Genomic DNA, 111,648 nt, shown 5'->3' on the forward strand with positions numbered 1-111,648 from the left:
CGACGTCAGGCTCTCCAGAAATAGACGGTGAACAGCACGTAGACGACCATCAGCTCCAGACGGCCCACCAGCATCCCGGCGATGAGGAGCCACTTGGCCGTGGGGTTGATGTCGGCGAAGTTGCCGGCCGGGCCGATCTCGTCGCCAAGTCCGGGGCCGATATTGCCGATCGCCGTGGCCGCGCCGGAGAGCGATGTGACGAAATCCAGCCCGGTCATCGACAGCAGCACCGATAGCGCGCCGAGCGAGACGATGAACAGGACGAAGAACGCCATGACCGAGTTCAGGACGTCCTCGCCCACGGGGCGGTTGTCGAAGCGCGGCGTGAACAGGCCGTGGGGCGAGTGGATGCGCCGGATTTGCGCGCGGATCGACGACATCAGGATCTGGTAGCGGAAGATCTTGACCGAGCAGCAAGTCGACCCCGCGCAGCCGCCGATCAGGCCGAGGAAGAAGAACATCACCATCGCGAAGACACCCCATAGCTGGTAGTCCACGCTGGCGTAGCCCGTGCCCGAGATGATGGACGTCACGTTGAACAGCGCCTCGCGGAAGCTTTCCTCCAGCGGGCGGTCGTCGGCGAGCACTTCGAACACCACGATGATCCCGGAGGCCGCGAGGATGGTCGCAATGTAGGCGCGCACCTGCGCATCCCGCCAGATCGGTGCGATGCTGCCCGAGATGACCTGGATGTAGCGCACGAACGGCAGGCTCGCGAGGATCATGAAGACCGATGCAAGGTATTCCGGCGCACCCTGGAACGCCCCGAAGGACGCGTCGCGCGTGGAAAAGCCGCCCGTCGACATGGTCGTCAGCGCGTGGTTGATCGCGTCGAAGCTGCCCATCCCGAGCGCGGCGTAGCCGAGAAAGCACAGGAAGGTCAGCACGACGTAAATCCACGAGATGCGCGCCGCGATCTCGGCTGCGCGGGGCAGGATCTTGCCCATCGTGTCGAAGGCCTCGGAGCGGAAGATCTGCATGCCGCCCACCCGCAACTCGGGCAGAAACACCATGGCGACGACGATGATGCCGATGCCGCCGAACCATTGCAGCATCGAGCGCCATAGAAGCAGCCCGCGCGGCAGGTCGTCGAGATCCTCGAACACCGTCGATCCGGTCGTGGTCAGGCCCGAGACCGCCTCGAAGAAGGCGTCGGTCCAGTTGGCGTCGGTGGCCCCGAGGACGAAGGGGACGGCGCCGAAAACGGGCAGCAGCACCCACACGGCGGTGGTCAGAAGGAAGGTCTGCTGGATCGTCAACCGCTCGGCCACGGCATTGGCGCAGGCCAGCGCGAGCAACGTCCCGGTAAGAGCCGTGATCACGGTGCTCTCAAGGAACACCCACCAATGCCCGTTGCCGGCGGCAAGGTCCACGGCCAGCGGAACAGCCATCGCCGCGCCCAGCGCGGCGACCAGAAGGCCGATGACATATCCCACGGGGCGCAGATCGATCATGAGGCGCAGGCTTGGCCCGCGCGGCGCGGCGCGTCAAGACTGACGGACCGCCGCTTGCTCTCCCGAGCGCCTTGCTCGCCCGTCGTCGGGGGGCTCTGCCCCCGCCCGCCTTCGGCGGCCTCCCCCGGGATATTTAGCAGACCGAAGATGACCAGCAGCGCAACGGCCCGTCCCCATTACGGAGGACGGGCCGCCATCTCCGGTCGCGATAATCGGCATCCCTGCCTGTACCGCCCGGCCGACTATTTCCGCCGCGGGTTAAAAGCCAGTTACCGAGTCATCTCTGGTCGGGAAATATCCTCGGGGGGCTCGGGCGCAGCCCGAGCGGGGGCAGACAGCCCCCTCGACGCCGGCCGCCCCGCACCTACCCCCGGCGGCGGAAGAGATTTTCCTGCGCCTCGCGGTCGTCCTGGATGTTCGAGCGCTGCTCCTCGGCCACGGCGCGGCCAGTCTTCACCGCATCGCGACCGCCCACGAGGTCCAGCCAGCGCGCGAGGTTCGGCTTGTCGTCGAGCGTCTGCTCCTGCCCTTCCCACAGGATCGCCCAGGGCCAGATCGCCATGTCCGCGATGGAATAGAAGTCTCCGGCCACGTACGTGTTGTCCGCCAGTCGCCGGTCGAGCACGCCGTAAAGGCGCGCGGTCTCGTTGCGGTAGCGGTCCTTGGCGTAGGGAAGGTCCGCCGGCGGGTCCATCGCGGGGGCGTACTTGAGGAAATGGTGCGCCTGTCCGGCCATGGGGCCGAGACCGCCCATCTGCCACATGAGCCATTGCTCGACGGCGACCCTCTCCCGTTCGGTCGAGCCGGCAAAGGTGCCGGTCTTGCGGGCGAGGTATTGCAGGATCGCGCCCGATTCGAAGACCGTGATCGGCGCACCGTCCGGGCCTTCGGGGTCGACGATGGCCGGCATCTTGTTGTTGGGCGAGATCTTCAGGAAATCGGGCTCGAACTGCGCGCCCTTGCCGATGTTCACGAGGTGCACGTTGTACGGCAGGCCCATCTCCTCGAGCGCGATCGAGATTTTCCAGCCGTTGGGCGTGGGCCAGTAGTACAGGTCGATGGGCGCGGTCATGGCGGTCTCCTTTTATATGGTCAGGGCGAGAGTTGGGGCACCAGGCCGGGAACGCAAGGCGAAGAACCTGCGCGCTGCCGCAGGGGCGGCCGGCGCTTGACCGGCGGCGTGGCGAGGCGTATCCGGTCGATGTCGTGGCGATTTGTTCACCGGATTGCGGGCCACGTTAAACATTCCGCTAAAGAGGTCTGGGATGTTCGCACCCCGGCGCTCTGAGCGGTGGGGTTTTTTGTTGCGCGGAGGCGGCAATGAGCGATTGGAACACCCGCACCAAGCTGGTGCACGGCGGCACCCGCCGCAGCCAGTACAACGAGGTGAGCGAGGCGATTTTCCTCACCCAGGGCTTCGTCTATGAAACCGCCGAGGACGCCCAGCAGCGTTTCCTGAAGGCTGGCGACGACGAATTCATCTATGCCCGCTACGGCAACCCGACGGTGCGGATGTTCGAGGACCGCGTCGCTGCCCTGGAAGGGGCCGAGGACGCCTTTGCCACGGCCAGCGGCATGGCCGCGGTCAATGGCGCGCTGACCTCGATGCTGCGGGCCGGTGACCACGTCGTGTCGAGCCGGGCACTCTTCGGGTCGTGCCTTTACATCCTGGAAGAGGTTCTGGGCCGGTTCGGGGTGGAGGTCACCTTCGTAGACGGCACCGACCTTGACGCCTGGCGCAGCGCGGTGCGGCCAGAGACGAAGGCCGTGTTCCTCGAGTCGGTGTCGAACCCTACGCTCGAGGTCATCGACCTCAAGGGCGTGGCCGAAATCGCCCACGCGGTGGGGGCGACGGTCATCGTGGACAACGTGTTCGCGACGCCGGTCTTCTCTCGCGCGCTCGAACTGGGGGCGGACGTGGTCGTTTACTCGGCGACGAAGCACATCGACGGCCAGGGCCGCTGCCTGGGCGGCGTGATCCTGGGCACGCGGGAGTTCATCCGCAAGACGGTCGAGCCGTACCTAAAGCACACCGGCGGCGCGATGAGCCCCTTCAACGCCTGGGTGCTGCTCAAGGGGATGGAGACGCTGGACCTGCGGGTACGGGCGCAGGCCGCCGGCGCGCAGGCGGTGGCCGAGGCGCTGGACGGGGATCCCCGGCTTGAGCGGGTGATCTTCCCCGGCCTGCCCTCGCACCCCCAGCACGATCTGGCGCGAGGGCAGATGGGCTCGGGCGGGACAGTCCTGTCGATCGACGTGAAGGGCGGTCAGGCGGCGGCGTTCCGGTTCCTGAATGCCCTCGAGATCTGCATCATCTCGAACAACCTGGGCGACGCGAAGAGCATCGCGACGCATCCGGCCACGACGACGCACCAGCGACTGCCGGACGAGCAGAAGGCGGCGCTGGGCATCACGCCGGGGCTCGTGCGCATCAGCGTGGGGCTCGAGGACGTGGGCGACCTGGTCGCCGACATCCGGCAGGCGCTCGACTCGACCGTGTGATCCGTCTGCGCCGTCTCCGCGTAATTCACTCAGCTAACGTGGAAAATGGTCGGCGGGACCCTTACATATCGTCCCTGCCGCAGGGGAACGCAGGAACCAGACGACATGAACGTACACACGCCGGAGATCGAGCGGGACACTGACCGCGAGGACGCCGCCCAAGCGCTGAAGGTGCTGCGCGACTGGGCCGCGAAAGCCTCGGCCGAGGAGGTTGCAGCGCTGGACCCGGCGGTGGCGCGGCTGCTTCCCGGGGCGGATGCCGCGCCGTATCCCGCCCTTTCGCGCACTTATCCAGAAGGCTTCGAGGCGGATGCGGCTTACCGGCAGACGCTGCCCGACCTGCAAAACGGTCCGCAATCCCTCATCAGGGGCGCGAAGCGGCAGATACAGCATGTGGGGATCTCGAACTTCCGACTGCCGATCAAATTCCACACCCGTGACAACGGCGACCTGACGCTCGAAACAAGCGTGACCGGCACGGTCAGCCTGGAGGCCGAGAAGAAGGGCATCAACATGTCGCGCATCATGCGCACCTTCTACCGGCACGCCGAGCGGACCTTCAGCTTTGAGGTGATCGAGGCGGCGCTGGACGACTACAAGTCGGACCTCGAAAGCTTTGACGCGCGCATCCAGATGCGGTTCTCGTTTCCCGTGAAGAAGCCGTCGCTGCGCTCGGGGCTCGAAGGCTACCAGTACTACGACATCGCGCTGGAGCTGGTCGAGACGGCGGGTGTGCGCCGGAAGGTCATGCACCTCGACTACGTATATTCCTCGACCTGCCCCTGCTCGCTGGAGCTGTCCGAGCATGCGCGGATGACGCGCGGGCAGCTGGCGACGCCGCACTCGCAGCGTTCGGTCGCGCGGGTGTCGGTCGAGCTGAACCGAAACGCCGACTGCATGTGGTTCGAGGACCTCGTGGATCTGTGCCGCGCCGCCGTGCCGACCGAGACGCAGGTAATGGTCAAGCGTGAGGACGAACAGGCCTTCGCCGAACTCAACGCCGCCAACCCGATCTTCGTCGAGGATGCGGCGCGCCTGTTCGCGCAGGCGCTGCACGACGAGCCGCGCATCGGCGATTTCCGGGTCGTGGCCTCGCACCAGGAAAGCCTGCACAGCCATGATGCGGTCAGCGTACTGACCGAGGGCGAGACCTTCTCGCAGGCGAGCCTCGACCCGCGGCTTTTCACGACGCTGTTCCACGTCGGCTGACGCGCGCTCTTCCCTCCCTCCGGTCGGTCATCGCGCCGCGGGACCGGAGGGACCAAGGAGCCGCCCGTCAATCGTCGGACGTGCCGTGGTCGCGGAAGAGGCGGCCTTGGGACATGAAGAACAGGAACACCGCCGCGGTCAGGCCGAAAGTCTTGAAGGTGACCCAGGCATCAGTGGACATCGTGCGCCACACGATCTCGTTCAGCAAGGCGAGGCCCAGGAAGAAGGCGGTCAGCCGGCGCGTGAGCTTCATCCAGCCTTCGTGGTCGAGCGGGATCATCCCCTCGAGCACCAGCCGAAGCCAGGATTGGCCGCGCAAAAGGCCGATACCCAGCAGGCCGCCGAAGATCAGGTAGATCAGCGTCGGCTTCATCTTGAAGAACCGCTCGTCGTTCAGCCAGACCGTCAGGCCGCCGAAGACCACGACAAGCACCAGCGTGACCACCTGCATCTTCGAAAGCGTGCCGGTCAGGCGCCACAGCAGGAAGGTCGAGAGCGCGAGGATCGGCACGAAGGCCGCCGTCACCAGCACAAAGCCGCTGTAGGCTGTGCCGCCGATCGTGTAGCTGCCGTCGCGGAACAGCAGGTATCCCGCGAAGAACAGCAGCACCGGCCCGAGGTCGAGCGCCGCCTTCAGCTTGGGGTCGACGTTGTTCTGTTCCGCCATGTGCCTCTCCGTCATCCGCCGAATTCAACTATGATCGCTCCGACGGCGATCAAGCCCATCAGCGCCATGCGCCGTGGGCCCACCGTATCGCCCAGTACCAGCCATCCGATCAAGGCCGCGAAGACAGTCGAGGTCTCGCGCAGGACCGCTGCCTCGCCCACCTTGTCCAGCCGCGTTGCCAGCATCACCGACCCGAAGCTGCCATAGGCGACCAGGGCCCCGGTGAAGCCGCGCAGGGCGAGGCCCGCCAGCGGCGGCGGCGCGGGCATCCGCAAGTAGCGGATCGCGGCGAGGACGGGAAAGTCGACCGCGGTGATGAGGAAGAACCAGGCGAGGAAAGTGAAGGGGTCGGGGGTGTAACGGATGCCGTACGCGTCGTAGGTCGTATAGAGCGCGACCAGCGCCCCCGTGCCCACGGCGAGCCAGAGCGCGGGCACCAGCGTCTCGCGTCCCACGTCGACGTGGATCAGGTTGTAGACCGCCAGCCCGAAGATGCCGCCGAGCAGAACGGCGACGCCGAGCCACTGCACCCAGGTGAACGTCTCTCCGAAGATCAGCCAGGCGCCGATCACCGCGAAAAGCGGGCCCGTGCCGCGCACGACCGGGTAGACGACCGTGAAGGCCCCGCGCGAAAAGGCCAGCGCCATGCCGACCTTGTAGGTGAAGTGGATCACCAGCGCGCCAGCGAGGATCACCCACGCGGCACCTTCGGGCCAGGGCACCAGGAACAGCGCCATCGGCAGGCTGAGGACGAAGAGCCAGAAGTCGATCGCGCCGCGGCTGAGCCAAGGGTCGAACCGGCCCTTCTGAAGCGCCCCGAAGACCGCGTGCAGGAAGGCTGCGAGCAGGGCGAGGAGCATCGCTGCGTGGCGCCCGGTCTCGGTGCCCTCGAGGGCGACGATGAGGTCGCTCATGCCGGGGCGGTACGCGTGCGTCGAGGCAGGAAGGGGGCTGTCTGCCCCCCGCGCCTGCGGCGCTCCCCCCGAGGATATTTCCGGACCAAAGATGGAGCGGGCGCGGGGCCCGCCGCGTCGCTCATGCGTCGAGGCCCGTCAGGGCGCGGGCGAAGTCCTCGGGATCGAATGGGGCGAGGTCGTCGATCTGCTCGCCCACGCCGATGGCATGGATCGGCAGGCCGAACTTGTCCGCCAGTGCCACCAGGACGCCGCCCTTGGCCGTGCCGTCGAGCTTGGTCATCACGAGGCCCGAGACGTCGGCTAGCTTCTCGAAGATCTCGACTTGGTTGACGGCGTTCTGGCCCGTGGTCGCGTCGAGGACGAGGAGCGTGTTGTGCGGCGCGCTCGGGTCCTTCTTGCGGATCACGCGGACGATCTTGGCCAGCTCCTCCATCAGGTCCTGCCGGTTCTGGAGCCGCCCTGCCGTGTCGATCATCAGCAGGTCCGCGCCCTCGGCTTCCGCCTTCGTCATGGCGTCGAAGGCCAGGCTGGCGGGGTCGGTGCCCTGCTGTGCGGTTAGAACGGGAACACCGGCGCGGTCGCCCCAGACCTGAAGCTGCTCGACGGCGGCGGCGCGGAAGGTGTCGCAGGCGGCGATCACCACCGATTTGCCGGCGGCGCGGAACTGGCTGGCGAGCTTGCCGATGGTCGTGGTCTTGCCCGAACCGTTGACGCCCACCACCAGCACCACCTGCGGGCGGTTGGGGTAGAGCGGCATGGGCTTGGCGACCGGCTCCATGATCCGCGTGACCTCGTCGGCAAGGAGCTGCTTGATCTCCTGCGTCGAGAGCTTCTTGCCGAAGCGGCCCTCGGCCATGTTCGCGGTGACGCGCAGCGCCGTGTCCACGCCCATGTCGGCGCTGATCAGCAGTTCCTCGAGCTGCTCGAGCATGTCGTCGTCGAGCGTGCGGCGGATCACCGGGGCCTGCGGTGCACCGCGGCCCAGCAGGCGGCCGAAGAGGCCGGGACGTTCGGGCGTCTCCGGCCCCTCGGGCGGCGTGGCCGGGGTTTCAGGCGTGGGCGGGACTTCGCGGGGCGGTGTCGACGGACGCTCGGCCGGGGCGGCGGGCGGCGGCACCTCCTCGGGGCGCAGCGCGGGCTGCGGGTCCTGCGGCGCCGGGAACGGGTCGGGCGCGGGCGGCGGTGCCGGCTTCGGCTCCGCCGCTGGCTCGGGCATGGGTTCGGGCTCCGGCTCCGGGGTCGGCTCTGGTGCGGGTGCCGGTTCCGGCCGCTCCGGTTCGGATCGCTCCGGTTCGGGTTCGGCGGCCGGCTCGGCCTCTCCGCCCTCCTCCACGATCGCGTCGAGGCCCTCCTCGAGCTTGGAGGAGGATTTCGTCAGCCTGTCCCGCAGTTTCTTGAAAAACGACATGTGGCGTCTCCTTCGCGCTACCCGAGTTATGCCGGGACGGCGCGAAGGAAAAGGGGGTGCGGTCGTCGAGGGCCGCGCCGCGCCCTATCCGCCGAGCGCAGTACCATGTGTGCAAGGGACGGCTCGGTGCGGTAAGCTGCGGCCATGACGGATCGTTCGATCGTTCACGAGAGCACCCTCACCTGTCCGGCTTGCGGTCATGCCGCGTCCGTGACCATGCGCAATGACGCCTGCCAGTGGTTCTACGAGTGCCTCGGGTGCGGCGAAATTCTCAGGCCGCTGCCGGGCGACTGTTGCGTCTTTTGTTCTTACGGCACGGCCCCCTGCCCGCCGGTACAGGCCGGCGAGGGCTGTGGCAGCCGCACCGGACGAAACTGATCCCGGCCCGGCGTTGAGCGGGGCACCGCCGGTCGGCCGACGTCGTGGCCAAGGCTCAGCCGTCCTGTTCGCGCCGCTCCATGGCCTGTTCGGTGCCGTAGCCGTCGGGGTTCGGTGTGCCCGGAGCGACGATCTCGTCCGCGAAGTGCTGCATGGTCAGGCGGATCGGGTTCGGCGCCGCCTGGCCGAGCCCGCAGATCGAAGCGTCGGCCATGGCCGTGCAGAGCTCCTCCAGCAGCGGCTGGTCCCAGTGGTCGGCCTGCATCAGCTTCACCGCCTTCTCGCAGCCCACCCGGCAGGGAGTGCACTGGCCGCAGCTTTCGTCCTCGAAGAACCGCAGCATGTTCAGCGCGGCGGCGCGGGCGCTGTCCTTGTCCGACAGGACCACGACCGCCGCCGAGCCGATGAAGCTGCCGTGCGGCTGGAGCGTGTCGAAGTCGAGCGGCACGTCGTCGAGGCTGGCGGGCAGGAGTCCCGAGCTGGGCCCGCCGGGCTGATAGGCCTTGAACGCGTGCCCCTCGGCCATGCCGCCGGCAGCGTCGATCACGTCGCGGATGGTGGAGCCTGCCGGCAGGAGGTAGACGCCCGGTTTCGCCACCCGGCCCGACACCGAAAAGCTGCGCAGGCCGGTGCGGCCGTTCTTGCGCGTCGCGTTCAGCACCTCGGGCCCCTCGCGGCAGACGCGGGCGACCCAGTGCAGCGTCTCGACGTTATGGACCAGCGTCGGGCGTCTGAAGACACCGACCTGCGCGACGTAGGGCGGACGGTGGCGCGGCAGGCCGCGCTTGCCCTCGATCGATTCGATCATCGCGGATTCTTCGCCGCAGATATAGGCGCCCGCCCCGCGGCGCAGGTCGATGTAATCGGCGGGAACGATCCCGGAGCGCTCGAGCGCGACGATCTCCCGGCGCAGGATTTCTAGGACCGCCGGGTATTCGTCGCGCATGTAGATGAAGCAGGTCTCGGCCTCGACCGCCCAGGCTGCGATCAGCATCCCCTCGAGGAACAGGTGCGGCGTGCGCTCGAGGTAGTAACGGTCCTTGAACGTCCCCGGCTCGCCCTCGTCGCCGTTGACGGCGAGATAGCGGGGGCCGGGATTGGCGCGGACGAAGCCCCACTTCTTGCCCGACGGGAAGCCCGCCCCGCCAAGGCCGCGCAGGCCGGAGGCGAGGACCTGCTCCTGCACCTGTTCCCAGTCGCCGCTCTCGCGCAGCCGCTCGAGCGTCTGATAGCCGCCGGCGGCGCGGTAGGCGTCGAACCCTTCGTAGTCGGGGACGTGAGGATGCGTGTCGCCGGCGGCGATGGCGGCCTGCACCTTATCGGGCGTCGCGTGGTCCACGTGGTTGTGGCCCAGTTCACAGACGGGCGCGGTGTCGCAGCGCCCCATGCAGGGCGCGCGCAGAACGCGGACCTGCGCCGGGTCGACGCCGTCCTCGAGCGCCTGCATCAGCGCCTGCGCCCCCGCCAGTTCGCACGAGAGCGAGTCGCAGACCCGCACGGTCAGTGCAGGCGGCGGAGTCTCGTCCTCCTTCACCAGGTCGAAATGGGCGTAGAAGCTGGCGACCTCCCAGACATGGGCCATCGGCAGGCGGAGCTCCTCGGCCAGCGCGCGAAGGTGGCGGGCGGCGAGATGTCCGTACGTGTCCTGAAGAAGGTGCAGGTACTCGATCAGCAAATCCTTGCGGCGCGGGCGGTCGCCCAGCAACGCGCGAACCTCCTCCCATGCCCGGTCGTCGAGCTGGCGGCCCTTCGGCGTGCGGCGGCCCTTGCCCCGGCCCGATTTCCAGACGCCCTTTTTCTCGTCGAGTGCCATGGTTCGCCTCCCTTTCCGGCCGCAGACTAGCGGCCGTGGCCGGGCGCGCCCATGCCAAAAGCGACGTTGCGCGGCCCGCGACAGGCGCGGCGGCGCTGCATCACCGCGCCGCGTCCGGTCACGCGCCGGCACCCAAGACCCTCGCCCGCGCGGCGCAAGGCGCTATACCCGACGCATGGAAATACGCGCCCGCACATGGATGTTCCCCGCCGCCACGCTCCTGCCGGTCCCGCTGATCGCGGGCGCGGCGGCGTGGGGCGGCGGCTGGACGGTAGCGGCGGTGGCGGCGATGACCGCTTTCATCACGGTCATGGACCGGCTCGTGCGGCTCGCCCCCGCCGAACCGGAGGCGGAGTTTCCGGCCGGGCGCAGCCTTTCGACCGGGCTCGGCCTGCTGCACTTTCCGCTTCTGGCCGGCGGCATCTGGCTGCTGGCGAGCGGCGACCTCAACCTGGCCGAGCGGCTGGGCGTGTTCCTCGCCCTCGGCCTCTGGCTCGGGCAGGTGAGCAACTCGAACGCGCACGAGCTTATTCACCGCGGCGACCGACGACTGGTACGGCTGGGGCGCTGGGTCTACGTCTCGCTTCTCTTCGGACATTACGTCTCGGCTCACCCCAAGGTGCATCACCGCTGGGTGGGCAGCCGGCACGATCCGAACACCGCGCGGCTGGGCGAAAGCTTCTGGCGCTTCGCCCCGCGCGCTTGGCGCGGCTCCTTCATTGCGGGATGGCGGGCCGAGGACGCGATGCTGCGCCGTCGTGGCCCTTATCCGTGGTGGCGGCACCCTTATACCGGCTACCTCGGCGGGGCCGCGCTCTGCCTCGCGGCGGCCGCCGCGCTCGGGCCGGCGGTGCTGGGCTGGTACGTGACGCTCTGCGTTCACGCGCAGATGCAGCTTCTCCTGTCGGACTACGTACAGCACTACGGGCTGGAGCGGCGGGAAATCGCGCCGGGCAAGCTTGAACCCGTGGGCGCGCGGCACTCGTGGAACGCGCCCCAGCCCTGGTCGAGCCGGATGATGCTGCACGCGCCGCGCCACTCCGACCACCATGCCCATCCGGCGAAGTCCTTCGACCGGCTGGAGATCCCGGCCGACGCGCCGATGCTCCCCCGCTCGCTGCCGGTGATGGGCGCCCTCGCCCTCTGGCCCCGGGCGTGGCGACGGGTCATGGACCGGCGCGCGCGACGGTGGCGCGGCGAACCGCCGGCGCACGCGCCGGGCACTGGCCAAGCGCGCGCCTCTGTGCCAGCGTGACGGCATGATCCTGCGCGCCCTCGCCCTGCTTCTCAGCCTCGCCGCGCCTGCGGCCGCCCAGACGCCGATGAGCGGCGCGGAGTTCGAGGCCTACACCACCGGCAAGACGCTCTATTTCAGCTCGGGTGACGTCCCATACGGGGTCGAGGAATACTTTCCCGGCCGCCGCGTGCGCTGGTCGTTCCTCGACGGCGAGTGCAAGGACGGCACCTGGTACGAGGCACAGGACCATATCTGCTTCGAGTACGAGGACGACACCCCCGCCCAGTGCTGGCAGTTCTTCGAAGGTCCGACCGGCCTGCGCGCCCGGTTCCAGGGCGACAGCCCCGACCGTGAACTGTACGAGACGCACCAGGCCGACGAGCCGATGTACTGCAAAGGCCCCCGCGTCGGCGCCTGACCCGCCTCATCTTCGGTCCTGAGATATCTCCGCCGGAGGCTTGTCCCTCGCCAGCGGGGCAAATCAGTCGACGGTCCCGCATGCCAGCGCCCGGTCGAGCGCGTCCGCCCGGTCCAGCGGCCCCAGCCGCCGCACCTCAAGGCCCCCGCCCGTCAGCCGCGCCGCCATCACCGATGCCCACCCGACATCCGCCAGGATCATCTCCAGCCCGCCCCCGCAGTCGCGCAGGCCGCCCGAGATGTCCCGCTCGCCGATCCGGTGGTTCGTCAGTCCGGAAGCGGACGCCACCTCCTCCAGCCGTCCGTTATCGAGCCGCACGACCCGCAGCACCCGCGCCAGGTGCGGCCGGTCGACGAAGGCGACCTCCACCGCGCCGTCCCCGTCCAGGTCGCCCGCGCCGACCGGGGCGAGCCAGCGGAAGGGACGTCCGATGAAGTCCGTCGCCGCCACCAGCCCGTTCGGATCGTAGATCGCGAGCCTCGCACCCAGCCCGGCGTCGCTTTCCACCACGACGACCTCGCGCGCGCCGTCGCCGTCGATGTCCGACAGGCGGGGGGCGGTGTCCTCGAACACGCGGCGGCGGGGCAGCGTGAGGCGTACGGGACCACCGGCGGTCTCCATCACCAGCGCGCCGTGCTCGATATCATCACCCAGGACGCCGTGCGCATAGCGATCCGTCGGGTCAGCATAACGCGCGGCCGTGACGTCCTGCGCCGCGGCCGCCGGAGCAAGGAGCGCGGGCAGCGCCCAAGCGAGGAGCGCCGCCCGAGCCGTCAAATCTGTTTTTCGGGCATCTGAACGACCAGCCCGTCCAGTTCGTCGCTCACCTTCAGCTGACACGTCAGGCGCGACCGCGACGGGTCGGGCTCGAAGGCGAAGTCCAGCATGTCCTCCTCCATCGGGTCCATCGCGGGCAGCTTCTCGACCCAGTCGGGATGAACATAGACATGGCAGGTCGAACAGGCGCAGGCGCCGCCGCAATCGGCCTCGATCCCCGGAATGCCGTTGTCGCGTGCGCCTTCCATCACCGTCAGGCCGTTGGCCACGTCGACCGTGTGCTCGGTGCCGTCATGCTCGATATACGTGATCTTCGCCATCTTGGCAGCGTCCCCTTCGTTGTGTCGTGCGTTACCTAGTCGGCGCCGGGCCGCTTCGCCAGCCCCGCCCCGGGCCCTTGGCGGACGGCGCGATATGTTCTACATTCGTTCCAATGTCCGACTTCGCCTCGCCCCCCGCCGGATGGCCGCGCCCGCCGGCCTGCATTCCGCACGCCCGGCTCGACGAGCCGCCGCACGGCGCGCGGGTGACCGTGGCCGGGCTGGTGCTGGTGCGCCAGCGGCCGGGCACCGCGAACGGCGTGATCTTCATCACGCTCGAGGACGAGACCGGCATCTGCAACGTCATCGTCTGGCGCAAGCTCTACGAACGGTATCGCCGCGCGGTGATCGCCGGGCGCTGTCTGCGGGTGACGGGGCGGCTCCAGCGTGAATCGGGCGTGCTTCATGTCGTGGCCGAGGTGATAGAGGATATCGGCTGGATGCTCGACGACCTGCTGCGCCACGAGCCGCTGCGTTCCGGGGACGGGCCCTGACGCTTTCCAGCGCCGGCCGGACGCTGTATCCTCTGCGCATCCGCCCGCGAAGAGGCCCGAGCAGAATGATCCAATCCCAGACCGCCCTCGCCGCGGCGTGCCTCGTCCTTGCGGCCTGCGCCCCGTCCGCGCCCGCGGTCGGCCGGTTCGACGAACCCGCCGTGGACGCAACCGGCGCCGACATTCCCGCGGGCGCCGACCCCGATGCCTGCTACGGGCGCGACGTGCGGCCCGCGGTGATCGAGACGGTGACCGAGCGGATGCCCGTCGCCGCGGTGCGGCCCCAGGCGGCGACCGCCTATCGCGTGGTGCGGCGCGAGCGGATCGTGCGCGAGCGGCAGGACCTGTGGTTCCGCACCCCCTGCCCCGACGCGATGACTCCGGATTTCGTGGCGGCGCTGCAGCGGGCGCTGGCGGTGCGCGGCCACTTCGACGGCCCGGCGACGGGCACCGCCGACGCGGCAACGGCGCGCGCCGTGCGGGCGTTCCAGCGCGAGACGGGCCTCGACAGCAGCGTGCTCAGCATCGCCGCGGCGAAACGGCTGGGGCTGGTCGCCTACGACCGCGCGGAGGCCCTGGGGCAGGAGTAAGCGGGCCTGCTGCCGACAGACCAAGCGCCCTTTCACGGCAGGATGGCAGAAATCGCCCCCTCGTGGGCGCGAAAGCGCCCGCCCGGCCGGCAGGCGGAGCGACCCGGTCGGTACAGTGTGAGGGCGCAGCTCGTCCCCTCGACCGTACGATACGCACAGCTTCCGGCTCATCCGGGCCGGGATACCGTGGCGCCCCCCCGGACTCACCACCGCCTCGAACGTAAAAGGGGCGCCCCGTCGGGACGCCCCTCTCACCAGCCGGAGATCGACTACTCTTACTCTTGCTCGTCCAGCGGCAGGGCCACGAAGCGCGGCTCGTTGTTGCGGCGGACGAGAAGCAGGATAGACTTGCGCCCGGCGTCGCGCGCGTCGGCAATCCGCTCTTCCAGTTCGGCCGGCGAGGTCACCTTCTCCTGCCCGGCCTCGGTGATCAGGTCACCGGCGCGCAGGTCCTTTTCGTAGGCCTCGGAGTCCTCGGCCACGTCGGTGACGACCAGGCCCTCGGAGCCTTCCGGCAGCGCGAGCTGCTCGCGCAGTTCGTCGGTCAGGCCCGAGACGGTGACGCCCAGCGTCTCCATCTCGATAGGGTCGTCGGCGGGCGCCGAAGCGGGGATGGCGTCCTGCGCCTCTTCGCGGCGGCCCAGCGTTACGCGCAGGGTCTCGGTCTCGCCGTCGCGGAAGACGGTGACGCGGACGGTCTTGCCGACCTGCGTCTCGCCAACCTGGCGGACGAGTTCGCGGGTGTCCTCGACCTCGGTGCCGTCGAAGGACAGGATGACGTCGCCCGACTCCATGCCGGCCTCGGCCGCGGGGCCTTCGGGCACGTCGGTGACGAGCGCGCCGCGCGCCTCTTCAAGGCCGATGCTTTCAGCGATGTCGTCGCTCACGTCCTGGATGCGGACGCCCAGCCAGCCGCGGCGGGTCTCGCCGAACTCCTGGAGCTGGTCCACGACGTTGGTCACGACATTCGACGCCATGGCGAAGCCGATGCCGATCGAACCGCCGTTGGGCGACAGGATCGCGGTGTTCACGCCGATGACTTCGCCGTCCATGTTGAACAGCGGGCCGCCCGAGTTACCGCGGTTGATGGCGGCGTCGGTCTGGATGAAGTCGTCGTAGCTGCCCGAGAGCGCGCGACCACGGGCCGAGACGATGCCGGCCGAGACCGAGAAGCCCTGCCCCAGCGGGTTGCCCATGGCGATGACCCAGTCGCCGACACGCGACGCGTCACTGTCGCCGAACGGAACGGCCGGAAGCGGGTCTTCGGATTCAACCTTGAGCAGCGCGATGTCGGTGGAGGGATCGGTGCCGACGACTTCGGCATCGAGCTCCTCGCCCGAGAAGAACTCGACCGTGATCTCGTCTGCGCCCTCGATGACGTGGTTGTTGGTGACGACGAAGCCGTCCTCGGAGATCACGAAGCCGGAGCCGAGTGCCTGGCTGCGGCGCGGGCGGCGCGGCTCGGGCATGCCCTCGCCGTTGCGGTCCATGAAGTCACGGAAGAAGTCCTCGAAGGGCGAACCCTCGGGAACGGTCGGGGCCGGGCCGCTGCGCGACGCGACGGTGGTCGAGGTGGTGATGTTTACCACCGAGGGGCTGATCCGTTCGGCCAGATCGGCGAAGCTTTTCGGCATGTCCTGAGCCTGCGCGGCGATCGCCTGCGCCATGACCAGAGCCATGCCCACGATGAGCACCCACGCCGAACGCCACACGCGGGCGGCGGGTACGAGGGATACGGGCTGAGAATTCACTCCGATCTCCTTTGGTGTCGGTTGACTTGAAACTCACTGACGGGCGGGCCGGTGGCCCGTCCGCGTGGCAACAAACTGTAGATAGGAGCAGGAACCCGCAACACAAAGCGCGGTCTCACGCTGTCAAGTCGGCGTGATGCGGGGAACCCCTCCTCCGGGACGACTGTTGCACGCGCGCCGCAGAGCGCGGCGTGGCTTTTTCACACGCCCATGCTCCGGGCCATCCAGACGAGCAGGACGCCTAGAGCCAGCGCGCCGAGGCCGATCATCCGGCGGGTGTCCGGCGGCATGTTTCGCAGGGCGTCCAGCGCCTCTTCCAGACGCGAAGGGGCCAGTGCGAACACCAGCCCCTCCACGCATAGCACCAGCCCCACGGCCAGAATGAGCGTTGCGATCATTCGGTGACCGCGTCCTCGTTCTCGGCCACCGTCTCGGCCTCGTCGGCGAGCACGCCATTGGCACCGGCGGCATCCTCGCTCGGCTCGACCGGCTCGAGCTCGATCACCTCGCCCGCGTCGGCGCCCGTGTCGTCCTCTGGCAGCACGTCCTCGGGGTCGACCTGAACGGCCGGGGCCGCGGGCGTCACCGGACCGTCCGGCTGATCGGAGTTCAGGTAGTTGAAGAACTCGCTATCCGGCGAAAGCACGAGCGTCGAGTTCTCGCCCTGAAGCGAGCGCTGGTAGGCGGTGAGCGACCGGTAGAACTCGAAGAACTCCTCGTCCGCGCCGAAGGCGTCGGCGAAGATGGAGTTCCGCTGCGCATCGGCCTCGCCTCGCACGATCTCGGCCTCGCGCTGCGCCTCGGAGACCAGCTCGACCACCGTACGGTCGGCGAGCGCGCGAACCCGCTGCGCGGCTTCCTCGCCTCGCGCGATTTCGTCGGCGGCCTCGCGTTCACGCTCGGCTTCCATCCGCGCGAAGGTCGCCGCAAGGTTCTGCTGCGGCAGCGCCGTCTGCTTGAGCCGCACGTCGATGACCTCGAGACCCAGCGCCTGGGCGCGCACGCGCGCCTCGTCGCGGATCCGCTCCATCAGTTGCGCCCGGTCCGCCGACAGGATGGTATTCGACGTTACGCCGTCCGAACCCAGGACAGCACGGGTCTGCGCGGTCAGGATGGCGGCCAGCCGATCCTCGGCGGCGCGCAGCCCCCCGACACCCACCGCCTCGCGGAAGCGGACGACGTCTGAAATACGGTAGCGCGCGAAGGCGTCGACGACGAGCCGGCGGTCATCCGACGGCGTCACCTCGATCGGCTGCGTGTCGAGCGACAGGATACGGTCGTCATAGCGCACGACCTCCTGGATGATCGGCACCTTGAAGCCGAGGCCAGGCTCGGGCTTGACCTGCTTGATCTGACCGAACTGGAGCACCAGCGCCTTTTCACGCTCGTCCACGATGAAGATCGCCGACATCAGCGCGACCAGCGCGAGGACGAGAACGGGAATGATGATCGTCGTCTTGCGCATCAGTTGTCACCTCCGGCCGGAGCCGCGGAGCCCGAATTCCGGCGCAGTTCGTTGAGGGGCAGATAGGGCACCACGCCCTGACCGCCGTTGCCGCCGGTCGTGGCGTCGTCGAGGATGATCTTGTCCACGCGGCCCAGCACTTCCTCCATGGTTTCGAGATACAGGCGTTTCCGCGTCACCTGCGGCGCCTTCTGGTACTCGGTCAGAACCGCCGAGAAGCGGCTGGCCTCACCCTGCGCCTCGTTGATGACGCGGGCGCGGTAGGCCTCGGCCTCTTCCAGCACCTCGGCCGCCTCACCCCGGGCGCCGGCAAGCACACGGTTGGCATAGGCGTCGGCGGTGCGCTGAAGGCGGTCGCGCTCCTGCTCGGCGGCCTGGACCTCGCGGAAGCTGTCGATGACCTCCTGCGGGGGGTCGGCCTTGTCGAGGTTGAGGCGCACGACGTTCACGCCGGCGTCGTAGCTGTTCAGCGTCTGCTGGATCAGCTCCTGCACCCGCGCGGCGATCACGTCCCGGTCCCGGTTGAGGATCGGTGCGAGCTCCGACTGGGCCACGACTTCGCGCATGGCGGATTCTGCCACGGCGCGGATCGTCTGCTGTGGGTCGCGCAGGTTGAAGATAAAGGCCGCCGGATCGGCGATGTTCCAAACCACCTCGAAGTCGATGTCGACGATGTTCTCGTCGGTGGTCAGCATCAGCCCGTCGTCGGCTTCCGAGCCGCGGCCCACGCCCAGCTCTTCCGTCCGCTCGGTCGTGACCGGCACGACCTCGTACGTGACCAGCGGCCAAGGCGCAAAGTTCAGGCCCGGTCCCCCGGTCGAGGCATACTCGCCCAGGAGCAGTTCGACCGACTGCTCTTCAGGCCGCACGGTATAGAAGCTGGCGAAGGCCCAGATGCCCACGGCGACCAGCGCCGCGATGCCCACGGTTCCGCGCGAAAAGCGCGGACCGCCACCGCCGGAGCCGCCGCCCGATGGCGGGCGGTTGCCGCGGCCGCCCATCAGAACGCGCAGCTGCTCCTGCCCCTTCTTCACGATTTCGTCTATGTCGGGAACCTGCGAACCGTTGTCGCCGGGCCGTCGTCCGCCGCCGCCGGGTGGACGGCGATCGCCGCCGCCTCCACCGCCGCTGCGCGGGCCGCCGCCCCAGGGTCCGCCATTGTTGCTGGCCATCTAGGTGTCATCCCCTTTGTCGGTCAGTTAGCTTCTACCTGTGCACCGCCCGACCGAAATCAAGCTGTGCGCACCGGCGTCCGCATGGTCACGAGCTCTTCCGATACCGTCGGATGAACCGCGACCGTGCGGTCGAAGTCCTCTTTCGTCGCGCCCATCTTGATCGCCACGGCGGCAAGCTGGATCAACTCGCCCGCCTCTTCCGAGACGATGTGGCAGCCGAGCACCTTCCGGGTCTCGGCGCAGACGATCAGTTTGAACAGCACGCGCGCCGTCTTGCCGATGAACGCGTTCTTCATGGGCATGAACGTCGCGCAATAGACCTCGATCGGTCCCTGATCGCGCGCTTCCTCCTCGGTCATGCCAACATATCCATACTCGGGCTGGGTAAACACAGCCCCGGGCACCAGTTCGTGATCGGGCTTGATCTTCTTGCCGCCGAACATGGTGTCGGCGAAGGCGTGCCCTTCGCGGATGGCCACGGGCGTCAGGTTGATCCGGTCGGTCACGTCGCCCACGGCGAAGATCGACGGCACGCTGGTCTGCGACCATTCGTCCACCACGATCTGGCCCCTGCGCCCGATTTCGACGCCCAGTTCCTCGAGCCCGAGCCCCTCGATGTTGGGCCGGCGGCCCGTGGCATAGAGCACCCGGTCGTACACCGCCTCGCGCCCGTCGGTGGCCTTAACCCACACGCCGTCGTCGCGCTTGTCCAGTTCCTTGACGTCAGTGCCAACGTGCAGGTCGACGCCGCTTTCCTTGATGAGCTCGGAAATGTGGCCGCGCGCTTCCTCGTCGAAGCCGCGCAGGATCTGCGCGCCGCGATAGAATTGCGTCACCTCTACCCCCAGGCCGTTGAGGATGCAGGCAAACTCGCACGCGATATAGCCGCCGCCGACGATCAGCACCGACTTGGGCAGTTCGTCCAGCAGGAAGACGTCGTTCGAGGTGTTCGCGTTCTCCCACCCCTCGACCGTCTCGGGCACGAAGGGGCGTCCGCCGGTGGCGATCAGGATGTGCTTTGCCGTCACCCGCCGCCCGTCCGACAACTTCACGGTGTGCGCGTCGTGAAGGGTGGCGCGGCAATCGAAGATCTCGACCCCCGCCCGTTCCAGATTGCGGCGATAGATGCCTTCCAGCCGGTCGAGCTCCTCGCGCAGCTTGCCGTGGAAGTGCTGCCAGTCGAAGCCGCCGCGCTCGATCTCCCAACCATAGGCGCGGGCGTCGTCGGCGCGGTTGCCCAGTTCGCTGGCGAAGACCATCAGCTTCTTGGGCACGCAGCCGCGGATCACGCAGGTGCCGCCCATGCGGTATTCCTCGGCCAGGCCCACCTTCGCGCCGTGCTCGCCCGAGGCCACGCGCGCCGCGCGCGCGCCGCCCGAGCCGCCGCCGATCACGAAGAGGTCGAAGTCGAAGTTCATGATGTCCTCAGTCGTTCAGGTCGCGGAACAGGTTCTCGGTATCGACGAATTCGATCCGGTCCTCCTGCGTTGTGCCGGTATTGATGTCGCGCACCTCGACCCGTCCGTCGCCGTGACCGATGATCGCGATGTCGCAGATGTCGATGAACAGCCCGTTCTCGACCACGCCGGGAATCTGATTGACCACCAGCGCAAGCTGTCGCGCGTTGCCGATGCGGTTAAGGTGCAGGTCGACGATATAGTTGCCTTCGTCCGTGACGTACGGCTTCTCGCCGTCCATGCGCAGCGAGGTCTTTTCGCCCAGCACGTCCATCGATGAAATCGTCTCTTCCAGCAGCGCCTTGGTGGTCTGCCAGCCGAACGGCACGACCTCGATCGGCAGCGGGAAGGCGCCCAGCGTTTCGACCTGCTTGGTCTTGTCGGCGATCACGATCATCTGGTCGCTCGCGGTCGCGACGATCTTTTCCTGCAAAAGAGCGCCGCCGCCTCCCTTGATCAGGTTGAGCTCGCGGTCGAACTCGTCCGCGCCGTCGATGGTGACGTCCAGCCACTTGGCCTCGTCCAGCGTCGTGACCTTGATCCCCACCTGGCGCGCCAGTTCGGCCGTGCGGGTCGAGGTCGGCACGCCGACGATTCGCAGCCCGTCCTCGCGCACCATCTCGCCCAGGCAGCGCACCAGCCAAGCGGCGGTGGACCCGGTGCCGAGCCCGACGCGCATGCCGTCCTCGACATAGTCGCAGGCGCGCTTGGCGGCGACGAACTTGGCGGTGTCGATCGGGGACAACTGACCGGGCATGGAAAAGCGACCTCTTGAGACGATGCTGGGGTTATAGGCAACTTGCACGCCCCGGGCGAGGGGGCAATGCGGGCAAGGCCGGCGCGGGCCGAAAAGGCCGAGAAAATGGCCTCGAAGCCGCATCCGCAGTGCAATCCGGCGGCCGGCGGGACTATATCCGCGTCGTCGGCGTTGCGTCGTCATCAGAAACCGTCGGACGAGGATCGAAGGTGCAAAGGATTCTGCTGCTCGGGGCGGGCTGGGCCGCCGTGGCGCTGGGGGCGCTCGGCGTCCTGCTGCCGCTGCTGCCGACGACGCCCTTCCTGATTCTCGCCGCCTTCTGCTTCGGGCGCGGCAGCCCGCGAGCCCGTGCCTGGCTGGTGGACCACGCCCATCTCGGCCCGCCGATCCGGCGGTGGGAGGAGGACGGCGCGATTTCGCGCCGCGCCAAGTGGCTCGCTTGCACCATGATGGCCGCGGCCTTCCTGCTGTCGGTGGCGTTGGGGCTGCGGCCGATGCTGCTGGCGATCCAGGCCGTCTGCCTTCTGGGTGCCGCCGCCTTTATCCTCACCCGGCCCGACTGACCGCGCCCGGCGCGGGAGGAGTCGCATTCCGCCTGTCCGTCCGCCCGGCGATGTGCGACACAAGGTTCATGTTTCTGTCCGTCTTCGAGATGTTCAAGATCGGCATCGGCCCGTCGTCCTCGCACACGATGGGCCCGATGGTCGCCGCCGCGCGCTTCCTCGACCGCCTGCGGACCGGTCCGTTCACGCCGCGCGGACTGCGCGCCTCGCTCCACGGCTCGCTCGCCTTTACCGGCGCGGGACACGCCACCGACCGCGCCACCATCCTGGGCCTCGCCGGCTTCACGCCCGAAGGGTACGACGCCGAGGCGGCGGAGGCCGAGCTGGCGCGTGTCCGAAAAGACGCGACCGTCCGCCCCAAGGGGCTGGGCGAACTGCGCTTCGACCCCGAGCGCGACCTCGTCTTCGACTACGACCGCACCCTGCCCGGCCATGCCAACGGCATGATCCTGATGGCGACCGACGCGCAGGGCGACGTGATCGCGCAGGAGACGTTCTACAGCGTCGGCGGCGGGTTCGTACTGACCGAGGCCGAGTTGCAAGCCGGCGCCGACAAGGAAGAAGGCGCGCCCGTCCCCTACCCGTTCAAGACGGCAGCCGAGATGCTCGCCATGTGCGCCGAGAGCGGAAAGAGCATCGCGCAGCTCAAGCGCGCCAACGAGTTGACCCGACGCAAGCCGCGCGACCTGGACGAGGGGCTCGACCGGATCTGGGAAGTCATGTCGGACTGCATCGACCGGGGCCTCTCGGCCTCGGGCGAACTTCCCGGTGGCCTCCGCGTGAAGCGCCGGGCCAAGCACATTCACGACGCGCTCCTGGCCGAGCGGGGCATGAACCTTTCGGCCCCGCACACCATCAACGACTGGATGTCCTGCTACGCCATGGCGGTGAACGAAGAGAACGCCGCCGGCGGACAGGTCGTCACCGCCCCCACCAACGGCGCGGCGGGCGTGATTCCGGCGACCATCCGCTACTGGCTGACCCACGTGCCGGGGGCGAGCCGGGCGAAGCTGCCCGACTTTCTGCTGACCGCCGCCGCTATCGGCGGGCTGATCAAGTACAACGCCTCGATCAGCGGGGCGGAGTGCGGCTGCCAGGCCGAAGTCGGCTCGGCCTCGGCCATGGCCGCCGCGGGTCTCGCCGCCGTCATGGGCGCGACGCCCGAGCAGGTGGAAAACGCTGCGGAAATCGCGCTCGAGCATCACCTCGGCATGACCTGCGACCCAGTGAAGGGGCTGGTTCAGGTGCCCTGCATCGAACGCAACGGGCTGGGTTCGATCAAGGCGGTCTCGGCCGCGTCGCTGTCGCTGCGCGGCGACGGCTCGCACTTCGTCCCGCTCGACGCCGCCATCGAGACGATGCGCCAGACGGGTCAGGACATGAGCGAGAAGTACAAGGAGACCGCCCTGGGCGGTCTCGCCGTCAACGTTCCGAACTGCTGATCACTTGAGGGCGCGCCACCCGATGTCGCGCCGGAAGACCGCACCGGGCCACTCGATCGCATCGCACACGGCATAGGCCCGCTCCCGCGCCTCGGCCAGCGTGTCGCCCCGTGCGGTGACGTTCAGCACCCGGCCGCCCGCGGCCACGATGCGCCCGTCCTTCTCGGCCGTGCCGGCGTGGAACACCATGTTGCGGCTGTCTTCCGGCAGCCTCTCGAGCCCGCCGATGGTCGCGCCCTTCTCGTAGGCTCCGGGATAGCCCTCGGCCGCCATCACGACGGTCATCGCGTGATCGTCGGCCCAGTTCACCCGCGCCTCGTCCAGCCGCCCCTCGGCGCAGGCGTGCATCAGGTCCAGCGCCTGCGCCCCGAGACGCATCATCAGAACCTGACACTCGGGGTCGCCGAAGCGCACGTTGTATTCCACCAGCCGCGGCCGCCCGTCCTCGATCATCAGCCCGACGTAGAGCACGCCCTGGTACGGCGTCCCGCGCCGCGCCATCTCGGCCATCGTCGGGCGCACGATTTCTTCCAGCGCAAGCTCGGCCACGGCGTCCGTCATGATCGGCGCCGGGGAATACGCGCCCATCCCGCCGGTGTTCGGCCCGGTGTCGCCCTCGCCGATGCGCTTGTGATCCTGCGCCGTGCCGACCGGCAGCACCGTCTCGCCATCGCAGAGGACGAAGAACGACGCCTCCTCGCCCGTCATGAACTCCTCGACCACGACCTCGGCGCCCGCCGCGCCGAAGGCGCCGCCAAACATCTCGTCGATAGCCTCGATCGCCTGCTCGACCGTCTCGGCCACGACGACGCCCTTGCCGGCGGCCAGCCCGTCTGCCTTCACCACGATCGGCGCACCCTGCGCCTGCACGTAGTCCTTCGCCGGCCCGGCCTCGGTGAACCTGCGCCAGGCGGCCGTCGGCGCGCCGGCCGCATCACATATTTCCTTGGTGAAGCTCTTCGACGCCTCCAGCTTCGCCGCCGCCGCCGAGGGGCCGAAAACCAGCAGTCCCGCCTCGCGCAGCATGTCGGAAACGCCTGCCGCCAGCGGCGCCTCGGGTCCCACGATCACGAAGTCGATGGAGTTCGCGACGGCGAAATCCACCACGCGCGCCCCGTCTTCGATGTCGAGTGAAGCGCACTCGGCGATCATGGCGATGCCGGCGTTGCCGGGTGCGACGATGAGCTTGTCGCACTTCGGGTTCTGCATCACCGCCCAGGCCAGCGCGTGTTCGCGCCCGCCGCCGCCGAGGATCAGGATATTCATGCGCGCCCGCCTTTCGCTCGTGACGCCCGCGTTCTAAGGTCGCCCCCCGAGCAGCACAAGGCACGCCATGTCCGACCTGATCGACGCCCCCCTCTTCGGTGAGAACGCGCCCGAGTTCACCGTTTCCGAAATCTCGGGCGCCATCAAGCGCGTGATCGAGGGCGAGTTCGGCCGCGTCCGCGTGCGCGGCGAGGTCGGCCGCGTCTTCCGCGCCCGCTCGGGCCACCTCTACTTCGACATCAAGGACGACCGCTGCGTGCTCGCCTCGGTCACCTGGAAGGGGCAGGTCGGCGCGCTCTCCGCCCTGCCCGAGGAGGGGATGGAGGTCGTCGCCACCGGCAAGCTCACCACCTTCGGCTCTCAATCCAAGTACCAGCTCAACGTCGAGGATCTGCGCCCGGCCGGCGTCGGTGCGCTGATGGCGATGCTCGAGAAGCGCAAGAAGGCGCTCGAGGCCGAGGGGCTCTTTGCGGCCGAACGCAAGCGCCCTCTGCCCTTCCTTCCCGAGGTCATCGGCGTCGTCACCTCGCCCTCGGGTGCGGTGATCCGCGACATCCTCCACCGCCTGCGCGACCGCTTCCCGCGCAAGGTGCTGGTCTGGCCGGTTGCCGTGCAGGGGCAGAGCTGCGCGGCCGAGGTCGCCCGCGCCATCGAGGGCTTCAACCGCCTGACACCCGGCGGTGCGCTGCCGCGCCCCGACCTTCTGATCGTCGCGCGCGGCGGCGGCTCGATCGAGGATCTATGGGGCTTCAACGAGGAAGTCGTCGCCCGCGCCGCCGCGGCCAGCGAAATTCCCCTGATCTCGGCCGTGGGGCACGAGACCGATACGACGCTGATCGACTACGTCTCGGACCACCGCGCGCCCACGCCCACCGCCGCCGCCGAACTCGCGGTGCCGGTGCGCATGGAGCTTCTGGCCTGGACCGACCAGCAGGGCGCGCGCCTGACGCGTGCGATGACCCAGGGCCTGTCGCTGCGCGGCCAGCGCCTGCGCGACCTCTCGCGTGCGCTGCCGCGGCCCGAGTCGCTTCTCGACCCTGCGCGCCAGCGGCTCGACTGGCTCGATGCGCGGCTTCCGGCGGCGCTGAAGGCGCTCGCCCAGACCCGGCGCGGCCGCCTGACCGAGTTGGCCGCCGTCCTGCGCCCCGCGACGCTGCGCAGCCGCGTCACGGCAGAGAACCAGCGGCTTCACCACCTCCCGCCCCGCCTCGACGCGGCCCTCGCCCGTACGCGCCGGCAGTCGCAGGACAGCTTCGCAAAATGCGCCGCCCGCCTGTCGCCGCTTCCCATCCGGCGCGAGATCGACCGCAAGCGCAAGGAACTCGACAAGCTCTCGGCCCGCCTCACGCCTTGCTACGAATCGCGCATCCGCACCGCCCGCGACAGGCTCGACGGGCTCGAGCGCCTGCGCGTGACGCTGGGCTACGAGGCAACTCTCCAGCGCGGCTACGCCGTCGTCTGGAGCGGGGACCACGTCCTGACGACGAAGGGCGCTGCGGAACAGGCCCCGGCGCTGGAAATCCAGTTCCGCGACGGCCGCCTCGCGCTCGGCAAGACGCAGAAGAAGCGCAAGCCGTCGGACCCGTCGCCGGAACAGGGCTCGCTGCTCTGACGGTTCAGTCCACCGGCGGCGGCAGCGCCCCGGCGGTCTCGGGCTCGTCTCGCGCGAAATCGACCGGCGGGCGTTCGGCGGCCGGCGTGTTGCGCTTGAACTCGAACACCATCTCGTCCCCATCCTCGGCCGAGGCGACGATCAGGCACTGTCCGACATGCCGCGCCCCGTCGTAAAGGTCGCCGTAGCCCCGCAGGTGCGGCGCATCCTCGACGTCGAGCGCGAAGCCCTCGTCCCAGTACCGCAGGATGGTGAAGCTCTGGCCGCCCACTTCGATGCGCATCCGCGCGCTCTTGCGGCGCTCGCACTTGCGGGCCGCTTCCAGCCCCTCGCGCACCTCGCGCGGCAGGAAATCCGTCATCGCCGTATCCTCCCCAGGACCAAGGAAGATCAGGATGCCACGAATCCGCCGCCGGTCAAGATGCTGGAGGGCAAGTGGATGAAAAGCCGCGGCTTTCCGGCGTCAGCGTCTCACCGGTCTCAGAACATGCGGCTGCGCCGGATCGTAGAGCGCGGAATCCTCGAACCCCTCGACCTCACCCATGGCCGGCCCCACCAGGATCAGCGCCGTGCGCGTGATCTTCGCCGTGCGCACTTTTTCGCGGATGTCGCTCAACGTCCCCCGTAGGATTTCCTGGTCCGGCCAGCCCACGCGATAGACGACCGCCACCGGGCACTCCGCCCCGTAGTGCGGCACCAGCTGCCGCTCGATTTCCCGCAGCGCCCGAACACCCAGGTGGATCGCCAGCGTCGCACCCGACCGCGCGAACGTCTCCAGGGTCTCGCCCTCGGGCATCGAGGTCGACTTCATCGACATCCGCGTCAGCACGATCGACTGCGCTACACCGGGCACGGTCAACTCCTGCCCCATCGCGGCCGCCGCGGCGGCATAGGCCGGCACGCCCGGCACGATCTCGTATTCGATGCCATCCCGCTTCAGAAGCCGGATCTGCTCGGCGATCGCTCCATAAAGCGACGGGTCCCCGGAATGCACCCGCGCCACGTCCTCACCCCGCGTTTGCGCCGCCAGGATCTCGGCATGCGTCTCGGCCAGCGTCATCGGCGCGGTGTCCCGCACCAGCGCCCCCTCCGGCGCGCCCGCCACGACCTCGGGCGGCACCAGCGACCCGGCATAGAGGCATACCGGGCACGCCGCTATCACCCGCTGCGCCTTCAGCGTCAGAAGCTCCGGGTCCCCCGGACCCGCACCGACGAAGAACACCTTCATGCCCCGTCCCTTCCTCTTGCCTCAAATACTCCCGCCGGAGGCGTCCCGCCGCCCGCCACGCGCACCACGCCCCTCAGACGAGCTCGCCCCGCCACGCGCTCCCTCTCCCCGGACCGGGGAGAGGACAGGAGAGGGGCCGATGCGCCGCGTGCAGGCGCAGCCTGCGCCGATGAGTCAGCCATGGGCGAGATCCCCGTCGATCTTCCGCGCATAGCCCCGCGGCGTGTACATCCGCGGCCCCTCGCCCATCCGCGCGAGGCGCGATTGGGAGGAGCCGACCAGCACCACCGTCAGCATGTCCACCTCGTCCACCTCCAGCTCGTCCAGCCGGCGATAACGCAGGCTCTCCTCCGGCCGCCCCAGAGAAGTCGCCAGCAGCACCGGCGTGTCCGCGGGGCGGTGTTCCAGCAGCACCTCGCGTGCCTCGGCCAGCAGCGTGCGGCGGCGCTTCGAGACGGGGTTGTAGAAGGCGACGATGAAGTCGCCCTCCGCCGCCGCGCGGATGCGGCGTTGGATGTCCTCGCGCGGGGTCAGCAGGTCGCTCAGCGAGATGGCGCAGAAGTCGTGGCCCAGCGGCGCCCCCGCCCGCGCGGCCGCCGCCTGCAGCGCCGAGATGCCGGGCGCGCAGACGACCTCCACCCGCTTCGCCGCGTCGCTCACGCCGTGCGCCTCGCGGCCCAGAAGCTCGAACACCAGCGCGCCCATGGCGTAGATTCCGGCGTCGCCCGAGCACACCAGAGCCACGTTCCGCCCCTCGCCGGCACGTTCGAGGGCATAGCGGCAGCGGTCTTCCTCGCCGCCCAGCGGGAAGTCCGACCGCGCCTTCCCCGCCGCCAGCGGCCCCAGCAGGTCGATATACAGGCCGTAGCCCACCAGCTCCTCGGCCTCGGCGATCAGCCGCGACGCCTCCGGCGTGCGCCATGCCGCTTGGCCCGGCCCGATGCCCACGACCGACAGCCGTCCGCGCGCCCGGCCCCGCAGGTCCGCGATCGGTGCCGGCGCGAGTGCGACGGCGCAGGTGGCGCGCTCGGTCTTGCGCTTGGTCACACGCAGCGCCGCCTCCGGCCCCGCCCCGGCCAGCGCGGCGGCCTCCGAGACGCCGTGGCAGCCGACCTCGGCGAAGACCACGTCAGAGGGATTGGCCAGCCGCGGCGTCTCCGCCTCCAACTCCTCCGCCCCGAACACCCGCAGCGGCGCGTCGAGCCGCCGCGCAAGTTCCAGCACCGCCGGCTCGTCCGCCTTCAGGTCCAGCGTGAAGACGCCCCGCAGCGCGCCCGGCGCGACGCCCGTCTCGGACAGCGTCGCCGCGACCAGCTCGGCCAGTTCCTCCGGCGGGCAGTTGCGCGCGCAGCCCACGCCGAGCGTCGCCCGCTGCGGGTGGAAAGCCAGCGCGCCCTCCGACGGCGGGCCCAGCGTCGCCTCGACCGACACGTCGTCGCCCTTCGGCAGTCCGGCCAGCCACTCGGCCGCTCCGGCCTCGCTGCCGGTCAAGCGCGCGCCGCTGCCCGACAAAAGGGCCGCCATCGCGGATTTCGCCCGCTCCGGCGTGCCGAGCTTCCAGCCCTCCGGCGGCTCGTCCAGCGATACGCCCAGCGCCACGTCGCCCGCCGTGGTCACCGCCGCCCTGCCCTCGAGCGCCCGCGCGATGTCCCGCGCCAGCCGGTTCGCGCCACGGTGACCGCCGAGAAGCGGCACCACCACCGCGCCGTCGTCGCTGACCGACACCACCGGCGGCTCGGTCGTCTTGTCGGCAAGCAGCGGCGCGACCGCGCGGATCAGGATGCCTGATGCGCAGACGCCGACCACCGGCACGCCCGCCGCGAACAGGTCGCGCGCATGGGCCAGTGCGTCGGGGAAGAACGCGTCAGCGCGCTCCACCCGCTCCTCGCGCCCATGAACGGGGGCCGAAAGGGCGGCGGCGACGCGGTGCGCGACCGCCTCGCCCGAGCGGGACAGGGCAAGAACCACCGGGGTCACAGCCATGGATCGGTGCCTTTCGTCAGGAGGATCATCGAGAAATACGGCGCGCTTTCCGGGGCCTCGGCCAGCGGGCACACCCGCTCGTCGCCCAGCGTCGCACGCTCGACATAGACGGCGCGGTCGGTCAGCCCGAGCCGGTCGATCACCGCGCGGATCTTTGGCAGGTGGCGCCCGACCTTCATCACCGCAACGCTCTCCGCGCCCTCGAGCCTCGCGCGCAACTCGGACTCGGGCAATGGTCCCGGCAGCACCGTCACCCGCTCGTTCCGCGCCGCGAGCGGGCGTCCGGCGCGGGCGGCGCAGGCGGTGAGGGACGTGACGCCGGGCACGACCTCGACCGCGAAGCGCGGGGCGAGGCGGGCGTGAAGGTACATGAACGAGCCATAGAAGAACGGGTCGCCCTCACACAGGCAGACCACGTCGCGCCCCGTGTCGAGCTCGGCTGCGATCTCGGCGGCGGCGGCGTCGTAAGCCGCCTGAGCCGGGGCGCGCTCGGTCGTCATCGGGACTTGCATGGCGATCTCGCGGCAGCCCGCCGGGATCAGGTCGGCGGCGATGGCGCGGGCGAGGCTGGGCGCACCGGCGAGCGCCGGGTAGGCGACGACTTCCGCACCCTCGATCAGCCGCGCGGCGCGCAGGGTGATGAGGCCCGGGTCGCCCGGACCCAGACCAACGCCGAACAGGGTCCCGCTCATCGCTTCACCAGGCTCCACTGCGTGACCGGCATCAGCGGCCGCCAACCGGTGAGCGGCCCCACCGGCTCGGCGCGGTTCACCTGCATCTTCACCAACTCGCCGCCGTAACGGGCGTGCAGGGCCAGCAGGATCGCCTCGGATTCCAGCGTCACCGCGTTGGCGACGAGGCGGCCGAGGGGCTTCAGCGCGGCCCATGCGGCGGCGAAGGTTTCCTCGGACAGCCCGCCGCCGAGGAACACCGCGTCGGGCGCAGGCAAGTCGGAAAGCGCCGACGGAGCTTCGCCTTCCACCAGTTCGAGCTTCGGCGCGCCCAGCGCCAGCGCGTTCTCGGCGGCCATGGCGCGGCGCTCGGCGCGCGGCTCGATGCCGATGGCGCGGGCCTCGGGCGCGGCGCGCATCCACTCGACGGCGACCGAGCCGCAGCCGGTGCCGATGTCCCACAGCAGTGCCCCGCGCATCGGCATGAGCTTGGCGAGCGTCACCGCCCGCACCTCGCGCTTGGTCATCTTGCCGTCGTGGCGGAACGCCTCGTCCGGCAGGCCCGCGATCCGGGGCATCAGCACCGCGTTAGGCCCCGCCACGCACTCGACCGCCAGCGTGTTGAACGACGGGACCTCGTGCGACCAGCTTTCGGCGATGCCGTCGAAGCGCGCTTCGTCGGCTCCGCCCATCGCGGCGAGGACGGTCATCGGGCTGCGGCCATAGCCGCGCTCGCTCAGGAACCCGGCGATGCGGGCGGGGGTGTCCGAGCCCGTCGTCAGGATCAGCAGCCGCTGGCCCGGCTGGATGAACGGGATCATTTGCTCGGGCGGGCGGCCGTGGACGGTGAGCGTCTCGACGTCCGGCAGGCTCCATCCCATCCGCGCGGCGGCGAGCTGGAAGGCCGAGAGCTGCGGGTGATAGACGATCTCGGCCGGGTCGATGGCGCGGCCGATGCGGGCACCGACCGAGTACCAGAGCGGGTCGCCGGTCACGAGCACGACTGCGCGGCGGCCCTTGAGCCCGCGGATCGTGTCGATCATGGCATTGAAGGGCGACGGCCAGGCGATACGCTCCGCGGTCACCGCGTCCGAGAGCCGGTGGTGCCGGTCTCCGCCGACGATGACCTCGGCGGACTCGACGATCGCGCGGGTGGCGGGGGTGAGCCCGTCCATTCCGTCTTCGCCGATGCCGACGATGTGGAGCCAGGGCGTCGTCATCGGGCAGCCTCCTCCGGCAACCCCGCGGCGAGCGCGTTGACGGCGGCCGAGGCCATCGCCGAGCCGCCGCGGCGTCCCCGCAGGGCTACGAATTCGGTCCCGCGCGGGTGGCGGGCCAGCTCGGCCTTCGACTCCGCCGCGCCGACGAAGCCGACGGGAAAGCCGAGGATCACCGCAGGTGTAGGCCAGCCGTCGTCCAGCAGCTCGAGCAGGTGGAACAGAGCCGTGGGCGCGTTGCCGACGGCCACGACCGCGCCTGCGAGGTGCGGCTTCCACAGCTCCACCGCGGCGGCTGAGCGGGTGTTGCCGATGGCTGCGGCGCGATCCGGCACGCCGGCGTCGTTCAGCGTGCAGATCACCGGGTTCGCGGCGGGCAAGCGGCCGCGGATGATGCCGGCGGCGACCATCTCGCAATCGCATAGCACCGGCGCGCCCGAGGCGAGCGCGGCGTTCCCGGCCTCGTACGCGCCCGGCGAGAAGGCGAGGCGGTCGGCGACCTCGACCATGCCGCAGGCGTGGATCAGGCGGACGGCCAGCGCTTCCATGCCCGGGCCGAAGCGGCCCAGCCGGGCCTCGGCACGCACCGTGGCGAAGCTTTGCGCGTAGATCGCGGCGGGATCTTTCTCGTAGGGGCGCACGTCACCTCCGGCCGTGGCGCGGGCCGAAAGGCAGGGAGCCTCCGGCGGGGATATTTAAGGACAGAAGAAGCAGCGGGTCACGCTTTCGTCTTCCGCGCACTTTCGGGCCCGTGCGGATGGTCCGCGTGCGGGTACGGCGCGTGGTGGTGGTGGTCGTGCTCGTGGTGATGGTGGTGATGATGCCCGTGATCCGCCTCAAGCCGGCAGAGCCCGGTGCAGAAGTCGTCGCAGAGCGCGCAGTCCTCGACGTTCGAGCCGGGGGCCGAGGCGCCCTGCCCCTCGACGTGGTGGTGGTGGCTTTCCTGCACCGCGCCGACTTCGCCCTCGAAGCCGAGGACCTGCGTGCGGTACTTGCACATGGCGCAGTTCGGCGGCGGCACCTCGCCCACCTGTTCGGTCACCCGCTCGGCGAAGGTTTCCAGCACCTTCGGATGGTCGTTCAGGTAGCCGGCCTTGACGAAGTCGATCTCGGGGTGCGCGGCCGCGACCCGGTCGGTGAAGCCGTAGATGCGGTCGATCAGGATGCCGGTGAACAGGAAGTAGGGAAAGACGACGACCCGGCGGTAGCCGAGCCGGGTCACGTGCTCCAGGCACGGCTCGACCAGGGGGAAAGTGACCCCGGAATAGCCGACCTCGCACCAGCCGAAGCCCATCCCCTCCCACAGCATCCGCGCGATCTTTGACACGTTGCCGTTGGCGTCCGGGTCCGAGGCGCCACGGCCGATGACGACGAGGCAGGTTTCGTGCAGCGGCACCTCTTCGCGGGCGTTGGCGGCGTCGAGCGCCTCCTGCACCCGGGCACCTGCGGCGGCGATCATCTTCGGGTCGACGCCCAGCTCTCGGCCGTAGGAGACCTCGATGCCGTGGGTGGCGGCGTAGGTATTGAGCACGGTGGGGATGTCGTTCTTCGCGTGCATCGCGGCGAAGAGCATGCCCGGCACCGCGAGGATGCGCTCGCAGCCCTTGTCGCGCAGCCGGTCGAGTCCGTCTCGGATCACCGGATTGGCGAACTCGAGGTAGCCGTAATCGACCTCCCACTCGTCGGGCAGATAGCCGGGCAGCTTCTGTGCGAGCACGGCGAATTCGTCCACGGCGGCTTGGCTGCGCGAGCCGTGGCCGCAGATCATCACACCGGTCTTCACGCCTGCTGCTCCTCGGCGTCCGCCCCGGCCTCGTCCTGGTCTGATGCCTCGTCTTCGGAGCGGGCCCTGGCCCCCTTCTCCTTCCAGATCGCCCAGAGCGACAGGCCGATGGCCACGCCGATGGCCGCGCCGGCGACCCAGTGGTCGTGGCCGGCGACCTCTCCGACATGTCCGGTATGGGCCTGCGCCACGCCGGGCGCGAGGATCGTGAGGAGGGTGAGGGTCTTCATCGCGGGTCCTTTCCGGGCCGGGCCGACGGACCGCAAGGCATCGGGGCGGACGCATGGCGCGACCTCCCACCGACGACGCCGCGCCGCGACCCCCTGTTTGGGTCGGCCGGCCGCGCGGCCCCCTCTCCGGCCCCTCGGGGCTTCGTCTGCTCTTCGTATAGGAACGCGGGCCGCGCCACGCAAACGATTATGCGGCGACCGGCACCGGGAAAGCGACTTGTGCAGGAACGCACCGCCGCCCTGCCCCGTTCGGCGTTAAGTTACGCGCTCCGCGACGCTAGGTCGGGGGAGAAGCAGGGAAACGGGAGGACGACATGGGCCAACTGGTCGACGGCAAATGGGAAGACACGTGGTACGACACGTCGAAGACCGGGGGGAAGTTCGTCCGGTCCGAGACGAAGTTCCACAACTGGATCACGCCCGACGGGTCGCCCGGCCCGCGCGGCGAGGGCGGGTTCCCGGCCGAGGCCGGACGTTACCACCTTTATGTCAGCTATGCCTGCCCATGGGCCAACCGCGCGCTGTTCTTTCGCCGGCTCAAGGGGCTCGAGGGCCTCATCGACGTCTCGGTCGTCCACCCCGACATGCTGTCGGAGGGGTGGGAGTTCCGCACCGATTTCCCCGGCGCCACGGGCGACAAGCTTTACGGCCTGCCGTTCCTGCGCGACCTCTACCTCAAGGCCGACCCGACGATCTCGGGCCGCGTCACGGTTCCCGTGCTCTGGGACAAGAAGCGCGAGACGATCGTGTCGAACGAGAGCGCCGAGATCATCCGGATGTTCAACTCGGCCTTCGACGGGATGACCGGCAACACCGCCGACTTCTGGCCCGAGGATCTGCGCGATGCGATCGAACCGGTGAACGACCGCATCTACGACACCCTCAACAACGGCGTCTACAAGGCCGGCTTCGCCACCTCGCAGGAGGCCTATGACGACGCCGTGCACCCGCTGTTCGACACGCTCGACTGGCTGGAGGAGAGGCTGTCCGAGAACCGCTATCTGATGGGCGACCGGATCACGGAGGCCGACTGGCGCCTGTTTTCGACGCTGGTGCGCTTCGACCTCGTCTATCACATGCACTTCAAGTGCAACCGCCGGCGGATCACCGACTATCCGAACCTATGGGGATACACGCGCGAGCTGTACCAGTGGCCGGGGATCGCGGATGAGGTGGAGTTCGACCACATCGTGCGGCACTACCACTACAGCCACGACACGATTAACCCGCACCGCATCATCCCCATCAACCCGGTGCTCGACTGGACCGCCACGCACGGGCGCGAGGCGGTCGGAGAGGCAGTCGCGCCGTAGGTTTTGACTTGATTGCGGCGGCGCACGGTGGCAGCGGAGCCGCATGACGACCTGGATCACGATCTGCGACACCTGCAAGCGCGAGGGCTGGGAGCCCGGCGCCGATGGCAGGACCGATGGCGAGGCGCTGGCCGAGCAGGTGGAGGCCGTGGTGCGGCCTCCGCTGAGGACGCGCCGCGTCTCGTGCCTGATGGGGTGCAGCCACGGCTGCAATGTGGCGGTGCAGGCGGCGGGCAAGCTCTGCTACACTCTCGGCCGGTTCGAGCCGGCGGAGGAGGCGGCGCAGGCGATCGTCGACTGGGCCGCGCTGCACGCTGAAAGCGAAAGCGGGCAGGTCCCTTATCGCCAGTGGCCACAGGGGGTGAAGGGGCACTTCGTGACCCGCCACCCGCCGCTGCCCGAGGAATGAGCGCACCGCGCGACCATGGCGGCGGCCTCGATGCCGCGGCCGCCCGCTGGGGCGGGATTCGCGGCGACTGGCTGGACCTGTCGACGGGAATCAATCCGGTGCCGTATCCGGTGGCCGAGATTCCGACCGAGGCTTGGACCGCACTGCCCGACCGAACAGCGCAAGAGCGGCTGATCACGGCGGCACGACGGTTCTGGTACGTGCCGGACGGGGCGGCGGTCGTGGCGGCGCCGGGGGCGTCTGCGCTGATCGCGCGGCTTCCGGCGGCCGCCGACGCCCCCCGCGTCCACATCCCCGGCCCCACGTATAACGAACACGCCGCTGCCTTCCGGGCGGCTGGGGCGGATGTCGAGGCGGGCGAGGATGCGCCGGTCCATGTCTATGTCCACCCGAACAACCCGGACGGGCGGCTGTGGGAGGGCGCGCATATCGGCGGCCGCCCCTTGACGGTGATCGACGAAAGCTTCTGCGACGTGACGCCGGGCGAGAGCCACGTGGCGCGGGCGGCGGAGCCGGGCGTCGTCGTGCTCAAGAGCTTCGGCAAGTTCTGGGGCCTCGCCGGCCTGCGGCTGGGTTTCGCCATCGCCGCGCCCGAAACGGCAGAGCGGCTGGTCGAGATGCTCGGCCCCTGGCCGGTCTCCGGCCCCGCACTCGAAATCGGCGCGCGGGCGCTGGAGGACGAGGGCTGGGCCCGGACGAGACGGGCGCGGCTGTGCGAGGACGCGGCGCGCCTTGATGCGCTGCTGACCGGGTGCGGTGCGCGCACCGTCGGTGGCACGACGCTGTTCCGCCTTTACGACGTCGACGATGCCGCCGCGTGGCAGGAGCGTCTTGCCCAAGGTCGTGTCTGGACGCGCGTCTTTCCCTATTCCCGCCACTGGCTCCGCCTCGGCCTGCCGCACCCGGACCGGTGGGAGCAACTCGAGGCCGCACTGTGACGCACGCCGGCGCTCTGGCTCTCGCTCTGCTCATCGACGCGCTGCTCGGCGAGCCGCGGTGGGTGTGGGATCGGTACCCGCACCCCGCCGTGCTGATGGGCCGCGCCGTGGCGGCGCTGGACCGGTCGCTGAACCACGGGGAGAACCGGAAGGCCAGGGGCGTGCTCGCGCTTGCCTCGCTGGCGGTCCCGGCATGGGTGCTGGGCGGCTTCTTCGCCGCCCTTCCCTTCGGCTGGCTGGTCGAAATCGTTGCCGCCGCGATCCTTTTGGCGCAGCGCAGCCTGGTGGACCACGTGCGCGACGTGGCAAACGCCCTGCGCATCTCGCTTGGCGAAGGCCGCCGCGCCGTGGCGCGCATCGTGGGCCGAGACACCGCTGGGATGGACGCCTCCGCCGTCTCGCGCGCGGCCATCGAGTCGGCGGCCGAGAACTTCTCGGACGGCGTCATCGCGCCGGCCTTCTGGTTCCTGCTGCTCGGTCTGCCGGGGCTGCTGGTCTACAAGATCGTCAATACCGCCGACAGCATGATCGGCTACCGCACGCCGAGGTATGCCGAGTTCGGCTGGGCCTCGGCCCGCTTCGACGATCTGCTGAACTGGGTGCCGGCGCGCCTGACGGCAGCCTTGCTCGCCCTCGCCCATCCGTCCTCCAACGCGTGGCCGGTGATCCGGCGCGACGCCGGGCTCCACCGCTCGCCCAACGCCGGCTGGCCCGAGGCGGCGATGGCGGCGGTGTTGGGCGCGGCGCTGTCGGGGCCGCGCTCCTACCACGGCGAGGTGCGCGACTATCCGTACGTCCACCCCGAGGGCCGCCGCGCGCTCGGCCCCGACGACATCGAGGCGGCGGTCCGCGTGCTGTGGCGCGGATGGTTGCTGACCTTCGGCATCGTGACCGCGCTGGCCATTGCCTGAGCGAGCAAGGCTGCTACCGTCCCGCGGCCAACGAGATAACCCCGAGGTCCATCGATGCGCTTTCCCCTGGCCGCTCTCGCCGTCGCCCTGTCCGCCACCGCGTCGCAAGCGGCGGTGCCCTGCGGCGGCAGCTTCTCCGGCTTCGTTAAGAAGATGAAGCAGGAGGCCGTCGCCCGCGGCCACGCCCCCTCGACCGTCGACAGCTTCTTCCGCACCGTCCGGCAGGACCTCGAAACGATCGCGGCCGACCGGCGGCAGGGCGTGTTCCAGCTGCCATTCCTCGACTTCTCGCAGCGCCTCATCAGCCAGAACCGCATCCAGCGCGGCCGGCAGATGGAGCAGAAGTGGGACGACGTCTTCGAGCGGATCGAGGCCGAATACGGCGTGCCGCGCGGTGTGCTCCTGGCGTTCTGGGCGTTCGAGACCGACTACGGCGCGGTCCAGGGCGACTTCAACACGGTGAACTCGCTGATGACGCTTGCGCACGATTGCCGCCGCCCCGACCTTTTCCGCCCGCAGGTCTTCTCGGCCATCGAGCTTTACGAGCAAGGCGGGCTGGATCCGGCTTCGACGACCGGCGCCTGGGCGGGAGAGATCGGCATGGTGCAGATGCTGCCGGGCGACATCATCGAAAGCGGCGTCGACGCGGACGGCGACGGCGCGGTCCGATTGAAGACCTCTCCGCCCGACGCGCTGACCTCGGGCGCGAAGATGCTGCGCCATCTCGGCTGGCGCCCGAACGAGCCGTGGCTGCAGGAGGTCGAGGTGCCGGCAGAGATGGACTGGGCGCAGACGGGCCTCGACACGAAGAAGACGGCAAGCGACTGGCTCGAGATGGGCGTGCGCCCGCGCAGCGGGTCGCTGCAACGGCCGGACCTGCCCGCGTCTCTCCTTCTGCCGCAGGGGCATGAGGGACCGGCCTTCCTCGCCTACCCGAATTTCGACGTCTACTTCGAGTGGAACGAGAGCTTCGTGTACGTGATGACCGCGGCCTACTTCGCCACGCGGCTTGAAGGGGCGCCGGTGTATGACGCGGGCGATCCCGAGCCGGGCCTGAACGAGCGGCAGATGATCCGCCTGCAAGAGACCCTCAAGGCACGCGGCTATGACGTGGGCGGCGTCGACGGCATCCTGGGCGAAATGACGCGCAAGGCGGTTCAGGCAGAACAGGAGCGGCTGGGCCTTCCCGCAGACGCCTGGCCGACGCCGAGCCTATTGGAGCGGCTTTAAAGTCGTTAATCATCCTCGGCGGCGAGGTTTGGAGATCGGTAGGACTTCGCCTGTAGTCCGGAGGCACGAAAGCTGTTCTCTTGGAGGTCACCTCCAAACGATAGCCCGGCAGAGCTGCTACTCTGCCGGGCTTCTTTTTGCGGCGTCAGCCGATCAAGAGCCTGATGATGGCGACCGCGAGCGATGCTGCGGCGATCGCCACCATCCATCTTCGAAAACTGTCCTCTGTCAGACCAACCACCTCCTTCCACCGCCAAGGGTCGCGGCGGGGGCAGGCTCGGTCGGAAAGGCTGCGTCAGGGTAGCTGGCGGCCGGATCAGGCCACCAGCTGCTCGGCTTTCTTGAGGTCGACGCTCACCAGCTGACTGACCCCCTGCTCGCCCATCGTCACGCCGAACAGCCGGTCCATGCGCGCCATCGTCACCGCGTGGTGGGTGATGATCAGGAATCGCGTCTCGGTCTGACGCGTCATCTCGTCCAGCAGGTCGCAGAAGCGGGTCACGTTGGCGTCGTCGAGCGGCGCGTCGACCTCGTCGAGCACGCAGATCGGCGCGGGGTTCGCCAGGAACACGCCGAAGATCAGGGCCAGCGCCGTCAGCGTCTGCTCGCCCCCCGACAGGAGCGACAGGGTCGAAAGCTTCTTGCCCGGCGGCTGGCACATGATCTCGAGCCCGGCTTCCAGCGGGTCGTCGGACTCCACCAGCACCAGCTTCGCCTCGCCCCCGCCGAAGAGGTGGGTGAAGAGCATCGAGAAGTTGCTGTTCACCTGCTCGAACGCCGCCAGAAGCCGCTCGCGCCCCTCCCGGTTCAAGGCCGAGATACCTGAGCGGAGGGCGCGGATGGCCTCTTCCAGGTCGGTCTTTTCGCGCACCAGCGTGTCGTGCTCGTCCTGCACCTCTTGGGCGTCTTCCTCGGCGCGTAGATTCACCGCGCCCAGCGAATCCCGCTGGCGGCGCAGCTTTGCGACATCCGCTTCCAGCGCGGGGACAGCCGGCATGTGCTCGGCGTCCGTCTCCAGCCCCGCCAGCAAATCCTGCGGCGTCGTCTCCTGCTCTTCCGCGATGCGCTCGGCTGCCGCGGCGACCGCGTCTCGGGCGGCCTCGGCCCGGGCTTCGGCGGCGGCCCGCGCCTCGCGCGCGTCGCCCGCATGACGTTCGGCGTCGCGTTCCGTGGTCACCGCCTCGCGCAGCGCGGCCTCGGCTTGCGACAGAGCCTCCCCCGCAGAATGCCGCCGTGCCTCGGCCTCCTCGATCGAGCGGGCGAGGTCCTCGCGCTGCTCGGCGATTTCCTCGGGCGCGGCGGCGGCGTCCTCCAGCTCGGCGCGGGACTCCTCGAGCCGCGCCTGGATCTCGGCCACCCGCTTGCCGGCGTTGTCCAGCCGGCTGCGCCAGCTGGCGATCTCGCGCGCGACCTCCTGCGCCCGCCGGGTCCGCGCCTCGCCCTCGCGGCGGAGTTCGTCGTGCTGGGCGCGCGCGGTCATCATGGTGATGCGCGCGGCCTCGACCTGCATCTTCAGAGTCTCCACCTCGGCGCGCACGGCGTCGAAGTCGTCCAGCTCGTCCAGCCCCGCCTCGGCTTCCTTCAGCCGCGCGCGGGCCGACATCGCCTCTTCCTCGTGGCGGGTGACGGCGAGCCGCTGGCTTTCCAGCTTCCCCCCGGCGATGTTGCGGTCCGCCTCGGCCCGGCTGAGCGCGCGGCTGGCCTCGGCCACGCGCGCGTCGGCATCGCGGCGGGCCTGCCGGGCCGCCTGGTCGGCGCGGGTCAGGTCTTCCAGCCGTGCCCGCAGCGCCTCGTGCTCGTGCGCCGCGGTCTCGACCTTCGCCTCGGCGGCCTTGATCTGGCGGTTGAGTTCGTCCAGCCGGTTGATCTGCTGAAGCCGCAGCGCGGCGGCGGAAGGCGCATCCTCGCCCCCGGCGCGGAAGCCGTCCCAGCGCCATAGGTCGCCCTCGACGCTGACCAGCCGCTGCCCTGGCCGCAGCGCCGATTGCAAACGGGCCCCTTCGGCGGCGTCCACCACGCCCACCTGCCCGACCCGGCGCTGGAGCACGCCCGGCACCGTCACGACCTCGGCCAGCGGGCGCGCACCGTCGGGCAGCGCGGGTGCATCGGCATAGGCCGCGAGCTCCACCCAGCCGGAGGGCGCGTCGGCGTCGATGGCCGGGGCGCGCAGGTCGTCGGCCAATGCCGCGCCAAGCGCTTTCTCGAATCCCGGCTGCACCTGCACGAGGTCGAGCACCTGGCCGCCGTCGCCTTCGTCCCGCGCCACGAGTTTCGCCAGCGCCCCGGCCTCGGCCTTCAGCGCGTTCAGCTCGCCCTCGAGCGAGGAACGCCCCGCCCGCGCATCTGCCTCGCGCGACTGCGCCTCACCCCGGGCCTCGTCAGCGGCGAGCAGCGCGTCCTCGGCGCGGTCCGAGAGTTCCTGCGCCGCCTCCTGTGCCTCATCTGCGGCGGCGTAGGCGTCGGAGGACTCCTCCAGCGCCGCCTCGGCCTCTTCCACCGCCTGCCGGGCACGGGCGGCCTCGGCCTCGGCCTTGTCGCGCAGGCGCGCGGTTTCCTCGACGAAGCGGCGGGCGGATTGGTGGCGGGCGGACAGTCGCGCGGCCTCTTCGGTCAGCTCGGCCAACTGCGCCTCGCGCTCGCCCAGCAGCACGCGAGCGACCTCGGCGGCCTCTTCGGCCTGCTCCAGCTCGACTTCGAAGCCGTCGCCGGCGTCCTCGAGCTCGGCGCGCTCGTCTTCGAGCCGGGCTATGGTGTCGCCCGCGTCACGGTTCAGCGCCTCTTCCCGCTCCCCGTCGCGGGACAGCTGGTCGATGCGGGCCTTCAGCGTGTCGATCGTCCGCAGCGCCTGCGCCTCCTGCTGGCTCAGCGTGTCGCGCTGGACCTGAAGCTTCTGGAGGACCGCGACGGCAATGGCCTCCTCCTCGCGCAGGGGCGGCAGGGCCTCTTCCCGCTCTTCGCGGATCGCCGCCGCCTCGCGCGCCGTGCGCTCCGCCTCGGTGGCGCGGCGCGCACGCTCGGTCAGCAGCGCCTCGGCGTCCGTGCGCGCCGTGTCGGCGTCGCGCCAGCGGCGGTAAAGCAGCATGCCCTCGGCCATCCGCAACTCTTCGCCGATCTTGCGGTAACGCGCCGCCTGCTTCGCCTGCCGGGCCAGCGTGGCAAGTTGCGCGGCCAGCTGCTCGACCACGTCCTGCACGCGCTCAAGGTTGCTTTCGGCGCCCTTCAGCTTCAACTCGGCCTCGTGGCGGCGCTGATACAGGCCGCCGATGCCCGCCGCGTCCTCGAGGATGCGCCGCCGGGCCTTGGGCTTGGCGTTGATGAGCTCCGAGATCTGCCCCTGCCGCACCAGCGCCGGGGACTGCGCCCCGGTCGAGGCGTCGGCGAACATCATCTGCACGTCGCGCGCGCGGATGTCCTTGGTGTTCGCCTTGTAGGCCGATCCGGCGTCGCGCGTGATCCGGCGCACGATTTCCAGCATGTCGGCGTCGTTGAAACCCGCCGGGGCCAGCCTGTCGGAGTTGTCGATGTGCAGCGACACCTCGGCGAAGTGGCGGGCGGGCCGCGTGGCGGTGCCCGCGAAGATCACGTCCTCCATCCCGCCGCCGCGCATGGCCGTGGGGCGGTTCTCGCCCATCACCCAGCGCAGGGCCTCGAGCAGGTTCGACTTGCCGCAGCCGTTCGGGCCGACCACGCCGGTCAGTCCGTCGTTGATCACCAGGTCGGTGGGGTCGACGAAGCTCTTGAAGCCGTTGAGACGCAGGCGGGTGAAGCGCAAGGGAGCCTCGCTTGATTCCGTTGATCCGCGAGTTTCCGGGTGCGGGCGCGGCCTGTCAACGCAGGCCGCGCCGGATATGGAGCGGAATTCCGCCTTATCCCCAAGATATGGGGCCGCTACGCGAGATGTGCCGCCAAGTCACTCGCGCGCCCGCAGGACCCGCGCCGGGCGCGCCGCCAGTGGACCCCAGGCAAAGGCCAGCCCGGCCAGCGTCGTCAGCATTACGCCGCCCAGCACGATCAGCACGGCCGAGACCGGCTCGAACGCGAAAGACGTCTCCATCACGAAGCGGCTGACGGCCCAGCCGGCCAGGCCACCCGCCACGATCGCCAGCGCCCCCGCCGCTGCACCCAGAAGCGCCGAGCGCAGGGCGAAGCTGAGCAGGATCGTGCGGCGGCTCGCCCCCAGCGTCTTGAGCACCGCCGCCTCGTACGTACGGGCCCGGACGCCGGCCGCCGCCGCACCGATGAGGACGACGAAGCCGGTGATCAGCGTGGCAAGCGCGCCATAGGTGATCGCGGCGGCGATGCCGGCCAGAACCTCGGACACCCGGTCGATGGCGTCGCGCACGCGGATCGCCGTGATGTTGGGATAGGCCGAGGCGAGGTCGCGCAGGATCTGCGCCTCGGCCTCCTCCTCGGCGTGGATCGTGGCGATGTAGGTGTGCGGTGCGCCGCGCAGCGCCGCCGGGTTCATCGTCAGCACGAAGCCGATTCCGGCGGTCGAAAAGTCGACCTCGCGGAAGCTGGTGATGGTGCCGGTGATGTCGCGGCCCAGCACGTTGAGCGTCAGCGTGTCACCCAATTCCAGCCCGATCTCTTCGGCTTCCTCGGCGGCGAAGCTGATCTGCGGGGGGCCGTCGTAATCCTCGGGCCACCACTCGCCCGCCGTCACGCGTGTATCCTCTGACGGCCGGTCGGCGTAGGTCACGCCCCGATCGCCGCTGACGACCCAGTGGTCCCCCGCCACCTCGCGTGCCGGGCGGTCGTTGATGCGGGTGACGATGCCGCGCAGCATTGGTGCGGTCTCGACCTGCGACACCGCCGGATCGTCGTTCAGGCGGTCGAGGAAGCCGTCGATCTGGTTCGGCTGGATGTCGACCATGAAATACGACGGCGCGACGTCGGGCAGGTCGCGGGCGATGGCGTTGCGCAAGTTGCTGTCGATCTGCCCGATCGCCGCCAGCACCGTCAGCCCGAGGCCGAGCGACAGGACCACCGACGCGGCCTCGCCCCCCGGTCCGCCGACCGCGCCGAGCGCCAGCCGCAGGGCGCTGCGCCCCTGTGCCGCGCGGGTCGAGGCGAGGTGCCGCGCCAGCGCCCGCACGCCCCATGCCACCAGCAGGAGTGCCACGAACGCCGCCGCGATGCCTCCCGCGGACCAAAGCGTGAGCTTCGCCAGCCCCGAAAGCCATGCCGCCGAGCCCACGAGCGCCGCCAGGATCGCCGCCAGCACCACCAAGTAGATGGGCCGGGGCAGCCCCCGCGTGCGGCCCACCGCGTCACGGAACAGCTGTGCCGCGCGAATGTCCTCGGTCCGGGCGAGCGGCCACAGGGTGAAGAGCAAAGCCGCCAGAAGGCCGTAGAGCGCAGCCTCGAGCAGCGGGCCCGGATGCAGCCCGAACTCGACCGGGACTGGCAGCTGCGCCTGAATCAGCGGCGAGAAGGCCAGCGGAACGCCCGCACCCAGCACCAGCCCGATCGCCAGCCCCAGCGCGGTCAACGCCCCGATCTGCATGAGGTAGACCATGAAGATGGTCCGCCCCTCGGCGCCCAGCGTCTTGAGCGTGGCAATGGTGCCGGTTTTCTCCTCCAGATGCGCCCGCACCGCCGAGGCGACCCCCACGCCGCCAACGGCGAGCCCCGCCAGCCCGACCAGCACCAGGAAGGCCGCCAGCCGATCGACAAAGCGTTCGACGCCCGGCGCGCCGTTGCGCCGGTCGCGCCAGCGGAAGCCGGTCTCGGCCAGAGCCTCCTCGGCCCGCGCCTCCAGCGCGTCGAGATCGGCGTCCTCGGGCAGCGCGAGGTAGTATTCGCTTTCGAACAGCGTTCCGGGCTGAAGCAGCTCTGCGCCGTCGAGGTCCCGCGTCAGCACCATCGTGCGCGGCCCCAGGTCGAAGCCGCCGCCCGCATCGTCCGGCTCGCGCGTGATGGCGGCCATCAGGACGAAATCCTTGGTGCCCAGCCGGAAAGTATCGCCCGGCGACAGACCGAGCCGGTCAATCAGGATCGGGTCCATCACGGCGCCCGGCCTCCCGTCGCGGCCTTCGAACGCCTCGGCCAGCGGCATATCGGGCTCCAGCCGCACCTCGCCGTAGATCGGATAACCGTCGTCGACGCCCTTCACCTCGGTCAAGGCGCGCTCGCTCTCGCCGCCGCGGTCGACGACGGCCATCGAGCGGAAGTCGGTGATCTCGACCACCTCGGTGGCGATGCCGTCGAGAAATGCGCGTTCCTCGGGCGAGGCGAAGCGATACGTGAACTCGACCGACGCGTCACCCCCCAGCAGCACCGCGCCCTCGCGATCCAGCCCGGCGCGAATGCTTTCACGGACAAGCCCCACGGCGGCGATGGCCGCGATGCCCAGCGCGAGGCAGGCGAGGAACACGCGGAAGCCCTTGAGGCCGCCGCGCAACTCGCGGCGGGCGATGCGGGCTGCGACGGCGGCGCTCATGCCGGCGCTCCCGCGATGCACACGACTGCCCGGCTCATTCCGCCGCCGCCCGCGCGACGTCGGGCGCGGCGATGCGCCCGTCTTCGAGACGGATAACCCGGTCGCAGCGTTCTGCCAGTTCGGGCGCGTGGGTCACCAGGATCAGCGTCGCCCCGTGCCGGTCGCGCAGCCCGAACAGCAGGTCCATGATCGCCTGTCCGGTCGTGCCGTCCAGGTTGCCGGTCGGCTCGTCCGCCAGCAGGATCTCGGGCCGTGTCGCCGCCGCGCGGGCCAGCGCCACGCGCTGCTGCTCGCCTCCCGAGAGCTGCGCCGGGTAATGGTCGCGCCGGTGGTCCAGCCCGACCGCCTCCAGCTCTTCCGATGCGCGGTCGAAGGCGTCGCGGTGTCCGGCCAGTTCAAGCGGCGTCGCCACGTTCTCGAGCGCGGTCATGGTGGGAATAAGGTGGAAGGACTGGAACACCACGCCCATATGGTCCCTTCGGAACCGGGCCAGCGCGTCCTCGCCCATCGCAGTCAGGTCGTGGCCCAAAACGTCGACATCGCCGCCCGTGGCGCGGTCCAGGCCGCCCATCAGCATCAGGAGAGACGATTTGCCAGACCCGCTCGGACCCGTCAGCCCCAGCGTTTCGCCCCGCGCCACCTGGAGCGTGATCCCCTTCAGGATCTCGACCCGCCCCGCGTTGCCGTCGAGCGAAAGCCGGGCGTCCCTGAGGGACAGGATCGTGTCGGTCATGGCGCGTCCCCTGCAATTCACGTCCACGGGATATGGGGCGATCCGCATCCTCCGCAACCTTGCGGTGGCGGGGCTCGTCGCCGCATCCCCCGCCGCGGCCGAGACGGTGACCCTCGCCGCGCTCGGCGACTCACTGACGCAAGGGTACGGGCTGCCGCAGGAGCAGGGGTTCGTTCCGCAGCTCGAAGGCTGGCTGGAAGAGCACGGCGAGGACGTGGACATCGTCAACGCCGGGGTTTCGGGCGACACCACCGCCGGCGGACTGTCGCGCGTGGACTGGACCCTGACACCCGACGTGGACGGCCTGATCGTCGCGCTTGGCGGCAACGACCTGCTGCGCGGCATCGATCCGTCGGTCAGCCGCGGGAATCTGGATGGCCTACTGCAGGTCGCGCAGGCGAAGGACGTACCGACGATGCTGATCGGCCTCACCGCGCCCGGCAATTACGGGCCGGACTACAAGCAGGCGTTCGACGCGATGTATCCCGAGCTCGCGAAAACCTATGGCTCCGTCTACGTCGAAAGCTTTCTCGCTCCGCTGGAAGAGATGGACGACCGACAGGGCGCAATGCGCGACTACATGCAGGCCGACGGCATTCATCCGAACGCCGAAGGCGTGAAGCTGATCGTCGAAGCGCTCGGCCCACGCGTGCAGCAGTTGATCGGGCGCATCGTGGACTGAGGATTCCTCTGGAATCTCTCCCGCTGGTATACCAGAACACGCGCGACGAAAGGGAGAGAGACATGGACCTGCTGGACAGACTGCGCGACGCGATCGGCGAGAAGTACGTGCTGACGGGGAACGACTGCGCCGCATACGCGCGGGACTGGACCGGCAAGTACGAGGCGCAGCCGATGGCCGTGCTGCGCCCTGCCTCCACCGCCGAGGTCAGCGCGATCATGAAGATCGCCTCGGACACCGGCACACCGGTCGTGCCCATAGCAGGGAACACGGGGCTGAACGGCGGCGCGCAGGCCCCCGACCAGCTGCTCCTGACGCTCGACCGGATGACGGCCATCCGCGAGATTCGGCCCAAGGCCCGCACCGCGATCGTCGAGGCCGGAGTGATCCTGTCTCAGATGCACGACGCCGCCGATGCCGAGGGGCTGATCTTCCCCCTCACCTTCGGCGCGCGCGGCTCAGCCCGGATCGGCGGCGTGCTCTCGACGAACGCCGGCGGCTCGAACGTCCTGCGCTATGGCAACACCCGCGCACTGACGCTGGGGATCGAGGTCGTGCTGCCCTCGGGCGAAGTGCTCGACCTGATGAGCGAACTGCACAAGGACAACTCGGGCTACGACCTGCGCGACCTGTTCATCGGGGCGGAAGGCACGCTTGGCATCATCACCGCCGCGGTCCTCAAGCTCGCCCCGAAGCCCCGCGCCTATGCCACGGCAATGGTCGCGCTGCCGTCGCTGGACGAGGCTCTGGTACTGCTGAACCGCCTGCAAGAGGTCTCGGGCGGCGCGGTCGAGGCGTTCGAGTACATGCCAGGGTTCTATATCGAGACGCACCTGGAGCACGTCGAGGGCGCGCGGCCGCCGTTCGAGCAGACGCACGACATCAACGTGATGGTCGAAATCGGCGCCACTTCGCCGCGCGACGCGACGCCGGGCGAAGACGGCACGGTGCCGGTGGTCGCGATGTTGCAGGACACGTTGATGGAGATGGTTGAGGCCGGCACCGTGCTCGACGCCGTCGTGGCCCAGAACGAGGCGCAGCGGCGCGAGATGTGGGAGCGGCGCGAGCGGGCGGCTGAACTGTCGGTGGTCAGGCGTCCGCTGGTGATTACTGACGTGGCGGTGCCGCTCGACAAGGTGGCGACGTTCCTGAGCGAGGCCACGGCGCGGATCGCCGAGATCGACGCGGAGGCGCAGGATTTGACGGTGGCGCACCTGGGCGACGGCAACATTCACTATGTCGTCTGGCCGGGCCAGGACGACCCGGCGCATCAGGACCGGATCATGGAGATCGTCGAGGACGTGGTGACGGAACTGCGCGGCAGCTTCTCGGCCGAGCACGGTGTGGGACTGGCCAAAAAGCCGTCGATGCAGCGACGCAAGGACGCGACAGCGCTCAAGGTGATGGGTCAGATCAAGGCGGCGCTCGACCCGCAGGACATCATGAACCCCGGCAAGGTTCTGCCGTAACGCGCGTCACCGGCAGCGAATTTTCGTCGAAAATTCGCACGTCCGATTTTTCGGCGAAAAATCGGTGGGCGGGCGGCCCTCAGGCCGCGTCGCCCGCCGCTTTCAGATCGAAGGCCGCCGCCATCAGGGTCCGAGTGTACTCGGTGCGCGGGGCGTCGAAGACCTCGTCCGCCGACCCCTCCTCGACCACATCGCCGCGCTTCATCACCATGACCTTGTGGCTCAGCGCGCGCACGACCTTCAGGTCGTGGCTGATGAAGAGATACGCCAGCTGGTACTTCTTCTGCAGGTCGCGCAGCAGCTTCACGATCTGCACCTGCACCGTCATGTCCAGCGCCGAGGTCGGCTCGTCCAGCACCACCAGCTTAGGCCGCAGGATCATGGCGCGGGCGATGGCGATGCGCTGGCGCTGCCCGCCCGAGAATTCGTGCGGATAGCGGTGCATGGTCGCCGGGTCCAGCCCGACCTCGGCCATAATCTCGGCCACCATCTCGCGCTTGTCGCGGCCCTTCTCGACGCCGTGGACCGATAGTCCCTCGGAGATGATCTCCTCGACCGTCATGCGCGGCGAGAGCGAGCCATAAGGGTCCTGGAACACGATCTGCATGGCCGAGCGTAGCGGCCGCAGCTGGCGCGACTTCCAGCCCTGGATGTCATCGCCCAGGAACACCACCCGGCCGTCGGACGAGATCAGGCGCATGATCGCCAGCGCCAGCGTAGTCTTGCCCGACCCGGACTCGCCCACGATGCCCACCGTCTCGCCCGCCCGGACCGACAGGGAGGCCGAATTGACCGCCTTCACGAAGCCCACTGTCCGGCGCAGCAGGCCGCGCTGGATCGGGAACCAGATGCGCAAATCCTCGGTCCGCACGATCTCGGGCGCGTCCTGCTCGACCGGGTCGGGGACGCCGGTCGATTGCGCGTTCAGCAGCATCTTGGTGTAAGGGTGCTGCGGGGCGGCGAAGATCTCGCGCGTGTCACCGCGCTCGACGATTTCGCCGCTCTTCATCACGCAGACCCGGTCGGCGAAGGCCTTCACGATGCCGAGGTCGTGGGTGATGAACAGCATCGACATGCCGAGCTTGCGCTTGAGGTCCGCGAGCAATTCGAGGATCTGCGCCTGGATCGTCACGTCGAGCGCGGTCGTCGGCTCATCCGCCACCAGAAGGTCGGGCTCGTTCGCCAGCGCCATGGCGATCATCACGCGCTGGCGCTGGCCGCCGGACAGCTGGTGCGGATACGAACTCAGCCGGCTCTCCGGGTCCTGAATGCCGACCTGGTCCAGAAGTTCGAGGATGCGCGCCTTCGCCTGCGGCCCCGTCAGCCCCTGGTGCAGCAGGAGTGTCTCGCCCAGCTGCTTTTCCAGCGTGTGGAGCGGGTTGAGCGATGTCATCGGCTCCTGGAAGATGAAGCTGATCTTGTTGCCGCGCACCTTGCGCAGAAGCGCCTCGGACGCGCCCACCATCTCCTGCCCTTGGAAGGTGATGGAGCCCGAGAGCTTCGCGCTGTCGGCCAGCAGGTCGACGGTGGACAGTGCGGTGACGGACTTGCCCGACCCGCTTTCGCCCACCAGCGCGACGGTCTCGCCCTTGCCGACCTCGAACGACACGCCGCGCACCGCCTGCGTCTCGACCGCGTCCTGCCGGAAGCTTACGGTCAGGTCTTTCACTTCGAGAACGGCGCTCATTGGAAGGTCTTTCTCGGGTCGAACGCGTCGCGCACGCCTTCGAAGATGAAGACGAGGAGCGACAGCATGATGGCGAAGGTGAAGAATGCGGTGAAGCCCAGCCACGGCGCCTGCAGGTTCTGCTTGGCCTGAAGCGTGAGCTCGCCCAGCGACGGGGCCGAGGACGGCAGGCCGAAGCCCAGGAAGTCGAGCGAGGCCAGCGTCGAGATCGTGCCGGTGATGATGAACGGCAGAAGCGTGACGGTCGCGACCATCGCGTTTGGCAGCATGTGCCGCATCATGATGGTCCAGTTCGACACGCCCAGCGCCCGCGCCGCCCGCACGTATTCGAAGTTGCGTGCGCGCAGGAACTCGGCTCGGACCACGCCGACCAGCGCAGGCCAGCCGAACAGCACCGTGACGAACACCAGAAGCCAGAAACTTCGGCCCAAGATCGCGAACAGGATGATGATGATGTAGAGGGACGGCGTCGACACCCAGATCTCGATGATCCGCTGGAAGATCAGGTCCAGCCAGCCCCCGAAGAAGCCCTGCACCGCCCCGGCAATGATGCCGATGATGGATGTCAGCACCGTGACGATCAGCGTGAACAGGATCGACAGCCGGAAGCCGTAGATCACCCGCGCCGCCACGTCCCGCGCCGTGTCGTCGGTACCCAGGATGTGGGCCGAATCCGGTGCGGACGGGGCGGCGCCGCCGATGTCATTGATCGTGTCGTAGGAATACGGGATCGGCGGCCAGAGCAGCCAGCCCTCCTCGATCGCCTGCCCGTCGTAGCTGCCCGTGGTCTCGGCCGCGGCAAGCACTTCCTCGGGCTCGTAGAAGCAGTCTTCGAGCCCGCCGGACACGATGAGGCACTGCACCTCGATGTCGGAATAGACCGCCTCGGTCCGGAAATCGCCGCCGAACTCGGTCTCGGGATAGAAGTTGAAGATCGGCGTGTAGTAGTCGCCGCGGTAGTTCACGAGGATCGGCTTGTCGTTCGCGATGAACTCGGCGAACAGCGACAGCCCGAAGATGATCGCGAACAGCCACAGGCTCCACAGGGCGCGGCGATTGCGCTTGAAGTTGCGCCAGCGGCGCTGGTTCAGCGGCGACAGCCACATCCGCCGGCGGCGCGGATCGACTGGCGGCGGGGCGAGGTGCCCGCCCGGCCCCGGATGGGGCGGCGGGGTCGCGACGCCCGGCTCGGTGGGCTCGGCCGGCTCGTTCTCGATCTCGGGGCGGTAGTCGGGATGCGCCATGTCAGGTCTCCCGCGACTCGAAGTCGATGCGCGGATCGACGAAGACGTACATCATGTCGGACAGGATGCCGACGACGAGGCCGATGAGGCCGAAGAAGAACAGCGTGCCGAAGATCACCGGGTAATCCCGCGCCACCGCAGCCTCGAAGCCCAGCCGGCCCAGCCCGTCGAGCGAGAAGATGGTCTCGATGATCAGCGAGCCGCCGAAGAACACGCCGATGAACACGCTCGGGAAGCCCGCGATCACGATTAGCATCGCGTTGCGGAACACGTGGCCATAGAGCACGCGGCTTTCCTTCAGCCCCTTGGCCTTGGCGGTGACGACGTACTGCTTCTTGATCTCGTCCAGGAACGAGTTCTTGGTCAGCAGCGTCAGCGTCGCGAAGGCCGAGATGGTCGAGGCCGCCACCGGCAGCGCGATGTGCCAGAAATAGTCCACGACCTTGCCGAACAGCGAAAGCTGCTCCCAGTTGTCCGAGGTCAGGCCCCGCAGCGGGAACCACTGGAAGTACGACCCGCCCGCGAACAGCACGAGCAGAAGGATCGCGAACAGGAAGCCCGGGATGGCGTAGGCCACGATGATCAGGCCACTCGTCCAGGTGTCGAAGCTGGTCCCGTCGCGCACCGCCTTGCGGATACCCAGCGGGATCGACACGACATAGGCGATGAGGGTGGACCACAGCCCCAGCGTGATCGACACCGGCATCTTCTCGAGCACCAGGTCGATGACGCTGATCGAGCGGAAATAACTCTCGCCGAAGTCGAACTGGATGTAGTTCCACATCATCGTCAGGAAGCGTTCGAGCGGCGGCTTGTCGAAACCGAACTCGCGCTCGAGCTGCTCGATGAATTCGGGCGGCAGGCCGCGGGCGCCGGCGTAGTCGCTTTCGCCGCCCCCACCCACGGTTTCCGAGCCGGTGCCGGCGATGCCTTCGAACACATCGCCCTCGCCCTCGATCTGGGCCAGGACCTGTTCGATCGGCCCGCCGGGGACGAACTGCGTGAGGACGAAGTTGACGATCATGATCCCCAGCAGCGTGGGGATCACAAGCAGCATTCGCCGGAGGATGTATGCTCCCATTAGTCGGACCTCAGAGCTTGCCGGCGGCTTCGAGCTCGGCGGCCCGGTCGGCGTCGTACCACCAGAAGTCGAGGTTGCCGAGCGCGTAGGGCGGCAGCGGCTCGGGATGGTCGAAGACGTCGTAGTAGGCCACGGTGTGCACGTCCTTGAACCACTGCGGCACCCAGAACCGCTTGGCCCGCAACACGCGGTCGAGCGCCATCACGGCCGTGTAGAGCTCGTCCTGCGTCTCGGCCGCCATCACCGTCTCGATCAGGCTGTCCACGGCCGGATCGCACAGGCCCGGCGAGTTGAAGACGTCGTCCACGCCTTCGCACCCGAAGTACTGCATCAGGCCCGCCCCCGGCTCGTACCCTGTGGGGAACTGGTCCACGATGATGTCGAACTGATGGCTGCGGGTCAGGTCGGTGTACTGCGCCGGGTCCACCCGGTTGTAGCGCGCGTCGATGCCCAGCGCCTGAAGGTTCGACACGAAGGGCTGGTGCACTCGGTCGAAGGTCGGGCTGTCCTCGAGGATCTCGACCGTCAGTACCTCGCCGGCCTCGTTGCGGCGCACGCCGTCGTCGCCAACGATCCACCCGGCCTCTTCCAGCAGCTTCGAGGCGCGGCGCAGGTTGCGGCGGTCGAGCTGCCGCTCGCCGCTTTCCGGCGCGGGCGTCGGCGCGGCCTCCAATATGGCCTCGTCCAGCAGTCCCTCGTCCACCAGCGGCTGAAGCAGCGCGACCTCGGCTTCGGTGGGCGTGCCCAAGGATTCGAGCGGTGAATTCTCCCAGAAGCTGTCGATGCGATCGTAGATGCCGTAGAACAGCGTGTCGTTCGACCACTCGAAGTTGAACATCAGGCCGATCGCCTCGCGCACACGCGGGTCCTGGAACTTCTCACGCCGCAGGTTCATCACGTAGGACTGGCCGGTGGCGATGGTGCCGTCCGGCAGCTCGGCCTTGATGATGGTGCCATCCTCGACCGCGGGAAAGTCGTACGAAGTCGCCCAGTTCTTCGAGCTGTTTTCGTTCCGGAACGTATAGGCGCCGGCCTTGAAGCCTTCGAGCGCGGCGTTGGAGTCGCCAAAATACTCGATCCGGATGGTGTCGAAGTTCGACCGGCCCCGGTTGATCGGCAGGTCCGCGCCCCAGTAGTCGGGATTGCGGCTGTAGACGATCTGCTGGTTGATGTCGTAGCTGTCGAGCACGTAGGGCCCCGAGCCAACGCCGGGATCCAGCCGGCTTTCGTCCAGCCCCGCACCCGTCTCCTCGAACCAGGCCTTCGACATTACCGGCAGCCCGGCCGCGACCTGCACCCGGTCACGCGGCGGTGTGCCGTCCTTGAAGTTGTACCGGACGCGCTTGGGGCCCAGCACCTCGACGCTTTCGACGTACTCGTCGAGCACGGTGCGAAACGACAACAGCCCCTCGTCGCGGAACAGCTCGTAGGTGAACTTCACGTCCTCTGCGGTGAGCGGCGTGCCGTCCGAAAACTCGGCCCCTTCGCGGATGTTGAAGATCGCCCAGGATCGATCCTCGGGGTACTCGACCGTCTCGCACAGCAGGCAGTAGAGCGACCCGATCTCGTCCGCGACCGACACCATCATCTCTTCATAGATCGACGACGCCAGCAGGCCCGAACGGCCCTTGCGGGTGAAGGGGTTCATGCTGTCGAAGGTGCCCAGCCACGGGATCGACATCTCGCCGCCCTTGGGCGCGTCCGGATTGACGTAGTCGAGATGCGTGAAATGCGCCGGGTACTTCAGTTCGCCGAAGGTCGAGATGCCGTGGCTGACCGTGACGTCCGCATCCTCCTGCGCCGGGACCGCGACGCTCGTCGCCAGCAGGGCCACGCCGGCGGCGGACAGCGACCGCGACAGACGCGTACGTGGCGTACGGGGTGCGCGGCGACGGGTGCGGCATGAGATCATGCGTCGATCCTCCGTAAACTGATGACGTCGATGGGTCTCCGGTCGACGAGGTAAGCTATTTTTGGGCATGTCGATGTTTCAAGACGAAACTCCGTGATGCCGCGTGAAGGTCCGGAGCCCGGCTTCAGGGGTCGTATAACGAAAAAGGCCCGGCTGTGCCGGGCCTTTTGTTCAACTTGCCGAAAGCGGTGCGTTATCACTCGGTCGACGCCAGGTACGCGATCAGGTTCGCGCGATCCTCGAGCTTGGGCAGACCGGCGAAGCCCATCGAGGTGCCGGGCGCATAGCCGCGCGGGCTTTCCAGAAAGCCGTTCAGGTTCTCGGGCGTCCAAACGTCGGCCGCGTCGCTCAGCGCACCCGAGTAGTTGAAGCCGGCGACCGACGCGACCTCGCGGCCGACTACGCCGTTCAGGTGCGGGCCGGTGCCGTCCGATCCGTCAAGGGCATGGCAGGCGCGGCACTTGCCGAAGACGCGCTCGCCCGCGCCGGGATCGGCGGCGGCCATCACCTCCGCGAAGTCGACCTCGACCACTTCCTCGGCCCCTTCTTCCTCGCCGGTGTCGATCACATAGGCCTGCGCGATCTCTTCGCCATGACCCCCGTCCTCGCTCACGTGGTAAAGTCCTTCAGCGGCCCAGTTGCCGAGGAGAAAGATCAGGAGCGTGCCGCAGAAGCCGCCCACGATCTTGGTCAGAGTCATTGTGTCGAACATGTCGCGTTGCGTCCCGTCTGGATGTCGGGCGCTATCTATCCGCTTCCGCGCCGGGCTTTCAAGCGATATGCCCGCGACGAAACGCCCGCAGCGGCCGCCGTTGCGCGGGGTGATCCAAGAACAACACCATGAGGGGGGGAGAATGCCGGGACGCATCGCATTCCAGGGCGAGCCGGGAGCCTATTCCCACCAGGCCTGCCGCGAGAAACGACCGGACATGGAGGCGCTGCCCTGCCGCACCTTCGAAGACGTGATCGAGGCCGTGCGCAAGGGTGACGCCGAACTTGCCATGCTGCCGGTCGAGAACTCGACCTATGGCCGCGTCGCTGACATCCACCGCCTTCTGCCCTCGTCGGGCCTGCACATCGTGGACGAGGCCTTCGTCCGCGTGCACATCAACCTGCTGGGCGTGCGTGGCGCGAAGCTGGCGAACGTACGCGAGGCGCTGTGCCACCTCGTCTTGCTGCCGCAATGCGGCGAGTTCCTGCGCGAGCACGGAATCAACGGGCTGGTCAGCCCCGACAACGCCCGCGCCGCCCGCGAAGTGTCCGAGCGCGGCGATCCGTCGGTGGCGGCGCTGGCCTCGGACCTGGCGGCCGAGATCTACGGCCTCGACATCCTTGCCCGGCATATTGAGGATCACGACCGCAACACCACGCGCTTCCTCCTGATGTCGCGCGAGGCCGACTTCAAGCGCCGCGGCACCGCCGGCATGATCACCTCGTTCGTCTTCCGCGTGCGCAACATCCCCGCCGCGCTCTACAAGGCGATGGGCGGCTTCGCCACGAACGGCGTGAACATGACCAAGCTGGAAAGCTACATGGTCGACGGGTCCTTCTCGGCCACGCAGTTCTATGCCGATATCGAGGGGCACCCCGACGACCGGCACGTGCAGCTTGCGCTGGACGAACTCGACTACTTCACATCCGAGATCCGCGTCCTCGGAGTCTACCCGGCGGATCCCCGCCGCCGCTGATCAGGCGGTGACGGCGTAGCGCCCGGCGATGTCGGCGCCGTACTTCGCCACCCGCTCCTCGAACCGGCGATCGAGTTTGCCCTTGGCCAGCTTCAACGACTGCACCAGCAGCCGCGCCGTCAGCGTCGAAGGTCGCAGGTCCAGCGACACGAGCACCCGCGTGCTTTTCGCCGACAGCGGCACCAGCTCGACGCGCAGTTCGGTTTGCACGCCTTCGACCCGGCCCCGCGCCACGATCAGCTCGGGCGCGACGTACTCGGCGATCTCCATTTCGATCCGGCGCCGGTGACCGCGCAGGTCGAAGGCGCCCTTCCATGCCGTGCCCGCCCCCTGCGCGTCGCGGGTGCGCGTGACCTCGGCGCCGCGGCGCTCGGCCTGCTGCTCGAAGCGGCGGAAGTCGGAAAGTTGCTCGAAGACGAAGGCCTGCGGCGCCTCGACATCGGTGCGGGTGGAAAACTTCATGTGTCTGCCCGTTCGCCTGTTTCCCGGAACGCTGACCTCAATCCAACCGGTCCGCAAGCCAGTTGGCGATGATGAAATGCGCGATGGCGCCCGGGCGCGCCGGTTTCAGCGTCGGATCCTCCCCGGCATAGGCCGCCATCATCTCCTCGCGCGTGACCCAGCGCGCATCCTCGAGCTCGGCGGGGTCGAGCGTGATCTCGTCCGTAAGCGCCACGCCCCGGCAGCCGAACATCAGCGACGACGGGAACGGCCAGGGCTGGCAGGCGAGGTATTTCACCTTCCCCACGCGCACGCCCGCCTCCTCGAACGTCTCGCGCCGGACGGCCGCCTCGATCGTCTCTCCGGGTTCGACGAAGCCCGCCAGCAGCGAATACATCCCCACGGGCCAGCCGGGCGACCGGCCGATGAGCACGCTGTTTCCGCGAGTGATCAGCATGATCGCCACCGGGTCCGTGCGCGGGAAGTGGTGTGCACCGCAGGCCGGGCAGAGGCGCTGCCAGCCCGCCATGGCGACATGGCTTTCGTGCCCGCAGCGCGCGCAGAAGCGGTGCGTGGCGTGCCAGCCGAGAATTCCGCGCGCCGTCGCCACAAGTTCCGCGTCCCGCGCCGTGAGCCGGGTCATCGCGGCGCGCAGCTCGGCGAAGCGGTGGGTGTCGGACATGGCCGGATGGCGCTGCTCGGACGGGTCGTGGAAGGCGCCCAGCGTCTCGGGCGTCTCTTCGGGCTCCCACGCCGAAAGGTCGCAAGCGAACCGCGGCCGCCCCTCGTCCAGTCCCAGGAACACCCGGTCCGGCGCATCCGCCAGCGCGGCGTCGTCGGCGGCAAGCCATCCCGGCGCCTCGGTCTCGGCCGCGCCGACCAGCAGCGGCTTGCCGCGCCAGAGCGGCAGGACGCCTGCCTCGGGATCGCGGGCCATGAGGCCAAGCTCTTCCGGCCGGTTGCGCAGGTGCGCCGCCCGGTCCAGTCCCGAGCCGCCGAATGTCACCGTTTCGCCGATCCGCATGCGCCGCCTCCTTCACCTGGTGCGTCCGTGCCACGGTCGGGGACTGAGGTAAACTCTCCCGCAACGCCATTTGCAACCTAAGGTTGTTATGCCATCTTGGCCGAGCGCTGACGTCGCGACACCCCCGCACTTGTTTGGCTACTCTCGAAGGAATGTCATGAAGTACCGTTACCGGCAGGACGTCATTCTCAGGAGACCCGAATGTCCAAGCGACACTTCCCGGCCATGAGCCGCCGCCAGTTCCTCACGACCACCGCAGCCAGCGCCTCGCTGGTGATGCTGCACCCCTTCTCGGCCCGCGCCGCCGCCAACCAGGCGCACCTGCGGCTGATGGAGACGACGGACCTGCACGTCCACGTCTTCCCCTACGACTACTATGCCGACAAGCCGGTCGACACGGTCGGCCTCGCCCGCACCGCTGCGCACATCGCCGACATCCGGTCCGAGGCAACGAACTCGCTGCTGCTGGACAACGGCGACTTCCTTCAGGGCAACCCGATGGGCGACTACATCGCCTACGAGCGGGGCATGAAGGACGGCGACATGCACCCGGTCATCACCGCGATGAACACACTGGGCTTCGACGCCTCGACGCTGGGCAACCACGAGTTCAACTACGGCCTCGACTTCCTGGCCAAGTCGCTGGCCGGGGCGAACTATCCGGTCGTCTCGGCCAACGTGGTCAAGGAGCAGGGCGCAGACCCGACCAAGGACGTCACGCTGATCAAGCCTTACGTCATCCTCGACCGCGAGCTGACGGACGGCGCGGGCAACACGCACCCGATCCGCGTGGGCATCATCGGTTTCGTCCCGCCGCAGATCATGAACTGGGATCGCAAGCACCTGGAAGGCAACGTCACCGCGCGCGACATCGTCGAGACCGCCCGCGCCTACGTGCCCCAGATGAAGGAAGAGGGCGCGGACGTCGTCATCGCCCTGTCCCACTCGGGCATCGGCGCGGCCGAGGCCGAGGACATGATGGAGAACGCCTCGAACGCGCTCGGCGGCGTCGACTGCTTCGACGCGATCATGACCGGCCACAGCCACCTCGTCTTCCCGTCGCCGGCCTATGAAAGCCAGGCGGGCGTGGACCTCGCCAACGCCACGCTGCGCGGCACGCCCGCCGTCATGGGCGGCTTCTGGGGGTCGCACCTGGGCGTCATCGACCTGCTGCTCGAGCGCGACGGCAACGAATGGCGCGTCCTGAACCACTCGGTCGAGACGCGCCCGATCTCGAAACGCGAGGAGGACCGCTCGGTCACCGCGCTGGTCGAGAGCGAGGACGAGGTGCTCGATTCGGTCCGCGACGTCCACGAAGAGACGCTGGCCTATGTCCGCCGCGCCGTGGGCAAGACCGACGCGCCGCTGCACTCGTACTTCGCACTCGTCGCCGACGACCCGTCGGTGCAGATCGTGAGCCAGGCGCAGCGCTGGTACATCGAGCAGATGATGAAGGGTACCGAGTACGAGGGCCTGCCGATCCTGTCGGCGGCGGCGCCGTTCAAGGCCGGCGGCCGGGGCGGCCCGGACTACTACACCGACGTGCCGGTGGGCGACGTGGCGATCAAGAACGTGGCCGACCTGTACCTGTATCCGAACACCGTGCGCGCGGTGAAGGTGACGGGTGCGCAGCTCAAGGACTGGCTGGAGCGCTCGGCCGGCATGTTCAACCAGGTCCCCGAGGGCGCGGACGACGTCGTGCTGCTGAACCCCGACTTCCCCAGCTACAACTTCGACGTCGTCGACGGCGTGACCTACCAGATCGACCTGAGCGAGCCGTCGAAGTTCGACCGCGAGGGCAACGTGGTGAACCCCGATGCCAACCGGATCGTGAACCTCGAATACGAGGGGATGCCGGTGAAGCCCGACCAGGAGTTCGTGATTGCCACCAACAACTACCGCGCCTCGGGCGGCGGCAGCTTCCCCGGTGCGAAGGGCGACACGGTCATCTTCGAAGGTCCGGATACCAACCGCGACGTTATCGTGCGCTACATCGTTGAGCAGGGCACGGTGAACCCGAAGGCCGACGGTAACTGGACCTTCAAGTCCATGCCCGGCACCACGGTGCTGTTCGACACCGGCCCGAAGGCGGCGGAATACGCCGACAAGGTGCCCGGCGTCGTCATCTCGCCCGCCGGCGAGGGTCCCGACGGCTTCGCCCGCTTCCGCATCGAGCTCTGATCCGGCGCGGATAGCACCAACTGGCGGCCGGTCCCGACGGGACCGGCCGCTCCCGTTCCGGGCGCCGCGGTGACGCCACCGGATTCTCGCTGAGCATTCGATCCCGCAAATCTTCGACGAAGAGTTGCCTCCGCCCTCACCGGCGGTCGCACCATCACCAAATTGCACAATCCGCGGGCAGCCGCGCCCCGATTGCCTGCATTGCGGGCACGGCGGCGCTTGGCCCAAGCCACGGCGCGCCCTGCTCTGGTGACCGCCGCGCCTGCCGTGGATCATCGACGCAAAGACCAACGGGAGTCGTCAATGTTCCTCAGACCGATCGCCACCGCGACCCTTGTCCTGGGCAGCCTCACCGGGGCCGCGCTGGCGCAGACGCAGACGCCGTTTGCGCTCGACTGGAAGTTCGAGGGGCCCGCCGCTCCCTACTTCGTCGCCGTTGACGAAGGCTACTTCGCCGACGAGGGGCTGGAGGTCGAGATCGCCGCCGGCCAGGGCTCGCTCGACGCGATCCCGAAGGTAGCGACCGGCGCCTTCCCCTTCGGCTTCGCCGACATCAACTCGCTCATCAAGTTTCTCGACCAGAACCCCGGCGCGCCCGTCACGGCGGTGATGATGGTCTATGACAAGCCGCCCTTCGCCGTCGTCGGCCGCAAGAGCCTGGGCGTCGAGGCGCCCGCCGACCTCGAGGGCAAGGTGCTGGGCGCGCCGCCGCCCGACGGCGCCTGGGCGCAGTTCCCCGCCTTCGCCAGCGCCAACGACCTGGACCTGCAGGCCATCACGGTCGAACCCGTGGGCTTCCCGACGCGCGAGCCGATGCTGGCCGAGGGCGAGGTCGACGCGGTGACCGGCTTCTCCTTCTCGTCCTTCCTCAACCTCGTGCGCCTGGGCGTGCCCGAGGACGACATCTCGACCATCCTGATGGCCGATCACGGGCTGGCCCTCTACGGCAACGCGATCATCGTGAACACCGACTTCGCCGAGGAGAACCCCGACGTGGTCGAGGGCTTCATCCGCGCCGTGGCCAAGGGCTGGGCCGACGCCATCGCAGACCCCGAGGGCGCCATCGCCTCGCTGGTCGAGCGCAACCCGGCCGCCGATGCCGAACTCGAGCAGCGCCGCCTTCAGCTGGCCATCGATGCGAACGTGCTGACCGAGTCGGCCATGGCCGAGGGCATGGGCGGCGTCGACCCGGCCCGGATGGAGCGTGCGCTCGAGCAGATCGCGGAAACCTACGAGTTCCAGGGCGAGCCCGACGCTGCCCTGTATTTCACCGACGCATACCTGCCCGACGACGGCAGCCTCATGCTGAAGTGATTCCCTCGCGCGGGCGGGACCTCTCTCCTCCCTTCTTCCCGGCCCGCCCGCGCACTCTGGACCCCACATGACCGGCCTCATCGACATCAAGGGCGTGACCCTCGCCTACCGGACCGACACCGGCCCGCTTCCCGTTCTGGACGACCTCAACATCTCGGTGCCCGAAGGCGGGTTCTGCGCCGTCGTCGGCCCCTCGGGCTGCGGCAAGTCCACCCTCACCCGCCTGATCGCCGGCCTCATGCGCCCCGACGAGGGCGAGGTCTGGCTCCACGGCGCGCGCGTGACCTCGCCCCGTGCCACCGTCGGCATGGCTTTCCAGAACCCGGTGCTGCTGGAATGGCGGACGATCCTGCAGAACGTGATCCTCCCGCTCGAGATCGTGCCGAACAAGCAGACGAAGGCCCAGCGCGAGGCGCGGGCGCGCGAACTGCTGGCGCTGGTCGGGCTCGAAGGGTTCGAGGACAAGCGCCCCTCCGAGCTGTCGGGCGGCATGCGCCAGCGCGCCTCGCTCTGCCGCGCGCTCGTCCACAAGCCCGACGTGTTGATCCTTGACGAACCCTTCGGCGCGCTCGACGCCTTCACGCGCGAAGACCTGTGGCAGACCATGCACCAGCTGCGTGCGGAAGAGCCGTTCACCAGCGTCCTGATCACCCACGACCTGCGCGAATCGATCTTCTTGGCCGACGAGGTGATCGTGCTTTCGGGCCGGCCCGCCACCGTGCAGTACCGCATGGCCGTTCCCGACACCGGCCCGCGCGACCTCGACCACCTTTACACGCCCGAGGCCGCCGAGATGCTCAACATCCTGCGCCACCAGATCGAGGTCGCGCAGGGCCGCGCCCCGGCCGACCCCGAGCCCGCGACCGCCACGCCGCCCGGCTCGGCCGCGCAGGCGATGCACTGAGAGCCGCGCCATGACAGACGTCCCCTCCCCCGTCACGCGCCCCCGGCAGATCGCGGGCCTGAGCGCCGACCGCCTGAAAAAGACGCTCTTCAGCCGCTCCGTCCTCGCCCCCGTCGCCGCCGTCCTGGTCTTCCTCGCCCTGTGGGAGCTGCTGGTGCAGGCCAACGGCTGGCCCGACTACGTGATGGCCGCGCCCTCGGACCTGCCGCAGGCCTACATCCGGTACTGGGAGCTGTTCCTGGTGATGGGCTGGCAGACGCTGTGGCGCACGGTCGTCGGGCTGGCCGTGGCCGTGGTGTTCGGCGTGCTCGTCGGCATGGTGATGGGCTTCTCGCGCGTCATGCGCGACGCGCTCTATCCCCTGCTCGTGGGCTTCAACGCAATTCCAAAGGCGACCGTGGTGCCCATCGTCGCGCTGTTGTTCGTCGGCCAGCACGACTTCAACACGGCACTCATCGCCTTCATGATCTCGTTCTTCCCGATCGCGGTCTCGGTCTCAATCGGCTTGTCCACGCTCGAGCCCGAATACCGCGATATCCTGCGCTCGCTCGGCGCGAGCCAGGCGATGATCTTCTGGAAGATCGCCCTGCCCAAGACGCTGCCCGAGTTCTTCGGCGCGTTGAAGGTGGCCGTGACGCTCGCCTTCATCGGCACGAACCTGATGGAAATCGTCAGCCCCCATGGCCGCGGGCTGGGCGCGCTGTTCGATTCGGGCAAGACGAACTCGGACTACCCGCTGATGTTCGCCGTGCTCATCGCGCTCGCCTTTTTGGGCATCGTGCTGTTCTACGTGGTCGTGGCGCTGGAAAAGATCTTCGCCGGCTGGGCCGAACGTCCCGCCACCTGACCGCGCGCGCCTCGGGTCCCCTCCGGTCCCTCCCCGCGAAGAGGGACGGCAGGACCGATGAGCCGCGCGCGGGGTTGCAAGCCGCCCGCGCCCTCCTTATGTCTCGCCGCGAGAGGCCGGCGCGGGCAGGCGCCTCGCCAACCCGGTCAGGTCCGGAAGGAAGCAGCCGTAACGAGTCCCGCCTGGGTCGTGTCCGGTCTCTCACCTTTTCCCCGAGAATCGACGCTGCTAGCCTGCCGCCATGGACGGCAAGCAGAAACTGGCGAAGGAACGCACCGACTGGGCCGAGGACCGGACGCTCCTGGCCAACGAGCGCACCTTCGCCGGCTGGGTGCGCACCGCGCTCGGCGCGGTCGTAGTCGCCATCGGCCTGCACGCCGTGTTCCGCTCGATCCAGCCCGACTGGCCGGCCAAGGCGGTCGCGACGGTGTTTCTCGCCGCCGCGCTCTTCACCGCCTTCTTCTCGTGGCGGCGCGCTGAGGAAACACACCGCCGCCTGCACGCCCACGACGCCAACGCCCAGCCGCCGCGCAACTTCGCGGTGCTGACCGCACTGCTCGCCCTCGGGATCGTGTTGACCGGCGTGGTGCTCTGGAGCCTCTGAGCCGGTGGACGAAGCCGCCCCGGCCCCCTAGATTGGCCGCGCCCGATCTCCAGGACCACGCATGACCGACACCCCCCGCCCCTACCAGGTGCTCGCCCGCAAGTACCGGCCCGAAACGTTCGCCGACCTCGTCGGGCAGGACGCGATGGTACGCACGCTGAAGAACGCCTTCGCCGCCGACCGGATCGCGCAGGCCTTCATCATGACGGGCATCCGCGGGACGGGTAAGACTACCACGGCCCGCATCATCGCGAAGGGCATGAACTGCGTCGGCCCGGACGGGAACGGCGGCCCGACCACCGAACCCTGCGGCGTGTGCGAGCACTGCAAGGCGATCATGGAAGGACGCCACGTCGACGTGCTGGAAATGGACGCCGCGTCCAACACCAGCGTCAACGACATCCGCGAGATCATCGACAGCGTGCACTATCGGGCGGCCTCGGCGCGCTACAAGATCTACATCATCGACGAGGTCCACATGCTCTCGACGAGCGCGTTCAACGCGCTCCTCAAGACGCTCGAGGAACCGCCCGCCCACGTGAAGTTCATTTTCGCCACGACCGAGATCCGCAAGGTCCCGGTCACGGTTCTCTCGCGCTGCCAGCGCTTCGACCTGCGCCGGATCGAGCCCGAGGTGATGCTGAAGCTCCTGCGCCGCATCGCCGACGCCGAGACCGCCGAGATCACCGACGACGCGCTCGCGCTGATTACCCGCGCCGCCGAAGGCTCGGCGCGCGACGCGACCTCGCTCCTCGACCAAGCGATCAGCCACGGCGCGGGCGAGACGACGGCTGACCAGGTGCGCGCGATGCTGGGGCTGGCCGACCGCGGCCGGGTGCTCGACCTGTTCGACATGGTGATGGCCGGGGACGCCGCCGGCGCGCTGACCGAGCTTTCGGCGCAGTATGCCGACGGCGCCGATCCGATGGCCGTGCTGCGCGACCTGGCCGAGATCACCCACTGGATCAGCGTCATCAAGATCACGCCCGACGCCGCCGAGGACCCCACCATCGGCCCCGACGAGCGCGCCCGCGGCCTTGCGATGGCCGAGAGGCTGCCGATGCGCATCCTCACCCGCATGTGGCAGATGCTGCTCAAGTCGCTCGAAGAGGTCAGCCAGGCGCCGAACGCCATGATGGCCGCCGAGATGGCGATCATCCGCCTCACCCATGTCGCCGATCTGCCCGCGCCCGAGGACCTGGTGCGCAAGTTGCAGGACCAGCCTCCCGCGCCGCGTCCGCCCAACGGCGGTGGTGGCGGCGGCGCCCCGCAGCCGGGCAGCGCCCCGGTGCACGCGCCCCAGCGCATGACCCACGCCCCCGGCCCCTCCGGCGCGACCACGGCGCTCGCCCGCGCGCCCGAGACCTCGCTCGCCCGCTACGCCAGCTTCGAGCAGGTGGTCGAGCTGATCCGCGCCAACCGCGACGCCAAGCTCCTGATCGAGGTCGAGACCTGCGTCCGCCTCGCCGCCTACGCCCCCGGCCGCATAGAGTTCGAGCCGACCGAGGACGCCCCCCGCGACCTCGCAGCGCGCCTGGCCCAGCGGCTTCAGGCCTGGACCGGCGTGCGCTGGGGCGTCAGCGTCGTGGGCAGCGGCGGCAAGCCCACCATCGCCGAAACCCGCGACGCCGAGGACATGGCCCGCAAGGCCGAGGCCGAGAGGCACCCGCTGGTCCGGGCCGCCCTCGCCGCCTTCCCCAAGGCCCGCATCACCGAGATCCGCAGCGTCGAGGAAATCACCGCCGAAGCCGCCGTCGAGGCCCTCCCCGAGGTCGAGGACGAGTGGGACCCGTTCGAAGAGGACTGACCGCCCCGTGTCCTACCCGCGAAAGCGGATACTTCCTGCCGCACCCGCACCTTTCCCCCGCCTGCGCCGGCGGTGAAAGGTTCCCGCGTCCGCGCGAATGGCGACGCTTCCGCCCGACCGCCGCCTCCCCCACACGTCACCCGCCCTTGAAGATCGCCGCCCGCGCTGCAATCTGTGTCCCCGACGCGACACCCACACGCGGCCGCACGCGCCGCCTGCAAGGAGAGACGAGATGTTCAAGGGAATGGGCGGCCTGGGCGACATGGGCAAGATGATGAAGGCCGCGCAGGAGATGCAGGGCAAGATGGGCGAGCTGCAGGAGCGGCTCGAGACCATGACCGTCACCGGCGAATCCGGCACCGGCCTCGTCAAGGCGACCGCCACGGCCAAGGGCGAGCTGACCGCGCTCGACATCGACCCGTCGATCTTCAACCCCGACGAAAAGGAAGTCGTCGAGGATTTGATCCTTGCCGCGATCAAGGACGCGCAGCAGAAAGCCCAGGCGAAAAGCCAGGAAGAGATGCAGAAGCTGACGCAGGAACTCGGCCTGCCCGCCGGCATGAACCTGCCATTCTGAGGCGCGCTTGGCCGACTCCCCACGCGAAATCGAGACGCTCATCGGCCTGATGGCGAAGTTGCCGGGGCTCGGCCCCCGGTCGGCCCGCCGCGCCGTGCTGCACCTGATCAAGAAGCGCGACGTCCAGCTCACGCCGCTCGCCGAAGCGATGCGCGCCGTGGCCGAAACGGCGCGTGAATGCCTCAACTGCGGCAACATCTCGACCTCGGACATCTGCGACATCTGCAGCAGCGAGAAGCGCGCCATCGGCGAAATCTGCGTGGTCGAGGACGTCTCGGACCTCTGGGCGATGGAGCGGTCGCAGGTGTTCCGCGGCCGCTACCACGTGCTCGGCGGCACGCTCTCGGCGCTCGACAACGTCGGGCCCGAGGACCTGCGCATCCCGCAGCTCCGCGACCGCGTGGCGGCCGAGGAGGTGAGCGAAGTCATCCTCGCCCTCAACGCCACGATCGACGGCCAGACCACGGCGCATTACATCGCCGACCAGCTCGACGGCACCGGCGTGCGCGTGACCTCGCTTGCCCAGGGCGTCCCGATCGGCGGCGAGCTCGACTACCTCGACGACGGCACCATCACCGCCGCCCTGAAGGCCCGGAAGGCGTTCTGACGCGCCACGAAAACCCGTCAGCGGCCCGCTTCAGACGCTCGGCCCAGGCGCCGCGCCGCCCGGCCAGGCGTTCGGCCGGGTCCCGTCCCGCTCCCCAATCACCTCCGCTCGAGAACACGCCAGCAGGTGCGTCCCGTCCCCGCACCATCTTCGGTCCCGAAATATCCGCAGGGGGAGCCCCGCAGGCGCGGGGGGCAGACAGCCCTCCTGCCGGCCTCTCCACCCGACTTCGCCCTTCCGATCTTTGCCCCGCGCGCGCATCATGTCGGGGCCCCTTGCGCCCGGGGCGCGCTTTCGCGTACCCGCAGCCGGAATAGTTGACACTGCCAACTACCATGGCGCATTGTTCGGCAACGGAGGAGATCATGCGGACACAGGTGTGTATCATCGGCGGCGGCCCGTCCGGCCTGCTGCTCAGCCAGCTCCTGCACAGGGCCGGCATCGACACGGTCGTGCTCGAGCGCCGCTCGCGCGACTACGTGCTGGGCCGCATCCGCGCCGGCGTGCTGGAATGGGGCTCGGTCGAGCTTCTGGACCAGGCCGGCGTGGGCGCGCGCATGCACCGCGAGGGCTATGTCCACACCGGCACGTACCTGGCGGCGCAGAACCGCGGCTTCCGCATCGACTTCAAGGAACGCGTGGGCAAGCAGGTCATGGTCTATGGCCAGACCGAGGTGACAGCCGATCTCTACCACGCCCGCGACGAGATGGGCGGCACGGTCATCCACGAGGCCGAGGGCGTCACGCTCCACGACCTCGACAGCGGCGCGCCCTACGTGACCTACACCAAGGACGGCACCGAGCACCGGATCGACTGCGACTGGGTCGCGGGCTGCGACGGCTACCACGGCCCCAGCCGGAAAAGCATCCCCGACAGCGTGCTGCGCGAATACGAGCGGGTGTATCCCTTCGGCTGGCTCGGCATCCTGTCGGAAACGCCCCCCGTCAGCCACGAGCTGATCTATGCCAACCACGAACGCGGCTTCGCGCTCTGCTCGATGCGGAACGAGAACCTCAGCCGCTACTACGTGCAGGCGCCGGTGGACGATCCGCTCGAGAAATGGACCGATCAGGCGTTCTGGGACGAGCTGAAGCGCCGCATCCCCGAGGATGCCGCTGACGCGCTGGTCACCGGCCCGTCGATCGAGAAGTCCATCGCGCCGCTGCGGTCTTTCGTGGCCGAGCCGATGCGCTGGGGCCGGCTGTTCCTGGTGGGCGACGCCGCGCATATCGTGCCGCCGACCGGTGCGAAGGGCCTCAACCTCGCGATGGGCGACGTGCACTACCTCAACGAGGCGCTGAAGTCGCATTACAACGACCGCGACGACCACGGGGTCGAGACGTATTCCGAACGCGCCCTCGCCCGGGTCTGGAAATCCGAGAGGTTCTCGTGGCAGCTGACGACCATGCTGCACCGCTTCCCCGACCAGAGCCCGTTCGACCAGCGCATGCAGGAATCCGACCTCGCCTATCTGGAAAGCTCCGAGGCCGCGCAGACCGCGCTGGCCGAGAACTACGTCGGGCTGCCGTTCTGAGGAGGACGCCATGAAGATCGCCGACCTCGGTGACGTGAAGATCCATTACCGCGACGACGGCGATCCCTCCGGCGCGCCCGTCGTCTTCTCCAACTCTCTGGGGACCGACCTGCGGCTGTGGGACGACGTGCTGCCGCATCTGCCCGGCGGCCTGCGCCTGATCCGCTACGACAAGCGCGGGCACGGCCTGTCCGACTGCCCGCCGGGCCCCTACTCGATGGGTGCGCTGGTGACGGATGCCGAGCGGCTTCTGGACCATCTGGGCGTGAAGGAGTGCGTGTTCGTCGGCCTGTCGATCGGCGGGATGATCGCGCAGGGGCTGGCGGTGAAGCGGCTGGACCTGGTGCGCGGCATGGTGATCTCGAACACCGCGGCCAAGATCGGCACGCCCGAGATGTGGCAGGAGCGGATCGACGGCGTGCGCAAGGGCGGGATCGAGGCTCTGGCGGACGCGGTTCTCGAACGCTGGTTCGCCAGGCCCTTCCGCGAAACCGACGCCTTCGCCGCCTGGCGCAACATGCTCGTCCGGCAGCCGGTCGAGGGCTATGCCGGCTGCTCGGCCGCCATCGCCGGGACCGACATGCTGGCCGCGACGGCGCAGCTCACCCTGCCCACGCTCGCCATCGCGGGGAGCGAGGACGGCTCCACCCCGCCGGATCTCGTGCGCGAGACGGCGGAGCTGGTGAAGGGCGCGCGGTTCGAGCTGATCCGCGGCGCGGGCCACCTGCCCTGCGTCGAGAAGCCCGAGGAATACGCGGCGCTGCTGACCGGCTTCCTGAAGGAGATCGGGCATGTTTGATGCCTGCTCAACAGAGGGCAGCGACCGCCCGTGGTGGGCGCGGAAGCGCCCGCATTGGGGGCGGGCGGGCGCTGCCCGGGCCGCTTGGCGACCCGGGCGGATGAGCTTCACCCTAAAAAGTTACATCCACAACAGTTACACCCGCAACGGAGTCTCCGCATGACCGACCGTTACGATCAGGGCATGGCCACCCGCCGCCGGACGCTGGGCGATGCGCACGTGGACCGGGCCGAGGCGAACAAGACCGCGTTCGACGAACCGTTCCAGACGATGATCACCGAGGGCGCCTGGGGCACCGTGTGGTCGTCGGACAAGATCACGCCGCGCGAACGCTCGATGCTGACCATCGCACTGCTCGCTGCGCTGGGGAACTTCGAGGAAGTGGCGATGCACATCCGCGCCACCGCCAACACCGGTGCCAGCAAGGACGACGTGATCGAGGCGCTGATGCACGTCGCCGTCTATGCCGGGGTGCCGCGCGCGAACCACGCCATCAAGATCGCCAAGGAGACATACGCAGCCATGGAGGCCGAGAAATGACCGCCCCTGCCGATGACAAGCGCGTCGGCGGCGAACCGAACGCCGCCTTCCGCGAAAAGAAGTCCGCCCCCGGCCAGACCCCGGGCGGCCAGCGCGACAACGTTGGCAACAGCTACTTCATGCGCGACCGCTCGTGGCATGCGCCGGCGCTGACGCCGCTCTACAAGACCTCGGTCACGCGCAGCCCGCAGCGCGCGCCTTTGTCCTTCGCCACCACGCTCAGCGAAGAGACGAGCCCGGTCTTCGGCAACGACACGCTCGGGCCGCTCGACAACGACCTGATCCACAACTTCGCCAGCGACCCGGCGGGCGCCATCGGGCCGCGCATCGTGGTCTATGGCCGCGTGATCGACGAGATGGGCCGCCCGGTGCCGAACACGCTGATCGAGGTGTGGCAGGCCAACGCCGGCGGGCGCTATCGCCACAAGAAGGAAGGCTATCTCGCCCCGCTCGATCCCAACTTCGGCGGCTGCGGGCGCACGATCACCGACGAAAACGGCTGGTTCGAATTCCGCACCATCCAGCCCGGCCCCTATCCGTGGCCCAACGGTCCCAACGACTGGCGCCCGGCGCATATCCACTTCTCGATCTTCGGCCACGCATTCGCGCAGCGCCTGATCTCGCAGTTCTATTTCGAGGGCGACCCGATGATCTGGCAGTGCCCGATCGTCAAGACTATCCCGACGAAAGAGGCGATCGAGACGCTGGTCGCCAAGCTCGACATGGGCGCGACGATCCCGATGGACGCCCGCGCCTACCGCTTCGACATCGTGCTGCGCGGACGCCGCCAGACGCTCTTTGAAAATCGGATGGAGGGCCTGTGATGATCCGCCAGCTCGACCGTTACAAGGAAACCCCGTCGCAGACCGCGGGCCCCTACGTGCACATCGGCTGCACGCCCAACTTCTGCGAGATCGGCGGCGTGTATCCGCACGACCTGGGCTCGAAGATGATCCTGGGCGACGTGAAGGGGCAGGAGATCACGATCCGCGGCACCGTCTTCGACGGCACCGGCACGCCTTTGCGCGACGCGCTGATCGAGGTCTGGCAGGCCGACGCCGAAGGGCTCTACAACTCGGTCAACGAGACCCGCGGGAAGGCCGATCCCAACTTCACCGGCTTTGGCCGCTCGCCCGGCGACATGGACACCGGCGAGTTCACGTTCCGGACGGTGAAGCCCGGGCGCGTCCCCTTCCGCGACGGCCGGCTGATGGCACCGCATGTTACCTTCTGGATCGTGGCGCGGGGGATCAACATGGGCCTGCACACCCGGATGTATTTCGCCGACGAGGACGCGGCGAACAAGGAAGACCCGATCCTGTCGCGGATCGAGCACCAGAACCGGGTGCCGACGCTGATGGCGAAGCCCGAAGGCGAGAACGCCTATCGCTTCGACATCCACCTCCAGGGGGAAAACGAGACGATCTTCTTCGACGTCTGAATGGCAAATTTCCTGCTGATCCACGGGTCGTGCCACGGTGCCTGGTGCTGGCGCGACGTGCTGCCCCGTCTGAACGCGCGCGGCCATGCCGCGCGCGCCATCGATCTGCCGTCCCACGGTCACGACGTGACGCCGGTGGAGGAGGTCACGCTCGACCTTTACGCTCGTGCCATCGTCGAGGCCCTGGAGGGCCCGACCATCGTCGTCGGTCATTCCATGGCGGGCTTTCCGATAACCGCCGCGGCGGAACTCGCGCCGGAGAAGATCGCGCGGCTCGTCTACCTCTGCGCCTATGTGCCGAGGCCCGGCAAGTCGCTGGTGGACCTGCGGCTCGAGGCGCCGCGCCAGCCGCTGATGAAGGCCGTCGTGAAATCCGCCGGCGGGAAGAGCTTCACCATAGACCCGGCGCAGGCGCCCGACGTCTTCTATCACGACTGTCCGGCCGAGGCGGTCGAGTACGCCGGGCAGCGCCTGTGCCCGCAGGCCATCCTGCCGCAGGCGACGCCGCTGGCACTGAACCGCGCGCCGTCGGTGCCGCGCAGCTACATCATATGCAACGACGACCGCACCATCCCGCCGGAATACCAGCGCACCATGACCGAGGACTGGCCGGCCGAGGACGTCTTCGAGATGTACGCCTCGCATTCGCCATTCTTCTCGCAGCCCGGTAAGCTAGCCGAGATCCTTTTCCAGATCGCCGAGAGACCATGACAAACCCCTGCATCATCTGCGTCGCCATCACCGGCTCGCTTCCCCGCAAAGAGAACAACCCCGCCGTGCCGATCACGGTCGAGGAGCAGATCGAGTCCACGCACGACGCGTTCGAGGCCGGCGCTTCCATCGCGCACTGCCACGTCCGCAACGACGACCAGACGCCCACCTCGGACCCCGAGCGGTTCGCGCGACTGAAGGAGGGGCTGGGAAAGCACTGCCCCGGCATGATCGTGCAGCTTTCGACCGGCGGCCGCTCGGGCGCTGGAAAGGAGCGCGGCGGAATGCTGCCGCTGCGGCCCGACATGGCCTCTTTGTCCGTGGGGTCGAACAACTTTCCCACCCGCGTCTACGAGAACCCGCCTGATCTGGTGGACTGGCTGGCCTCCGAGATGCTGAAGCACGACGTGAAGCCCGAGATCGAGGCCTTCGACCTGTCCCACATCGTGCAGGCCACGCGGATGGAGCAGGACGGGCGACTGAAGGGGCCGCTCTACGTCCAGTTCGTGATGGGCGTGAAGAACGCGATGCCCGCCGACGAGCCGATCTTCGACTTCTACATCGAGACGCTGAAGCGGCTGGCCCCCGACGCGCAGTGGTGCGGCGCAGGGATCGGGGCGAACCAGCTCAAGGTCAACGAGTGGTGCATCTCGAAGGGCGGGCACACGCGCACCGGACTCGAGGACAACGTGCGGCTCGACCGTGACACGCTCGCGCCGTCGAACGCGGCGCTGGTGAAGCGCGCGGCCGAGTTGTGCGAGAAGTTCGAGCGTCCCGTCGCCACCTGGCAGCAGGCGCGCGAGATCCTCGGCCTGAGGATGCCCGCCTGATGCCCGCGACCCCCTTCGACAGCGCGATCTATCGCAATCTTCTGCACGACGCCGAGACGGCCAGGCTGTTCACGGATTCCGCCGAGGTCCGGGCGATGCTGCTGGTCGAGGGGGCGCTTGCCAAGGCGCAGGGCGCGGTCGGGCTGATCCCCGAAACGGCCGCCGCCGCCATTCACCGGGCGAGCCTGGAGGTGCAGGTGGACCCGGCCGCGCTGGCGGGCGAGACCGGGCGCAGCGCCGTGACGGTCCCGGCGCTGGTCAAGGCGTTCCGGAGCGAGATGCAGGCGCCAGAGCACGCGCAATTCGTCCACTGGGGCGCGACCAGCCAGGACATCATGGAGACGGCGCAGATCCTGCGCCTTCGGCAGGTCCTGGCGCTGTGGGAGGACAGGCTGCGCGAGACGGTGCGCGCGCTCGGCACGCTGGCCGAGGCGCATGCCGAGACGCCGATGCCGGGCCGGACCTATGGCCAGATCGCCAGCCCCACGAGCTTCGGCGCGCTGGTGGCGAGCTGGGGGATGCCGCTGATCCGCCACCTCGACCGGCTTGAGCAGATGCGCCCGAGGCTGCTGTGCGTCAGCCTTTCGGGGGCGGCGGGCACTCTGTCGGTGATGGGCGAGAAGGGTCCCGAGGTGCGGACCCGAATGGCCGAGGCGCTGGACCTGCGCGACCCGGGCACCTCGTGGCACGCCACCCGCGACACGGTGGGAGAACTGGGCGCGTGGATGACGCAGGTGACGGCCTCGCTGGGGAAGATGGGAGAGGACCTGCTCCTGATGACGCAGAGCGGCATCGCCGAGGTCCGGCTGGCCTCGACCGGCGGCTCGTCGACCATGCCGCAGAAGCAGAACCCGGTGGGGCCGTCCCTGCTGGTGGCGCTGGCGCGCCTGACGGCGGCGCTGAACGCCGCGGTGCAGGGGGCGGTCGTGCACCGCCAGCAGCGTGACGGAGCCGCGTGGTTCACCGAGTGGCTCACCCTGCCGCAGATGTGCTTCGCCACGGGCCGCGCCACTACGCTGGCGGTGGAGGTGTCGAAGGGGCTGTCGCCCGATGCCGACCGGATGGCGGCGCACATCGACGATGGGCTCGGCCTGATATATGCCGAGGCGCTGTCCTTCGCGCTGGCCGCCCACATGCCGCGCCCCGACGCGCAGGCGTCGGTCAAGGCGCTGTGTGGCGAGGCGCTGGAAACGCGCACGCCCCTGCCCGACCTGATGACCCGCGACCATCCCGGGCGCGACTGGGCGGCGCTCTGCACCCCCGCCGCGCAACTGGGCACCGCGCCCGACCAGGCGCGTCGCTTCGCGCGGTCCGCCGCGGCGCTTTGACCTAGAGCCAGATCGCGTCGCGGAAGACGTGACGTGGAATGTCGTCGCGCTTGAGCCCCATGCGGGCCAGTTCGTCGTCTGACTTGGCGTTCAGCGCATCGATCTGGTCGGTGCGCGCGAGGCGCTCGAGATAACCGCGCGTGCGGCCCCCGGCGGAGGGGCGGGCGGTGGAGCGGAAACGTGCGAAAGCCATTTGGAAACCTCATGCGGTTGCAGGTGTGGTTTCCTCCCTGTCCGCTAAGCTAGGGGCACCTTCCGCCGCAGTGCAGCGCCAAATGCGAAGGGCGGCCCTGCACGATACGCATGGAACCGCCCCTCACCGTTCTTGGCCCGCTCAGCGCTTGTGCAGGGCGTCGCGCAATGCGGCGGCCATGGCACCGCCGCCCGTCTCCTCGCGCTGCGGCTTGCCCCGCGCGGGCTTGACGCCCCCGCGCTTCGGGCCGCCGTCCCGGGCCGCCTTCGCGGGCGCCTCGTCCCGTTGCTTCTTCATCGACAGGCCGATCCGCTTCCGGGCCACGTCCACCTCGGTCACGCGCACCGTCACCACGTCGCCGGCCTTCACCACCTCGTGCGGGTCCTTCACGAAGCGGTCGGCCAGTTGCGACACGTGCACCAGCCCGTCCTGGTGCACGCCGATGTCCACGAAGGCGCCGAAGGCCGCCACGTTCGTCACCGTCCCCTCGAGCCGCATCCCCGGCTTGAGATCCTTGATGTCCTCGACGCCCTCCGCGAACTTGGCCGTCACGAAAGCCGGGCGTGGGTCGCGGCCCGGCTTGGCGAGCTCCGAGAGGATGTCCCGCACGGTCGGCAGACCGAAGCTGTCGTCCACGAAGTCGCGCGGATCGACCGACTTCAGCGCCGCCTCGTCGCCCATCAGCGTGCGCAGGTCGCGTCCGCAAGCCTTCACGATGCGCCGCGCCACGCCATAGGCCTCGGGGTGGACCGCCGAGGCGTCGAGCGGTTCGGCCCCGTCGCGGATACGCAGGAAGCCGGCGCACTGCTCGAACGCACGGGGCCCGAGGCGCGACACCTTCAGCAACTCCTTGCGGCTGCGGAACGCCCCGTTGGCGTTGCGGTGCGCGACGATGGCCTCGGCCAGTGACGGCCCCACACCCGACACCCGCGCCAGCAGCGGGGCCGACGCCATGTTCAGGTCCACGCCCACCGCGTTCACCGCGTCCTCGACCACCGCATCCAGCGACCGGCCCAGCTGATACTGGTCCACGTCGTGCTGGTACTGGCCCACGCCGATCGCCTTCGGCTCGATCTTCACCAGCTCGGCCAGCGGGTCCTGCAGCCGCCGCGCGATCGAGACCGCGCCGCGCAAGGAGACGTCCAGCCCCGGAAACTCCCGCGCCGCCAGTTCCGAGGCCGAGTAGACCGAGGCCCCGGCCTCGGACACGATCACCTTGGTCGGCTTGGGCGCAGGCAGCGCCGCCAGCACCTCGCCCACCAGCTTCTCGGTCTCGCGGCTCGCCGTGCCGTTTCCGATGGCGATCAGCTCGACGCCGTGCTTGCGGATCAGCCCCGCCAGCGTCGCCTGCGCCCCGCGCACATCGTTCTTCGGCTGGAAGGGATAGACCGTGTCCGTGTCCAGCACCTTCCCCGTCGCGTCCACCACAGCGACCTTCACGCCCGTCCGCACGCCGGGGTCGAGGCCCATCGTCGCCCGCGCCCCCGCCGGCGCGGCCAGCAGCAGGTCCTTGAGGTTGCGGGCGAAGACGCGGATCGCCTCTTCCTGCGCCCGTTGGCGCAGTTGGCCCATCAGGTCCATCATCATCGAAAGGCTCAGCTTCACCCGCCACGTCCAGCGCGCGACGTCCGCGAGCCAGAGGTCACCCGGCCGCTCGCCCTGCACGTCCAGTGCCGCGCGGATCATACCCTCGACCCGCGGCAGCCCCTCGGCCTGCTCGGGCCCGATATCCAGGCTCAGCACCCCCTCGTTGCTGCCCCGCATCATGGCGAGCGCGCGGTGGCTCGGCACGTCGGCCCAGCGTTCGGAATGGGCGAAGTAGTCCGAGAACTTCGCGCCCTTCTCCTCCTGCCCCTCGACCACGCGCGCGCTCATCAGCGCGTTCTTCTGCAGGAACGTCCGCAGCCGTCCGATCAGGTCGGCATCCTCGGTCAGCCGCTCGGCGATGATGTCGCGCGCCCCGTTCAGCGCGGCCTTCACGTCCGGCACGGCGTCGGTGACGTAGCCCTCGGCCAGCGCCTTCGGCTCCGCCCCTCGATCGGACAGAATGGCGTCGGCCAGCGGCTCCAGCCCGTTCTCGCGCGCGATCATCGCCTTGGTGCGCCGCTTGGGGCGGAACGGCAGATAGAGGTCCTCGAGTTCGGTCTTGCTGGTGGCATCTGCGATCTTGCCCTCCAGCTCGTCCGTCAGGTTCCCCTGCTCGCGGATGGTGTCGAGGATCGTCGCCCGCCGCGCCTCCATCTCGCGCAGGTAGCTCAGCCGGTCGGACAGGGTGCGCAGCTGGCTGTCGTCCAGCCCGCCCGTCGCCTCTTTCCGGTATCGCGCGACGAAGGGCACGGTCGCCCCGCCGTCGAGCAGCGCCGCCGCCGCGGCCACCTGGTCGGGGCGCGCGCCGATCTCGGCCGCGATGGTCTGGGCGATGCGTCTGGTGGTGTCCTGGGGCATGGGGGGTCCGGGATTCTCGGGAGATGGGGAGAGGGAGAGGGAGAGTAGCGGGGTGCGGGGCCGCCGCCAATGGGGTGGACGGAGAGAGGCGCGACGGAAGCGGAAGCCCGCGGAGCATTTGAATGGTGTGCCGACAGAGGGCAGCGGCCGCCCGTGGTGGGCGCGGAAGCGCCCGCCTGGGGGGCGGGCGGGCGCTGCCCGGGCCGCTGGCCCGGGCGTGCAAGCCGAGAGCGCGGCACAGGTCTCTGGCAGACGTGGCACCGTCACAGCATGCACCTCCTAAACTCGTTGACCTGCATCAAGGCGCCGCGCCGCGCCCGCGTCTAATCAGCAGTCAAAGGCGCACCCGCCGCACAAGAAGGAGCACCCCATGTCCTCACGCATCGCACGCATCGCCGCGCCGCTCACCCTGCTTGCCGCGCCCGCCATCGCGCAGCCCTACAACGACGGCTACTATCATCACATGGACGGCTGGGGCTTCGGCCTCATGGGCTTCGGCATGATGATCCTGTTCTGGGGCGGTCTCGCCGTCCTGATCGTCCTCGCCATCCGCTGGCTGGGCGACGGGGGCGGCCAGCCGCTCGGCCGCAAGCCCTCGCCCCTCGACACGCTGAAGGAGCGTCTGGCCCGCGGCGAGATCGACGTCGAGGACTACGAGGCGCGGCGGAAAATCCTCGAGGGCTGAGCCCTCGCGAAGGCGTGAAGGAACATCTTGACCTTCCAGTCGCTGGAAGCCCCATATCGGCGGCAGCATTGGATTCGGAGGGTCGAGATGACCGACAAGAACATCCGCCTGAACGTCGAGGGCATGTCCTGCGCGTCATGCGTGGGACGCGTCGACAAGGCGCTGCGGCAGGTGCCGGGGGTCCGTGACGTTGCGGTGAACCTGGCGAGCGAGACGGCGGAGGTCCGCTTCGACGCCCCGGCCACGCCGCAGGGGCTGGCCGAGACGCTGCGCGACACGGGCTACCCCGCACGCACCCAGAAGGTGACGTTCAACGTCGAAGGCATGTCCTGCGCATCCTGCGTGGGACGCGTCGACAAGGCACTGGCCGCCGTGCCCGGCGTGCTCGAGGCGACAGTGAACCTCGCGGCCGAAACGGCGACCGTCACCTACCTCGAAGGGGCGGTCAGCGTGGCGGACCTTCAGAAGGCCTCCGCCGACATGGGCTATCCCGCCACCGTCGCCGAAACCAGCGCACCCGAAACCGCCGCCGCCCGCAAGGACGCCGAGGCGCGGGTTCTCAAGCGCGACACCATCATCGCCGCCGGGCTCGCCCTGCCCGTCTTTCTGCTGGAGATGGGCAGCCACACGATCCCCGGCATGCACGGCCTGATCGGCAGCACGATCGGGCACGAGGCGAGCTGGCTTCTCCAGTTCGCGCTGACCACTGCCGTGCTCGCCGGCCCCGGCCGCCGGTTCTATGCCAAGGGGTTCCCCAACCTCTTCCGCGGCGCGCCCGACATGAACAGCCTCGTCGCGCTCGGCACCGCCGCCGCCTACCTGTTCTCGGTCGTCGCCACCTTCGCGCCGTCTCTGCTGCCCGAGGGCACCCGCGCGGTGTATTACGAGGCTGCGGCGGTGATCGTCGTCCTCATCCTGCTCGGCCGCTTCATGGAGGCGCGCGCCAAGGGCCGCACCGGCGCCGCGATCCAGAAGCTCCTGGGCATGCAGGCCAAGACCGCCCGCGTGGAGCGGAACGGCGAGACGGTCGAGCTGCCCATCGAGGAGATCGCGATCGGCGATGTGCTGGTGGTGCGTCCCGGTGAACGCGTGGCCGTGGACGGCGAGGTGATCGACGGCACCAGCCACGTGGACGAGAGCATGATCACGGGTGAGCCGGTGCCGGTGGCGAAGGCACAGGGCGATGCCGTGACCGGCGGCACCGTGAACGGCGCGGGCGGCTTCCGCTTCCGCGCAACCCGCGTGGGCGGCGACACCACGCTTGCCCAGATCATCCGCATGGTCGAGGAAGCGCAGGGCGCCAAGCTGCCCATCCAGGGTCTCGTGGACCGCATCACGCTGTGGTTCGTCCCCGTCGTGATGATGGTTGCACTTGCAACTATCCTCGCCTGGCTGGCCTTCGGCCCCTCCCCCGCGCTCGGGTATGCGCTGGTGGCGGGCGTCTCGGTCCTGATCATCGCCTGCCCCTGCGCCATGGGCCTCGCCACGCCGACCTCGATCATGGTCGGCACCGGGCGGGCGGCCGAGATGGGCGTGCTGTTCCGCAAGGGCGACGCCCTGCAGGAGCTGTCTCACGTCCAGGTCGTGGCGCTCGACAAGACCGGCACCTTGACCGAGGGCCGGCCCGAGCTCACCGACCTCGTCCCCGCCGAGGGCTTCGAGCGTGCCGAGGTGCTGGGCCTCGTCGCCGCCGTCGAGGATCGCTCGGAGCACCCGATCGCCGAGGCCATCGTCCGCGCCGCCCGCGCCGAACGCGCCACGCTGCCCGAGGTCGAGACGTTTACCTCGATCACCGGGTACGGCGTGCAGGCCCGTGTGGGCGGCCGCGACGTGCTGGTCGGCGCCGACCGCCTGATGCAGCGCGACGGCATCGACACCTCGGCGCTGAGCGAGGCCGAGTCGAAGCTGGCCCGCGCCGGGCGCACCGCGCTTTTCGCTGCCATCGATGGCAAGGCCGCCGCGCTGATCGCCGTCGCCGACCCGGTGAAGCCCGCAAGCCGCGCCGCCATCGCCGCTTTGCACGACCTCGGGCTCAAGGTCGCCATGATCACCGGTGACAAGCAGGAGACGGCCGAGGCCATCGCGCGCGAGACCGGCATCGACCACGTGGTGGCCGGTGTCCTGCCCGACGGCAAGGTGGCCGCGCTGGACGAGCTGCGCGCAGACGGCGAGAAGCTCGCCTTCGTCGGCGACGGCATCAATGACGCCCCCGCGCTCGCCCATGCCGACGTGGGCATCGCCATCGGCACAGGCACCGACGTGGCGATCGAGAGCGCCGACGTGGTGCTGATGTCGGGCGACCTGCGGGGCGTGGTCAACGCGGTCGAGGTTTCGACCCGCACCATGCGCAACATCAAGCAGAACCTGTTCTGGGCCTTCGGCTACAACACGGCGCTGATCCCGGTGGCGGCGGGCGTGCTGTTCCCGGCGCTCGGCGTGCTGCTGTCGCCCGTGCTGGCGGCGGGCGCAATGGCGCTTTCGTCGGTCTTCGTCCTGTCCAACGCCCTGCGCCTGCGCCGCGTGCGCCCCGCCATGGACGAGAGGGAGGCGCCCCGCGCCTTCCCTGCCCCGCACCCGGCCCCGGCGGAATGAGGAGAGAGCCATGAACATCGGAGACGTCGCCAGCCTGTCGGGCCTGCCCGCCAAGACCATCCGCTACTACGAGGAGATCGGCCTGGTCTCTCCGCTGCGCGGCCCCAACGGTTACCGCCGGTTTCGCGACAGCGACCTGCACAAGCTGAACTTTCTCGGACGCGCCCGCTCGCTCGGGTTCAGCATCGAGGAGTGCCGCAATCTTCTGGCGATGTACGAGGATCAGGAGCGCGCCAGCGCCGACGTCAAGCGGCTGGCCGAGCAGCACCTGGAGAGCATCGATCGCAAGATCTCGGAATTGCAGGACATGCGCTCGACGCTCGCCCACCTCGTGGACGCCTGCGCCGGAGATCACCGGCCAGACTGCCCGATCCTCGCCGACCTCGCGGCGGTGGACGGGGAGGAGGACGAACGGCGCGACAGGCGGGCGACGGGCTGAACGGGGCGCGCTTGGCCGACGCTGATCGGCCAGGCGCCTTGGCGGCACATTCGTCCCATCCGTCCTGAAAGCGCGGTAAGGCACCCGTTGTCAGACGATCTGCGGCTGGCCCGCCGCGCTCTGCCAAAAGCGCCGGACGAGCGCCGGCCCGTGCCCCCGGGCCGCGCTCACCCACCTGATCCTTCTTCGCCTGCTGTTCCCACGCCGGCGTGACCGGCACGAATGTCGCATCCCCTTGTCGCACCCGGTTCGTGAACATACCATGAACGCCATGGGACGACTCTCGCTTCAGGACAAGCTCGCGATCCTCTCGGACGCCGCGAAATACGACGCCTCCTGCGCCTCGAGCGGGACGGCCAGGCGCGACTCGCGCGACGGCAAGGGCTTGGGCTCCACCGAGGGCTCGGGCATCTGCCATGCCTACGCCCCCGACGGTCGCTGCATCAGCTTGCTGAAGATCCTGATGACGAACTTCTGCATCTACGACTGCGCCTATTGCGTGAACCGCGTCTCGTCGAACGTCCGCCGCGCCCGCTTCTCGCCCGAAGAGGTCGTGCACCTCACGCTCGAATTCTATCGCCGCAACTACATCGAAGGCTTGTTCCTGTCGTCCGGCATCATCCGGTCGCCCGACGCCACCATGGCCGACATGGTGCGCATCGCGAAGACGCTGCGGGAGGAGCACGGCTTCCGCGGCTATATCCACCTAAAGACAATCCCCGACGCCGCGCCGGAGCTGCTTGAGCAGGCCGGGCTCTACGCCGACCGCCTGTCGATCAACGTCGAGCTGCCCACCGACGCCAGCGTGAAATCCTACGCGCCCGAGAAGAACCCCGTCACGATCCGCAAGGCGATGTCGGAGGTCCGGCAGAAGCGCGAGGCGTCGCGCGACCGCTCGCATACCGGCAAGCGGCCCGCCCGCTTCGCCCCCGCGGGGCAGTCGACGCAGGTCATCGTCGGCGCGGACGGCGCGACCGATGCCACGATCCTTGGCCAGTCCACGCGGCTTTACACCGGCTTCGGGCTAAAGCGCGTCTACTACTCCGCCTTCTCGCCCATCCCCGACGCAACGGCCAAGCTTCCCCTGATCCGCCCGCCGCTGGAGCGGGAACACCGCCTCTACCAGGCCGACTGGCTGCTGCGGTTCTACGGCTTCGCGGTCGAAGAGATCACGGCCGCCACGCCCGACGGCAACCTCGCGCTCGACATCGACCCAAAGCTCGCCTGGGCGCTCGCCAACCGCCACCTGTTCCCGGTCGACGTGAACCGGGCCGAGCGCGAGATGCTGCTGCGGGTCCCCGGCTTCGGGACGAAAACGGTGAACCGCATCCTGACGACCCGCCGCCACCGCACCCTGCGCTACGAGGACCTGTCTCGCATGGGTGCGCTGATGAAGAAGGCGCGGCCCTTCGTGACGCTCGCGGGCTGGTCGCCCGGCGCGCTGACCGACACGCCGGACCTGCGCGCCCGCTTCGCACCGCCGCCCGAGCAGTTGTCGCTGTTCTGATGCGCACGGTCGCCCTGCCCGACCTCGACACCGCCCGCGCCTGGCGCGACGCCGCGCGGGCGTTGGTGGCCGAGAGCGTGCCGCCGGAAGACGTCCAGTGGACTTGCGGCGCACCGGAGCAGACTGACCTGTTCCAGGCGACCGGACAGGGACGCGAAGCGGACGGGGCAGCCCGCACGTGCGCTCGGCGGCAGGCGTCCGTGTCCTTCAACGTTCCGAAGTCGTTCGTCGATCTCGCCGAAACGGTCGCCTGGCACAGCGACCCCGAACGCTTCGCCCGCCTTTACGCATTCCTCTGGCGCCTGCGCGACCGCCCCGTCCTGATCCACGACCGGGGCGACGCCGCGCTTGCCAAGCTGCGCGCGATGGAGAAGGAGGTGAACCGCGACAAGCACAAGATGAAGGCGTTCCTGCGCTTCCGCGAAATCGGTGCCCCCGACGCGCCCCGCCGCCGCTTCGCCGCCTGGTTCGAGCCCTCGCACAACGTCACCGAGCCGCTCGCCCCGTTCTTCGCCCGCCGCTTCGGCGACATGGACTGGCTGATCGTGACGCCCCGCCGCACCGCCTGCTTCGAAAGGGGCGAGATCAGCTTCGCCCCCGGCCAGCCCAAGCCGCTGCTTCCCGAGGACGCGACCGAGGACCTCTGGACCACCTACTTCCGCTCGATCTTCAACCCGGCGCGCCTGAAGGTGAAGGCGATGCAGGCCGAGATGCCAAAGAAATACTGGAAGAACATGCCCGAGGCCGCGGCCATTCCCGGCCTCATCGCGCAGGCCGAATCCCGCGCCCGCGCAATGCAGGAGGCCGCGCCGACGCTGCCGCCCCTGCGCGCCGGGCGTATCCGGGAACGCCTGCACGCGCCCGGCGTTCTCCGCCCCATGGAGCTGACCTTCAACGACCTGCGCCGCAAGGCCGAGGACGAGACCCGCACCGCCCGCGACGGCTATGGCCGGGTCGTGCTGGGCGAGGGGCCGCACGACGCGCCGCTGATGGTCGTGGGCGAACAGCCCGGCGACGTCGAGGACCGCGAGGGGCGGCCCTTCGTCGGCCCCTCGGGCCAGCTCTTCGACAATGTGGCCGAGGAGGCGGGGCTCGACCGCAAGGCCGCCTACGTCACCAACGCCGTGAAGCAGTTCCGCTACGTCCAGCGCGGCAAGCGCCGCATCCACCAATCACCCGACCGCAGCGATATCGAGCACGGCCGCTGGTGGCTCGACGCCGAGATCAAGCTGGTGAAGCCGACGCTGATCCTGTCGATGGGCGGCACGGCGGCGGAAACGCTCACCGGCACCCGCAAGGGCATTCTCAAGCGCCGCGGCCATGTCGAGGAAACGGAACATGGCCCCGTCTTCCTGACCGTCCACCCTTCCTACATCCTGCGCATCCCCGACGCCGCGCGGAAGGCCAAGGAAACCGACCTCTTCCGCGCCGACCTCGCCGCCGCACAGGCGCATCTCGAGGAACTCCGCGCCGCCTGACCGGGAGCCCCACCATCTCTGGTCTGGAAATATCCCCGCCGGAGGCACCGCGCCGGGCGTCAGCCCGGCGCAACGCAATGTCTTGCGCCGAAGGCGCGCGATTCAGGCGTTGAACAGGAAGTGCAGGACGTCGCCGTCCTTCACCTCGTACGACTTCCCCTCTACGCGCATCTTGCCGGCATCCTTCGCCCCCTGCTCGCCACCGAGTTCGACGAAATCATCATAGGCGATGGTCTCGGCGCGAATGAAGCCGCGCTCGAAGTCGCCGTGGATCACCCCCGCCGCCTGGGGCGCCAGCGTGCCGTAGGGGATCGTCCAGGCGCGCGCTTCCTTCGGACCCACGGTGAAATAGGTCTGAAGGCCCAGCAGCTCGTAGCCCGCCTTGATCAGCCGGTCGAGGCCAGCTTCCTCCAGCCCCAGCTCCGACAGGAACATCTCGGCCTCTTCGCGGTCGAGCTGGCTGATCTCCTCCTCGATCTTGGCCGAGATCACAACCGTGCCCGCGCCCTGCGCCTCGGCCATCTCGCGCACCCGCTCGGACTGGGCGTTGCCGGTGGCGGCCTCGTCCTCGGCGACGTTGCAGACATAGAGGATGGGCTTGGTCGTCAGCAGTTGCAGCATCCGCCATGCCTTGGCGTCGTCCTCGGACACCTCGACCGTGCGGGCGGGCCTGCCCTCTTCCAGCGCGGCCTGCGCGGCTTTCAGCAGACGCTCCTGCTGGATCGCCTCCTTGTCGCCGCCGCGCACCTTGCGCACGAGGTTCTGAAGCCGCCGCTCGATCGATTCGAGGTCGGCAAGCATCAGCTCGGTTTCGATCGTGTCGGCGTCGGCCACCGGATCGACGCGGCCCTCGACGTGGGTAACGTCGTCGTCCTCGAAGCAGCGCAACACCTGGGCGATGGCGTCGCATTCGCGGATGTTGGCCAAGAACTGGTTGCCCAGCCCCTCGCCCTTGGACGCGCCCTTCACCAGCCCGGCGATGTCGACGAAGGTCATCCGCGTGGGGATAATCTGCTTCGACTTGGCGATCCCGGCCAGCGTGTCGAGCCGCGTGTCCGGCACCGCCACCTCGCCCACGTTGGGCTCGATCGTGCAGAAGGGAAAGTTCGCCGCCTGCGCCTCGGCGGTGCGCGTCAGCGCGTTGAACAGCGTGGACTTGCCGACGTTCGGCAGCCCGACGATCCCCATCTTGAAGCCCATGCGCGCGTCCTCCTTGAAATGCCGCGCCTACCTAGGCAGTGCACCGCCCGTTCGCAAGCGCCGCTTTGTCGCCGCGCCGCCCGATGGCATCCTTCGATGCGGGACCAGCGCGGGAGGACGCGATGCAACCGATTCCCTATCTTTTCTTCAAAAGCACCTGTGCCGAGGCGATGCGCACATATGCCGGCATCTTCGGCGGCACGCCCGAGATCATGACCTTCGACCAGATGCCCGACGGCGGGCGCAGCGGGATGCCAGACATGCCCGGCGACGCAGTGATGCACGCCGCGCTGAAAATGGGCGACGGCTGGCTTTACGCCAGCGACGACCCCTCGTGCAAAAGCTCCGCGATGTCCGGCTGCTCGGTCGCCGTGTCGTTCCCCACGGTGGACGAAGCGCGGCGCGTCTACGATGCGCTGGCCGAGCGCGGCGAGGTCCGCATGGCCTTCGAGCCCACGTTCTGGTCGCCGGGCTTCGGCATGCTCAACGACCGGTTCGGCATCAGCTGGATGGTGATGACCGACGCGCCGAACGAGGGCGCGGCGGCCTGAGGTCACTGCACCCGGCGGTCCTGGCGCGCCTGGTAGATCAGCACCCAGGCCAGCAGGATGAACATCGGGTGGCTCAGCCCGCCCGAGATCAGGATCGCCGGGATCCAGATCAGGAAAGTGACGATGGCGACGATCGGCCGCCCGGCCAGAAGGATCGACAGCGGCGGCAGGAAGAGAGCGAGTACGTAATTCATGCCCGATCAGATAGGGTCGCGCGTGGCCTTACGGTATACCTCGCCCGCACTTTCCGCGCGGCGGCATTGATTTCCGCCTCGCGCTGCGGCACACCTCGCCCGGTTCGGGGACGGAGTGAGCCATGACACGCATCGACGACACCTTCGCGCGGCTGAAATCCGAGGGGCGCAAGGCGTTCGTCGCCTACGTCATGGCGGGCGATCCCGATTACGACACCTCGCTCGAGATCGTGAAGGGCCTGCCGGCCGCCGGCGTCGACATCATCGAGCTGGGCCAGCCCTTCACCGACCCGATGGCCGACGGCCCGACGATCCAGCTTGCCGGGCAGCGCGCGCTTGAGGGCGGGCAGACCCTGCAGAAGACCCTCGACATGGCCCGCGAGTTCCGCAAGCAGGACGACACGACGCCGATCGTGATGATGGGTTACTACAACCCGATCTACAGCCGGGGCGTGGCGAAGTTCCTGTCCGACGCCAAGGAGGCCGGGATCGACGGTCTGATCGTGGTGGACCTGCCGCCCGAGGAAGACGACGAGCTTTGCATCCCGGCGCAGGAGGCGGACCTGAACTTCATCCGCCTCGCCACGCCCACGACGGACGACAAGCGCCTGCCCAAGGTGCTGCAGAACACCAGCGGCTTCGTCTACTACGTCTCGATCACCGGGATCACCGGTGCGGCCGAGGCGCAAGCCGCCGATGTCGGCCCCGAGGTCACGCGCATCAAGGCGCAGACCGACCTTCCCATCGTCGTGGGCTTCGGCATCAAGACGCCCGCAGCGTCCGAGGCCATCGCCGGCGTCGCCGACGGCGCGGTCGTGGGCTCGGCCATCGTCAGCAAGATCGCCGAAGGCCGCCCGGTGCCCGAGATCCTCGACTTCGTGAAGGGCCTCGCCGACGGCGCCCACCGCGCCTGACGCCCGAAAGCAAATCCTCGTCGAAGATTTGCCCGTCCGGATTTTTGTCGAAAATTCGGCGGCGTCACCCCAGCGTGACGTCCAGGATCATCATCAGGATCAGGCCCGCCGTCAGGCCGGTCGTGGCCCAGTTCTGGTGCCCGTGCTTGTGCGTCTCGGGGATGATCTCGTGGCTGATGATATAAAGCATCGCGCCCGCCGCGAAGGTCAGGCCCCAGGGCAGCAACAGCTCCGACACCTGAAGCGCCGCCACTCCCAGCGCACCGCCCACCGGCTCGACCAGCCCAGTCGCGGCGGCGATGAGAAAGGCGTGCCACCGGCCATAGCCCTGCCCCCGCAGCGCCACCGCCACCGCCAGCCCCTCGGGCGCATTCTGGAGGCCGATGCCGGTGGCCAGCGGGATACCCTGCGCCACGTCGCCCGAGCCGAAGCCGACGCCCACGGCCAGCCCCTCGGGAAAGTTGTGGATCGTGATCGCCAGGATGAACAGCCAGATACGCGCCAGCGCCGCGCTTTCCCGGCCCTCACGGCCGGTGACGAAATGCTCGTGCGGCAGCGCCTCGTTCAACGCTGCAATGGCGATGACGCCCAACACCACGCCGCCCGCGGCGATGAAGGCTGCGGCGACGGTGTTGCCGTGCTGCGCCTCGGCCTCGTCGATGCCCGGCAGGATCAGCGAGAAGAACGACGCCGACAGCATCACGCCTGCCGCGAAGCCCAGCAGCGCGTCGTTGGCCCTGCGCGACATGGTGCGGCCGGCCAGGATCGGCATCGCGCCCACGCCCGTCATCAGCCCGGCGGCAAGGCTGGCCAGGAACCCGACATAGATGATGTTCACGAACCGCCCCTCTGCCGCATCCCGGCCAACGCCCCGCCGGTCCGGCCGTTCCGCCACGGCAAATGCCGCATTGCGAGGCTGAGCGGCCATTGGTAACCATCTTTTACCAATTGCCGTGCAAGAATGGACCGCCCATGCCCGTAATTACCGAGATCGAGGACCTTCGCCGCATCTACCAGCGCCGGGTGCCGAAGATGTTCTACGACTATTGCGAGTCGGGCAGTTGGACCGAACAGACGTTTCGCGAAAACGAAAGCGACTTCGACCTGATCCGCCTGCGCCAGCGGGTGGCCGTGGACATGGACAACCGCTCCACCGCCTCGACCATGATCGGGCAGGACGTTTCGCTTCCGGTCGCGCTCGCCCCCGTGGGCATGACCGGCATGCAGCACGCCGACGGAGAGATCCTTGCGGCGCAGGCGGCCGAGGAATACGGCGTGCCCTTCACGCTTTCCACCATGTCCATATGCTCGATCGAGGACGTGGCCGAGAAGACGACCAAGCCGTTCTGGTTCCAGCTCTACGTGATGCGCGACCAGGACTTCACCCGCCGCATCATCCAGCGTGCCAAGGACGCCGGCTGCTCGGCTCTGGTCCTCACGCTCGACCTGCAGATCCTCGGGCAGCGGCACAAGGACCTCAAGAACGGGCTGTCTGCCCCGCCGAAGTTGACACCTGCCAACATCGCCAACCTCGCCACGAAGTGGGGCTGGGGGATGGAGATGCTGCGCACGCCCCGCCGCCAGTTCCGCAACATCGTCGGCCACGCCGAGGGCGTCGGCGACGCGTCGTCGCTGATGGCCTGGACGGCCGAACAGTTCGACCCCAGCCTCGACTGGGGCAAGGTCGCGAAAATCAAGGAGATGTGGGGCGGCCCGCTGATCCTCAAGGGCATCCTGGACGCCGAGGACGCGAAGAAGGCGGCCGAGGTCGGCTGTGACGCCATCGTCGTGTCGAACCACGGCGGCCGCCAGCTGGACGGCGCGCTCAGCTCGATCCGGGTTTTGCCCGAGATCGTCGAGGCCGTGGGCGACAAGGTGGAAATCCACCTCGACAGCGGCATCCGCTCGGGTCAGGACGTTCTCAAGGCGCTCGCCCTCGGCGCGCGCGGCACCTATATCGGCCGCGCCTTCATCTACGGGCTGGGCGCGATGGGCAAGCAGGGCGTGACCACCGCGCTCGACACCATCCGGAAAGAGCTCGACACCACCATGGCGCTCTGCGGGCGCAGGAACGTGCACGAGCTCGACCGCGACATGCTGCTGATCGATCAGGACTTCCATCGCTGGCGGCGCACCACCTGAGGCTTTGCCAAACCGGCGGCAGGGCTTAAGTCTCGGGACCAACCCGACCCACAGGTGAGACATGGCCCGAGCCGCCGCCAAGAGCGCCAAGACCGCAAAGACCCCCAGCCCGGCGCGCCGCCGACGCGCCGCCTCGGTCCACGACGACGACCTGTTCGAAATGCGCTGGCTGCGCGCCGAGCGTGACCTGATGGAGCCGCTCGAGCGCCTCTACGGCAACGTCATCGACATCGGCACCCTCAAGACCCGCTTGCGCACGCTATTGTGGGAGAAGTGGGAGGCGCGGCCCAAGGACCTGCGCGCCCTCGACCTCGCCCGCGACCTGAACCCGACGTGGTTCCTGAGCCAGGAGATGGTCGGCTACGTCTTCTACGTTGACCGCTTCGCCGGGCGGCTGAAGGACGTGCCGCAACACATCCCCTACCTGCGCGAGCTCGGCGTCACCTATGCCCACTTCATGCCCTGCCTGAAGCCCCGCCCCGGCGACAGCGACGGCGGCTACGCCGTGCAGGACTATACCGAGATCGACCCCCGCCTCGGCTCCATGCGCGACTTCGAGATGGTCACGCGCGAGATGCGCGCCTCGGGCATCTCGACCTGCATCGACATGGTGCTGAACCACACGGCCAAGGAACACGACTGGGCCGTGAAGGCGCGGGCGGGCGACGCGTACTACCAGGCCTTCTATCGCCTCTACGACGACGACACGATTCCCCGGCAATTCGAGGAAACCCTGCTCGAGGTCTTCCCGAACCAGGCCCCCGGCAACTTCACCTACTACCCCGACATGGGCAAATGGGTGTGGACCACGTTCAACGAGTTCCAGTGGGACCTGAACTGGGAGAACCCCGAGGTCTTCCTGGCCATCCTCGGCGTGATCCTCGACCTCGCCAACAAGGGGGCCGAGGTCATGCGGCTCGACGCCGTGGCCTTCATGTGGAAACGGCTCGGCACCGTCTGCCAGAACCTCCCCGAGGTCCACGACATCCTTCAGGCGATCAACCAGGCCACCTCGGTCGCCGCCGCCGCGCTGATCCACAAGGCCGAGGCGATCGTGGGACCGGCCGAGCTGGTCACCTACCTGGGCCAGGGCCGGCACACGGGCCGCGAATCGAACTTCGCGTACCACAACAACCTGATGGTGCAGTTCTGGTCGTCGCTGGCTAGCCGCGACACCCGGCTGATGACGCACGTGCTGTCGCACCACTTCCCCGGCTCGTTCCGCGACGCGACCTGGGCGACCTATATCCGCTGCCACGACGACATCGGCTGGGCCATCACCGAGGACGACGCCGCCCTCTTCCCGCCGATGACGGGGCCGGGCCACCGCCGCTTTCTCGCCGACTTCTACAACGGCACGCACCCCGACAGCTTCGGCCGGGGCGAGGATTTCCAGGTAAACGAGGCCACCGGCGACCGCCGCACCAACGGCACCTTCGCCTCGCTCGCCGGGCTCGAGGCCGCGATCTGGTCGGAGGACCCCGAAAAGATCGACCTCGCCGTGAACCGCATCCTGCTGGGCCACGCGCTGATCGCCTCTTTCGGGGGAATGCCGCTTCTTTACATGGGCGACGAACTTGGCCTGCTGAACGACCACTCGTATCTCGAAGACCTCGACCTCGCCGGTGACGGCCGCTGGATGCAGCGCCCCCGGATGGACTGGGACAAGGCCGCCGCCGCACCCGCCTCGGACGACTACGTCGGATGGATCTGGCGCGGCACCCGGCACCTGCTGGAGCGCCGCAAGGCCACCCCGCAGCTCTCCAGCCGCGTGCCCTCCGACATCCTCGACACCGGGCATCCCGCGATCTTCGCCGTCCGCCGCCCCGCCGACGACAAGCCGCTGACGGCGATCTTCAACTTCACCGAAGAGTGGCACGAACTCGGCACCCACGCCGTCGGCCTCGACTCGGGCCGCACCTACGAAGAGGTCATCACCGGCGAAACCATCAGCTTCCCGCACGAGCTGATGCACCTGGGCCCCTACTCCCGCCTCTGGCTGCTCCCGCGCGACTGAGCCGCGCCCCGCCCGGCCGGACAACGACCCCCTTCCCTTTCCCCGCGATCTGCCCTATACGCGCGCGTTCATGGGCGGACACCCTTGGAGGCCGCCCACCATTCTCAAGGAGTAGAGAGACCATGGCTGGTGAAATTCCTGACATCCAGGCCACGGTGAGGACGGGGACAGGCAAGGGGGCCGCCCGTCAGGCACGCCGTGAGGGGCTCGTCCCCGGGATCGTCTATGGCGGGGGCACCGACCCGCTGCCGATCAACCTCCCCTTCAACGAGCTGATCAAGCGCCTCCGGAAGGGCCGCTTCCTGTCGACGCTGTTCAACCTCAAGGTTGAGGGCGAGGACGACGTTCGCGTGATCTGCCGCAACGTGCAGCGCGACGTGGTCAAGGACCTGCCGACCCATGTCGATTTCATGCGCCTGCGCCGCACCAGCCGCGTCAGCCTCTTCATTCCCGTCGAGATCGTGGGCGAGGAAGAGGCTCCCGGCCTCAAGCGCGGCGGCGTGCTGACCATGGTCCGCCCGGAAGTCGAGCTGCGCTGCACCGCCGGCGATATCCCGGAGAAGATCGTCGCGTCGGTGGCCGGCATGGAGATCAACGACACGCTGACGATCTCGCAGGTCGAGCTGCCCTCGGGCACCCGTCCGACGATCGACCGCGACTTCGTGATCGCCAACATCACGGCGCCGTCCGGCCTCGCCTCCCAGAAGGACGAGGACGAGGGCGAGGAAGCCGCGGCCGACGAGGTCCCAGCGACCGAGGTCAGCGAGGACTGATCCTCCGCCACATCGGCTGCACATGCGAACGCGGGGCCCTCGGCCCCGCGTTTTTCGTTTCCGGCCCGCGCGCCCCTGCTCCAGCTTCGGTTCCGGAGCGTCGCCGACGGGCCGCGTCTCGTCTCCGCCCCCGCGCGCCCTACCCCTTCTTCGGTCTCGAAATATCCCCGGGGGTGTGGGGGCAGGCGGCCCCCACCGACGCTCACCAGCACGCGGACGGGTCAGGACGGCTTGCCCGGGATCAGCCGCGGGTCACCCGCTGGACGCTCTCGAAGATTTCCAGCTCGGGCGGCCCGAGATAGATGTCCTTGTGCCCCCCGGCGCCGGCATGGGCCTTTCGGAACGCCTCGGACCTGGTCCAGTCGGTGAAGGCCTGCTCGCTCACCCAGGTCGTGTGCGAGGCATAGAGGCGGTAGCCCTCGGCCTCGGGCCCCTTCATCAGGTGAAACTCCAGGAAGCCGGGCACGTCCTTGAGCTGGCTGTCGCGGTTGGCCCAGACCTCCTCGAAGGTCGCCTCTTCCCCGAGCTTCACCTTGAACCGGTTCATCGTCAGATACATCGCGCCCTCCATAGGCCCCGTGTTTGCATTCGCGCGAAGGCTGGGGCATCAACGGCGCGGATGCAACCGGAGCACGCCCCATGCGCCTTTTCGTCGGCCTCGGCAATCCCGGCCCGAAATACGCCCGCAACCGCCACAACATCGGCTTCATGGCCGTGGACCAGATCGCATCGGACCACCACTTCCCCGCCTGGCGGAGGAAGTTCCAGGGCCAGGTGACCGAGGGGCGGCTGGGATCGGAGAAGGTCGTGCTGCTCAAGCCCGAGACCTTCATGAACCTGTCGGGCCAATCGGTGGGCGAGGCGATGCGTTTCTACAAGCTCGACCCCGCAGACGTGACGGTGTTCCACGACGAGATCGACCTAACCCCGGCCAAGTGCCGGGTGAAAAGCGGCGGCGGGCATGCGGGCCACAACGGCCTGCGCTCCATCCACCAGCATCTCGGGCCGGATTACCAGCGCGTGCGGCTGGGCGTGGGCCATCCGGGCCGCAAGGAAGCGGTGCCGGGCTATGTGCTCAAGGACTTCGCCAAGGCGGACGAGGAGTGGCTGGACGACCTGCTGCGCGGCATCGGCGACGGCGCGCCCGCGCTGGCCGAGGGCGACGCGGGGCGTTTCCAGAACGCGGTATCGCTGCGCGTGGCGCCGGCCCGGTCCTCGGGCGGGACAAAAGGCGGCGAGGCCGCTGAGGAGAAGCCAGCGGCCAAGGCCAAGGCCGAACCGACTGCCGAGCCGGAGCCTGAGGATGCGCGTTCGCCGCTCCAGAGGCTGGTCGACCGCTTCCGCTGAGCGGCTTGCCGCGGCCGTTCTCCACTCCATCTTCGCGGCCAAGGAGGGCGACATGCAGAAAGACCCCGAGATCAACGTGCTGGGCGAGCCGCTCGCCCCCTGTTCGACCGCACCCGTCACCGGCTTCTTCCGCGACGGCCACTGCAACACCTGCGAGCAGGATACCGGCAGCCACACCGTCTGCGCGGTGATGACGGACGAGTTCCTGGCCTATTCGAAGTACCTGGGCAATGACCTGTCGACCCCGCGGCCCGAGTTCCACTTCCCCGGCCTGAAGGCGGGGGACCGTTGGTGCCTGTGCGCGGCGCGCTTCCTGCAGGCCCACCACGAGGGTGTCGCGCCCGAGGTGCACCTTGGCGCCACCCACCGCCGCGCGCTCGAGATCGTGCCGCTGGAGTTGCTGCAGGAGTATTCCGCCGACGGCGCCCCCCGCTGAAGTCGGACGCGGAGGAGCGAAGCGCCCGGCCCCGGTGGATCCTGCACACGGCGTCCCTGGGGGCGCAGCTGCCTTGTGCCTGTGGCTGCGGATAAGGCCGTGCTTTTCCAGTGTGGACCGACGCGTCCGGCGGCGGAGGCGCGCGGCGCGTGGCGCGTCTTGAAAGACGAAGGGCGCGGATTGTACCGCGCCCTTACGATTCCTACAGCTTGCGGTCAGCCCGTCAGTGGTCGCCCATGTCGAAGCCGAGGGCGCGGGCGACGGTGAAGATATCCTTGTCGCCCCGTCCGCACATGTTCATGCAGATGATGTGATCCTTCGGCAGGTCCGGCGCGATCTTCATGACGTGGGCCAGCGCGTGGGACGGCTCGAGCGCGGGGATGATGCCCTCCTGCGCGCAGCACAACTGGAACGCCTCGAGCGCCTCCTTGTCGGTGATCGACACGTACTCGGCCCGGCCGATGTCGTGCAGCCAGGCATGCTCGGGCCCGATGCCCGGGTAGTCGAGCCCGGCCGAGATCGAGAAGCCTTCGAGGATCTGCCCGTCGTCGTCCTGCAGAAGGTAGGTGCGGTTGCCGTGCAGCACGCCCGGACGCCCGCCGGTGAGCGAGGCGCAGTGCTCCATCTTGTCATTCACGCCCTTGCCGCCGGCTTCGACGCCAATGATGTGGACGCCCTTGTCGTCGAGGAAGGGATAGAACAGGCCCATGGCGTTCGAGCCGCCGCCGATCGCGGCAATGATGGTGTCGGGCAGGCGACCCTCGGCGGCCTGCATCTGCTCTTTCGCCTCTTTCCCGATGATCGACTGGAAGTCGCGGACCATCGCCGGGTACGGGTGCGGACCGGCCACGGTGCCGATGCAGTAGAACGTGTCGCGCACGTTGGTCACCCAGTCGCGCAGCGCGTCGTTCATCGCGTCCTTCAGCGTGCCGCGTCCGGAGGTCACCGGAATCACCTCGGCCCCCAGCAGACGCATGCGGAAGACGTTGGGCGCCTGCCGCTCGACGTCGTGCGCGCCCATGTAGACCACGCATTTCAGCCCGAACTTCGCGCAGACGGTGGCGGTGGCCACGCCGTGCTGGCCCGCGCCCGTCTCGGCGATGATGCGTTCCTTGCCCATGCGGCGGGCCAGCAGGATCTGGCCCAGCACGTTGTTGATCTTGTGCGCGCCGGTATGGTTCAGCTCGTCCCGCTTGAGATAGATCTTCGCCCCGCCGAGATGCTCGGTCAGGCGTTCGGCGAAGTAGAGCGGCGAGGGCCGGCCGACATAGTGGGTCCAGAGATCGTGCATCTCGTCCCAGAAGCTCTGGTCCGTCTTGGCGTGCTCGTACTGCTCCTCAAGCTCGAGGATCAGCGGCATCAACGTCTCGGAGACGAAGCGCCCGCCGAAATCGCCGAAGCGGCCGTTTTCGTCCGGGCCGGTCATGAAGCTGTTGATGAGATCTTCGGGCATGGTCTGTCTCCCCCACGCCGCGCGCAGGCTCAGGCCCGGGCCGCGCGGCAGAACGCTGTCATCTTATCCCCGTCCTTTACGCCCGGCGCGCTCTCGACGCCAGACGAGACGTCCACCTGCCGTGCGCCGGTCAGCCGCACCGCCTCGGCCACGTTGTCGGGCGTCAGGCCGCCGGCCAGCATCCACGGCACCGGCCAGCGCCGGTTCGCGATCAGGCGCCAGTCGAAGGACAGGCCGTTGCCGCCGGGCAGATCGGCGTCCTTCGGGGGCTTGGCGTCGACGAGGATTTGGTCGGCCACCCGCGCATATTCGTCGAGCTTGGGCAGGTCGCCCTCGTCCGCGATGCCCACCGCCTTCATCACCGGCAGGCCGAACTTCGCGCTGACCTCGGCCACGCGCATGGGCGTTTCGGTCCCGTGAAGCTGGAGCATGTCCAGCGGCACCTTGTCGAGAATCGCTTCGAGCGTCGCGTCGTCGGCGTTGACGGTCAGGCCGACCTTGCAGATCCCCTCGGGCACCGAGCGGGCCATGAAGGCAGCGTCGTGGATGTCGAGGTTGCGGGGCGATTTCGGGAAGAACACGAAGCCCACGTAATTTGCCCCGGCGAGCATAGCCGCCGGGATGTCGGAGCTTTCGGTCAGCCCGCAGAGTTTGACGCGGATGTCGGAGGCCATGCCACCCAGTTAGCGCGGCGTGCTGCCATCCTCAAGGAGCGCGAGCACGTCGTCCTGCCGCCCCGGCGCCGGCGTCTTGAGGCGCGTGACCTCCTGCGCCAGCTTTTCCTTCTCGCGCCGCTCGCGCCGGGCCTGCGCGCGGTGCTTGTGTTCGCGAAACCACTCCCACACGAAGCCAATCAGCAGACCCGCCAGGATGCCGAGGAAGATCACCAGGAACAGCGGCAGCGTCAGCTCCCACGACCAGCCAAGGAAGCCCGCCATGTCGGCCGGCAGCACGCGCAGCGTGACGGGCGCGCGGTTCGCCAGCGCCACCGTGATCAGGCAGATGGCGAGAAGGGCCAGGAAGGCATAGCGGAGGTAGCGGATCATTTGGCGTCCTGTTTTTCGTTCAGTCGGTCACGCAGCAGCTTGCCGGTCTTGAAGAACGGCACGTGTTTTTCTTCGACATGGACCGACTCGCCGGTGCGCGGATTGCGCCCGGTGCGCGCGTCGCGCTTCTTGACCGAGAAGGCGCCGAAGCCCCGCAGCTCGACCCGGTCGCCGCGCGCCATGGCCGAGATGATCTCTTCGAAAATCGTGTTCACAATGCGCTCGACGTCGCGCTGATAAAGGTGGGGATTCTCATCGGCGATCTTCTGGATCAGTTCTGACCGGATCATGCGCTCCACCCTCTGGCTCATGTCGCGGGCCGATGCGCGCGGCCCTCGCCGGGCGCGACTATAGAGGGTTTCATGCCGCCGTGGAACACGCCACCGCGCCGTCTTCGCGGAAATATGCGGCCAAGGCGCTGATCCGCCGATGAAAATGCCGAGGCGCCGGACCCGCCTCGCCCGGCCACGGTGGTCGCGGATTCTGCGGTCCAGGCACGAAAATGCCCCGCGGCCGAAGCCGCGGGGCCCGATTTCAACGCGCCGTGGGCGCGAGAGGCTTACTTGTCGCCCTTCAGCGCGGCGCCAAGGATGTCGCCCAGCGATGCACCCGAGTCGGAAGAACCGTACTGTTCGACGGCTTCCTTCTCTTCGGCGATCTCGCGCGCCTTGATCGACAGGCCCAGGCGGCGGGTCTTCTGGTCGACGTTGGTGACGCGGACGTCGACCTTGTCACCGACCTGGAAGCGCTCGGGGCGCTGTTCCGAACGATCGCGCGACAGGTCCGAACGGCGGATGAAGGACTTGGCGCCCTCGTACTCCACCTCGATCCCGCCGTCCTCGATCGCCGTGACGGTCACGGTGATGATCGAGCCGCGCTTCACGCCGCCCACCGCTTCGGTGAAGCTGTCGTCCAGCGCCTTGACGGAGAGCGAGATACGCTCCTTCTCGACGTCGGTTTCCAGCACGACAGCCTTGACGACGTCGCCCTTGCGGTAGTTCTGGATCGCGTCCTCGCCCCGCTGGTCCCAGCTGAGGTCGGAGAGGTGAACCATGCCGTCGATGTCGTTCTCGAGGCCGATGAACAGACCGAACTCGGTGATGTTCTTGACCTCGCCCTCGACGACGGTGCCCTCGGGGTGCGTCTCGGCGAACTGCTCCCACGGGTTGCGCATGGTCTGCTTGAGACCCAGCGACACGCGGCGCTTGGCGGTGTCGATCTCGAGCACCATGACCTCGACCTCTTGCGAAGTGGAGACGATCTTGCCCGGGTGGACGTTCTTCTTGGTCCACGACATTTCCGAAACGTGCACCAGGCCCTCGACGCCCGGCTCCAGCTCGACGAACGCGCCGTAGTCGGTGATGTTGGTCACGCGGCCGGTGTGGACCGTAGCAATCGGGAATTTCGCCTCGACCGTATCCCACGGATCGTCCTGGAGCTGCTTCATGCCTAGGCTGATGCGGTGGGTCTCCTTGTTGATCTTGATGACCTGGACCTTCACGGTCTCGCCGATCGACAGGATCTCGGAGGGGTGGTTCACACGGCGCCAGGCCATGTCGGTGACGTGCAGCAGGCCGTCGACGCCGCCGAGATCGACGAACGCGCCGTACTCGGTGATGTTCTTGACCACGCCGTCGACCGCGTCGCCTTCGTTCAGCTTGGCGATGACCTCGGCGCGCTGCTCGGCGCGGCTCTCTTCCAGGATGGCGCGGCGCGACACGACGATGTTGCCACGGCGGCGATCCATCTTGAGGATCTGGAACGGCTGCTTGAGACCCATGAGCGGGCCCGCATCGCGCACGGGGCGCACGTCGACCTGCGAACCGGGCAGGAACGCCACGGCGCCGCCGAGATCGACGGTGAAGCCACCCTTGACGCGGCCGAAGATCGCGCCCTCGACGCGGTTTTCGTCGGCATAGGCCTTCTCGAGCCGGTCCCACGCCTCTTCGCGGCGGGCCATCTCACGGCTGATGACGGCTTCGCCACGGGCGTTCTCGACCTGGCGGAGGTAAACCTCAACCTCGTCGCCGGGGTGGATGTCGGGCTGCTCGCCGGGGCTGGCGAATTCCTTGAGATCGACGCGGCCTTCCATCTTGTAGCCGACGTCGATGATGGCTTGGCCCGCCTCGACGGCGATGACCTTGCCCTTGACCACCGAGCCTTCGTTCGGCGTGTCGATTTCGAAGCTTTCGTTAAGGAGGGCTTCGAATTCCTCCATGGATGCGTTAGCGGACATATACGTTTCGTTTCCTTGGCGTATTTTTCTGGCCTGGCGGTTGTCTCCGCCGGTCTTTCAACGGGTTGGTCTGGTCAGGCTGTCGAGACCGCGAAAGCAAATCAGGGCCGGCTAAGACCGACCCTGCCCGAATTCTTCTTTCACGACTGTAACCGCCGCTTCGACAAGTCGTGCATATATGGAAGGCAGCGATTCATCGCAAGCCCCTTGCCGGCCGGCGCGTGCGCCGTACCTTCCGTTCATGAACGAGTTCCCGATTCCGAGCGAGCGGGCCGAGATCCTGCGAGATTTCGTCATCCGCGTACCCGAGACCGAGCTGGTTCAGGATCTGCGCGAATGCGTAGAGACCGTGATTTCGGCCTACGAGATCGACTCGGTCAGTTACCTGCACTTCGACAACCCGGCGACCACCGATCACAAGGACCGCGCCCGGCTGGTCTGGTCGGTCAACGGACCGCGGCACTGGAACGAGCGGTACGTCGCGGAATCCCTTCACGTGATGGACCCGATCTTCGAGATGGCGACCATCGAGATGAGACCGATCCGGTGGCGAGACCTCGACCCCGGCGTGGGCAACTCGCTGGCCGAACGCGCCTTCCTCTCGGCCCGCCAGAAGGCGCAGCTGGGCGACGGCGTGTCCATCGTCAGCTTCGGGCCGCAGCTGCGCAGCGGGCTGTTCAACTTTGGGTTCGGCGACGTGCACGAAGAGCTGGAGCCCGAGACCGAGGCGGCGCTGACGGCGGTGGCGCAACTGGCCCACCTGACCTATTGCAGGCTCGTGCCGGACGGGGTGTCGCACGTCGCGCGAATGACCCCGCGGGAAAAGCAGATCCTCGGCCTGATGGCGCGCGGCAAGAGCAACGGGGCGATCGCGAGTATCCTGTCGCTGTCGCCGCACACGATCGACAGCCGGATCCGGGGAATCTTCGACAAGCTGGACGCAACGGACCGGACGACCGCGGCGATCAAGGGCGTGGCGACCGGGGCTGCCGTTACGTGACGGGCGCGATCGCGTGCATGGCGCTTTCCCCGCGCTTGCCGCAGCATGCCCCGAACCGCCTTCCGACAACCGTGATCAATTCGACCATGCTTCCTCCCGACTTCGACAGCCGCCGGCTTGCCCGTGATCTTGACGCACTCACGGCCGAACTTGCCGAATTTGGACCACAGGACCGGCCCCGCGCTGCGCTGGAAAAGGCCGCCCGCCTGATCCAAAGCCGCGCCTACGAGCTTGCGGAACTCGACCTGCCGGCACGGACGGCGGTGCTGCTCGAGCTGTCGATGGAGATCACGACGATCGCGAAGACCTTGCCTCCGGCGCCGCCGAGTTCCATGGCCTGAGGGCTCAGCCGGCCTGCTTTTCCTGGACCAGCGCGACGGCGCGGGCGACGGCTTCATCGATGCTCATTTCGGTGGTGTCCAGCAGCACCGCGTCGTTGGCCGCCGTCATCGGCGCATGTGCGCGTTCCTCGTCGCGCCGGTCTCGCGCCTTGAGGTCCGCGAGCGTCTCGTCCAGCGTGACCTCGTGGCCAGCCTCGCGCAGCTCGAGGTACCGCCGCTCGGCCCGGACCGCGTCGCTCGCGGTGACGAAGATCTTCACCTCGGCATCCGGGCAGATGACCGTGCCGATGTCGCGCCCGTCCAGAACCGCACCGCCATCGCGGCGCGAGAAGGCGCGCTGGAAATCCAGCAGCGCCTCGCGCACCTCGGGGATCGACGCGACGCGGCTGGCGGCCTGCCCCACCGGACCCGTGCGCAGGTCGTCGCGGGCCAGATCCTCGCGCGTGAGGGTGCGCGCGGCCTCGATCGGCTCCACCCCGTCCATCGTTCGCCGCCCCACCGCGCGGTAGAGCAGCCCGGTGTCCAGATGCGCGAAGCCGAAGTGCGCAGCCACCGCGCGGGAGATGGTGCCCTTGCCCGACGCCGCGGGCCCGTCGATCGCTACCGTAAATGCCATGATCCAGCCTTAGACGCCGCGCCCGCGTCGCGCAATCACGCCGTGCGCTTCAGCGACGCGCCGAGTTGCGCCATCAGCGGCTCGAACACCGGGAACGAGGTGGCGATGGGGCCGGCGTCATCCACACCGACCGGCGCCTTCGACGCCATGCCCAGCACGAGGAACGACATCGCGATACGGTGATCCAGCCGCGCCTCGCACGTCGCGCCGCCCGGCACCGCCCCCGCGCCCAGGCCGTGGACGATCAATGTGTCCTCGTCCTCCTCGACCGTGACGCCGCAGGCTTCAAGCCCGCGCGCCATGGCGTCGATGCGGTCGCTTTCCTTCACGCGCAGCTCTTTCACGCCGCGCATCACCGTCTTGCCGGTGGCGCAGGCGGCGACGACCGACAGAATCGGGTACTCGTCGATCATCGACGGCGCGCGCTCGGGCGGGACCTCGACCCCCTGCATGGCATCCGAGAAGCGGGCGCGCAGGTCGGCGACCGGTTCGCCGCCCTCCTCGCGCTCGTTCTCGAAGGTCAGGTCGGCACCCATTTCGCGCAGCGTCTCGAACAGGCCCGCGCGCGTCGGGTTCAGGCCGATGTTCGGCACCAGCACGTCCGAGCCAGGCACGATCAGCGCGGCGCAGACCGGGAAGGCTGCCGACGAGGGGTCGCGCGGCACCGCGATGGTCTGCGGCTTCAGTTCCGGCTGGCCGGTCAGGGTGATGACGCGGCCCTGCGCCGTGTCCTCGGTGCTGAGGTCCGCGCCGAAGCCGACCAGCATCCGCTCGGTATGGTCGCGCGTCGCCTCGCGCTCGATCACGACCGTCTGGCCGGGGGCGTTGAGGCCGGCGAGCAGCACCGCCGATTTGACCTGCGCCGAGGGGACCGGCACCTCGTAGCGCACCGGCACCGGGTCCACCGCGCCCACCACCGTCATCGGCAGCCGCCCGCCGGAGCGGCCGACCGCCTGCGCGCCGAACAGCGACAGCGGGTCGGTCACGCGGCCCATCGGGCGTTTGCGCAGCGAGGCGTCGCCGGTGAAGGTCGCCACGACGGGCGATGTCGCCATCGCGCCCATGATCAAGCGCACGCCGGTGCCGGAATTGCCGCAGTCAATCACGTCCTCCGGCTCGGCGAAGCCGCCGACGCCGACGCCGTGCACCGACCATGCGCCGCCGCCGTGGTCCGTCACCTCGGCCCCGAAGGCGCGCATGGCGCGGGCCGTGTCCAGCACGTCCTGCCCTTCCAGAAGGCCGGTGATCCGGGTTTCGCCCACGGCGAGCGCGCCGAGGATCAGCGAACGGTGGCTGATGGACTTGTCGCCCGGGACCTGAGCTTCGCCCGTCAGCGGCCCCGACGGGTGCGAGGTCATCGGTATCGGGTCGCCGTGGCCGGACATGCTCGCCCCCTTCTCCTGCGTGCGTGATGCGCGCGGATACTGTCGCGGGGGCGAGTGAGGCGCAAGGCGCAATCAGAGCATCGAGACGACCGGCAGAACCACGAACAGGAAGACCGCCAGCGGGACGAAACGGTATGGTTTGAATGGCATCGGGAAAAACTCCGAGAGGGAGACTCGGCAGCAGTGCCATCAGTCTACGCCTCGCGCGCCCGAAAGGATCCACGGGAAACGCCGCCGCCACAGGCCGCGGCGGAAAACGGCCTATTTCTTGGGCAGCCTGCGGAAGGTCAGGTAATGCGGTGTGCGGCCTTCGCGCAGCGCCTTCTGTTCGTACCGGGTCGAGATCCAGTCGTCCCACGGCTCGCGCCAGTCGCGCGGCCCCTCGGCCAGCCACTCGAACCCGTGGCGCGGCACCTCTTCGAGCGTCTGGCGCACGTAGTCGGGGATGTCGGTCGCCACGCGGAAGATCGCGCCGGGTTTGAGCACGCGGGCCAGCGGCTCCAGATGCTCGGGCGTCACGAAACGGCGGCGGTGGTGCTTCTTCTTGGGCCAGGGATCAGGGTACAGCAGGAAGGCTCGGTCGATGCTGCCGTCGGGCAGCACGTCAAACAGGTCGCGCACGTCGCCGGGGTGGACCGAGACGTTGTCGACGCCGCCGCGCCGGATCTTGCCCAGCAGCATGGCGACGCCGTTGATGAACGGCTCGCAGCCGATGATCCCGACCTGCGGGTTCTGCGCGGCCTGGTGCACCATGTGCTCGCCCCCGCCGAACCCGATCTCGAGCCAGACGGGCTTGCCGCCGAACAAGCCGTCGAGGTCCAGCGGCGTGCGGTCGGGATTGTCATCCCACTCCACCGCGCCGGGCGACAGCTTCTCGAGGTCCGCGTCGAGGTAACGGCGCTGGCTGTCGCGCAACGACTTGCCGTGGCGCCGGCCATAGAAGTTGCGGAAGGGCGCGCCGGAGGAATGGGTCTTGTCGGTCATGGGGCGGGGTGATGGCGTCGCCCGCGCCCCGCGTCAAGGCATCGCGTCGGGGGACAACCAGCTGCCCCCGCGCCTGTCGGCGCTCCCCGTGTCGGGGGAGCGCCGTTGTGTCCACGTCAAAGTGCCTTTTGCAGCGCCTCGGCAAGATCCGCGCGTTCCCAGCTGAAGCCGCCGTCGGCCTCGGGCGTGCGGCCGAAATGGCCATAGGCCGCCGTGCGCTGATAGATCGGACGGTTGAGGCCCAGGTGGTGCCGGATGCCGCGCGGGGTGAGGTCCATGACCTGAGGGATCGCGGCCTCGATCGCCGCCTCGTCGACCTCGCCCGTGCCCAGTGTGTCGACATAAATCGACAGCGGCCGCGCGATGCCGATGGCATAGGACAACTGGATGGTGCAGCGCTCTGCCAGACCGGCGGCGACCACGTTCTTGGCGAGGTAGCGCGCGGCGTAGGCGGCCGATCGGTCGACCTTCGTCGGATCCTTGCCCGAGAAGGCGCCGCCGCCGTGGGGCGCCGCACCGCCATAGGTGTCGACGATGATCTTGCGGCCCGTGAGCCCAGCGTCCCCGTCCGGACCGCCGATGACGAAGCGGCCCGTCGGGTTCACCCACCACTCGGTCGCATCGGTCAGCCAGTCGTGGGGCAACACCTCGCGGATATAGGGCTCGACGATGGCGCGGATGTCGGACGAGGTCTGGCCCTCGTCGCTGTGCTGGGTCGACAGGACGAGCTGCGTGACCTCGACTGGTTGGCCGTCCTCGTAGCGCAGGGTGATTTGCGACTTCGCATCCGGGCCCAGCGTCGGCTCGGCGCCGGATTTGCGCGCCTCGGCCAGCCGCTTGAGGATCTGATGAGCATAGTGAATCGGCGCCGGCATCAGCTCGGGCGTTTCGCGGCAGGCATAGCCGAACATGATGCCCTGATCGCCCGCGCCCTCGTCCTTGTCCTCGCCGCCGTTCACGCCCTGGGCGATGTGGGCCGACTGCTCGTGCAAGTAGTTCTGTACCTCGCAGGTCTTCCAGTGGAACTTGTCCTGCTCGTAGCCGATGTCGCGGATGCAGGCCCGGGCGATATCCTCGATCCCCTCCATGTAGCCGCGCAGCTTGTCGCGGTCGCTCAGCCCGATCTCGCCGCCAATGACGACGCGATCGGTGGTGGCGAAGGTCTCGCAGGCGACGCGCGCCTCGGGCTCTTCGGCGATGAGGGCGTCGAGCACCGCATCCGAGATGCGGTCACAGACCTTGTCCGGGTGCCCCTCCGACACCGATTCCGAGGTGAAGAGGTAGTTCTTGCGCGCCATTTTGGGAGTGCTCCATTGGGTTGTGTTTTCCGCCACGCCAGGAAGCCGTTGTGACGGTCTTTCAACGGGGGTACGGCGGCCATCCGCCGGGTTCAACGTCTTTCGCGCCTACGGGATGCCAAAAGTGACGCAAAGGCAAGAAGAAGCACGCCAAGCGTCGCCCAGTCGCCCGTGCGGGCATAGAGCGTCGGCGGACGCGCCGCGGGCAGGCGGGCGTCCAGGAAACCGGCCTCGCCCAGCGGCAGGGACGCGGTGATTCGGCCCTGCGCGTCGATGACGGCCGAGACGCCGGTATTGGCCACGCGCAGCATCGGCACGCCCTGCTCGACCGCGCGCACCCGCGCTTGCGCGAGGTGCTGGTAAGGCCCCGAGAAGGTGCCGAACCACGCGTCGTTGGTGATCTGGAGCATCCAGTCGGGGCGCCGCGGCGCGCCGGTGACGTCCTGCGGAAAGATCGCCTCGTAGCAGATCAGCGGCAGGACTTGCCCCAGCGGCCCGAGGTCCAGCAACGCAGGCCCCGGCCCCGGCGTGTACCCGTACCCGTCGCGGGCCGCGAAGCTGCGCAGCCCGGCGAGCCGGGCAAGCTGGCCGAATGGGATGTATTCGCCGAAGGGAACGAGGTGGTGCTTGTCGTAAAGCGCCGCGACGCCGCCGTCGTCCCCGGTCAGGATCAGGCTGTTGAAGGCGCGCAGCCCCTCCACCCGCTGCCCGCCCAGGACCAGCGGCGTGTCGCCGGCTGCTTCCGCGATGCGGGCGAGCGCGGGGTGCCCGTCCTCGAGCAGGAAGGGCACGGCGGTCTCCGGCCACACGATCAGGTCGGGCTTGCCCGGTGCGCGGGTGTAGTCAAGCTGACGGTCGAAGTAGAGCGGCACCCAGTCCGGGTCCCATTTCCGGTGCTGCGGCGCGTTCGGCTGCACCAGCCGGACAACGGCCGGCTCCTCCGGCATCACGGTGGACGGCTCGAGCATCAGCCAGCCCGCGCCGAGCGGTAGAAGCCAAGGCAGGGCGAGCACGGCCTTCCACGCGGGCCCCGGCCGCTGCGACAGCCGGACCGCGACGGCGACCAGCGCCAGCGTCAGGAAGGTCAGGCCGAATGCGCCGGTGACCGAGGCCAGCTGGATCGCTGGCCCCTCGGTCCAGACATAGCCGACCAGCGCCCAAGGGAAGCCGGTGAGCACGTAGCCCCGCAGCATCTCGGCCACTGCCAGCGCGGTGGCCCAGGCGAATGCGAGCGGCCAGCCGGAGCGACCGAGCCAGCGGGCGGCGCCGAACGCCGCGCCCCAGAACAGCGCTAGCCCGGTCGCGATGAAGACCAGCGCGAAAGGCGCCATCCAGCCGTGGCGGCCGACGTCGACGAGGAACGGCTCGACGATCCAGTGCAGCGTCGTGGCGAAATAGCCGGTGCCGGTCAACCAGCCGGCCAGGAACGCCGCCCGCGTCGAGCGTGCCCGGTCCAGCAGGATGAGCGACAGGGCGAGCCCGCCCAGCGCCAGTGGCACCAGCGAAAACGGGACATGGCCAAGCCCCGCCAGAACGCCCGCGCCGAGAGACGCCGCCGCGGGGCGGCTGGCGACAAGGGCCGGCAGACGTGGCAGGCGCGCGGCCACGCCCACGGCGTCAGGCACCGGCCCCCTCAGGCAGACGGACACGAAGGCGTTTGATCCGGCGTGGATCGGCGTCGACGATCTCGAACTCCGGTCCGTCGGGATGCGATATGACCTCGCCCCGTGCCGGGACCCGCCCGGCAAGCACGAAGACGACGCCGCCAAGCGTGTCGATCTCTTCCTCGTCCTCGGGGTCGATCAGCCGCATGCCGATCTCGCTTTCGAACTCCTGGAGCGGGGTGCGCGACAGGGCGAGATAGGTGCCCGGCTTTTCACGCGTCCAGAGCTTGTCCTCCTCGACGTCGTGCTCGTCCTCGATCTCGCCCACGACCTGTTCGATCAGGTCCTCGATCGTCAGAAGACCGTCGACACCGCCGTATTCGTCGATCACAAGCGCCATGTGGATGCGATCGCTCTGCATCTTCTGCAGAAGCACGCCGATCGGCATCGAGGGCGGCGCGTAGATCAGCGGCCGCAGCATCTTGCGCAGATCGAAGCCCTCGCCCGACTGGCCGTTGAACCCGTGCTGAAGCGCGAAGTCCTTCAGGTGCACCATGCCGACCGGGTGATCCAGCGTGTCGCGATAGACCGGAAGCCGTGTCATGCCGCTGTCGCGGAACACCTTGACCAGTTCGTCCTTGCCGATGTCCTCGGGGACCGAGACGATCTCGACCGCGGGAATGGCCACGTCTTCGACGCGCATGCGCCGAAGGTTCAGAAGGCCGTGTCGTGGTGCGTCGTCCGGAATCGCCCCGTCTTGCGGCGTGCCGTTCATGCCATCATCATCCTCGTGTTCGACCGTGCCGAACGCTCCGATGATCCGCTCGAAGAAGCCGCGGCTCTGCGGCTCGCTGTACTCGTTGTATGTGTCCAGTTGCGCGCTCTGCGCTGCGCTAGAGGACCCGTCCGCTTCGCCCATTCTACCTTTCCGTTCAACAGGCCCATCGTGGCCTTACTCCGAATATGGGTCGGGATCCCCCAGGGTGGCAAGTATCTGCGTCTCCAGACCCTCCATAAGCTCCGCATCCGGCTCGGTCTCGTGATCATAGCCAAGCAGGTGGAGCGTTGCGTGGACCAGAAGATGCCGCACATGGGTTTCCATCGGCTTACCGGCCGCTTCGGCTTCGCGCGCGCAGGTCTCGTACGCGATGGCGATGTCCCCGAGCTCGTCGGGCGGGCCCATCGAGGGCTCGGGCACAGGCGGTTTTCCGCCGGCTTCGGAAACGCCGCGCTCCTCCGACGGCCACGACAGCACGTTCGTCGGGCGCGGCTTGTCGCGGAAGTCGGCGTTGAGCTCCGCGATGCGGGCGTCGTCGCAAGCCAGCACCGCCACCTCCCACTCCTCCGGGTCGAGCCCGAGATGCGAAAGCGCGGCGGACACAGCCGCCCCGGCCAGCGCGTCGAGGTCGACGGCGGCCCAGGCATCGTGGTCCTGGATCACCTCGATCATGCGACTGCCCCGCGCGGACGCAGAACGCGAAGGGCAGCTCCCGGCCAAGCAGGATGGGCGAACAAGCGCCCATCCCGTGGGCGGCGGGTTGGGCGCTGCCCGGCCTGCGGCCGGGCGGAAGGCATTGTCATCGATGTCACGTCAGGTCTGATCGGCGTCGTAGGCCTCGATGATTTTCGCCACCAGCGGGTGACGCACGACGTCTTTGGCGGTGAAGTAGTTGAACGAAATGTTATCGATGCCCTTGAGCAGCCGCTCGGCGTCCCACAGCCCGCTCGACACGCCGCGCGGCAGGTCAACCTGACTGCGGTCGCCGGTGACGACCATGCGGCTGTTTTCCCCCAGTCGCGTCAGGAACATCTTCATCTGCATGGCCGTGGCGTTCTGCGCCTCGTCCAGCACCACGAACGCGTTCGACAGCGTCCGGCCCCGCATGAAGGCCAACGGCGCGATCTCGATCCGCTTCTCCTCCATCAGCTTGGCCGCCTGCTTGCCCGGCAGGAAGTCGTTCAGTGCATCATAGAGCGGCTGCATGTAGGGATCGACCTTTTCCTTCATGTCGCCGGGCAGGAAGCCGAGCCGTTCGCCCGCTTCCACCGCCGGACGCGACAGGATGATCCGGTCGACGTGACCGCCAAGGAACATGCTCACGCCCACGGCCACGGCAAGGTATGTCTTGCCGGTGCCTGCCGGGCCGATGCCGAAGGCCAGCTCGTTCTCGAACAGCGCGCGGACGTAGTCGCGCTGCGCCTCGGTGCGCGGCTCGATGGTTTTCTTGCGGGTGCGGATCTCGACCTTGCCGCCCTGGAACAGCTCCATCTGGTCGCCGTCGCGGGCGCCGGTACTGTCCTCGGCCCCGCCCATACGGATCTCGCCATCGACGTCGCCGGCATCGATGGAGCGCCCCGCTTCCAGCTTGGCGTAAAGCTGCCCAAGCACCTGCGCGGCTTGCGCGCGTGCATCCTCCTCCCCGATCAGGGCGAGCAGGTTGCCGCGGCGCAGGATCTGCACGCCGAGCTTGTGTTCGATCTGGGCGAGGTTGCGGTCGAACTCTCCGCAGAGGTCGATGAGCAATCGGTTGTCGGAAAATTCCAGAACGGTTTCCTGGAGTTCCCCGGACGCGGACGGCGGGGTGGTCAGCGCGCTGATGCCCAAACAATGCTCCTGTGCGAGTGCCTGCACGAAAGATGGTGCCAAGGCGCCGCATGTGACGCAAGCGGTTGTTGTCTTTGTTACGGAAAGATCAAGTTTCTGCCTGCGTCGAACAGCGACGCCCCGCCGAGCTAGGCTTGGCGGGGCGTCGGTTCAAGGGCCTGGGCCGAACGCGGCGTTCAGGGGCGCGCCGGCGACTCGTGATAGATACGGATCATCTCGCGGCGCAGCCCCTCGGGATTGCCCACCAGCCGGTCGTCGCGGCACACCCGCTCGGCGATGGCGTGCGCGGTCGGATAGTCGTAGCCGACGTCGACCAGGCTTTCGACGAACTTCGAGTTCGGACGATCCCAGATCACGTCGTTCCACGGGCCGCGGAAACAGCTCACGATGATCTTCTGGCGCGTGTCGATCGTGGCGCCCTCGGCGAAGCCGGTCGCCCGGCCGCCCCCGGACGCCTGCGCGGCCAGCCCGCCGGCGATCAAAGCCGCGATCAGTGCAATTCTCATATCATTCCCCTCGATCAGCCGGTTTCCGCCCGCACAACCAACGCCGGGCGGCTCCTCCGCGGCGAGCCCGCGGAAAGACAACCTGTCGCGCTCAACCTAGGGAATATGGCGGATTTGAGAAGCGAATGCGGTTACTTGTCGACCGCACGGAAACTAAGCCGGCCGCGCGCGGGAATTAGCGCGCGCGGCGCGCGGATCGGAGCGGTCTCAGACCAGCACGCCGCCCAGCGAGTTCGGTGCGCTTTCGGTGATTCGCACCTGGCGGAGGTCGCCGCGCGCCAACCCTTCGGCCGCGACGTGGACCGAGTGCAGGTATTCCGACTTGCCCACCATCTGGCCCGGCATGCGGCCCGGCTTCTCGAACAGAACCTTCACTTCACGCCCGACCATCGCGTCCTGAACCTCGCGCTGCTGGCGGGTCAGAAGCGCCTGGAGCCGGCGCAGGCGGTCGTCCTTCTCGGCCTCGTCCACGTGCGCGCGCTCGGCCGCCGGGGTGCCCGGGCGGGGCGAATACTTGAAGCTGAAGCACTGGCCGTAGCGGACCTGCTCGACCAGCGACAGCGTCTGCTGGAAGTCCTCCTCAGTCTCGCCGGGGAAGCCCACGATGAAGTCGCCCGAGATCAGGATGTCGGGCCGGGCCGCGCGGATACGCTCGATCAGGCGGATGTAGCTTTCCGCCGTGTGCTTGCGGTTCATCGCCTTGAGGATACGGTCAGAGCCCGCCTGGACCGGCAGGTGCAGGTAAGGCATCAGTTTCTCGACCTCGCCGTGCGCGGCGATCAGGTCGTCGTCCATGTCGTTGGGGTGGGAGGTCGTGAAGCGGATCCGCTCGAGCCCGTCAATTTCCGCCAGCTCGCGGATAAGGCGGGCCAGCGACCAGTCGCCGCCCTCGCCCTCGCCGTGGTAGGCGTTGACGTTCTGGCCCAGCAGCGTGATCTCGCGCACGCCGCGCTCGACCAGGTCGCGCGCCTCGGCCATCACGCGGGATGCAGGGCGCGAGACTTCGGCGCCGCGGGTATAGGGCACGACGCAGAAGGCGCAGAATTTGTCGCAGCCCTCCTGCACCGTGAGAAAGGCGGTCGGCCCGCGGCTGGCCTTCGGCCGCGCCTTGAGGTGCTCGAACTTGTCCTCTTCGGGGAATTCCGTGTCGAGCGCCTTGGCCCCGCCCTGCACCGCCGTCTCCATTTGCGGCAGGCGGTGATAGCTCTGCGGCCCGACGACGAGGTCCACCATCGGCTGGCGGCGCATGATCTCTTCGCCCTCGGCCTGCGCGACGCAGCCGGCGACGCCGATCTTGAGGTCGGGCCTTTCAGCCTTCAGCGGCTTGAAGCGGCCAAGCTCGGAATAGACCTTCTCGGCCGCCTTCTCGCGGATGTGGCAGGTGTTGAGCAGGATCATGTCGGCGTCGTCGGGCGTATCGGTCGCGACGTACCCCTGCCCGCCCAGCGCCTCGGCCATGCGCTCGCTGTCGTAGACGTTCATCTGACAGCCATACGTCTTGATGAAGAGCTTCTTGGCCTCGCCCATGTCCCGGCTCCGTCTGCCTGAAATGACCCGGCCTTCTAACGCCGGTCGTCCCGCCCTGCAACGCTTGCAATGGCGCGCATCACGGAGGACGTTACCGCCGGACGCAGGCGGGGGATGGGATGCGCTACGACGGGCTGGACGGGTTCCTTGACCGGGGACGCGGGGCGCTGGCGAAGGGGCCGGTTGCCCTGATCTTCGCAGAAGACGCGATCGAGGTCGCGAGCACGCTGCGCCACCACCAGGCCTCGGGCTTCCGGCAGATCGTGCTGTTCGCCCCGGACTACGTCGAAATCCCATCAACGCTGGAGCAGGAGATCCACCGCGTCCGGCTCGACCCGCGCCATGGAGGTGTTCCGCATGTGGTCAGCGCCGTGATCGACGCCGCGCCGGGCACCTGGCTCTACTATGGCTACAACGCCGAATACCTGTTCCACCCCTTCCGCGAGACGCGGTCGGTGGGGGAGATGCTGACCTTCCACGCCGAGGAGCGGCGGGACGCCATGCTGACCTACGTCGTCGACCTGTACGCGGGCGATCTGGGCGAACATCCCTCGGGCGTGGCCACCGGCGACGCCTGGCTCGACCGCGCGGGCTATTACGCGCAGGCGCGGCCCGATCCCGATACGGGGCACCCGCTGGACCGCCAACTCGACTTCTTCGGCGGGCTGAAGTGGCGGTTCGAAGAGCATGTGCCGAATGACCGCCGTCGCATCGATCGCATCGCGCTGTTTCGGGCGAAGCCGGGACTGCGGCTGCGCGCGGACCACACGTTCAACGACCCGGAATACAACACCTATGCCTGCCCGTGGCACCACAACCTGACCGCGGTCATCTGCTCGTTCCGAACGGCCAAGGCGTTGCGGGCGAACCCGGACAGCAGGTACGCTGTGCACGGCTTCCGCTGGCACGGTTCGGTTCCGTTCGAGTGGACGTCGGAGCAGTTGATGAAGCTCGGGCTGATGGAGCCCGGACAATGGTTCTGACGCCTACTTGCGGCGCAGGCGGATCACCACGTCGACCTTGCTGACCTCGGCCCCGTCGGGCGCGGCCGGCAGCTTCTCGATCTTGAGTTCCTGCGCCGGCGCATCGGTGAGGGTCGAGCTGTCTTCCCAGTAGAAGTGCGGGTGGTCGTCCATCCGCGTGTCGAAATAGCTTTTCGAGCCGTCCACCGTCACTTCCTGCATCAGCCCCGCATCACAGAAGGCACGCAGCGTGTTGTAGACGGTAGCAAGCGACACCGTCTCGCCGGCGTCGCGACTGGCGGCGTGAAGGCTTTCGGCGGTGACGTGACGGTCGTGGCCGTCGCCCACCAGGAGTGCGGCCAATGCCACGCGCTGTCGGGTCGCGCGCACCTCAGCCCCGGCCAGCCAAGCCGTGCCGCGCTCGATCGCCTCGTTCGTCATCTGGAAATCGTGCTTCATGTCATTTGCAATATAGGGACCGGGTCCGGTCCGTTTCAATTGAAAATCAGCGTGATCGCCCGCGGCGACCGTCCAAGCGCCGCCCTTGCAAGTGTTCCGGCGCGGGTGATAGACACCATCCGGATCACGACAGCGTTCCCGGAGGTGCAACAGGATGGCCGATTTCCCGACCCAGTTCGACAAGGACGGCCTGCTCAAGTGCGCGCGGGGCGAGTTGTTCGGCCCCGGTAATCCGCAGCTTCCCGAGCCGCCCATGCTGATGATGGATCGCGTGACCGACATCAGCGCCGATGGCGGCGAGCACGGCAAGGGACACGTTGTCGCGGAGTTCGACATCGATCCGGACCTGTGGTTCTTCAAGTGCCACTTCCCCGGCGACCCGGTGATGCCCGGCTGCCTGGGCGTGGACGCGCTGTGGCAGCTCACCGGCTTCAACCTGGGCTGGCGCGGGATGACCGGCCGCGGCCGCGCGCTCGGCGTGGGCGAGGTCAAGTTTTCCGGCATGGTGACGCCGGACGTGAAACTTGTGACCTACTTCGTCGATTTCACCCGCGTCATCGACCGGAAGCTGAAAATGGGCATCGCCAACGGGCGGATGCTGGCCGACGGCAAAGAAATCTACACGACCGAGGCCATGAAGGTCGGGTTGTTCACCGATTGATCGGGCGAAATCGTCCGGAGGAGGCAACATGCGGCGTGTCGTCGTCACGGGACTGGGAATCGTCTCGCCCATCGGCACCGATGCCGAAGCGGTCGCGGCTGCGCTGAAGGCCGGCCAGAGCGGCATCAAGTTCTCGGAAGACATGGCCGAACACGGCTTCCGCAGCCAGGTGGCCGGCAAGCCCGAGATCGACGTGTCCGAGCACGTGGACAAGCGCACCCTGCGCTTCATGGGGCCCGGGGCGGCCTATGCCCACATCTCGATGCAGCAGGCCATCGCCGATGCGGGGCTCGAGGAAAGCGAGATCTCGCACCCGATGACCGGCCTCGTCGCCGGCTCGGGCGGGCCGTCGACGTCGAACCTTTTCGCGGCGCACCAGATCGTGCTGAAGAACGGCTCGCCCAAGCGCATCGGCCCGCTCATGGTTCCGCGCGGCATGTCCTCGACCGTGTCGGCCAACCTGTCGACGGCGTTCAAGATCAAGGGCATCAACTACTCGATCACCTCGGCCTGCTCGACTTCGCTGCACTGCATCGGCAACGCGGCCGAACAGATTCAGATGGGCAAGCAGGACGTGATGTTCGCCGGCGGCGGCGAGGAGCTCGACTGGACCCTGTCGTGCCTGTTCGACGCGATGGGCGCGATGTCGTCCAAGTACAACGACACGCCCGAGAAGGCTTCGCGCGCGTTCGACGCCAACCGTGACGGCTTCGTCATCGCAGGCGGTGGCGGCATCGTCGTGCTGGAAGAGCTGGAGCGCGCCAAGGCCCGCGGCGCTAAGATCTATGCCGAGGTGACGGGCTATGCCGCGACCTCGGACGGCCACGACATGGTCGCCCCCTCGGGCGAAGGTGGCGAGCGGGCAATGCGGCTGGCGCTGAACACGCTGCCCGAGGATCGCAAGGTCAGTTACATCAATGCGCACGGCACCTCCACGCCCGTGGGCGACGTGGGCGAAGTCGAGGCGGTGCGCCGGGTCTTCGGCACCGGCACCACCCCGCCGATCAGCTCCACCAAGTCGATGACCGGCCACAGCCAGGGCGCCACCGGCGCGCAGGAGGCGATCTATTGCCTGCTGATGCTGCGCGACGACTTCATCGCTCCCTCCATCAACGTCGAGACGCTGGATCCCGCGCTCGACCCCTCCGAAATCGCAACGAAGCGCGTCGATGACGCGGGTCTCGACACCGTGATGACCAACAGCTTCGGGTTCGGCGGGACCAACGGGTCCATGTTGCTGAGTAGATATCACGGATGACGAGCGATGCCTGAGCTGATGAAGGGGAAGCGCGGCCTGATCATGGGGGTCGCCAACGACCGCTCCATCGCCTGGGGCATCGCGAAAGCACTGGCCGCCGAGGGCGCGGACCTCGCCTTCACCTACCAGGGCGAAGCCTTTGGCCGCCGCGTGCAGCCGCTGGCCGAGAGCCTGGGCGCGAAGATCATGGTCGACTGCGACGTGACCAGCGACGAGTCGATGGACGCAGCCTTCGCCAAGTTGAAGGACGAATGGGGCACGATGGACTTCGCGGTCCACGCCATCGCCTATTCCGACAAGGCCGAGCTGACCGGCCGCTTCATCAATACCACGCGCGAGAACTTCCGCAATTCGCTGTCGATCAGCTGCTACTCGTTCATCGACGTGGCCCGCCGCGCGTCCGAGATGATGCCCGAGGGCGGCACCATCCTGACGCTGACGTACCAGGGCTCGAACAAGGTGACGCCGTTCTACAACGTCATGGGCGTGGCCAAGGCGGCGCTGGAATCGTCGGTGCGCTACCTCGCCAATGACCTCGGGCCGCAGAAGATCCGCGTGAACGCCATCTCGCCCGGCCCGATGAAGACACTTGCGGGTGCGGCCATCGGCGGCGCGCGCCGGACGTTCAAGCACACGGGCGACAACGCGCCGCTGCGGTCGAACGCGACGCTCGAGGCGGTGGGCGGCACCGCCGTCTACCTTGCCTCGGACCACGGCGCCTACACCACCGGAGAGGTGATCCACGTGGACGGCGGGTACCACGTGCTGGGAATGCCGC

107 protein-coding genes, 1 other RNA gene and 2 riboswitches (1 of these 110 cut by a window edge) are annotated in these 111,648 nt (G+C 68.7%); of the genes, 53 read left to right on the forward strand and 55 right to left on the reverse strand.

Going from position 1 to position 111,648, the window contains the following annotated elements; all coding sequences use genetic code 11:
- Positions 1–5: 5 nt before the first annotated feature.
- Both BM162_RS00820 and BM162_RS00825 read right to left on the reverse strand, forming a co-directional pair.
- Complete coding sequence (locus tag BM162_RS00820; RefSeq protein WP_093416434.1) at positions 6–1,454, reverse strand: TrkH family potassium uptake protein; 1,449 nt, start codon at positions 1,452–1,454, stop codon at positions 6–8.
- Positions 1,455–1,818: 364 nt separating this feature from the next.
- Positions 1,819–2,526 (reverse strand): glutathione S-transferase N-terminal domain-containing protein, encoded by a 708-nt coding sequence (locus BM162_RS00825; protein WP_093416436.1) that lies wholly within the window; start codon positions 2,524–2,526, stop codon positions 1,819–1,821.
- Positions 2,527–2,650: 124 nt separating this feature from the next.
- Positions 2,651–2,729: riboswitch (SAM riboswitch) on the forward strand.
- A 45-nt stretch (positions 2,730–2,774) separates the two neighbouring features.
- On the opposite strand from BM162_RS00825, the gene metZ reads away from it, so the two are divergent.
- A complete protein-coding gene (metZ, locus tag BM162_RS00830) occupies positions 2,775–3,956 on the forward strand; it encodes an O-succinylhomoserine sulfhydrylase (protein WP_093416438.1) in 1,182 nt (393 codons plus the stop codon).
- Positions 3,957–4,061: 105 nt separating this feature from the next.
- Complete coding sequence (gene folE2, locus BM162_RS00835; RefSeq protein WP_093416441.1) at positions 4,062–5,165, forward strand: GTP cyclohydrolase FolE2; 1,104 nt, start codon at positions 4,062–4,064, stop codon at positions 5,163–5,165.
- 67 nt (positions 5,166–5,232) lie between these two features.
- Here the strand turns inward: folE2 and BM162_RS00840 are convergent, their stop codons facing one another.
- From BM162_RS00840 to ftsY, 3 genes are all read right to left on the reverse strand, one after another.
- On the reverse strand, positions 5,233–5,832 hold the full coding sequence (locus BM162_RS00840) for an inner membrane-spanning protein YciB (protein WP_093416443.1): 600 nt from the start codon (positions 5,830–5,832) through the stop codon (positions 5,233–5,235).
- An 11-nt stretch (positions 5,833–5,843) separates the two neighbouring features.
- Positions 5,844–6,746 carry an EamA family transporter gene (locus BM162_RS00845; RefSeq protein WP_093416446.1) on the reverse strand — a complete coding sequence of 301 codons (903 nt, stop codon included), beginning with the start codon at positions 6,744–6,746 and terminating at the stop codon, positions 5,844–5,846.
- A gap of 121 nt (positions 6,747–6,867) precedes the next feature.
- A complete protein-coding gene (gene ftsY, locus BM162_RS00850; protein ID WP_093416449.1) occupies positions 6,868–8,157 on the reverse strand; it encodes a signal recognition particle-docking protein FtsY in 1,290 nt (429 codons plus the stop codon).
- Positions 8,158–8,301: 144 nt separating this feature from the next.
- Between ftsY and BM162_RS23190 the strand changes: the two genes are divergently transcribed.
- Positions 8,302–8,535, forward strand: coding sequence for a GDCCVxC domain-containing (seleno)protein (locus tag BM162_RS23190; protein ID WP_093416451.1), 234 nt, complete (start codon positions 8,302–8,304; stop codon positions 8,533–8,535).
- A 55-nt stretch (positions 8,536–8,590) separates the two neighbouring features.
- On the opposite strand, the gene BM162_RS00860 is transcribed toward BM162_RS23190, so the two are convergent.
- On the reverse strand, positions 8,591–10,348 hold the full coding sequence (locus BM162_RS00860) for an NAD(P)H-dependent oxidoreductase subunit E (protein ID WP_093416454.1): 1,758 nt from the start codon (positions 10,346–10,348) through the stop codon (positions 8,591–8,593).
- Between the two features lie 175 nt (positions 10,349–10,523).
- Here BM162_RS00860 and BM162_RS00865 point away from each other — a divergent pair, with 175 nt between their 5' ends.
- Positions 10,524–11,603: an alkane 1-monooxygenase gene (locus tag BM162_RS00865; RefSeq protein WP_245759137.1), complete on the forward strand. Its 1,080-nt coding sequence runs from the start codon at positions 10,524–10,526 to the stop codon at positions 11,601–11,603.
- Between the two features lie 4 nt (positions 11,604–11,607).
- Entirely contained in the window at positions 11,608–12,003 is a 396-nt protein-coding gene (locus BM162_RS00870; protein WP_093416456.1) for a hypothetical protein, read from the forward strand.
- A gap of 63 nt (positions 12,004–12,066) precedes the next feature.
- On the opposite strand, the gene BM162_RS00875 is transcribed toward BM162_RS00870, so the two are convergent.
- Positions 12,067–12,780, reverse strand: a complete 714-nt coding sequence (locus tag BM162_RS00875) for an FG-GAP repeat domain-containing protein (protein WP_093416459.1) — start codon at positions 12,778–12,780, stop codon at positions 12,067–12,069.
- Positions 12,777–13,100: a 2Fe-2S iron-sulfur cluster-binding protein gene (locus BM162_RS00880; protein ID WP_093416461.1), complete on the reverse strand. Its 324-nt coding sequence runs from the start codon at positions 13,098–13,100 to the stop codon at positions 12,777–12,779. The genes BM162_RS00875 and BM162_RS00880 overlap by 4 nt, the downstream gene beginning before the upstream one ends.
- Before the next feature lie 113 nt (positions 13,101–13,213).
- Here BM162_RS00880 and BM162_RS00885 point away from each other — a divergent pair, with 113 nt between their 5' ends.
- Both BM162_RS00885 and BM162_RS00890 read left to right on the forward strand, forming a co-directional pair.
- Positions 13,214–13,594: an OB-fold nucleic acid binding domain-containing protein gene (locus BM162_RS00885; RefSeq protein WP_093416464.1), complete on the forward strand. Its 381-nt coding sequence runs from the start codon at positions 13,214–13,216 to the stop codon at positions 13,592–13,594.
- 65 nt (positions 13,595–13,659) lie between these two features.
- A complete protein-coding gene (locus tag BM162_RS00890; protein ID WP_093416467.1) occupies positions 13,660–14,184 on the forward strand; it encodes a peptidoglycan-binding protein in 525 nt (174 codons plus the stop codon).
- Positions 14,185–14,459: 275 nt separating this feature from the next.
- Here the strand turns inward: BM162_RS00890 and BM162_RS00895 are convergent, their stop codons facing one another.
- The 6 genes from BM162_RS00895 to rpiA all read right to left on the reverse strand — a co-directional run bounded on the left by BM162_RS00895 (position 14,460) and on the right by rpiA (position 20,789).
- Positions 14,460–15,863 carry a DegQ family serine endoprotease gene (locus tag BM162_RS00895; RefSeq protein ID WP_177215035.1) on the reverse strand — a complete coding sequence of 468 codons (1,404 nt, stop codon included), beginning with the start codon at positions 15,861–15,863 and terminating at the stop codon, positions 14,460–14,462.
- A gap of 272 nt (positions 15,864–16,135) precedes the next feature.
- Positions 16,136–16,333, reverse strand: a complete 198-nt coding sequence (locus BM162_RS00900; protein WP_177215000.1) for a DUF2065 family protein — start codon at positions 16,331–16,333, stop codon at positions 16,136–16,138.
- The gene (gene hflC / locus BM162_RS00905; RefSeq protein ID WP_093416472.1) at positions 16,330–17,400 is read right to left on the reverse strand and encodes a protease modulator HflC; all 1,071 of its coding nucleotides are present in this window, start codon (positions 17,398–17,400) and stop codon (positions 16,330–16,332) included. Before hflC ends, BM162_RS00900 begins: the two co-directional genes overlap by 4 nt.
- Entirely contained in the window at positions 17,400–18,572 is a 1,173-nt protein-coding gene (gene hflK / locus BM162_RS00910) for an FtsH protease activity modulator HflK (protein ID WP_093416473.1), read from the reverse strand. The genes hflC and hflK overlap by 1 nt, the downstream gene beginning before the upstream one ends.
- A gap of 59 nt (positions 18,573–18,631) precedes the next feature.
- Positions 18,632–19,993: a glutathione-disulfide reductase gene (gor, locus tag BM162_RS00915; protein ID WP_093416476.1), complete on the reverse strand. Its 1,362-nt coding sequence runs from the start codon at positions 19,991–19,993 to the stop codon at positions 18,632–18,634.
- Positions 19,994–20,000: 7 nt separating this feature from the next.
- Positions 20,001–20,789 carry a ribose-5-phosphate isomerase RpiA gene (gene rpiA, locus BM162_RS00920; RefSeq protein ID WP_093416478.1) on the reverse strand — a complete coding sequence of 263 codons (789 nt, stop codon included), beginning with the start codon at positions 20,787–20,789 and terminating at the stop codon, positions 20,001–20,003.
- Between the two features lie 209 nt (positions 20,790–20,998).
- Here rpiA and BM162_RS00925 point away from each other — a divergent pair, with 209 nt between their 5' ends.
- Together BM162_RS00925 and BM162_RS00930 are read left to right on the forward strand one after the other, a co-directional pair.
- Positions 20,999–21,352 carry a YbaN family protein gene (locus tag BM162_RS00925; protein WP_093416481.1) on the forward strand — a complete coding sequence of 118 codons (354 nt, stop codon included), beginning with the start codon at positions 20,999–21,001 and terminating at the stop codon, positions 21,350–21,352.
- A gap of 68 nt (positions 21,353–21,420) precedes the next feature.
- A complete protein-coding gene (locus BM162_RS00930; protein ID WP_093417723.1) occupies positions 21,421–22,794 on the forward strand; it encodes an L-serine ammonia-lyase in 1,374 nt (457 codons plus the stop codon).
- On the opposite strand, the gene purD is transcribed toward BM162_RS00930, so the two are convergent.
- Entirely contained in the window at positions 22,795–24,060 is a 1,266-nt protein-coding gene (gene purD / locus BM162_RS00935; RefSeq protein ID WP_093416483.1) for a phosphoribosylamine--glycine ligase, read from the reverse strand. It lies immediately after the preceding gene.
- Between the two features lie 67 nt (positions 24,061–24,127).
- Here purD and xseA point away from each other — a divergent pair, with 67 nt between their 5' ends.
- Positions 24,128–25,672 carry an exodeoxyribonuclease VII large subunit gene (gene xseA, locus BM162_RS00940; protein WP_093416486.1) on the forward strand — a complete coding sequence of 515 codons (1,545 nt, stop codon included), beginning with the start codon at positions 24,128–24,130 and terminating at the stop codon, positions 25,670–25,672.
- A gap of 4 nt (positions 25,673–25,676) precedes the next feature.
- On the opposite strand, the gene BM162_RS00945 is transcribed toward xseA, so the two are convergent.
- The 8 genes from BM162_RS00945 to BM162_RS00980 form a co-directional block, all read right to left on the reverse strand.
- Positions 25,677–26,033 (reverse strand): hypothetical protein, encoded by a 357-nt coding sequence (locus BM162_RS00945; protein WP_093416488.1) that lies wholly within the window; start codon positions 26,031–26,033, stop codon positions 25,677–25,679.
- Positions 26,034–26,135: 102 nt separating this feature from the next.
- The gene (cobM, locus tag BM162_RS00950; protein WP_093416491.1) at positions 26,136–26,900 is read right to left on the reverse strand and encodes a precorrin-4 C(11)-methyltransferase; all 765 of its coding nucleotides are present in this window, start codon (positions 26,898–26,900) and stop codon (positions 26,136–26,138) included.
- 174 nt (positions 26,901–27,074) lie between these two features.
- Complete coding sequence (gene cobJ, locus BM162_RS00955) at positions 27,075–28,883, reverse strand: precorrin-3B C(17)-methyltransferase (RefSeq protein WP_093416494.1); 1,809 nt, start codon at positions 28,881–28,883, stop codon at positions 27,075–27,077.
- Entirely contained in the window at positions 28,874–29,575 is a 702-nt protein-coding gene (cobI, locus tag BM162_RS00960; protein ID WP_093416497.1) for a precorrin-2 C(20)-methyltransferase, read from the reverse strand. Before cobI ends, cobJ begins: the two co-directional genes overlap by 10 nt.
- Positions 29,572–30,774, reverse strand: coding sequence for a precorrin-6y C5,15-methyltransferase (decarboxylating) subunit CbiE (gene cbiE / locus BM162_RS00965; RefSeq protein WP_093416499.1), 1,203 nt, complete (start codon positions 30,772–30,774; stop codon positions 29,572–29,574). The genes cobI and cbiE overlap by 4 nt, the downstream gene beginning before the upstream one ends.
- A complete protein-coding gene (locus tag BM162_RS00970) occupies positions 30,771–31,412 on the reverse strand; it encodes a precorrin-8X methylmutase (protein WP_093416502.1) in 642 nt (213 codons plus the stop codon). Before BM162_RS00970 ends, cbiE begins: the two co-directional genes overlap by 4 nt.
- Positions 31,413–31,489: 77 nt before the next feature.
- Positions 31,490–32,539, reverse strand: a complete 1,050-nt coding sequence (locus BM162_RS00975; protein WP_093417725.1) for a sirohydrochlorin chelatase — start codon at positions 32,537–32,539, stop codon at positions 31,490–31,492.
- A gap of 11 nt (positions 32,540–32,550) precedes the next feature.
- Entirely contained in the window at positions 32,551–32,784 is a 234-nt protein-coding gene (locus BM162_RS00980) for a DUF6732 family protein (protein ID WP_093416504.1), read from the reverse strand.
- A gap of 314 nt (positions 32,785–33,098) precedes the next feature.
- Here BM162_RS00980 and BM162_RS00985 point away from each other — a divergent pair, with 314 nt between their 5' ends.
- Genes BM162_RS00985 through BM162_RS01005 form a run of 5 tightly spaced genes read left to right on the forward strand, consistent with a single transcriptional unit; the run spans position 33,099 to position 37,585 of the window.
- Positions 33,099–34,097 carry a glutathione S-transferase family protein gene (locus tag BM162_RS00985; RefSeq protein ID WP_093416507.1) on the forward strand — a complete coding sequence of 333 codons (999 nt, stop codon included), beginning with the start codon at positions 33,099–33,101 and terminating at the stop codon, positions 34,095–34,097.
- A gap of 43 nt (positions 34,098–34,140) precedes the next feature.
- Positions 34,141–34,506, forward strand: coding sequence for a DUF1636 family protein (locus BM162_RS00990; RefSeq protein ID WP_093416509.1), 366 nt, complete (start codon positions 34,141–34,143; stop codon positions 34,504–34,506).
- Positions 34,503–35,444 (forward strand): aminotransferase class I/II-fold pyridoxal phosphate-dependent enzyme, encoded by a 942-nt coding sequence (locus BM162_RS00995; protein ID WP_093416512.1) that lies wholly within the window; start codon positions 34,503–34,505, stop codon positions 35,442–35,444. Before BM162_RS00990 ends, BM162_RS00995 begins: the two co-directional genes overlap by 4 nt.
- Positions 35,441–36,355, forward strand: a complete 915-nt coding sequence (gene cbiB / locus BM162_RS01000) for an adenosylcobinamide-phosphate synthase CbiB (RefSeq protein WP_093416514.1) — start codon at positions 35,441–35,443, stop codon at positions 36,353–36,355. The genes BM162_RS00995 and cbiB overlap by 4 nt, the downstream gene beginning before the upstream one ends.
- Positions 36,356–36,409: 54 nt before the next feature.
- Positions 36,410–37,585 (forward strand): lytic murein transglycosylase, encoded by a 1,176-nt coding sequence (locus BM162_RS01005; protein WP_093416517.1) that lies wholly within the window; start codon positions 36,410–36,412, stop codon positions 37,583–37,585.
- A 316-nt stretch (positions 37,586–37,901) separates the two neighbouring features.
- Here the strand turns inward: BM162_RS01005 and smc are convergent, their stop codons facing one another.
- From smc to BM162_RS01020, 3 genes are all read right to left on the reverse strand, one after another.
- The gene (gene smc / locus BM162_RS01010; RefSeq protein WP_093416519.1) at positions 37,902–41,357 is read right to left on the reverse strand and encodes a chromosome segregation protein SMC; all 3,456 of its coding nucleotides are present in this window, start codon (positions 41,355–41,357) and stop codon (positions 37,902–37,904) included.
- Positions 41,358–41,495: 138 nt separating this feature from the next.
- Positions 41,496–44,030 (reverse strand): ABC transporter permease, encoded by a 2,535-nt coding sequence (locus tag BM162_RS01015; protein ID WP_093416522.1) that lies wholly within the window; start codon positions 44,028–44,030, stop codon positions 41,496–41,498.
- 34 nt (positions 44,031–44,064) lie between these two features.
- Positions 44,065–44,763 carry an ABC transporter ATP-binding protein gene (locus BM162_RS01020; RefSeq protein WP_093416524.1) on the reverse strand — a complete coding sequence of 233 codons (699 nt, stop codon included), beginning with the start codon at positions 44,761–44,763 and terminating at the stop codon, positions 44,065–44,067.
- Between BM162_RS01020 and BM162_RS01025 the strand changes: the two genes are divergently transcribed.
- Both BM162_RS01025 and BM162_RS01030 read left to right on the forward strand, forming a co-directional pair.
- Positions 44,762–45,445: an arylesterase gene (locus tag BM162_RS01025; RefSeq protein WP_093416527.1), complete on the forward strand. Its 684-nt coding sequence runs from the start codon at positions 44,762–44,764 to the stop codon at positions 45,443–45,445. The genes BM162_RS01020 and BM162_RS01025 overlap by 2 nt on opposite strands.
- A 62-nt stretch (positions 45,446–45,507) precedes the next feature.
- Positions 45,508–46,914, forward strand: coding sequence for an FAD-binding oxidoreductase (locus tag BM162_RS01030; RefSeq protein ID WP_093416529.1), 1,407 nt, complete (start codon positions 45,508–45,510; stop codon positions 46,912–46,914).
- Positions 46,915–46,993: 79 nt separating this feature from the next.
- Here the strand turns inward: BM162_RS01030 and BM162_RS01035 are convergent, their stop codons facing one another.
- The 5 genes from BM162_RS01035 to BM162_RS01055 all read right to left on the reverse strand — a co-directional run bounded on the left by BM162_RS01035 (position 46,994) and on the right by BM162_RS01055 (position 53,550).
- On the reverse strand, positions 46,994–48,601 hold the full coding sequence (locus BM162_RS01035; RefSeq protein WP_093416532.1) for an ABC transporter ATP-binding protein: 1,608 nt from the start codon (positions 48,599–48,601) through the stop codon (positions 46,994–46,996).
- The gene (locus BM162_RS01040; RefSeq protein ID WP_093417728.1) at positions 48,598–49,707 is read right to left on the reverse strand and encodes an ABC transporter permease; all 1,110 of its coding nucleotides are present in this window, start codon (positions 49,705–49,707) and stop codon (positions 48,598–48,600) included. Before BM162_RS01040 ends, BM162_RS01035 begins: the two co-directional genes overlap by 4 nt.
- A gap of 139 nt (positions 49,708–49,846) precedes the next feature.
- On the reverse strand, positions 49,847–50,926 hold the full coding sequence (locus BM162_RS01045) for a microcin C ABC transporter permease YejB (protein WP_093416534.1): 1,080 nt from the start codon (positions 50,924–50,926) through the stop codon (positions 49,847–49,849).
- Positions 50,927–50,936: 10 nt separating this feature from the next.
- Positions 50,937–52,838 carry an extracellular solute-binding protein gene (locus tag BM162_RS01050; protein ID WP_093416537.1) on the reverse strand — a complete coding sequence of 634 codons (1,902 nt, stop codon included), beginning with the start codon at positions 52,836–52,838 and terminating at the stop codon, positions 50,937–50,939.
- Positions 52,839–53,034: 196 nt separating this feature from the next.
- Positions 53,035–53,550, reverse strand: a complete 516-nt coding sequence (locus tag BM162_RS01055) for a c-type cytochrome (RefSeq protein WP_093416539.1) — start codon at positions 53,548–53,550, stop codon at positions 53,035–53,037.
- A gap of 142 nt (positions 53,551–53,692) precedes the next feature.
- Here BM162_RS01055 and BM162_RS01060 point away from each other — a divergent pair, with 142 nt between their 5' ends.
- Positions 53,693–54,526 (forward strand): prephenate dehydratase, encoded by an 834-nt coding sequence (locus tag BM162_RS01060; protein ID WP_093416542.1) that lies wholly within the window; start codon positions 53,693–53,695, stop codon positions 54,524–54,526.
- Here the strand turns inward: BM162_RS01060 and BM162_RS01065 are convergent, their stop codons facing one another.
- Positions 54,527–54,988, reverse strand: a complete 462-nt coding sequence (locus tag BM162_RS01065; protein WP_093416544.1) for an SRPBCC family protein — start codon at positions 54,986–54,988, stop codon at positions 54,527–54,529.
- A gap of 37 nt (positions 54,989–55,025) precedes the next feature.
- Positions 55,026–55,991, reverse strand: coding sequence for an NAD(+) diphosphatase (gene nudC, locus BM162_RS01070; protein WP_093416547.1), 966 nt, complete (start codon positions 55,989–55,991; stop codon positions 55,026–55,028).
- Between the two features lie 201 nt (positions 55,992–56,192).
- Here nudC and BM162_RS01075 point away from each other — a divergent pair, with 201 nt between their 5' ends.
- From BM162_RS01075 to BM162_RS01155, 17 genes are all read left to right on the forward strand, one after another.
- Positions 56,193–58,172 (forward strand): bifunctional 2',3'-cyclic-nucleotide 2'-phosphodiesterase/3'-nucleotidase, encoded by a 1,980-nt coding sequence (locus BM162_RS01075; protein ID WP_245759138.1) that lies wholly within the window; start codon positions 56,193–56,195, stop codon positions 58,170–58,172.
- A gap of 303 nt (positions 58,173–58,475) precedes the next feature.
- On the forward strand, positions 58,476–59,486 hold the full coding sequence (locus BM162_RS01080; protein WP_093416549.1) for an ABC transporter substrate-binding protein: 1,011 nt from the start codon (positions 58,476–58,478) through the stop codon (positions 59,484–59,486).
- Between the two features lie 67 nt (positions 59,487–59,553).
- The gene (locus BM162_RS01085) at positions 59,554–60,390 is read left to right on the forward strand and encodes an ABC transporter ATP-binding protein (protein ID WP_093416552.1); all 837 of its coding nucleotides are present in this window, start codon (positions 59,554–59,556) and stop codon (positions 60,388–60,390) included.
- A 10-nt stretch (positions 60,391–60,400) separates the two neighbouring features.
- A complete protein-coding gene (locus BM162_RS01090) occupies positions 60,401–61,237 on the forward strand; it encodes an ABC transporter permease (RefSeq protein WP_093416554.1) in 837 nt (278 codons plus the stop codon).
- Positions 61,238–61,346: 109 nt separating this feature from the next.
- Positions 61,347–61,444, forward strand: an RNA gene (gene ffs / locus BM162_RS01095) — signal recognition particle sRNA small type.
- Positions 61,445–61,478: 34 nt separating this feature from the next.
- The gene (locus BM162_RS01100; protein ID WP_093416557.1) at positions 61,479–61,841 is read left to right on the forward strand and encodes a YidH family protein; all 363 of its coding nucleotides are present in this window, start codon (positions 61,479–61,481) and stop codon (positions 61,839–61,841) included.
- Positions 61,842–61,902: 61 nt separating this feature from the next.
- Positions 61,903–63,648 carry a DNA polymerase III subunit gamma/tau gene (locus BM162_RS01105; protein ID WP_093416559.1) on the forward strand — a complete coding sequence of 582 codons (1,746 nt, stop codon included), beginning with the start codon at positions 61,903–61,905 and terminating at the stop codon, positions 63,646–63,648.
- 232 nt (positions 63,649–63,880) lie between these two features.
- Entirely contained in the window at positions 63,881–64,225 is a 345-nt protein-coding gene (locus tag BM162_RS01110) for a YbaB/EbfC family nucleoid-associated protein (RefSeq protein WP_093416561.1), read from the forward strand.
- Between the two features lie 7 nt (positions 64,226–64,232).
- Positions 64,233–64,832 (forward strand): recombination mediator RecR, encoded by a 600-nt coding sequence (recR, locus tag BM162_RS01115; RefSeq protein ID WP_093416564.1) that lies wholly within the window; start codon positions 64,233–64,235, stop codon positions 64,830–64,832.
- A 365-nt stretch (positions 64,833–65,197) separates the two neighbouring features.
- Positions 65,198–66,367 (forward strand): 4-hydroxybenzoate 3-monooxygenase, encoded by a 1,170-nt coding sequence (pobA, locus tag BM162_RS01120; RefSeq protein ID WP_093416566.1) that lies wholly within the window; start codon positions 65,198–65,200, stop codon positions 66,365–66,367.
- Between the two features lie 10 nt (positions 66,368–66,377).
- Positions 66,378–67,166 carry a 3-oxoadipate enol-lactonase gene (gene pcaD, locus BM162_RS01125; RefSeq protein ID WP_093416568.1) on the forward strand — a complete coding sequence of 263 codons (789 nt, stop codon included), beginning with the start codon at positions 66,378–66,380 and terminating at the stop codon, positions 67,164–67,166.
- 159 nt (positions 67,167–67,325) lie between these two features.
- Positions 67,326–67,706: a 4-carboxymuconolactone decarboxylase gene (pcaC, locus tag BM162_RS01130; protein WP_093416570.1), complete on the forward strand. Its 381-nt coding sequence runs from the start codon at positions 67,326–67,328 to the stop codon at positions 67,704–67,706.
- Between the two features lie 119 nt (positions 67,707–67,825).
- Positions 67,826–68,530, forward strand: a complete 705-nt coding sequence (pcaH, locus tag BM162_RS01135; protein ID WP_093417733.1) for a protocatechuate 3,4-dioxygenase subunit beta — start codon at positions 67,826–67,828, stop codon at positions 68,528–68,530.
- Positions 68,530–69,147 carry a protocatechuate 3,4-dioxygenase subunit alpha gene (gene pcaG, locus BM162_RS01140; protein ID WP_093416573.1) on the forward strand — a complete coding sequence of 206 codons (618 nt, stop codon included), beginning with the start codon at positions 68,530–68,532 and terminating at the stop codon, positions 69,145–69,147. The genes pcaH and pcaG overlap by 1 nt, the downstream gene beginning before the upstream one ends.
- Positions 69,148–69,858, forward strand: a complete 711-nt coding sequence (locus tag BM162_RS01145) for an alpha/beta fold hydrolase (protein ID WP_093416576.1) — start codon at positions 69,148–69,150, stop codon at positions 69,856–69,858.
- Entirely contained in the window at positions 69,855–70,688 is an 834-nt protein-coding gene (locus BM162_RS01150; RefSeq protein ID WP_093416578.1) for a 3-oxoadipate:acetyl-CoA acetyltransferase, read from the forward strand. The genes BM162_RS01145 and BM162_RS01150 overlap by 4 nt, the downstream gene beginning before the upstream one ends.
- A complete protein-coding gene (locus BM162_RS01155; RefSeq protein ID WP_093416581.1) occupies positions 70,688–72,016 on the forward strand; it encodes a class-II fumarase/aspartase family protein in 1,329 nt (442 codons plus the stop codon). Before BM162_RS01150 ends, BM162_RS01155 begins: the two co-directional genes overlap by 1 nt.
- A 1-nt stretch (position 72,017) precedes the next feature.
- Here BM162_RS01155 and BM162_RS01160 read toward each other — a convergent pair whose 3' ends face one another.
- Positions 72,018–72,209, reverse strand: coding sequence for a hypothetical protein (locus tag BM162_RS01160; protein ID WP_093416584.1), 192 nt, complete (start codon positions 72,207–72,209; stop codon positions 72,018–72,020).
- 141 nt (positions 72,210–72,350) lie between these two features.
- Complete coding sequence (locus BM162_RS01165; protein WP_093416586.1) at positions 72,351–74,654, reverse strand: Tex family protein; 2,304 nt, start codon at positions 74,652–74,654, stop codon at positions 72,351–72,353.
- Between the two features lie 370 nt (positions 74,655–75,024).
- Here BM162_RS01165 and BM162_RS01170 point away from each other — a divergent pair, with 370 nt between their 5' ends.
- The 5 genes from BM162_RS01170 (at position 75,025) to BM162_RS01190 (ending at position 81,355) form a co-directional block, all read left to right on the forward strand.
- Positions 75,025–75,339 carry an SHOCT domain-containing protein gene (locus tag BM162_RS01170; protein WP_093416589.1) on the forward strand — a complete coding sequence of 105 codons (315 nt, stop codon included), beginning with the start codon at positions 75,025–75,027 and terminating at the stop codon, positions 75,337–75,339.
- A gap of 87 nt (positions 75,340–75,426) precedes the next feature.
- Positions 75,427–77,931 carry a heavy metal translocating P-type ATPase gene (locus BM162_RS01175; RefSeq protein ID WP_093417736.1) on the forward strand — a complete coding sequence of 835 codons (2,505 nt, stop codon included), beginning with the start codon at positions 75,427–75,429 and terminating at the stop codon, positions 77,929–77,931.
- A gap of 10 nt (positions 77,932–77,941) precedes the next feature.
- Positions 77,942–78,370 carry a Cu(I)-responsive transcriptional regulator gene (cueR, locus tag BM162_RS01180; protein WP_093416591.1) on the forward strand — a complete coding sequence of 143 codons (429 nt, stop codon included), beginning with the start codon at positions 77,942–77,944 and terminating at the stop codon, positions 78,368–78,370.
- A 271-nt stretch (positions 78,371–78,641) separates the two neighbouring features.
- Positions 78,642–79,877 (forward strand): putative DNA modification/repair radical SAM protein, encoded by a 1,236-nt coding sequence (locus tag BM162_RS01185; RefSeq protein ID WP_093416594.1) that lies wholly within the window; start codon positions 78,642–78,644, stop codon positions 79,875–79,877.
- Complete coding sequence (locus tag BM162_RS01190) at positions 79,877–81,355, forward strand: UdgX family uracil-DNA binding protein (RefSeq protein ID WP_093416596.1); 1,479 nt, start codon at positions 79,877–79,879, stop codon at positions 81,353–81,355. The genes BM162_RS01185 and BM162_RS01190 overlap by 1 nt, the downstream gene beginning before the upstream one ends.
- 102 nt (positions 81,356–81,457) lie before the next feature.
- On the opposite strand, the gene ychF is transcribed toward BM162_RS01190, so the two are convergent.
- Positions 81,458–82,555 carry a redox-regulated ATPase YchF gene (gene ychF / locus BM162_RS01195; RefSeq protein ID WP_093416598.1) on the reverse strand — a complete coding sequence of 366 codons (1,098 nt, stop codon included), beginning with the start codon at positions 82,553–82,555 and terminating at the stop codon, positions 81,458–81,460.
- Positions 82,556–82,677: 122 nt separating this feature from the next.
- On the opposite strand from ychF, the gene BM162_RS01200 reads away from it, so the two are divergent.
- Positions 82,678–83,106 carry a VOC family protein gene (locus tag BM162_RS01200; protein WP_093416600.1) on the forward strand — a complete coding sequence of 143 codons (429 nt, stop codon included), beginning with the start codon at positions 82,678–82,680 and terminating at the stop codon, positions 83,104–83,106.
- Positions 83,107–83,108: 2 nt separating this feature from the next.
- On the opposite strand, the gene BM162_RS01205 is transcribed toward BM162_RS01200, so the two are convergent.
- Positions 83,109–83,300: a hypothetical protein gene (locus BM162_RS01205; protein WP_093416602.1), complete on the reverse strand. Its 192-nt coding sequence runs from the start codon at positions 83,298–83,300 to the stop codon at positions 83,109–83,111.
- A gap of 122 nt (positions 83,301–83,422) precedes the next feature.
- On the opposite strand from BM162_RS01205, the gene trpA reads away from it, so the two are divergent.
- Positions 83,423–84,214: a tryptophan synthase subunit alpha gene (gene trpA, locus BM162_RS01210; RefSeq protein WP_093416605.1), complete on the forward strand. Its 792-nt coding sequence runs from the start codon at positions 83,423–83,425 to the stop codon at positions 84,212–84,214.
- Positions 84,215–84,278: 64 nt separating this feature from the next.
- Here trpA and BM162_RS01215 read toward each other — a convergent pair whose 3' ends face one another.
- On the reverse strand, positions 84,279–85,004 hold the full coding sequence (locus BM162_RS01215; protein WP_093417738.1) for a ZIP family metal transporter: 726 nt from the start codon (positions 85,002–85,004) through the stop codon (positions 84,279–84,281).
- A 182-nt stretch (positions 85,005–85,186) separates the two neighbouring features.
- Between BM162_RS01215 and BM162_RS01220 the strand changes: the two genes are divergently transcribed.
- The 3 genes from BM162_RS01220 (at position 85,187) to BM162_RS01230 (ending at position 89,146) form a co-directional block, all read left to right on the forward strand.
- Positions 85,187–86,356, forward strand: a complete 1,170-nt coding sequence (locus BM162_RS01220) for an alpha-hydroxy acid oxidase (RefSeq protein WP_093416606.1) — start codon at positions 85,187–85,189, stop codon at positions 86,354–86,356.
- Between the two features lie 61 nt (positions 86,357–86,417).
- On the forward strand, positions 86,418–88,373 hold the full coding sequence (locus BM162_RS01225; RefSeq protein ID WP_093416609.1) for an alpha-amylase family protein: 1,956 nt from the start codon (positions 86,418–86,420) through the stop codon (positions 88,371–88,373).
- 122 nt (positions 88,374–88,495) lie between these two features.
- Positions 88,496–89,146, forward strand: a complete 651-nt coding sequence (locus BM162_RS01230) for a 50S ribosomal protein L25/general stress protein Ctc (protein WP_093416611.1) — start codon at positions 88,496–88,498, stop codon at positions 89,144–89,146.
- Positions 89,147–89,387: 241 nt separating this feature from the next.
- Here the strand turns inward: BM162_RS01230 and hmuQ are convergent, their stop codons facing one another.
- Positions 89,388–89,705 (reverse strand): heme-degrading protein HmuQ, encoded by a 318-nt coding sequence (gene hmuQ, locus BM162_RS01235; protein ID WP_093417741.1) that lies wholly within the window; start codon positions 89,703–89,705, stop codon positions 89,388–89,390.
- An 80-nt stretch (positions 89,706–89,785) separates the two neighbouring features.
- Between hmuQ and pth the strand changes: the two genes are divergently transcribed.
- Together pth and BM162_RS01245 are read left to right on the forward strand one after the other, a co-directional pair.
- Positions 89,786–90,493: an aminoacyl-tRNA hydrolase gene (pth, locus tag BM162_RS01240; RefSeq protein WP_093416614.1), complete on the forward strand. Its 708-nt coding sequence runs from the start codon at positions 89,786–89,788 to the stop codon at positions 90,491–90,493.
- A 52-nt stretch (positions 90,494–90,545) separates the two neighbouring features.
- A complete protein-coding gene (locus BM162_RS01245; protein WP_093417743.1) occupies positions 90,546–90,929 on the forward strand; it encodes a DUF2237 family protein in 384 nt (127 codons plus the stop codon).
- A gap of 223 nt (positions 90,930–91,152) precedes the next feature.
- Here BM162_RS01245 and trpB read toward each other — a convergent pair whose 3' ends face one another.
- The 5 genes from trpB to rpsA all read right to left on the reverse strand — a co-directional run bounded on the left by trpB (position 91,153) and on the right by rpsA (position 95,688).
- Positions 91,153–92,382, reverse strand: coding sequence for a tryptophan synthase subunit beta (trpB, locus tag BM162_RS01250; protein WP_093416616.1), 1,230 nt, complete (start codon positions 92,380–92,382; stop codon positions 91,153–91,155).
- A 29-nt stretch (positions 92,383–92,411) separates the two neighbouring features.
- A complete protein-coding gene (locus tag BM162_RS01255) occupies positions 92,412–93,056 on the reverse strand; it encodes a phosphoribosylanthranilate isomerase (protein ID WP_093416619.1) in 645 nt (214 codons plus the stop codon).
- Between the two features lie 9 nt (positions 93,057–93,065).
- Complete coding sequence (locus tag BM162_RS01260; protein ID WP_342741130.1) at positions 93,066–93,428, reverse strand: lipopolysaccharide assembly protein LapA domain-containing protein; 363 nt, start codon at positions 93,426–93,428, stop codon at positions 93,066–93,068.
- Positions 93,425–93,718, reverse strand: a complete 294-nt coding sequence (ihfB, locus tag BM162_RS01265) for an integration host factor subunit beta (RefSeq protein ID WP_093417748.1) — start codon at positions 93,716–93,718, stop codon at positions 93,425–93,427. The genes BM162_RS01260 and ihfB overlap by 4 nt, the downstream gene beginning before the upstream one ends.
- Before the next feature lie 269 nt (positions 93,719–93,987).
- The gene (gene rpsA, locus BM162_RS01270) at positions 93,988–95,688 is read right to left on the reverse strand and encodes a 30S ribosomal protein S1 (protein ID WP_281243766.1); all 1,701 of its coding nucleotides are present in this window, start codon (positions 95,686–95,688) and stop codon (positions 93,988–93,990) included.
- 217 nt (positions 95,689–95,905) lie between these two features.
- Between rpsA and BM162_RS01275 the strand changes: the two genes are divergently transcribed.
- Both BM162_RS01275 and BM162_RS01280 read left to right on the forward strand, forming a co-directional pair.
- Positions 95,906–96,664, forward strand: a complete 759-nt coding sequence (locus tag BM162_RS01275; protein ID WP_177215002.1) for a helix-turn-helix transcriptional regulator — start codon at positions 95,906–95,908, stop codon at positions 96,662–96,664.
- Positions 96,661–97,005 (forward strand): hypothetical protein, encoded by a 345-nt coding sequence (locus BM162_RS01280; protein WP_093416626.1) that lies wholly within the window; start codon positions 96,661–96,663, stop codon positions 97,003–97,005. The genes BM162_RS01275 and BM162_RS01280 overlap by 4 nt, the downstream gene beginning before the upstream one ends.
- Positions 97,006–97,009: 4 nt before the next feature.
- On the opposite strand, the gene BM162_RS01285 is transcribed toward BM162_RS01280, so the two are convergent.
- The 10 genes from BM162_RS01285 to miaB form a co-directional block, all read right to left on the reverse strand.
- Positions 97,010–97,621: a (d)CMP kinase gene (locus BM162_RS01285; protein WP_093416629.1), complete on the reverse strand. Its 612-nt coding sequence runs from the start codon at positions 97,619–97,621 to the stop codon at positions 97,010–97,012.
- A 35-nt stretch (positions 97,622–97,656) separates the two neighbouring features.
- Positions 97,657–99,006 carry a 3-phosphoshikimate 1-carboxyvinyltransferase gene (gene aroA, locus BM162_RS01290; protein ID WP_093416631.1) on the reverse strand — a complete coding sequence of 450 codons (1,350 nt, stop codon included), beginning with the start codon at positions 99,004–99,006 and terminating at the stop codon, positions 97,657–97,659.
- Between the two features lie 261 nt (positions 99,007–99,267).
- Complete coding sequence (gene trmB / locus BM162_RS01295; protein ID WP_093416633.1) at positions 99,268–99,990, reverse strand: tRNA (guanosine(46)-N7)-methyltransferase TrmB; 723 nt, start codon at positions 99,988–99,990, stop codon at positions 99,268–99,270.
- Positions 99,991–100,106: 116 nt separating this feature from the next.
- On the reverse strand, positions 100,107–101,288 hold the full coding sequence (gene metK, locus BM162_RS01300; protein WP_093416636.1) for a methionine adenosyltransferase: 1,182 nt from the start codon (positions 101,286–101,288) through the stop codon (positions 100,107–100,109).
- A gap of 8 nt (positions 101,289–101,296) precedes the next feature.
- Positions 101,297–101,348, reverse strand: a riboswitch (SAM-SAH riboswitch).
- 32 nt (positions 101,349–101,380) lie between these two features.
- Positions 101,381–102,913 carry an apolipoprotein N-acyltransferase gene (gene lnt, locus BM162_RS01305; protein ID WP_245759139.1) on the reverse strand — a complete coding sequence of 511 codons (1,533 nt, stop codon included), beginning with the start codon at positions 102,911–102,913 and terminating at the stop codon, positions 101,381–101,383.
- Positions 102,906–103,811 carry a hemolysin family protein gene (locus tag BM162_RS01310; protein WP_093416638.1) on the reverse strand — a complete coding sequence of 302 codons (906 nt, stop codon included), beginning with the start codon at positions 103,809–103,811 and terminating at the stop codon, positions 102,906–102,908. The genes lnt and BM162_RS01310 overlap by 8 nt, the downstream gene beginning before the upstream one ends.
- A gap of 33 nt (positions 103,812–103,844) precedes the next feature.
- Complete coding sequence (gene ybeY / locus BM162_RS01315) at positions 103,845–104,342, reverse strand: rRNA maturation RNase YbeY (protein ID WP_093416641.1); 498 nt, start codon at positions 104,340–104,342, stop codon at positions 103,845–103,847.
- 141 nt (positions 104,343–104,483) lie between these two features.
- The gene (locus BM162_RS01320) at positions 104,484–105,497 is read right to left on the reverse strand and encodes a PhoH family protein (protein ID WP_093416644.1); all 1,014 of its coding nucleotides are present in this window, start codon (positions 105,495–105,497) and stop codon (positions 104,484–104,486) included.
- 176 nt (positions 105,498–105,673) lie between these two features.
- Positions 105,674–106,003 carry a hypothetical protein gene (locus BM162_RS01325; RefSeq protein ID WP_093416647.1) on the reverse strand — a complete coding sequence of 110 codons (330 nt, stop codon included), beginning with the start codon at positions 106,001–106,003 and terminating at the stop codon, positions 105,674–105,676.
- Positions 106,004–106,210: 207 nt separating this feature from the next.
- Entirely contained in the window at positions 106,211–107,530 is a 1,320-nt protein-coding gene (miaB, locus tag BM162_RS01330; RefSeq protein WP_093416650.1) for a tRNA (N6-isopentenyl adenosine(37)-C2)-methylthiotransferase MiaB, read from the reverse strand.
- 119 nt (positions 107,531–107,649) lie between these two features.
- Here miaB and BM162_RS01335 point away from each other — a divergent pair, with 119 nt between their 5' ends.
- The gene (locus BM162_RS01335; protein ID WP_093416653.1) at positions 107,650–108,513 is read left to right on the forward strand and encodes a hypothetical protein; all 864 of its coding nucleotides are present in this window, start codon (positions 107,650–107,652) and stop codon (positions 108,511–108,513) included.
- 3 nt (positions 108,514–108,516) lie between these two features.
- Here the strand turns inward: BM162_RS01335 and irrA are convergent, their stop codons facing one another.
- A complete protein-coding gene (irrA, locus tag BM162_RS01340; RefSeq protein WP_093417753.1) occupies positions 108,517–108,933 on the reverse strand; it encodes an iron response transcriptional regulator IrrA in 417 nt (138 codons plus the stop codon).
- A gap of 172 nt (positions 108,934–109,105) precedes the next feature.
- Between irrA and fabA the strand changes: the two genes are divergently transcribed.
- The 3 genes in view from fabA to BM162_RS01355 are tightly spaced (at most 28 nt apart) and all read left to right on the forward strand, a layout consistent with a single transcriptional unit that may run on beyond the window.
- On the forward strand, positions 109,106–109,612 hold the full coding sequence (fabA, locus tag BM162_RS01345) for a bifunctional 3-hydroxydecanoyl-ACP dehydratase/trans-2-decenoyl-ACP isomerase (RefSeq protein WP_093416656.1): 507 nt from the start codon (positions 109,106–109,108) through the stop codon (positions 109,610–109,612).
- A 28-nt stretch (positions 109,613–109,640) separates the two neighbouring features.
- Positions 109,641–110,870, forward strand: coding sequence for a beta-ketoacyl-ACP synthase I (fabB, locus tag BM162_RS01350; RefSeq protein WP_093416658.1), 1,230 nt, complete (start codon positions 109,641–109,643; stop codon positions 110,868–110,870).
- 6 nt (positions 110,871–110,876) lie between these two features.
- Positions 110,877–111,648, forward strand: partial view of an enoyl-ACP reductase FabI gene (locus BM162_RS01355; protein WP_093416661.1) — the 5' portion only. The gene runs 17 nt beyond the window's last position; the window shows 772 of its 789 coding nt (coding positions 1–772); the start codon lies at positions 110,877–110,879; its stop codon lies beyond the right edge, outside the window.

It is taken from the genome of Tranquillimonas alkanivorans (assembly GCF_900115595.1).
In the GTDB taxonomy this organism is placed as follows: Bacteria; Pseudomonadota; Alphaproteobacteria; order Rhodobacterales; family Rhodobacteraceae; genus Tranquillimonas; species Tranquillimonas alkanivorans.

Excerpts from the sequence above, each read along its gene's own strand:
- BM162_RS01085 (WP_093416552.1), top strand. The coding sequence starts at position 59,554 with ATGACCGGCCTCATCGACATCAAGGGCGTGACCCTCGCCTACCGGACC.
- BM162_RS01205 (WP_093416602.1), bottom strand. The coding sequence starts at position 83,300 with ATGAATTACGTACTCGCTCTCTTCCTGCCGCCGCTGTCGATCCTTCTG.
- BM162_RS00945 (WP_093416488.1), bottom strand. The coding sequence starts at position 26,033 with ATGACGGATTTCCTGCCGCGCGAGGTGCGCGAGGGGCTGGAAGCGGCC.
- BM162_RS01105 (WP_093416559.1), top strand. The coding sequence starts at position 61,903 with ATGACCGACACCCCCCGCCCCTACCAGGTGCTCGCCCGCAAGTACCGG.
- BM162_RS01150 (WP_093416578.1), top strand. The coding sequence starts at position 69,855 with ATGACAAACCCCTGCATCATCTGCGTCGCCATCACCGGCTCGCTTCCC.
- trmB (WP_093416633.1), bottom strand. The coding sequence starts at position 99,990 with ATGACCGACAAGACCCATTCCTCCGGCGCGCCCTTCCGCAACTTCTAT.
- miaB (WP_093416650.1), bottom strand. The coding sequence starts at position 107,530 with ATGGGCGAGGCCAAGAAGCTCTTCATCAAGACGTATGGCTGTCAGATG.
- BM162_RS01100 (WP_093416557.1), top strand. The coding sequence starts at position 61,479 with ATGGACGGCAAGCAGAAACTGGCGAAGGAACGCACCGACTGGGCCGAG.
- BM162_RS01325 (WP_093416647.1), bottom strand. The coding sequence starts at position 106,003 with ATGAGAATTGCACTGATCGCGGCTTTGATCGCCGGCGGGCTGGCCGCG.
- BM162_RS01110 (WP_093416561.1), top strand. The coding sequence starts at position 63,881 with ATGTTCAAGGGAATGGGCGGCCTGGGCGACATGGGCAAGATGATGAAG.
- pcaC (WP_093416570.1), top strand. The coding sequence starts at position 67,326 with ATGACCGACCGTTACGATCAGGGCATGGCCACCCGCCGCCGGACGCTG.
- BM162_RS01145 (WP_093416576.1), top strand. The coding sequence starts at position 69,148 with ATGGCAAATTTCCTGCTGATCCACGGGTCGTGCCACGGTGCCTGGTGC.
- BM162_RS01165 (WP_093416586.1), bottom strand. The coding sequence starts at position 74,654 with ATGCCCCAGGACACCACCAGACGCATCGCCCAGACCATCGCGGCCGAG.
- BM162_RS01090 (WP_093416554.1), top strand. The coding sequence starts at position 60,401 with ATGACAGACGTCCCCTCCCCCGTCACGCGCCCCCGGCAGATCGCGGGC.
- fabB (WP_093416658.1), top strand. The coding sequence starts at position 109,641 with ATGCGGCGTGTCGTCGTCACGGGACTGGGAATCGTCTCGCCCATCGGC.
- BM162_RS01075 (WP_245759138.1), top strand. The coding sequence starts at position 56,193 with ATGTCCAAGCGACACTTCCCGGCCATGAGCCGCCGCCAGTTCCTCACG.
- rpiA (WP_093416478.1), bottom strand. The coding sequence starts at position 20,789 with ATGCCCGGTCAGTTGTCCCCGATCGACACCGCCAAGTTCGTCGCCGCC.
- ihfB (WP_093417748.1), bottom strand. The coding sequence starts at position 93,718 with ATGATCCGGTCAGAACTGATCCAGAAGATCGCCGATGAGAATCCCCAC.
- BM162_RS01190 (WP_093416596.1), top strand. The coding sequence starts at position 79,877 with ATGCGCACGGTCGCCCTGCCCGACCTCGACACCGCCCGCGCCTGGCGC.
- pth (WP_093416614.1), top strand. The coding sequence starts at position 89,786 with ATGCGCCTTTTCGTCGGCCTCGGCAATCCCGGCCCGAAATACGCCCGC.
- hmuQ (WP_093417741.1), bottom strand. The coding sequence starts at position 89,705 with ATGTATCTGACGATGAACCGGTTCAAGGTGAAGCTCGGGGAAGAGGCG.
- BM162_RS00900 (WP_177215000.1), bottom strand. The coding sequence starts at position 16,333 with ATGATCGCAACGCTCATTCTGGCCGTGGGGCTGGTGCTATGCGTGGAG.
- ychF (WP_093416598.1), bottom strand. The coding sequence starts at position 82,555 with ATGGGCTTCAAGATGGGGATCGTCGGGCTGCCGAACGTCGGCAAGTCC.
- BM162_RS01080 (WP_093416549.1), top strand. The coding sequence starts at position 58,476 with ATGTTCCTCAGACCGATCGCCACCGCGACCCTTGTCCTGGGCAGCCTC.
- BM162_RS00990 (WP_093416509.1), top strand. The coding sequence starts at position 34,141 with ATGACGACCTGGATCACGATCTGCGACACCTGCAAGCGCGAGGGCTGG.
- BM162_RS00895 (WP_177215035.1), bottom strand. The coding sequence starts at position 15,863 with ATGGCTCTGGTCATGGCGCAGGCGATCGCCGCGCAGGCTCAGGACATG.
- metK (WP_093416636.1), bottom strand. The coding sequence starts at position 101,288 with ATGGCGCGCAAGAACTACCTCTTCACCTCGGAATCGGTGTCGGAGGGG.
- BM162_RS00840 (WP_093416443.1), bottom strand. The coding sequence starts at position 5,832 with ATGGCGGAACAGAACAACGTCGACCCCAAGCTGAAGGCGGCGCTCGAC.
- purD (WP_093416483.1), bottom strand. The coding sequence starts at position 24,060 with ATGAATATCCTGATCCTCGGCGGCGGCGGGCGCGAACACGCGCTGGCC.
- BM162_RS01050 (WP_093416537.1), bottom strand. The coding sequence starts at position 52,838 with ATGATCTCATGCCGCACCCGTCGCCGCGCACCCCGTACGCCACGTACG.
- fabA (WP_093416656.1), top strand. The coding sequence starts at position 109,106 with ATGGCCGATTTCCCGACCCAGTTCGACAAGGACGGCCTGCTCAAGTGC.
- BM162_RS01160 (WP_093416584.1), bottom strand. The coding sequence starts at position 72,209 with ATGGCTTTCGCACGTTTCCGCTCCACCGCCCGCCCCTCCGCCGGGGGC.
- BM162_RS00890 (WP_093416467.1), top strand. The coding sequence starts at position 13,660 with ATGATCCAATCCCAGACCGCCCTCGCCGCGGCGTGCCTCGTCCTTGCG.
- ybeY (WP_093416641.1), bottom strand. The coding sequence starts at position 104,342 with ATGATCGAGGTGATCCAGGACCACGATGCCTGGGCCGCCGTCGACCTC.
- pcaD (WP_093416568.1), top strand. The coding sequence starts at position 66,378 with ATGAAGATCGCCGACCTCGGTGACGTGAAGATCCATTACCGCGACGAC.
- nudC (WP_093416547.1), bottom strand. The coding sequence starts at position 55,991 with ATGCGGATCGGCGAAACGGTGACATTCGGCGGCTCGGGACTGGACCGG.
- cobJ (WP_093416494.1), bottom strand. The coding sequence starts at position 28,883 with ATGGCTGTGACCCCGGTGGTTCTTGCCCTGTCCCGCTCGGGCGAGGCG.
- BM162_RS01020 (WP_093416524.1), bottom strand. The coding sequence starts at position 44,763 with ATGACCGACACGATCCTGTCCCTCAGGGACGCCCGGCTTTCGCTCGAC.
- BM162_RS01025 (WP_093416527.1), top strand. The coding sequence starts at position 44,762 with ATGGCGCGTCCCCTGCAATTCACGTCCACGGGATATGGGGCGATCCGC.
- BM162_RS00870 (WP_093416456.1), top strand. The coding sequence starts at position 11,608 with ATGATCCTGCGCGCCCTCGCCCTGCTTCTCAGCCTCGCCGCGCCTGCG.
- BM162_RS01060 (WP_093416542.1), top strand. The coding sequence starts at position 53,693 with ATGCCGGGACGCATCGCATTCCAGGGCGAGCCGGGAGCCTATTCCCAC.
- BM162_RS00980 (WP_093416504.1), bottom strand. The coding sequence starts at position 32,784 with ATGAAGACCCTCACCCTCCTCACGATCCTCGCGCCCGGCGTGGCGCAG.
- cbiE (WP_093416499.1), bottom strand. The coding sequence starts at position 30,774 with ATGACGACGCCCTGGCTCCACATCGTCGGCATCGGCGAAGACGGAATG.
- BM162_RS01005 (WP_093416517.1), top strand. The coding sequence starts at position 36,410 with ATGCGCTTTCCCCTGGCCGCTCTCGCCGTCGCCCTGTCCGCCACCGCG.
- BM162_RS00865 (WP_245759137.1), top strand. The coding sequence starts at position 10,524 with ATGGAAATACGCGCCCGCACATGGATGTTCCCCGCCGCCACGCTCCTG.
- folE2 (WP_093416441.1), top strand. The coding sequence starts at position 4,062 with ATGAACGTACACACGCCGGAGATCGAGCGGGACACTGACCGCGAGGAC.
- metZ (WP_093416438.1), top strand. The coding sequence starts at position 2,775 with ATGAGCGATTGGAACACCCGCACCAAGCTGGTGCACGGCGGCACCCGC.
- BM162_RS01230 (WP_093416611.1), top strand. The coding sequence starts at position 88,496 with ATGGCTGGTGAAATTCCTGACATCCAGGCCACGGTGAGGACGGGGACA.
- BM162_RS01285 (WP_093416629.1), bottom strand. The coding sequence starts at position 97,621 with ATGGCATTTACGGTAGCGATCGACGGGCCCGCGGCGTCGGGCAAGGGC.
- BM162_RS01185 (WP_093416594.1), top strand. The coding sequence starts at position 78,642 with ATGGGACGACTCTCGCTTCAGGACAAGCTCGCGATCCTCTCGGACGCC.
- cobM (WP_093416491.1), bottom strand. The coding sequence starts at position 26,900 with ATGAAGGTGTTCTTCGTCGGTGCGGGTCCGGGGGACCCGGAGCTTCTG.
- hflC (WP_093416472.1), bottom strand. The coding sequence starts at position 17,400 with ATGCGCAAGACGACGATCATCATTCCCGTTCTCGTCCTCGCGCTGGTC.
- gor (WP_093416476.1), bottom strand. The coding sequence starts at position 19,993 with ATGAACTTCGACTTCGACCTCTTCGTGATCGGCGGCGGCTCGGGCGGC.
- cueR (WP_093416591.1), top strand. The coding sequence starts at position 77,942 with ATGAACATCGGAGACGTCGCCAGCCTGTCGGGCCTGCCCGCCAAGACC.
- hflK (WP_093416473.1), bottom strand. The coding sequence starts at position 18,572 with ATGGCCAGCAACAATGGCGGACCCTGGGGCGGCGGCCCGCGCAGCGGC.
- BM162_RS01055 (WP_093416539.1), bottom strand. The coding sequence starts at position 53,550 with ATGTTCGACACAATGACTCTGACCAAGATCGTGGGCGGCTTCTGCGGC.
- BM162_RS00820 (WP_093416434.1), bottom strand. The coding sequence starts at position 1,454 with ATGATCGATCTGCGCCCCGTGGGATATGTCATCGGCCTTCTGGTCGCC.
- BM162_RS01175 (WP_093417736.1), top strand. The coding sequence starts at position 75,427 with ATGACCGACAAGAACATCCGCCTGAACGTCGAGGGCATGTCCTGCGCG.
- BM162_RS01030 (WP_093416529.1), top strand. The coding sequence starts at position 45,508 with ATGGACCTGCTGGACAGACTGCGCGACGCGATCGGCGAGAAGTACGTG.
- BM162_RS00985 (WP_093416507.1), top strand. The coding sequence starts at position 33,099 with ATGGGCCAACTGGTCGACGGCAAATGGGAAGACACGTGGTACGACACG.
- BM162_RS01035 (WP_093416532.1), bottom strand. The coding sequence starts at position 48,601 with ATGAGCGCCGTTCTCGAAGTGAAAGACCTGACCGTAAGCTTCCGGCAG.
- BM162_RS01260 (WP_342741130.1), bottom strand. The coding sequence starts at position 93,428 with ATGATCCGCTACCTCCGCTATGCCTTCCTGGCCCTTCTCGCCATCTGC.
- BM162_RS01040 (WP_093417728.1), bottom strand. The coding sequence starts at position 49,707 with ATGTGGCTGTCGCCGCTGAACCAGCGCCGCTGGCGCAACTTCAAGCGC.
- BM162_RS01155 (WP_093416581.1), top strand. The coding sequence starts at position 70,688 with ATGCCCGCGACCCCCTTCGACAGCGCGATCTATCGCAATCTTCTGCAC.
- pcaG (WP_093416573.1), top strand. The coding sequence starts at position 68,530 with ATGATCCGCCAGCTCGACCGTTACAAGGAAACCCCGTCGCAGACCGCG.
- BM162_RS00860 (WP_093416454.1), bottom strand. The coding sequence starts at position 10,348 with ATGGCACTCGACGAGAAAAAGGGCGTCTGGAAATCGGGCCGGGGCAAG.
- ftsY (WP_093416449.1), bottom strand. The coding sequence starts at position 8,157 with ATGTCGTTTTTCAAGAAACTGCGGGACAGGCTGACGAAATCCTCCTCC.
- BM162_RS01200 (WP_093416600.1), top strand. The coding sequence starts at position 82,678 with ATGCAACCGATTCCCTATCTTTTCTTCAAAAGCACCTGTGCCGAGGCG.
- BM162_RS00845 (WP_093416446.1), bottom strand. The coding sequence starts at position 6,746 with ATGAGCGACCTCATCGTCGCCCTCGAGGGCACCGAGACCGGGCGCCAC.
- BM162_RS00975 (WP_093417725.1), bottom strand. The coding sequence starts at position 32,539 with ATGATCTGCGGCCACGGCTCGCGCAGCCAAGCCGCCGTGGACGAATTC.
- pobA (WP_093416566.1), top strand. The coding sequence starts at position 65,198 with ATGCGGACACAGGTGTGTATCATCGGCGGCGGCCCGTCCGGCCTGCTG.
- BM162_RS00825 (WP_093416436.1), bottom strand. The coding sequence starts at position 2,526 with ATGACCGCGCCCATCGACCTGTACTACTGGCCCACGCCCAACGGCTGG.
- trpB (WP_093416616.1), bottom strand. The coding sequence starts at position 92,382 with ATGCCCGAAGATCTCATCAACAGCTTCATGACCGGCCCGGACGAAAAC.
- BM162_RS00880 (WP_093416461.1), bottom strand. The coding sequence starts at position 13,100 with ATGGCGAAGATCACGTATATCGAGCATGACGGCACCGAGCACACGGTC.
- irrA (WP_093417753.1), bottom strand. The coding sequence starts at position 108,933 with ATGACGAACGAGGCGATCGAGCGCGGCACGGCTTGGCTGGCCGGGGCT.
- BM162_RS01335 (WP_093416653.1), top strand. The coding sequence starts at position 107,650 with ATGCGCTACGACGGGCTGGACGGGTTCCTTGACCGGGGACGCGGGGCG.
- xseA (WP_093416486.1), top strand. The coding sequence starts at position 24,128 with ATGTCCGACCTGATCGACGCCCCCCTCTTCGGTGAGAACGCGCCCGAG.
- BM162_RS01310 (WP_093416638.1), bottom strand. The coding sequence starts at position 103,811 with ATGGGCGAAGCGGACGGGTCCTCTAGCGCAGCGCAGAGCGCGCAACTG.
- BM162_RS00885 (WP_093416464.1), top strand. The coding sequence starts at position 13,214 with ATGTCCGACTTCGCCTCGCCCCCCGCCGGATGGCCGCGCCCGCCGGCC.
- trpA (WP_093416605.1), top strand. The coding sequence starts at position 83,423 with ATGACACGCATCGACGACACCTTCGCGCGGCTGAAATCCGAGGGGCGC.
- BM162_RS01065 (WP_093416544.1), bottom strand. The coding sequence starts at position 54,988 with ATGAAGTTTTCCACCCGCACCGATGTCGAGGCGCCGCAGGCCTTCGTC.
- BM162_RS00930 (WP_093417723.1), top strand. The coding sequence starts at position 21,421 with ATGTTTCTGTCCGTCTTCGAGATGTTCAAGATCGGCATCGGCCCGTCG.
- BM162_RS01170 (WP_093416589.1), top strand. The coding sequence starts at position 75,025 with ATGTCCTCACGCATCGCACGCATCGCCGCGCCGCTCACCCTGCTTGCC.
- BM162_RS01255 (WP_093416619.1), bottom strand. The coding sequence starts at position 93,056 with ATGGCCTCCGACATCCGCGTCAAACTCTGCGGGCTGACCGAAAGCTCC.
- aroA (WP_093416631.1), bottom strand. The coding sequence starts at position 99,006 with ATGTCCGGCCACGGCGACCCGATACCGATGACCTCGCACCCGTCGGGG.
- pcaH (WP_093417733.1), top strand. The coding sequence starts at position 67,826 with ATGCGCGACCGCTCGTGGCATGCGCCGGCGCTGACGCCGCTCTACAAG.
- BM162_RS01045 (WP_093416534.1), bottom strand. The coding sequence starts at position 50,926 with ATGGGAGCATACATCCTCCGGCGAATGCTGCTTGTGATCCCCACGCTG.
- BM162_RS23190 (WP_093416451.1), top strand. The coding sequence starts at position 8,302 with ATGACGGATCGTTCGATCGTTCACGAGAGCACCCTCACCTGTCCGGCT.
- cobI (WP_093416497.1), bottom strand. The coding sequence starts at position 29,575 with ATGAGCGGGACCCTGTTCGGCGTTGGTCTGGGTCCGGGCGACCCGGGC.
- BM162_RS01220 (WP_093416606.1), top strand. The coding sequence starts at position 85,187 with ATGCCCGTAATTACCGAGATCGAGGACCTTCGCCGCATCTACCAGCGC.
- BM162_RS01215 (WP_093417738.1), bottom strand. The coding sequence starts at position 85,004 with ATGACGGGCGTGGGCGCGATGCCGATCCTGGCCGGCCGCACCATGTCG.
- BM162_RS01275 (WP_177215002.1), top strand. The coding sequence starts at position 95,906 with ATGAACGAGTTCCCGATTCCGAGCGAGCGGGCCGAGATCCTGCGAGAT.
- BM162_RS01245 (WP_093417743.1), top strand. The coding sequence starts at position 90,546 with ATGCAGAAAGACCCCGAGATCAACGTGCTGGGCGAGCCGCTCGCCCCC.
- BM162_RS01015 (WP_093416522.1), bottom strand. The coding sequence starts at position 44,030 with ATGAGCGCCGCCGTCGCAGCCCGCATCGCCCGCCGCGAGTTGCGCGGC.
- BM162_RS00995 (WP_093416512.1), top strand. The coding sequence starts at position 34,503 with ATGAGCGCACCGCGCGACCATGGCGGCGGCCTCGATGCCGCGGCCGCC.
- BM162_RS01225 (WP_093416609.1), top strand. The coding sequence starts at position 86,418 with ATGGCCCGAGCCGCCGCCAAGAGCGCCAAGACCGCAAAGACCCCCAGC.